This is a genomic window from Achromobacter sp., from assembly GCF_032113835.1.
Lineage (GTDB): Bacteria > Pseudomonadota > Gammaproteobacteria > Burkholderiales > Burkholderiaceae_B > Achromobacter.
Genome location: NZ_DAMCTG010000002.1, coordinates 73553 through 158113 on the forward strand (window position 1 = coordinate 73553; position 84561 = coordinate 158113).

An 84561-nucleotide genomic window follows, 5' to 3' on the forward strand; every position below is an offset into this window, starting at 1 on the left:
GCCAGTTCCTCGTCGCTGATGTTCAGGTTGATGGTGCGGGCTGGCACGTCCACGGTGATCGTGTCGCCCGTCTTGACCAGCGCCAGCGGGCCGCCGATATAGCTTTCGGGCGCGACGTGCAGGATGCAGGCGCCGTAGCTCGTGCCGCTCATGCGCGCATCGGACAGGCGCAGCATGTCGCGCACGCCCTGCTTCACCAGCTTGGTCGGGATCGGCAGCATGCCCCACTCCGGCATGCCCGGCCCGCCCTGCGGACCGGCGTTGCGCAGGATCATGATGTGGTCGGCGGTGACGTCCAGATTCTCGTCCTCGACGGCGGCCTTCATGCTGGGGTAGTCGTCAAAGACCAGCGCGGGACCGGTGTGGCGCAGGTATTGCGGCGCGCAGGCGCTGGGCTTGATGACGCAGCCGTCCGGCGCAATATTGCCGCGCAGCACGGCCAGCGCGCCCTCGTCGTAGATCGCCTCGTCCAGTTTGCGGATCACGTCGTCGTTGTAGACCTCGGCCCCCGCAATGTTCTCGCCCAGCGTCTTGCCGGTGACCGTCATGGCCGACAGGTCCAGGTGGGCATCCTGCAGGCGCGACATCAGCGCCGGCAGGCCGCCTGCGTAATAGAAGTCTTCCATCAGGTAGGTGTCGCCGCTGGGCCGGATGTTGGCGATGACCGGCACCTTGCGGCTGGCCGCGTCGAAGTCGTCCAGGCCCACGGCGCAGCCCGCCCGGCGCGACATGGCGACCAGGTGGATGATGGCGTTGGTGGAACAGCCCATCGCCATGGCGACGTTGATGGCGTTCTTGAAGGACGCCACGCTCAGGATGCGCTGGGGCGTCAGGTCGTCCCAGACCATCTCGACCACGCGCCGGCCGCATTCGGCCGACATGCGCATGTGGTTGACGTCCGCCGCCGGGATGGATGAGGCGCCGGGCAGCGTCATGCCGATCGCCTCGGCGATGGCGGTCATGGTGCTGGCGGTGCCCATCGTCATGCAGGTGCCGTAGCTGCGGGCGATGCCGCCTTCCACTTCGGTCCATTGTTCTTGCGTGATCTTGCCGGCGCGGCGTTCGTCCCAGAGCTTCCAGGCGTCCGACCCGGAACCCAGGATCTTGCCCTTCCAGTTGCCGCGCAGCATGGGACCGGCAGGCACGTAGACGCACGGCAGGCCGGCGCTGATGGCGCCCATGATGAGGCCGGGGGTGGTCTTGTCGCAGCCGCCCATCAGGACGGCGCCGTCCACCGGATGGCTGCGCAGCAGCTCCTCGGTCTCCATGGCCAGGAAGTTGCGGTACAGCATGGTGGTCGGCTTGACGAAGGACTCCGACACCGAAATCGCCGGCAGCTCCACCGGAAATCCGCCCGCCTGGAACACGCCACGCTTGACGTCTTCGACGCGCTGCTTGAAATGGCTGTGACAGGGATTCAGGTCGGACCAGGTGTTGATGATGGCGATGACGGGACGCCCTGCCCAATCGTCAGGGCCGTAGCCCATCTGCATCATGCGGGAACGGTGACCAAAGGAGCGCAGATCGTCCTTGGCCATCCAGGCAGCGCTGCGCAAGCTTTCGTAGGTGCGTTTCATGGGATACGAGGGGATGCGGAGTAAGGGTGAGAGCATTTATACACTAATACATTAGTGCGTCAGCTAGGTGAAAACCCGCTACACTGCGGCATTCGTTATCAGCCCTTCCCCACGCGGGACTTCGACACGCTTACCTGATGCAAAGCCAGAAGCTCAGACTGGATCGCTCCCGCCACGCAGCCCCGCAAGTCTTCGAACACCTGCGGCGCCAGATCATTTCGTTGGAACTTGTGCCTGGCGCGCCGCTGTCGCGCGTCACCCTGGCCGAGTGCTACGGCCTGAGCCAGACGCCCATCCGCGACGCGCTCATCCGGCTGGCCGAGGAAGCCCTGGTCGAAATCTATCCGCAGCACACCACAGTGGTCAGCCGCGTCGACATCGCGGCCGCGCGGCAGGCGCACTTCCTGCGCCGCTCGCTGGAACTTGAGATCGTCCATCTGCTGGCGCAGCGGCCCGATCCGCTGCTGCTGCAACGCCTGCAGGCCTCCATCGACCTGCAGCGCACCGCCCACGCCAGCGGCGAGTATCAGCAGTTCATCAACGCGGACCAGGCCTTTCACCGCGACATGCACGAAGCCGCGGGCGTCGCCAGCCTGTGGGAAATGGCGCAGCGCTACAGCGGCCACCTGGACCGGTTGCGCCGGCTGCATCTGCCGGAAGCCGGCAAGGCGGAACGCATCCTGGACGACCATCAACGGCTGCTGGATGCCATCGCCGCGCAGGATCCGGCCCGGGCGCAGCAGGTGCTGCGCGAGCACCTGTCAGGCACGCTCAGCCAGGTGGCTGAAATCTGCAAGCGTTATCCGGAATATGTGGTGGCCGATTAGCCGGGGATGCGCCGCATCCCTTCGCACTGGCAGGATCAATCCAGCGGATACCGCTGGATGACGGTCTTGCCGCCGCGTTCGGCCAGCGTCAGCAGCGCGTCCCCGGTCTGATCCAGGCCCAGCAGCCCGCGCTCCTGCGCGTGCGACAACTGGAACGGACGCCAGGATCTGCCCTTGTCGCGGCTGTAGAAGTAGGTCTTCGTGAAATCGGCGCCCGAAAACAGGTGCTCGGCGTAGGTCTTGATGACCCACGCATTCCGGCCGAACCACGCCTGGCCAATCCGCGACGCCGCCCCCCGCACATCAGGCGAGCGCGATCGCTTCACCCAGGACATCGTCGTCTTGTCCAACTGGAAGATGGCGCCGCCCTCGGTTTCGAAGACGGGCTCGTCGCGCGTCAACAGCGCGTGGGCGTCCTGCGTGGGCACCCCAGGCACGTCCGGCGTGATGCGGAACGCGGGCGACGCGCCTTCCTGGAACTGCACCTCGAAACGCCGCGTCTCGATCAGCTCGGGCGCTTCCTGGCCTTCGGGCCGTACGCGCGTCCGCCAGCTCCAGCCCACCGCGCGCGTCTCGTCCAGCGGGTACAGCGACCAGCCATAACCAAGCTGCTCCTGACCGTAGGCCTTGCGGTCGCGCTCGGCCGTTTCCGCAAACTTGCGCTCGAACGCGGCCGAATCCGGCCAGACCTGTTCCTTGAGCAGCGTCGCCACCCAACGCTTGGCGCCGTCGCAACTATGCAGCAGCCGCACGCCGGTTTCGTGGACTTCCAGCGCGATCGCCAGCCGGTCGGTCAGGAAAGCCGTGTGCTGCTGCGGCACGCCCAGCGTCACGTCGGGATCGTAGATCCAGGTCTCGCCCAGGTCGTCCGAACGCAGCGTGTCCCAGGCGGGAGGCTGATCGCCCTCTGCCCGGCTGCGCAGGGTGCTGGTGACGAGATACAGCGGTTCGCCGCCCGGCGCACCGATCAGCGTGACGCCGGTATCGCCGCTGATGGATCCCAGCAGCTCGAACACGCCGGTGCCGCGCCCGCCATAGATGAGGTTGCGCGTATCGGTGGTGGAGCGGCCGGTCTGCAGCATGGTCAGGGCGAGATCGCCTTGCCCGTGCGCCAGCGTGGTGATGGCGCCGGCTTGCGCCAGCCTGACCCGCTGCTTTTGAAGACGTTCTTTCAGGGCTGGAACCTGCGTATCCAGCACGGGCGCCTGCGCCAGGCCCTCGATGTCCTTGGCGGTGACCAGAAGCTGGCCAGTCAGCAGTTGGCGTTCGCCGAAGCGCTGGATGGCAACCCGGGAATACGAGGCCAGCGCCGGGCCGTTGAGTTCGCCCACGACCTCGGTGCGCGGCAGCGGATCGCCCATCGGGATGATCTGGTAAATGCCCCGCGCCAGCACGGCGGCCGAGAGGACCGCCAGGCCGGCGGCCACGAGTCTGATGGTCTTGGGTCCAGGCATCCTGGGCATAATGCCAGCCCCCCGCGCCGCCAGCCACATTTATCGAACGGACGAGACTATAGCGCGTTGCGCCCGGTTCTCTATACTGGCGTAACGCATGCTCACGTCTTACGGACGCGCACCCCTGCCCCGAAACCACGGAATCGCCCATGACCGCAAGGCCTCCTTCTGCCCTCCTCGCCCTGGCCCTGTTTGTCGCGGCGAGCGGCGGCCCGATAGCGCATGGCGCCTCCGCCAACGATCCGGCCTGGGTGCCGGTCGATCCGCAGACGATGCCGGGCGTGTTCTACGACAGCAAATCCATCCGAACCGTGTCCGACAGCCCGACGGTACGAGCCGTGACGGTGGCCTGGTTCTACGCCCAACCCCGCATTTCCGAGGCCAACGGCCAACCCTATGGGTCGGTGACCCAGCCGGTGACGCTGAACTGCGCCGCCGACACCTATACCGTCACCGAGGTGCTGCACCACGCGGGCAACGACGCCACCGGGGCCATCGTGGAATCCATCCCGGTGGCGGGCATCCGCAATGCGCCGGTCACGCGCGACCCGGTGCAGCGGCGGCTGCGGGATCTGGTCTGCGCGGCAAACGGCAAAAGCGCGCGCAAGTAGCCGGTGGCGAAGGGGGTAGCCAGGATGGCTACTGCCCTCGCCAATACCGGTACAACGCCCGGGCGCCGGCATCCAGCAAGAAGCCCAGCACCCCGATCATCAGCACCATCGCCATCAGTTCCGAATACGCCAGCCGGTCGCGCGTATCCAGGATGAAGTACCCCATGCCGGCCGACACGCCCAGCATTTCGCACGGCACCAGGACGATCCACAGAATGCCGATCGCCAGCCGCACGCCGGTCAGGATGTGGCCCATGACGCCGGGCAGGATGACGCTGCGCAGCGTCTCCCAGCGGGTCGCGGCCACGCTTTGCGCCAGTTGCAGCCAGCGCGGATCAAGCTGCTGGACGCCGGCCGCCGTGTTCAGCACGATCGGCCAGACCGCCGCGAACGCGAGCAGAAAGTAGACGGGATCGTCACCCACGCCAAACACCATGACCGCGATCGGCATCCACGACAGCGGCGAGATCATGCGCAGGAATTGCATGGCGGGCGATGCCGCCGCTTCCAGCCGGCGCCAGCTGCCGATCGCCAGGCCCAGCGGCACGCCGATCGCCAAGGCCAGCCCCAAGCCCACCGCGATGCGCCGCAGGCTGACCAGGATGTGGTGGGGCAGGTCCGCGCCGGACAGCAATTCGCCCAGGCTGACGAAAGTGGGTCCGGGCGCAAAGCGCCGCGCCATGCCGCCCACGGGCGCCAGGACTTCCGTGCCCAGCCACCACACCGCCAGCAGCAGTCCCAACCCGCCAAGGCCGAGCGCGTAGCGCGCGCCCAGGCCCAGGCCGGCGGCCTTCTTGGAAAGGGAAGGCGCCGCAGGCTGCCGCTGCGCTTCGGGCGGCGCAGGCGTCTCGTGCGGCGCCGGCGCCACGGACTCGCGCCCCGTCACGCCTGCACCAGCTCGGTCCGGCTGTACGCATCAGGAAAGCCGAAACGCGTCAGTCCCCCGGCCGATTCGATTGCCCGCCGGACATAGCGGTCGTCCACCAGCTCGGCCGCGGCGCGCGCTGGATCCAGGTCGGCCAGGAATCCCCGGTCCGCCTCGATGAGCGTATCGCGCAGCCGCCGCACCAGTTCCTCGGTGTAGCTCGGGAAGGGATAAGGCTGAAAGTCGATGCGCCGCTCATCCCAATCGGCATGGCGGATCGCCCCGCTGGCCAGGTACTGCTCGCGGTCCTCAGGCGGCGGCGCCAGCACCTTGGACAGCGCCGGCAGCGTGTGCGGGGTATAGCGGTTGATGCCTTCCTTGGACAGCAGCCGCGCGGTCTCGGCGCGGTTGTCGCGGATCCAGAGCTGCGCCTGCACGATGGCGTCCACCACCTTCTGCGACCATTCCGGCCGCTGCGTGAGGTCGCGCTCGTGCATGAAGACTACGCAGCAGGCGTGGTTGCGCCAGATGTCGCCCGTAAAGCGCAGCACCTTGCCCACGCCCAATGTCTCGGCCGCCGCGTTGAAGGGCTCGGCCACGATGTAGCCCGCAATGCGTTGCTGCGCCAACGCGGGTGGCATGTCCGCGGGCGCCATGACGACCAGATTCACTTCGTTCGCCGCCGGCGTGCCGTCCTTGCGCGACACCGGCGTCAGCCCGTTTTCACGCAGCAAGTACTGCAGCATGACGTTGTGGATCGAATACCAGAACGGAATGGCCACCGTCTTGCCGCCCAGATCCTTCACGTCGTTGACGGCGGGCGCGACGGTCAGGCCGGAGCCGCCGACGTGATTCCAGGCCACCACCTTGGCGGGCACCTTGCTGCCAAACCGCGCCCACACGGTCATCGGCGACAACAGATGCACCACGTTCACCTGCCCCGAGATGAAGGCCTCGATCACCTGCGCCCAACTGCGCAGCAGCACGGGCTTTTCGGCCTTGACGCCCGCCTTGTCGAAGAGGCCGTTGTTATGCGCCACGAGCAGCGGCGCGGCGTCGGTGATGGGCAGGTAGCCGATGCGAACAGGCGCGTCGGGCTCGGACTGCGCCCGGGCGTTGAAGGCGGACAGCAGCGATGCCGCGCCACCTGCGGTCAGCAGGGCCGACAGTTTCAACCAGTCGCGACGCGACATGTGTTCAAGGCACATCAGAAAGCTCCTCGCGGGATGGGTCAGGGTTGGTCGTGGTTCGTCAGGCAAGTGCGGCGGCGCCGCGCGTGGCCCGCAGCGCGGCGCGCAGGCGGGTAAGAATTTCGAGGCGCAGCGCGCCCATTTCCGGCAGCAGGTCGGCGCGTGGCTGCGGCAGGTCCACCTGCCACACGCCCAGAATGCGTCCGGGCGCGCCGCCCAGCAGCACGATGCGGTCGGCCAGCAGAAGCGCCTCATCGATGTCGTGGGTGATCAGGACGGCGGCCGTCTGGAAGTCGGCCACCACCTTGCGCAGCAGTTCCTGCATTTCGCCGCGCGTGACTTCGTCCAGCGCGCCAAAGGGTTCGTCCAGCAGCAGCACCGACGGCTGGCGGGCCAGGCAGCGCGCCAGCGCCGTGCGCTGCGCCATGCCGCCCGACAACTGCGCCGGACGCAGATGCCGCGCGTGCGCCAATCCGACTTCGTCGATGGCCTGCGCCACGCGCGCGCGGCGCTGCGCATCCGTCAGCGCCGGTTGATGCTTGAAGTCCAGTCCGAAGGCGACATTGCGTTCCAGCGTCAGCCAGGGCAACAGGCTGGGATCCTGAAACGCCACCGCCACGCGCGGATGCACGCCGGACAGCGGCGCGCCTTCCATCAGCAGCGTGCCGGCGGTGGCCGGTTGCAGGCCGGCCAGCACCCGCAACAGGCTCGATTTGCCCGCGCCGCTGGCGCCCAGCACCGCGACCACTTCCCCGCGCGCCAGATCCAGGTCGACGCCTTCAAAGACGGCGCCGTCCGCGCCGGGATAGCGCAGCGCCAGATTGCGGGCCTGCAGCACCGGCAGCGGCGCCGCCGTCATGAGGCGGCCTGCTCGGCAAGCCGGGCCTGGCGCTTGGCCAGTTCGGTCTTCAACTGCACCAGGCTTGGCGTGACGATGGGCAGGAACGCCGCCTCGCGCCAGCGCCGCGCAAAGCCGGCGCCGCCGGGCTTCAGATAGGCCGCGCCGCCGCTGGCTTGCAGTTCAAGCTGCACCGCCGCGTTCGCCACGTCGGCAAGCGCAATGCGGATTTCGAACAAGGCCCACGGTTCGGCGACAAATCGCTGACTGCGCACGCCTGCGATGAGGCTGGCCGTCAGATCCTCGAGCTGCGCGGACAGCGCCTGCAAGGGTTGGCCCAGGATGCCGCGCGACGCCTGGCCCTGCCCCGCCTGCCCGGCCGCCTGCAACGCGCGGCGCGCCAGACCGATCGACAGGCCGCATTGCAGGCCTGCGAACGCCGGACGCGCGCCCGGCAGATATTGCCGCGCGTCGGCGTGGATCAGCCATTCGGGACCGATGCGCACGCCGCGCACGTCCAGCGCCGCGGTGTTGCTGGACTGCAGCGCCAGCAACGACAGATCCGCGCTGCGTTCCAGTCCGGCGATATCGTGCGGTAGCGCGACGACTGCGGGCGTGCCGTCGGGCGCCGTGACCGCCGCCGCAACCAGAAAGCCCTGCGGCCGCAGGTTCGTCACCCAGGGCATGCGGCCGTCCAGCGTCCATTGCCCCGCATCGCCCTGCGCCGCAATCTGCAGCGACTCGATGCCGCTCAGGAATTTCATCGCGTTCGACAGCGCCGTCGCCCCAGCCACCTCGCCGGCAAGCAGCGGCGGCAGCCAGCGCTCGGCGAGCGCCGTGTTGGGGCTGGTCAAGAGGTATTCGATGAACACGCGCTGGCCCCACGCGACGAATGCGCTGGCGACCGACAGTTCGGCCACCTGCGACACCGCTTCGATCGCATCGCCGATATCGGTGCCGGCCAGGCCGCCCTGCGACTCGGGCACGCCGATGCGGAACAGGCCCGCCGACGCCAGCCGCGGCAACACGGTGGCGGCGTCCAGGCTGCCCTCGTCCAGCGCCTCGGCATGTTGCGCGAGCCAGTCCCGCAGGTCCGGCGGCAGGATCGCGCCGCCGGCCGGCTCGGTGGCGTCAAGCCGGGTTGCGGTCTGCGCCGTCATTGCGCGCCGCTCCAGGCATATTCGCTGAGCTGTTCGTTCAAGGGGGTCTGCGCCAGGTTGTTGGCAAAGTTGCAGATCGTGGCCAAGCCCACGCCCAGGATCACCTCGAGCGCATTGCCCTCCGTGTAGCCCGCATCGCGCAAGGCCTTGAGTTCGGCGTCGTCGACCCGGCCGCGCGTGCGGATCACGGCTTGCGTGAATGCCGCCAGCGCCTGCAAGCGCGCGTCGGGCAGCGTGCCCTGCGCGCGCAGCGCGTCCACGACTTCGGGAGACAGCTTGGCCTTGTTGCGCGCCAGTGCGGTGTGGCCGGCCACGCAGAAGGTGCAGCCGTGCAGCGTGCCGGCCACCAGTTGCACGACCTCGCGTTCCTGCAGGGTCAGGCCGGCGCGCGCATTGATCTGCGACAGCGTCTGATAGGCCTCGAGCGCGGCGGGTGCGCTGGCCAGCACGCCCAGCAGGTTGGACAGATATCCCGCGCCCTTCTCGGCCGCGGCCAGGGCCGGGCGGGTGGGTTCGGGTGCGCTCTGCGCCGTGTGCACGGTAAGACGGGCCATGAAGTTCTCCGTTGGGCTATCGAAAGAAAACACCATTTTGCGTGCAGCCGCCCGCAAGCGACAATGCACGAGGATCGCAACTTGATGCTCGATCTTATCGACTTTCAGCTATGCGCTTATAACCGCCTGCCACCTTGACCCTAGATTCCGCCCTCACCGATCAAGCCGCCGTGGACGCCGTGCTGCTGTCCAGCCTGGAGGTGCAATCCAGTCTTTACCATCTGGGCCAGTATTGCGGCAACTGGACTGCCAGCACCAGCGGGCGCGCCCGCGCCAGTTTTCACCTGATCCTGCACGGCCGCTGCCGCGCGGACATCGCATCTGGCCAGGAATCGCACACGCTGTCCGCAGGGGACGGCATCTTCTTTCTGCGCGACATCGCCCACGTGCTGACGCCCCTGCAACCGTCAGCCGCCGCCGGCGCCGGCGCCGCGTGCGGCCCGATGCAGCCGTTATCGCCACGTCAGCCTGACGGCACGGGCCTTGCCTGCGGGTTCTTCCAGTTTCGCCCGGGGCTGGCCGACCTGCTGGCCGACACCCTGCCCGACTATCTGCTGCTGCGCGCTGACGACGAACGCTTTCGCGCCGCGCGCGGCGTGTTCGATCTTATCCTGGACGAGACCGCGCGCGCGCCGTCCGCCTCGCCGGTCGTGCTGGAACGCCTGACGGATCTGCTGATCTTCTTCATGCTGCGCCACCTGGCCATTCAGGACCGCCAGGCACACGGTCTTTTCGTGCTGGCGCGCGATCCGGCCATGGCCGGGCTGCTGCAGGCGATCCTGGCCGAGCCCGCCGCGCCCTGGAGCATGCAGGACATGGCGGACCGCGTCCACATGTCCAAGGCCACCTTCCACCGCCGCTTCACATTGCAAAGCGGCACGACGCCGGCGCAGCTATTGCAGTTGCTGCGCATGCGTGTCGCGCGGCGGCTCCTGGATCAGGGCATGGGCATCCAGGAGACCGCCGAGCGCGTGGGCTATCAATCGCAGGCGGCGTTCAGCCGGGTGTTTCAACGCACGGAAGGCATGGCGCCGTCCGCCTTGCGGCGCCGCCGCCCTGCTGCCTAAACCTGCGCCAGCGCCTGATCCAGATCGGCGATCAGATCGTCGATGTGCTCGATGCCGGTGGACAGGCGCACGGTTTCCTCGCGCACACCCGCCTTCTTCAGTTCCTCGGCATTGAGCTGGCGGTGCGTGGTGGATGCCGGGTGGGTCGCCAGCGACTTGGAATCGCCGATGTTGACCAGGCGCGTGAAGAGCTGCAGCGCGTCCTGGAAGCGCGCTCCAGCGTCGCGGCCACCCTTCACGCCGAACGTGAACAGGCCCGGCACCTTGCCGCCCAGGTACTTCTTGGCCAGCGCATGGTCCGGATGATTCGGCAGGCCGGCGTAATTGACCCATTCGACCTTCGGATGCTCGCGCAGGTAGCTGGCGATCTTGACCGCGTTCTCCACGATGCGGTCCACGCGCAGCGCCAACGTCTCGATGCCTTGCAGGATCTGGAACGAGTTGAACGGCGAGATTGCGGCGCCGGTATTGCGCAGCGGGACCACCCGCGCGCGGCCGATGTAGGCGGCCGGGCCGAAGGCTTCGGTGTAGACGACGCCGTGGTAGCTGACATCGGGCTCGTTCAGGCGCTTGAAACGCGCCTTGTGTTCCGCCCACGGGAACTTGCCCGAGTCGATGATGGCGCCGCCCAGGCTGGTGCCGTGCCCACCCAGATATTTGGTCAGCGACTGCACCACGATGTCGGCGCCGTGCTCGATGGGACGCAGCAGGTACGGCGACGGCACGGTGTTGTCCACGATCAGCGGCAGACCGTGGCGATGCGCGAGCTCGGCCAACGCGGCGATGTCGGTGATGTTGCCCAGCGGGTTGCCGACCGATTCCGCGAAGATGGCCTTGGTGCGGTCGTCGATCTGCGCCTCGAAGGCGGCCAGATCGGCCGGGTCGGCAAAGCGCGTGGTGATGCCGTATTGCGGCAGCGTGTGCGCGAACAGGTTGTAGGTGCCGCCGTACAGCGTGCTGGACGAAATGATGTTGTCGCCCGCTTCGGCGATGGTCAGGATCGCGTACGTGACGGCCGATTGACCCGAGGCCAGCGCCAGCGCGGCAATGCCGCCTTCCAGGGCCGCCACGCGCTGCTCCAGCACGTCGGTGGTCGGATTCATGATGCGGGTGTAGATGTTGCCCGCGACCTTCAGATCGAAGAGGTCCGCGCCGTGTTGTGTGTCATCGAACGCGTAGGCCACCGTCTGGTAGATGGGCACCGCCACCGCGCGCGTGGTCGGATCGGGGCGGTAGCCGCCGTGAACGGCCACGGTTTCCAGACGCCAGTTGGGCTTCTTCGCTTCAGTCATCAGTCTCTCCGGTAAACATGTTTTTGAAAATTGAGATCAGGCTGTGAATCAGGCCGCCGATCAAGCTGCCCATCAAGCCGCAATCGCGCGCGCCGCGCGCAGAATGCGATCGATGTCTTCATGGTTGTTATAGGCGCCCACGGACAGGCGCACGTAACCATACTCCACGATGCTTGCCACGACACCGGCCTGCGTCAAATGCGCCAGCGCGGCAGCGGGGTCGGCCACGCGCAGCGCCGTCGTGGTGCTGCGCACGTCATCGCCCGGCGGCGACACGACCTGCGCGCCAAGACTGCGCAGTCCATCCCTCAGTGCCTGCGACAGTTCAAGCACCCAGGGCTCGATGCGTTCTGGCCGGGCCTGTTCGATCAGGTCCAGCGCGCCCGCCCAGCCGGCGATGCCGGGATAATTCAGGTTGCCGGTCTCGAGCCTTCGAGCGTCGCTGGCATCCGACACCGCCGCCTGCCATTGCAGGCCGGACTTGTCCAGCGTGGTAACGCCGGACGGACCAATATAGAACGGGTCCAGCGCATCGAGCAGCCGCGGCGACACGTGCAGCAGGCCCACGCCCAGCGGACCCAGCATGCCCTTGTGCGCGCCGCACGCAAAGGCGTCGACGTGCCAGTCGTCCACCTGCGCGCGCAACAGGCCCGCGCCCTGGATGCCGTCCACGACCAGCCAGATGCCGCGTTCCGCGCAGCGGCGTCCCAGTTCCTGGATGTCGGTGCGCAGGCCCGTGCCGTACTGCACCCACGACACCGCGATCAATCGAGTGCGGGCATCCACGTGCTGCCACAGGTCATCGACGGTGAAGCGATGCGCGCGCGCCTGCGCCACGCGCACCTGCACGCCACGCCGGCGCAGGTTCAGCCACGGCAAGGCGTTGGAGGGATGTTCCTGATCGTCGACGATGAGGTTGTCGCCCTCCTTCCAGGCCAGCCCCTGCGCGACGGTGTTCAACCCTTCGGTGGTGTTCTTGGTGAATGCAAGGCGGTGCGCGTCGCCGCCGATCAGCCGGGCCAGCCGCACGCGCAAGGCGTCGGCATCGCGCAGCCATTGCGGCTTGTCGCTGCGGGCATGCGTGATGCCGTCGAAGAAGCCCGCGACCGCGGCCGACACGCGCGGCGACAAGGGGCTGGTGTACGCGATGTTGGCGTAGGCCTTGTCGCGCGTGATGGGAAACAGCTGTCTGAATTCGTCCTGCCAAGTCATGCGCAACCTGCTCCGCCAGACCATCTGGCATGCGGGCATTCTAGGTATATGACGCGCATCTGGATAAGGCTTAGTTTTCATATTGATATGAGTATTAAGTCGCTCGGCAAACCGCGGTGCGCCCATAGAATTCGTGCCTCTCTTGCACACAACAATTATGGGAACAGCATGCGTTTGAACCATCTACTCAAGGCTGCGGGCATTGCCGCCGCGATGACGCTTGCCGGCGCATCGCAGGCCGGCACGGTGGACACCATCAAGAAGCGCGGTGAACTGGTGTGCGGCGTCAGCCAGGGGTCGGCAGGTTTGTCGATTGCCGACAAACAAGGCCGCTGGACCGGCCTTGACGCGGACCTGTGCCGCGCGCTGGCCGCAGCCGTGCTGGGCGATCCGGAAAAGACCCGCTTCGTGCCGCTGAGCTCGCAGCAGCGTTTTCCGGCACTGCAAACCGGCGAGATCGACGTGCTGAACCGCAACACCACCATCACGTCGGGCCGCGACGCCGGGCTGGGCATCGCATCCGCCGGCATCGTGTTCTACGACGGCCAAGGCTTCCTGGTGCCGCGCAAGCTGGGCGTCAAAAGCGCCACCGAACTGGAGGGCGCGCAGGTCTGCGTGCAGCCCGGCACGGTGAATGAACAGAACCTGGTCGATTACTTCAAGAAGAACAAGCTCAGCTATCGCCCGGTCGTGATCGAGAACCTGGTCGAACTGGAACAGGCCTTCTATGCCGGACGCTGCGACGTCTACCTGTCGGATGCGTCCACGCTGGCCGCCAGCCGCGCCGCGCGCGCCGGCAAACCCGACGACTTCATCATCCTGCCCGAACGCATCAACAAGTCGCCGCTCGGCCCCTTCGTGCGCCAGGACGACCCGAACTGGGTCGCCATCGTGCGCTGGACGGTCAATGCGCTGGTCGCCGCCGAAGAGTTGGGCATCACCGCCAACAACGCCGACAGCCAGGCGCAAAGCACCGACGCGCAGGTGCGCCGCCTGCTGGGCGTGGATCCCGGCATCGGCAAGAGCTTCGGGCTGGACGAAACCTGGGCCAGGCAGGCCATCAAGGCCGTGGGCAACTACGGCGAGGTGTGGGATCGCAACCTGGGCGCGGCGACACCGCTCAAGCTGGAACGCGGCTTGAACGCGCAATGGAACAAGGGCGGTTTGCTGTATTCGCCACCGTTCCAGTGATACGTATCGGTTGATGGGCCCGACATGACCGCCACCTCGCTCCCCTTCCCGTCGACTGCCCCGTGGCGCCGCTGGCTGCCGGCGCTGGCGTGGGTGCTGGGATTGGGCGGCATGGCCTCGATTCTGGTGCTGCACATCGAATCGGTGCAGGCCGCTCGCGGTATCCAGGGCGGATTCGGCTTTCTCTTTCAGCCGGCCGGGTTCCGCATCTCTGAAAGCCTGCTCAACGTCACACCGGAAGACCCTTACTGGATGTCCCTGGCGGCGGGACTGGTCAATACGCTGACCGTCGCCGTCGTGGCGATTCCGCTGGCGACCGTCCTGGGCGCGGGCCTGGGATTCATGGGGCTGTCGTCCAACCCGCTGGCGGCGCGAACTGCTGCCCTTGTCATCGCACCGTTGCGCAACACCCCCGTGCTCTTGCAGCTATTCGTCTGGTATGGATTGCTGCTGCGCCTGCCCGATCTGCGTCAGGCCTGGTCGCCGCTGCCTTCGGTACTGCTGTCCAATCGCGGCTTGGCCTTGCCCGCCCTGCATGGCTGGCTGCCCTATGCCGGCGTGGCAGTGGCCGCGCTGGCGCTAGGCTGGCGCGCCCGCCGCCGCTGGTCCGGTTCGACGCAACCCGCCGCGTTGGCTGCTGCATTGGCTGCGGTGTTAGCCGCCGCGGGAATCGCCTGGGCGCAATTGCCGCCCATGCAGATCGACCTGCCCATCAGGCGCGGGCTCGGCCTTCATGGTGGCTGGCAACCCAGCATCGAATTCGCCGCCTTGACCATCGGCCTCGTGGTCTTTCACGCCGCCTACATCGCCGACATCGTGCGCGGCGCGGTCCGCGCGGTTCCCGTTGGATTGGTCGCAGCCGGCCAATCCATGGGCCTAACTCCCTCCAAGGTGCTGCGGCTGGTGATCGCCCCCTACGCCACGCGCGTCGCATTGCCGCCCTATGCCAACCAATGCCTGGCGCTCATCAAGAACAGCACGCTCGCCATCGCGATCGGCTACCAGGAGCTGATGGCCGTCATCAACACGGCCATCACGCAAACCGGGCTGGCGTTGGAGGGCATTGCGCTTGCAGTGGCCGTGTATCTGGCGCTGGCGCTGTGTCTGGGCGGGGGGCTGTCCGCCTGGAATGCGCGCAATACGCGGCACGGCCCGGGCGACACGCACGGCGCGCGTCTGGGCGACCGCGCGTTCAAGAATGGTGCTGGCGGCAAGCCCGGAACCCTGCGCAGCAAAGTGGTGTCTGCCGTCCTGACGCTGCTGTTGGCCGCCGTGGCATGGTCGCTGCTGAATTGGGCAGTGCTGCGCGCCGTGTGGTCGGGCGACCCGATGACCTGCGCGAATGCGGCGGGCGCCTGCTGGGCCGCCGTGGGCGAAAACCTGCCACTGTTGATCTACGGCACCATGTCCGAAGCGCACCGGGACCCCGCGCTGGTCGCGTGCCTGGCGCTCCTGGCCGCCATTGCCATCGCCCTGGGCGCACGCCGCGCACCGCCACGCTGGCGTATTGCCCTGTTGGCCGCGCTGTTTGGCGTTGCCGCGGCTGCGCTGACCGGTTGGCCATGGGGCGGCGATTTCATCGGCCCCCAACGCTGGGGCGGACTGCTCGTCACGTTGATCCTGGCGATCGCCGCGCTGGCGGCGGCCGTGCCGCTTGCCTTTGCGCTCGCCCTGCTTCGCCGGTCTGGCAGCCCAGCCGGCTCGTTGGCCGCGGCCGGTCTGATCGAAGCGGTGCGCGGCGTGCCGCTGGTGACCCAGCTGCTGTTCGCGTCCTTTGTGTTGCCCATGCTGCTGGGCGGCGGCGTGTCGAAGTTCAGCATGGCGCTGGCGGCGCTGACGCTGCATACCGCGTGCGTGCTGGCCGAAGTGCTGCGCGGCGCCCTGCAGGCGATTCCGCCCGGCCAGATGATGGCCGCACGCGCCTTGGGCATGCACCCCGCGCTGGCCTATGCGTGCGTGATCTGGCCGCAGGCCCGCCGCATCGCCGCGCCCGCCGCGCTGGGCGTCTTTGTGGGCGCGGTCAAAGACACGTCGCTGGTCAGCATCATTGGCGTGTTTGACGTGCTGGGTGCGGCCAAGGCGGTGGTTGCGGGCACCGACTGGCGGCCTTATCACGTCGAGGTGTACCTGGCGGTGGCGCTGTTGTATCTGGCCGCCAGCCTGGCGTTGTCGGGGGTGGCACGCCGCATGGAGGGGCGTGGAAAGAACTGACTAGGAGATGGACCGCAGGGCCGGAACCGATTAGCAGGAACCGATTAACAGGAACCGATTAACAGGAACCGACTGTTGGAACTGCCAGGACTTCAGCCGCCCGCCCCGTTCCCGATTCCACCATTCACCGCGCTGATGCGCTGCAGCCATGCAGGCCGAGGCGAAGCATCCAGCCAGTTCTTGACGATCAATCCCAGTTCCGTATCACCGGCAATCCGCAAGCGGCGTTGGAAGAACAAGGTGTCGGCATCTGTTTCCGCGCGCATGAGCGCCAGAAAGTCGGCAAGCTTCGCACCGAGTTCCAGTTCGGCGGGGCCAGCTTGCGATCCCTTGTTCCACAGCGGCCGGAAGGCGCCGTCGCGCACCACGAAGGTGCTGCGAAGCCCCAGGTCTTCGACGGTGATGGCAAAGGTGCGTCCGTTCAGTTCGGCGGGCGGTTCCAGCCACTTGAGCCGGCGGGCCAGTTCAAGTCCCGCGACAAAATGCAGGGACACGAAAGGGCCCGGCACGCGCTTGCCCAGCTTGGCCAGCATGGGCGGTAGATTCAGAGCTGCGCTCATGCGGCGGCCTCCTGCAGGCCGATGCCGGCCTGTCCATAGTAGTAACCATTGCAGCGGCCGATCCCCTCGGGCGGCGAGACCGCATCGGGCTTGGCGCCGCGGCGCGTCGCGTCCAGCGCGGCGATCGCCTCCAGCGTGCCCGACGATTGCGGGCTGACGCGCAGAACGTCCACGCCCATGCCAGCCAGTTCGGGCGCTTCGGCCAACAGGTCCAGGCAAGCCGCCGATTGAACCTGAATGCCGTTGATTCCCAGAAATTCGCGCGATTCGCGGGTGCGCATGTCCAGGCCGTCGGGATGCTCGATGCAGCGGAATCCGCAGTCGTCCTTCTTCAGGCGGAAATGCCGCGCCGTGAAGCAGCGTGCCGAAAACGCCAGCGCCATCCGGCCCCAAACCATGACTTCGGCTTGCATGCCGGTGGGGCGTTCGCGCAGCAACCGTCCCAACGTGGGCCCGTCCATTTCAAGCGGGGCGACAAAACGCACGGCGCCGCGGCTGGCCAGCCAGGTCAGTGTGCCGCCGTGATAGGCATTGACGTGCGGACCGGCAACAAAGCCGCGGCCGCTGAGGTGGCGCACCGCGCCCAGTTCGCCGGCCTCGACCATGAAATCCTGCTGCTCGCACAGCTTCTTAAGGGCGCTGGCCTCTGCGCCGGTCTCGATCAGCGTGCGGCCCGACAGCACGACCGTCTTGCCCACCGCGCGCAGGTCACGCGCCAGCTCAAGCCAATCGTCGGCGCGCAGTTCGTGACGCCGGCTACAGACGGTTTCGCCAATGTAGATGATGTCCGCCGGGCTTTCAGCCAGGGCGGCGTAGAAATCCATGGTGTGCTGGCGCGGCCAGTAGTACAGCAAGGGGCCGACTGAAATCTGGAATGGGATGGAGGTCATTTCCATGGACGTTCGAAAGCGCCTTGTGTGACTTGTGAACCCTCGGCATGGCGCGCCAGCATGGCGTTCCATTCGGGGCGCGGAGAGAAGCGCGCGGCGTCTGCGTGCACGCTGTCCAGCGCGGCGCGCAGCGTGGACACCACCTGCGTGACGTACGCCGGGCTGCGTTGGCGCCCTTCGATCTTGATGGCCGACACGCCCATCTCGGCGAGCTTGGGCAACAGGCCGATGGCGTTCAGGCTGGTGGGCTCTTCGAGTGCGTGGTCGGCTTGCCCGTCCACTTCGAACCGGCCCTTGCACAGCGTGGGGTACGCAGCCGGTTCGCCGGGTTCGTAGCGGTCGATGAGAATGCCGGACAGCCGCGCATCCATGCGGCCGTCTTCTTCGACCCAGCGCACGGCGTGCGCGGGCGAACAGACGCCCTTGTTGTTGGGAGAATCGCCGGTGGCGTACGACGACAGCAGGCAGCGGCCCTCGGCCATGACGCACAGGCTGCCGAAACCAAAGACCTCGACCTCGACACTGACGTTGGCGCAGATGCGGGCGATTTCCGTCAATGTCAGCACGCGCGGCAGCACCACGCGGCGAATGCCGAACTGTTCCTTCATGAGTTCGATGGCGTCGGTGTGGGTGGCCGAACCCTGCACCGACAGATGCAGGCGAAGATCGGGATAGCGGTCGCTGGCGTAGGCCAGAAGGCCCGGATCGGCCATGATGACCGCGTCGGCGCCCAGGTCATGGGCGGCATCGACGGCGGCCTGCCATTCCGCCATGCGGCCTGCCTGCACAAACGTGTTGATGGCGAACAGCACATGCCGGTTGTGGCGATGCGCCAGTTCGACGCCGGCGCGGATGTCTGATTCGGTGAAATTGAGCCCGGCAAAGTTGCGGGCGTTGGTGGCGTTCTTGAGCCCGAGATAGACGGTGTCGGCGCCCGCTTCAATCGCCGCTTTCAAGGCGGCCAGACTGCCTGCCGGGGCCACGAGCTCTATGGGAGAGGTTCGAGTTTGCATGACGGCCAGTCTATGGGCCGCCCGTCCCCCGGGCCTTGTCGAAAATCAAACCGCGCGGCGCGCGTGGCGCCTTTTTATCGGACTATTCCTCGGTGTACAGGCCGCGCTCGACGGCATACACGGCAACCTGCACGCGGCTGGTCAGATTGAGCTTTTTCAGCACGTTCTGCACGTGGATCTTGACGGTGCTTTCGCTGACGTCCAGTTCGCGCGCAATGACCTTGTTGCTGGCGCCACGCGCCAGCCATTGCACGATCTGCGTTTCGCGCGCAGTGAGGCGGTGGCGCTCGGCCGTGCCGGGCGGCGGCGGCGTCTGGCTGGCCTGTCCGCGAAACTGTTCCACTAGCTTGGCCGTCATGCTGTCCGCGATGACGGCTTCGCCGTTGGCGGCGCGGCGGATCGCGGACACCAGCGCGTCCGCGTCGATATTCTTGACGAGATAACCGCGGGCGCCGTCGCGCAACGCCTGGCCAAGCTCGTCGGCTTCTTCCGAGACCGTCAGGATGATGACCGCGCAGCCGGGCAGATCCTGCGTCAGGAGTTGCAGCGTTTCCAGACCCGAGAGACCGGGCAGGTTCAGGTCCAGCAGCACGACGTCGGGTTTCAGTTCCTTGGCGCGCTTCAGGCCCTCGACGCCGTCCCCCGCCTCGGCCACGACTTCGAAGTCGGGCTGGCGCTGCAACAGCAGGCGGACACCGGAGCGGAACAGGGTGTGGTCGTCGATGAGCAGGATGCGGATGGTCATGGTAGGCAAGGATGTCAGGCGGCCTGGCGTTCGGCGCCAGGCAGGGTGAGCGCCACGCGCGTGCCGGCGCCGGGCTGCGATTCGAGTTTTATCACGGCGCGCATCCGGGCGGCGCGCTCGCGCATGATGTGCAGGCCGACATGGGATTCGCCGCGCTCGGCGACGTCGGCCGGATCATACCCCTGCCCGTCGTCGGCGATCAGCAGGGTGAAGTCCCGGCCGTTCTCCACGGCGATGCGCACGCGGCTGGCTTCGGAATGCTTGCGCACGTTGGACAGCGCTTCCTGCAGGATGAACAGCACCTGCAGTTGCTGCTCGGGCTGCAGCGGCGCGCCTTCGCCCTGGCTGAATGTCAGGTCGGTTTCGATGGCGGTCTGGCGGCGGAAACGCGCCACGGTGTCTTCGATGGCTGCCTGCAGGTCGCCCTGCGACAGCTTGCTGCGGAAGTTGGTCAGGAGCTCGCGCACGTCCTGATAGCTTTCGTCCACGCCGGTGCGCAAGAGCGGCAGGATTTCGCTGACCTCTTCTTCGTCGCCGCGCTTGATGGCGGCATCCAGCATCTGCAGTTGCAGGTTCAGGAAGTTCAGCCCTTGCGCCAGGCTGTCGTGCAGGCCCTGGGCCACCAGGCCGCGCTCTTGCACCACGGCCAACTGGCGAGCCTGCGCGCTCAGGCGCCGGTTGTCCAGCGCCACGCCCAGGTGCTGCCCCAGCGTTTCCAGCAATTGCGACTCCGACGCCGCCAGCCGGCGCTGCGTGCGGAAATGCAGCGAATACGACCCCAGGACCTCGTCGCGCGTCACGATGCGGAACACCGCCACGCTGGAAAAGCCGTCGCGCTGGCAGTTCAGGTCCAGGTCCGGCGGCGACTGGCGGAAGTCCTGGATCACGATGACGCCGGCCTGCCGGGTGGCCACGCCGCAATAGCAGTCATCGACCTTCATGCAGTGTTCGGATTCGACCAATTCGTTGGACAGACCCACCGACACCACGAGGTTGAGCTTTTCGTTGTTGGGATCCAGCGCGCGGATGCTGCCGGCGTCCGCATCGAACTGCAGCATGACGCGGCGCAGGAAGCCATCGCACATGGCTTCGATCTCGTTGGGCTGGTTCAGGAACGCCGCCATGTCGTACAGCGCGCCGATGTCGCGGTTCTGCGCAGCAAGCTGCGCCGTCTTCTGCTCCACCCGCTGCTCCAGGCTGGTGTACAGGTCTTGCAGTTCGTCGGCCATGCGGTTGTAGCCGCGGGCCAGCACGCCGAACTCGTCCTGGCTTTCCACGGGCAGGCGGGTGCTGAATTCTCGGTCGGCCATGCGCTGTAGGCCATCGCGCAGGCGCAACACCGGCGAGATGATCCACAGGTACAACAGGTAGATCATGGCCAACGTACCCGCGCTGGCAATCGCCGCCAGCACGCCCTGCGAGAGCCGCAGCGACGTCGTCTTGCCGGCGTTGTCCTGTTCGATCATGCGCACCAGCGTATCGGCGCGGGCCACGAACTCGGGCAACGTTTCCAGGTAGCTTGATGCATCCGGCTGGCCGATGGAGCGCAAGGCCGCGGGCTTCATGATGTCGCGCCAATACGCGGCCACGTCGTGCCACTGGGCGCGGATGGCGTTGTCGTTGGGGATGAACAGCGGCCGAGCGGGATTGCCCCGCGCCAGCCGGGCGATGGTTTCGTCCAGGATCGCGATCTGTTCGGTGGTGCGCACTTCACGGCCGGCTTGCGGACGCATCAGCTCGACGGCGACGCGATTGGCCCGCATGCGCAGGCTACCGGTATCGTTGATGGCGGCGCCCGCGCCTTCCAGTTGCCACGACAGCCACAGCGTCCAGCTGACCATGGACAGCACGACGATCAGCGCCAGCAGTGAACTTGCCACGATGCGCGTGGACAGCCGGTGCCGGGGCGATGGCAGCGCGTCGGTTTGGGCAGCGGTATCGGTGGACTTCATGAATGTCGGGGCTGGGAGCGCAGTTCGGGTGTCAGTGTAGTCGCTTCCCGCCGGCAATCCGGCGCGCGCGTGCCCATTCCGTAACTCACGAGATCAACGCAGTCCAAGCGTGCGGCACAGAAAATCCGCAACCTGGGCAGGTTCGTTCAGCGGCAGGCAGGGCAAGGCGATGTCCAGCGGCGCATCGGTCACGACCGCCAGGAATGAAGGGTCTTCCGTGTGCAGCGGCGGCTTGCCCAGCGCCGGGCGGTAGACCTCGATGCGCGGAATCGCCGCCTGCTTGAAACCTTCGACCAGCACAAGGTCCGCAGGCGACAGCCGCGCCAGTTGCGCCTCCAGCGTGGGTTCCGGCGCGTCGCGCAGTTCGTGCACGATGGCGTACCGGTATGGCGAGGCGATCATGACTTCCTGCGCGCCTGCGGTGCGGAACCGCGCGCTGTCCTTACCCGGCGGTTCCATTTGAAAGTCGTGATGGCTGTGCTTGATCACGTTCACGCGCAGTCCGCGCGCGCCAAGCAGCGGCAGCATGGCTTCGATCAGGGTGGTTTTGCCGCTGCCTGAGCGGCCGGCGATACCGAATACGGGAGTCATACGAGGGCGGGTTCCGTCAGCAAGGGACATACGATGGGCAGAAATGTGTCTGCCCGCGGGGAGTATGCCAGCAAAGCGCCCGCCACCAGGTCGAAATACCAGCCATGCAGCGACAGGCTGCCCGCGTCGACCGCCCGCCGCACGAACGGCAGATCTTCAAGATTGCGCAGCGAAATCAGGATGGAAGCCTGTTCGCACGCGCGCCGGCGCTCTTCTTTCGAGGCATCCGGCATCTGCCGCAGCACCTGCTCGCGCGCCGGTTCGGCAATGTCCATCCAGCGTCCCAGATAGTCGGTTTCGCCGTCGCGGCGGATGCCCCGCTCCATCAGGGCGCGGATGCCGCCACATTGCGCGTGACCCAGCACGATGATGCGGCTGACCTGCAATTGCTCGACCGCAAACTGGATAGCCGCCAGCACGCCCTGCAGGCCCCGGTCCTTGCTGCACGGCGGCACCAGGTTCGCCACGTTGCGCACGGTGAAGATGTCGCCCGGATCACACCCCAGCAGCATGGCCGGATCCACCCGCGAATCGCAACAGCCGATCAGCAGCGTGCTGGGATGCTGGCCATCGCGCAGATTGCGGTACAGCATTGGTGCGTCTTCGTAGTATTGCTGCTGAAAGCGCTGGAAGCCGCCGACGAGTCGTTCAAGGTCTTGCATGTCAGCCTCCCGTTTGCGCCATGAAGCGCACGATGCGTTCGGGCCGGGCGTTGAAGTCATGGCGCTCCGGCTTGGCCGCGATGCCTGCCCGGATGGCCTGGACGAGCTCGGCGTCGCTGGCGCCCGCGCGCAGCAGGTGTCCAAGCGGCACCTGGTCTTCCTGGCCCAGGCACAGATACAAGGTGCCGTCCACGCCCAACCGCACGCGGTTGCAGGTGGCACAGAAATGGCGCGACATGGGCGTGATGACGCCCAGCACGGGCGCGCCCTGCCCGCTTGTCCAGTAACGCGCCGGGCCGTTGCGCGATTCCGCCAGCGACGGCACCAGACCGGCATCGGCCGCCAGGCGTGCGCCCATCGCATTCAGGTCGGTATGCGCGAACCCGCGGCCGCATTCGCCCATCGGCATGGGTTCGATCAGACGCAGCACGAAGCCCTGCTCCACCGCATAGGACAGCAGGCGGCGGACTTCGGATTCGGGCGTGGCGGCGTGCACCACGCTGTTGAGCTTGATGGGGGAAAAGCCCGCTTGCCGCGCGGCCGCCAGTCCGGCCAGCACCGAATCCAGGCAGTCGCGCCCGGTGATCTGCGAGAACGCCGCGGCGTCCAGCGTGTCCAGGCTGATGTTCAGCCGGCTTACCCCGGCCGCGCGCAGCGACTGCGCATGGCGCACAAGCTGGGTGGCGTTGGTGGACACGGACAGATCGCGCAGCCCGGGCATGGCGGCGATGGTGGCGGCCAACCCGGCCACACCCTTGCGCAGCAGCGGTTCGCCGCCAGTCAGCCTGACCTTGGCCACGCCCAGGCCCACGAACAACCCGACCAGCCGGGCCATTTCGTCGTGGGACATCCAGTTGGCCGGCGTCTCGAAGCCCTTGAAGCCCTTGGGCAGGCAGTAGCTGCACCGCAGGTCGCAGCGATCGGTGACCGAGACCCGCAGATAGTCGATGCGACGGCCGAAGCCGTCCGCCAATACGGCAGGGGCTGGCTCGTCCATCATGCGGCGCTCCCGGCGAACACCCGTTCGGGTTCGCCGTCGTCCAGATCGATGCCGGAGATCTTGGCGCGCCCGACCAGCAGCTTGGTGTATTGCCGCCAGGCGGTGTCACGGCTCATGGTGGTGAGCGCCGTGGCAATCTGCTTTGCGACGTGTTCGTACGGCAGCAGGCGGCCCTCGACGCGGCGCGTGACGCGCACGATATGCAGCCCGTGCCGCGTCTGCAGCAGCTGCGGCAGCAGCCCGCCCGAAGGCAGCGCGAACACCGCGCGTTCGAACTCCGGCACGGTGTCGCCGCGCCCGAGCTGGCCCAGATTGCCGCCGACGGCGGCGGACGGGCAATTGGACTGCTCGCGGGCAACTTCCGCAAACCGCGAGGGATCGGCCAACAGCTCGGTCAGCACCACATTGGCATGCGCCTTCAGCATGTCCAGGTTCACGTCGGGCGTGACCTGGAACAGGATGTGATCGGCCTCGACCAGTTCACCCACCATGAAGCGCTCGGGGTGCATCTGATAGAAGCGCCGGCACGCCTGATCGTCGGCTTCGGGCGCGGGGGCCTGGCTGGCGAGCAAGGCGCCGATGGCGCTTTCCTCGTCGGACACATCCAGGCCTTGCCGGCCGGCCTCGTCCAGCAGGACGCGCCGCAGCACCAGGGCCGTGACGGCCTCGCGCATGGGATTGCCGGCCTCGGCGTGCAAGGGCAGTTCACGTTCCAGATCCGCGTCGTTCAGTTCGACGCCATTGACGATGACAGGCATGTTCGGCTCCTAAGACGGTGGATCAGCGAGGACGGACGAGTTGCCAGGCCCGGCCCAGGTAGCCGATCGACGCAAAGCCGCTCCAGACGTGCACCAGGCGGGTGAACGGGAAGATCACGAACAGCGTGAGGCCCATGAACAGGTGCGCCTTGAACAGCAGCGGCACGCCGGCGATGTAGCTGGCGGCGTCGCCCTGGAACGTGACGATGTGCTGCGCCCAGGTCATCAGGTGCACCATCATTTCGCCGTCCATGTGGCCGGCCGACAGCACGATCGTGGACAGGCCCAGCAGCAGGGTCACCAGGATCCAGAGCAGCAGGATCTTGTCGCCCGGCCGCGTGGCGTGCGCGATGCGCGGATCGGTCAGGCGGCGGTGGATCAGGATGAGCAGGCCGATCAGGCACAGCCCGCCCATCACGCCGCCGGCCACCATGGCGACCATCTGCTTGAGCGAGTGCGAGACACCCAGCGTGTCCCACACGACGACGGGCGTCAGCAGGCCGGCCATGTGGCCGAAGAACAGGCCGATGATGCCGATGTGGAAGAGGATGTTGCCCAGCCGCAACTGGCCGCGGTGCAGCAGTTGCGAGCTGTCGGACTTCCAGGTGTATTGCTCGCGTTCAAAGCGCGCCAGGCTGCCGAGCAGGAAGATGGTCAGCGCGATGTACGGATAGATGCCGAAAAGAAACTGGTTCAGGGAGTTCATGATGCGTCGTCCTGGGCATTAATGAGTCGCGGCGGAACGGGGATGGAAGTGCACGGGCTGTGCGCCGCCCCCCGAGAACGGCCGCAGCAGCGGTTCCACGCCGTCCGGGCCGGCCCCGAAGGCCTCCATTGCCTCGTCCATGTCGCGCACCGGCGCCTCGGTCTGCACGCGCGGAATGACGCGGGACTGAGCGCGCAGCACGGCAAAGACGCAGGCATAGGAGCTTTCGCTCTTGGCCAGCCGCGCGCCGATGGCCGCCAGCACGTGGATGGCTTCGTCCAGCAGTTCCTGGGCCGTGTCGGGATCGATGACCCCCAGGAACTCCAGGAACAGGGGCACATGGTCCGGCAGTTCGGACACCATCGGCTCGAAGCCGTGGGCGCGGTAGGTTTCCAGCAGGTCCACCATCGCCTGGCCGCGATCGCGGCTTTCGCCGTGCACGTGCTCGAACAGGTGCAGCGAATGCGAACGGTTGCGGTCAAAGGTGGCGACGTAGTTCTCTTGCAAGGGAATCAGGTCGTTGGAGGCCAGGTAGCTCACCAGGGGCTGCAGGGTTTCCTCGGCGTCCGGATAGGCCGCGAGGGCCTCTTCCAGTTCACCCAGATAGTCCAGCAGCTCCGGCTCGGGGTAGCACAGCATGGCGGAAAGCAGTCGGTACAGGCTCATGATGTTTTCCTTTCCTCAGGCCGAAACGGCCTTCTTGCGCGACTTGGGCATCTCGATGAAGATTTCGCTGCCCTGCGGCTTGCGGCCGAACAGGGTGCCTTCCGACACGCCGCCCGAGCAGCCGTTGCCAAAGGTGAAGCCGCAGCTTCCCTTCTCGTTGAAACTGTCCTCAACCACTTCCTTGTGGCTGCTGGGCACGACGAAGCGGTCTTCGTAGTTGGCGATGGCCATGATGCGGTACATGTCCTGCACCGTTTCCTCGGTCAGGCCGACCTGGTCCAGCAACACCGTGTCGCGTTCGCCGTGGACGGTCTCGGACCGCTTGAAGGCGCGCATGGCCAGCATGCGTTCCAGGGCCTGCAGCACCGGCGCTTCCTTGCCGGCGGTCAGCAGGTTGGCCAGGTAGCGCACGGGGATGCGCAAGGTCGACACATCCGGGATCATGCCGCTCTTGCCCACGGTGCGCTGGGGCATCTTGCCCGATTCAGCGGCCGTCTGGATGGGCGACAGCGGGGGGATGTACCAGACCATCGGCAGCGTGCGGTATTCCGGATGCAGCGGGAAGGCGACCTTCCATTCAACGGCCATCTTGTAGACGGGCGAGTTGCGCGCGGCTTCCAGCCACGATTCCGGGATGCCCTGCTCGCGCGCCGCGGCGATCACCTCGGGCGAATGCGGGTCCAGGAACAGGTCGAGCTGCGACTGGTACAGATCCTGCTCGTTCGCGGTGGACGCCGCGTTCTCGATCTGGTCGGCGTCGTACAGCAGCACGCCCAGGTAGCGGATGCGGCCCACGCAGGTTTCCGAGCACACGGTCGGCTGGCCGGCCTCGATGCGCGGGTAGCAGAACGTGCACTTCTCGGCCTTGCCGCTGTTCCAGTTGTAGTAGATCTTCTTGTACGGGCAACCCGAGATGCACATGCGCCAGCCGCGGCACTTGTCCTGGTCGACCAGGACGATGCCGTCGTCTTCGCGCTTGTAGATGGAGCCGGACGGGCAGCTGGCGACACAGGCCGGGTTCAGGCAGTGTTCGCACAGGCGCGGCAGGTACATCATGAAGGTGTTCTCGAAGGTCGAGTACATCTCCTTCTGCACGCCTTCAAACAGGGCGTCACGGCTGCGCGAGCTGAATTCGCCGCCCAGGTCGTCTTCCCAGTTCGGGCCCCAATGGATCTTTTCCATCTTCTTGCCCGTCAGCACCGACACCGGACGCGCGGTGGGCGGCGTTTGCGACAGCGGCGCGTTCTTCAGGTGCTCGTAATCGAAGGTGAACGGCTCGTAGTAGTCGTCGATGGCGGGCAGGTTCGGGTTGGCGAACAGGTTGGCCAGGATGCGCAGCTTGCCGCCTTGACGCGGTTCCAGCTTGCCGGCGGCCGTGCGGCTCCAGCCGCCCTTCCACTTTTCCTGGTTTTCCCATTCTTTCGGATAGCCGATGCCGGGCTTGGTTTCCACGTTGTTGAACCAGGCATACTCGACACCATCGCGGCTGGTCCAGACGTTCTTGCAGGTGACCGAGCAAGTGTGGCAGCCAATGCACTTGTCCAGGTTCAGCACCATGCCGATTTGGGCGCGTATCCTCATGATTGCTTCTCTTCTTGTTGCAGTTCTTCGACGAGCGGGCCTTCCAGCCAGTCCACCTTCTTCATCTTGCGCACGACCACGAATTCGTCGCGGTTGGCGCCCACGGTGCCGTAGTAGTTGAAACCGTAGGCCTGCTGGGCGTAGCCGCCGATCATGTGCGTGGGCTTGAGCACCGTGCGCGTGACCGAGTTGTGGATGCCGCCGCGCTTGCCGCTGGTTTCAGCGCCCGGCACGTTCACGATCTTTTCCTGTGCGTGGTACATCAGGCACATGCCGACCGGAACGCGCTGGCTCACGACCACCCGGGCGGTCAGCGTGCCGTTGACGTTGAACACTTCGACCCAGTCGTTGTCGACCAGACCGGCCTGCTTGGCCTCGGCCTCGGACACCCACACGTGGGGGCCGCCGCGGCTCAGGGTCAGCATGCGCAGGTTGTCCGAGTACGTGCTGTGGATGCCCCACTTCTGGTGCGGCGTGATCCAGTTCAGCACCAGTTCCTTTTCGCCGTTCGGGTACTTGCCCAACATGGGCGCAACCGTCTTGGTGTCGATGGCGGGCTTGTACACGCACGAGCCTTCGCCAAAGTCCAGCATCCAGCGGTGATCCTGGTAGAACTGCTGGCGGCCCGTCAGGGTGCGCCATGGGATCAGTTCATGGACGTTGGTGTAGCCGGCGTTGTAGCTGACTTCTTCGCTTTCCAGGCCGGACCAGGTGGGCGCCGAGATGATCTTGCGCGGCTGGGCCTGGATGTCGCGGAAGCGGATCTTGTCGTGCTCGCGGCCGACCGCCAGGTGCGTGTGGTCGCGTCCGGTAATCTTGCCCAGCGCTTCCCAGGCCTTGACCGAGACGTGGCCGTTGGTTTCCGGTGCGAAGGTCAGAATCATTTCGGCCGCGTCGATGGCGGTGTCCAGGCGCGGACGGCCCTGGCTGACGCCGGCTTCGGTGACGCTGTCGTTGATGCCGGCCAGCTCGTGGACCTCGTGCTGCGTGTTCCAGTTGATGCCCTTGCCGCCGTTGCCCAGCTTGTCCAGCAGCGGACCCACCGACGTGAACTTGCGGTAGATGTCGTTGTAGTCACGTTCGACCACCGTCATGGACGGCGCGGTCTTGCCGGGGATCAGGTCGCATTCGCCCAGCTTCCAGTCCTTGGGTTCGAAGGCCTGGCCGAGCTCTCCCGGGGTGTCGTGCATCAGCGGGGTCAGCACCAGATCGCGGCGCTTGCCGAGGTACGGGCCGCCGATGTCGGTGAACTTCTTGGCCAGCAGCTTGTAGATTTCCCAGTCGGTCTTGCTTTCCCAGAGCGGCTGCACGGCTTCGCTGAGCGGATGGATGAAGGGGTGCATGTCGGACGTGTTGAGGTCGTCCTTTTCGTACCAGGTGGCCGTGGGCAGCACGATGTCGCCGTACAGGCACGTGGTGCTCATGCGGAAATCCAGCACCGTCAGCAGGTCCAGCTTGCCTTCGGCCGCGTCTTCCTCGTAGGTGACTTCGGTCGGCTTGATGGCATCGCCTTCGTCGCCGAACACGGCGTTCTGCGTGCCCAGCAGGTACTTCAGGAAGTACTCGTGGCCCTTGCCGCTGGAGCCCAGGATGTTGGAGCGCCACACGAACATGTTGCGCGGGAAGTTGGCGGGATCGTCGGGGTTCTCGCAGGACATGCGCAGTTCGCCCGACTTCATCTGTTCGACCGCGTGGGCGACGGGGTCCTTGCCCAGGCTGTCGGCTTGCGCCACCACGTCCAGCGGATTGGTGCGCAGTTGCGGCGCCGACGGCAGCCAGCCCATGCGCTCGGCGCGGGCGTTCAGGTCGATCATGCTGAGTTCGCCGTACTTGGCGCGGTCGGCGGTGGGGCCGAGCACTTCCTGCACGTTCAGCTTTTCATGGCGCCATTGGCTGGTGTGGGCGTAGAAGAACGAGGTGCCGTTCATCTGGCGCGGCGGGCGGACCCAATCCGAGGCGAAGGCCAGGGGCGCCCAGCCGAACTGCGGGCGCAGCTTTTCCTGGCCCACGTAGTGCGCCCAGCCGCCGCCGCTCTTGCCGACGCAACCGCACATCATCAGCATGTTGATGATGCCGCGGTAGATCATGTCCATGTGGTACCAGTGGTTCAGGCCGGCGCCGACGATGACCATGGACTTGCCTTCGGTGTCGTGCGCGTTCTGGGCGAATTCGCGCGCCACCTGAATGACCTGTGCGCGCGGCACGCTGGTGTGCTTTTCCTGCCAGGCGGGGGTGTAGGGAACGTCGTCGTCGTACGACGACGCGACGTTGCCGCCACCCAGGCCGCGGTCAAGACCGTAGTTGGCCATCTGCAGGTCGTACACGGTGGCGACCAGCGCCTCGGTGCCGTCCGCCAGACGGATGCGGCGGGCGGGCACGTTGCGCACCAGGAGTTCGTCGTGTTCGCTACCGAAGTACGGGAAGCCCACGCCGACCACGTCGTCCGACTGACCCAGCAGGGTCAGCGTGGGGACGATTTCGCGGCCCGAGCCGCCGTCCTTGGATTCGAGGTTCCAGCGGCCGACCTTTTCGCCGTCGTTGACAGCGCCCTCGCCCCAGCGGAAACCGATGCTGCCGTTGGGCGCCACCAGATCGCCGGTGGACTCGTCCAGCACCAGCGTCTTCCAGTCGGGGTTGTTCTGTTCGCCGAGCCCGTTGTCGAGCTGCGAGGCGCGCAGGAAATGGTCAGGCGCGTAGAAGCCGTCGCGCTCCTTGAGCTGCACCAGCATCGGCATGTCGGTGTAGCGGCGCACGTAGTCGGTGAAGTAGGCCGACTTGCCCGAGAGGTGGAATTCCTTGAGGATGACGTGGCCCATGGCCATGGCCAGCGCGGCGTCGGTACCCTGCTTGGGGGCCAGCCAGATGTCGCCGAACTTGACCATTTCGCCGAAGTCGCTGGACACGGCCACGGTCTTGGTGCCCTTGTAGCGGACTTCAGTGTAGAAGTGCGCATCGGGGGTGCGGGTCTGCGGGACGTTCGAGCCCCAGACCATCAGGTAGGTGGAGTTGTACCAGTCGGCAGATTCCGGAACGTCGGTCTGTTCGCCCCAGATCTGGGGGCTGGCGGGGGGAAGATCGCAGTACCAGTCGTAGAAGCTGAGGCAGGCGCCGCCCAGGAGGCTGAGGTAACGGGCGCCGGCGGCGTAGCTGACCATGGACATGGCGGGAATCGGCGAAAAGCCGATCACGCGGTCGGGACCGTACTTCTTGATGGTGAGCGCGTTGGCGGCGGCGATGATTTCGGTGGCGGTGTCCCAATCGGCGCGGACGAAGCCGCCCAGGCCGCGCACCGACTTGTAGCGCTTGGCGCGCTTGGGATCCTGGCTGATCCATTCCCAGGCGGCGATCGGGTCCATGGTCTTGCGGGCTTCGCGCCACATTTCGATCAGGCGGCCGCGGATCATGGGGTACTTCACGCGCTGCGCCGAGTACACATACCAACTGTACGAGGCGCCGCGGGGACAGCCGCGCGGCTCGTGGTTGGGCAGATCGGGACGGGTGCGGGGGTAGTCGGTCTGCTGGGTTTCCCAGGTGATCAGGCCGTTCTTGACATAGACCTTCCAGGAGCAGGAGCCGGTGCAGTTCACGCCGTGGGTGGAACGCACCACCTTGTCGTGCTGCCAGCGGGCGCGGTAGGCGTTCTCCCACTTGCGGTCCTCGTTGACGGTTTCGCCGTGACCGTTCGCGAAGGTGGACTTCACCCGCGACATGAACTTCAACCGGTCCAGAAAATGACTCATTGTGTTTCTCCAAGAACGCCGGCCTGGCCGGCGCGTACTGCGATCAATGCTGTTGAAGCAACTTTAGGTCTGGGCTGTCTGGCGGACCATTCGCCGGTGGCACAACCCGGGTTCGGCAGAGTGACTAGTTATCGAAGCAGGCCGAACTAGTCGTGCCGCGCCGGCCGGGCTGCGCAGGCCGCGCGCACAGGCCGGCCCCGACAGACGCTTAGCAGGGAACGGGCGCGTTGCGGCGCGCGTAGTACCACCACGTGATCACCATGCAGGTGGCGTAGAAGCCGATGAAGCAAACCAGCGCGGTCTGGACGCTGCCCGTCATGTCGAGCGACGTGCCGAAGCTGCGCGGGATGAAGAAGCCGCCATAGGCGCCGATGGCGCCGGAGAAGCCCAGCACGGCCGCCGATTCCTTGGCCGCTTCCGCCATGGCCTGCTTTTGCGCGGCCGGGCCCTTGCCCTGCGCGGCCTGCGTGCGTTCGCGCAGGAAGATCACGGGGATCATGCGGAACGTCGAGCCGTTGCCCAGGCCGGTCAGCGCGAAGAGCACGATGAACATGGCCAGGAACCCGTTGAAGTCGCCCAGACGGCCGTCGCCCGGCAGGAACACCATGACACCTGCCACCGCGGCGATCATGGCCGCGAAGGTGAACAGCGTGACGCGTGCGCCGCCCAGCTTGTCGGACACCCAACCGCCCACGGGGCGGGTCAGCGATCCAACCAACGGCCCGAGGAAGGCGTACGCCATGGGATTGACCGTGGGAAACAGCGTCTTGGTCAGCATCGCGAAGCCCGCCGAGAAGCCGATGAAAGACCCGAACGTACCGACGTACAGCCAGCACATCAGCCAGTTGTGCTTACGCTTGAAGATGACGGCCTGATCGGCGAACGAGGCGCGCGCATCGGCGATGTCGTTCATGCCGAACCACGCGGCAATGGACGCCAGCGCGATGGGGACCACCCAGATGAAGCCCGCGTTCTGCAGCCACAGGTTCTGTTGCGTGCCATTGGCGTTGATGACCTGGGGTTCGCCGCCGGCGACGCCGAAGACGCCCATCGTGATGACCACCGGCACGACGAACTGCACCAGCGACACGCCCAGGTTGCCGATGCCGGCGTTCAGGCCCGTGGCCAGGCCCTTCTTTTCCTTGGGAAAGAAGAAGCTGATGTTGGCCATGCTGGAGCTGAAGTTGCCGCCGCCCAGGCCGCACAGCAGCGCCAGGATCAACAGCGTCGGAAACGAGGTCGTCGGGTCGCGCAGCGCGAAGCCCATGCCCAGCGCCGGAATCAGCAGCGAGGCGGTGGAAATGGCGGTCCACTTGCGCCCGCCGAAGACGGGCACGAGGAACGAGTAGAAGATGCGCAGCGTGGCGCCCGACAGCGCGGGCAGCGCCGTCAGCCAGAACAGCTGGTTCTTGGACAGCATGAAGCCGGCGCGGTCCAGGTTGACCACGACCACGCTCCACAGCATCCAGATGCTGAACGCCAGCATCAGCGCCGGGATCGAGATCCACAGATTGCGGTTGGCGACGCGCGCGCCGGTCTGTTTCCAGAAGCCGGGATTATCCGGCTCCCAGCGCGCAAGGACTTGAGTGGACATGAGGTTCTCTCAGGATGGTGGGTGGGTCAGGCGGCTTGCTGCCGCGCGATGGCCGCGCTTTCGGGCCGGAAGCTGAAGTGCATGAAGATGAGCGAGACGCAGACGGTGCCGTACAGCAGCATGAAGGCGCTGGAGCGGATGCCGGTCAGGTCGAGCAGGACCCCGAACATGATGGGAAGAATGAAGCCGCCCAGGCCGCCGGCCAGTCCGACGATGCCGGACACGGCGCCGATGTTGTCGCTGAACTCGTCGGAAATGAACTTGAAGACGGACGCCTTGCCGATCGCCATGGCGATGCCGACGATAAACAGCAGGATGGTGAAGGTGACCGGACCCAGGGCGATGCCGAAGGAGCGCGGGCCGCCGGCGGTCATGACGGTGAATTCGGTTTGCGGGTAGCTCAGCAGAAAGAACGCGACCCAGCACACCCACATCACCCACCACGTGGTCTTGTAGGCGCCGTAGCGGTCGGAGATCCAGCCGCCCACCGCACGCAGCACGCCGCCGGGCAGCGAGAAGCATGCGGCCAGGAGCGCGGCCAGCTTCATGTCGAAGCCGTACTCGCCGATGTAGTACTTGGTCATCCACAGAGCCAGGGCCACATAGCCGCCGAACACGACCGAGTAGTACTGGCAGTAGCGCCAGACGCGCGGGTCCTTCAGCATGGCGAACTGGGCCGACAACGATGCGCCGCCGGCAACGCGGTGTGAGGGATCGGACGACGAGAACATCCAGAACAGGATCGCGGTGACCAGCAGCGCCACGGCGTACACCTGCGGCACGATGACCCAGGACCCGGCCGCGGCCGCGATCAGCGCGGGCGCCACGAACTTGGTGATGGCCGAGCCGGAGTTGCCGGCGCCGAACACGCCCATGGCGAGGCCCTGCTTGTTGCGCGGGAACCAGCGGGCCACGTAGGGCGTGCCCACCGAAAACGAGCCGCCCGTCAGGCCGACGAACAGCGCCAGCACCAGGAACTGCCAGTATTCCGTGGCGTACGACAGCAGCCAGATCGGCACGACGGCCAGCAGCATCAGCACGAAGAACACGGGGCGGCCGCCGTAGCGGTCGGTCCAGATGCCCAGCGGCACCCGCACGAGGGAGCCGGTCAGGACCGGCATGGCGGCCAGCAGGCCGAATTGCGTTTCAGATAGGCCGAGCTGGGTCTTTATGGGAATACCCAGCACGGCGAAGATCATCCACACCGCGAAACAGATGGTGAAGGCAAACGTACTGGATATCAGGACCCGCATCGGCGCGCCGGCCGAGGATTGATGTGCTGCCATGGTTGGTCTCGCTTTTTGCTGACAAATGCGTATGTGGGTAGCCTAAGGAGGCCACCCTTCGCTCACCATTCCCCAGCCGACCAAAGGGCCATTTCCGAAGTGCCTAGTCATGCGGGTGTTCCGGACAGCCTTGCGCTGGATCAAGCAGGCGGATCGCGCCGGGATACGGTCGGAGTTAATATGTATTTCAAATACACGTTCAAACCCGCAACGCGGCGCACCCTGCCCGCACTGGCCACATCATGAGCACCCTGCTTTCCATTGAAGAACCCGCACAAAAGCCGCGCCCGGCACCGCCCGAATGGCGCGCTTTCACTGAAATGGGATTTCGCCCGCTGTACTTGGCGGGCTGTTTTTGGGCCTTGTTTTCCGTGCTGCTGTGGGTGCACGCACCGGCCCGCCTGACGGGCGTGCTGAACGGCATGTTCTGGCACGCGCATGAAATGCTGTGGGGCTTCGTCGCCACCATTGCCGTGGGTTTTCTGCTGACGGCGGGCGCCAACTGGACGGGCAAGAACCCCCTGCGCGGCAACCCGCTGGCGGCTCTGTGCGGGTTATGGGTCGTGGCGCGGGTGGGCTATCTGGTGCCGGGCCGCCCGGCATTTGCCATTGCGGCGGCCGCCGACCTGCTCTTTTTCCTGTGGGCGGCCGGGGCGCTGGGACGCGCCGTCGCCGTCACCCGCAACCAGCGCAACTACGGCGTTCCGCTACTGCTGCTGGCGCTGGGCGCAACCAACGGGCTGTATCTGTGGGCAACTGTCCAGGGCGATTACGTCACGTTGATGCGCTTTTTCAATGCCGGCCTGCTGTCGATGGCCGTGCTGACCCTGCTGATCGCTAGGCGGGTCATGCCATTCTTCGCCAAGCGCGCCGTCGCCGGCCTGGACATCCCTCCGCATACCAAGAGTGGCCATTGGCAGCTTGGGTTTGGCGTCATTGCCATTGCCTGCCTGCTGGCCGGGGTGCAGCAGGTCGCCGCGGCGGCACTGGCGGCTAGCGGCGTGATCGCGCTGGTGCAGTGGGTGTCCTGGAAGCCGTGGGCCGTGCGGCGCGTGCCGCTTCTGTGGATTCTCTATGCCGGCTATCTGGGCCTGGGCATCGGTCTGCTGGTGGGCGCGGCCCAGTTGTCGGGTTTCGTCGTCCGGCAGGCATGGCCGGCCCACGTCATCGGCGTGGCGGGGTTTTCGGTGCTGATTCTGGGCATGGTGACGCGCACCGCGCTCGGCCACCTTGGCCGGCCGCTGCGCACGGACCGCAGCATGGTCGTGAGCTACGCGCTGATGATCCTGGCGGCGTTGCTGCGGCTGGCGGCGCTGTTGCCCACGGCCGCCACGCTGGGCCTGCTGCATGCGTCGGCCACGGCGTGGGCGTTGGCGCTGGGGCTGTACCTGTGGCGGTTCTTCCCGATGATGATCCGGCCGCGCGCGGATGCGGCGGCCAAGCAGGCCGCGCCGGTCATGCGGGTGATGCCGGTATCGCGGCCTAAGGGCTGAGAGGCGTCATGACCGCTGCGTCATGACCGACGCATCATGACCGACGCATCATGACCGATCTTCGCGCCGCTCCATCGCGGCAACTTCGCGGCGCATTGCCTTGAGCCACGACTTGAGCAGGGATTCATCCGAGAACTGCATGACCTCGTGCTCCAGTTCCTGGATGTATTCCTGGATATCCTTGAGGTCGTCGTCCAGTTCGCCCATCACGGCGTCCGGTTCGAACGTGGCAAACGGGTCCAGTTCGTAGCGCAGCTTGAAGCCTTCCTCGGCGAACTGAACCTTGCTCAGCACTTCGTCCAGCTCGAGGACCAGCGACGCGTTGACAGAATCCAGCTGATCGTCGGGAATGTCGCGGCCACCCAGCAGGTCGCTCATCGACGCCTCGTTGGCCGTGGACTGGGCTAGGCGCTGGCGTTCGGCCTCTTGCAAGGCCTGCCACGCGACGGGGTTCGTCACGGCCGGAATTTTGACGACACGCGCGTATTCCAGCAGTTCTTCAGCGTCTTCGTCCTCGTACTGGTCCTGGATGATCTGCAGCAGCTGCATGGGCGACGTCGAGGCCAGATCCGCAACTTCCAGATCCAACGCATCGGCCAGTTCCTGGCCCGCGCTTTCGGTCAGTTCGGCCAGGTTGGCGTCATAGTCCGATCCGCGATGTTTCTTGTAGAGCGTCTTGAGGCGCGCGGTGTCGCAGCCGGCAGGCAGATCGCTCTTGGTTGCCAGCACCAGCAGTTCTTCCGAGAATTCCGTGACCAGTTCGGAAACGAATTCGCGCTCGGCCTTGGACAGGCCCATTTCCTTGTATGCATGGTCAAAGCACAGCACCAGCTTGTAACGAAGCTGGTTGAGCTTTTCTTCGAGGGGCCGCAGCGTCTCGGTGTATTTGCGCTGGTAATCGGCTTCGATCGACTGCCACTGCGCCAGGCGGGCCCGTTCGGACGCCAGCCGTTCCTGCAGGCGTTCACATAATTCACGCTGACTTTCGAAGGATTCTTTGCTCATGACCCACTCCTCTTGCAAACCGGGGTATTGAAAACAGCCGCCACTCTAAACGATACGCGCAAACCCTTCTTGAAAATCAGCGTCAATAACGCTAATCATTATTATTAATATAGAATCTCGGCTGTCCGCTATCCCCTTGCCTGGCAGCCCTGATGTCCCTGCGCTTCCTAGCGGGCCCCACCCCCTCACGCAAACGCCTGATCCTGATCGCGGCCGCCTTGGCGCTGGCCCTGCTGATCGGTGCGGCGGTCTGGCTGGCGGGCAATAAAGGCCCGGCCGCTCCTCCTCCCCCCAACTATGGGAAGCTTCCCGTCGCGGTGAGCGTCGCCGCGGCGCGCACCGGCCCGTTGCAGCGCGACTTGCACGCGCTGGGCACCATCACGCCGCTGGCGCAGGTGACCGTGCGCAGCCAGGTCGATGGCGAACTGATCAAACTGCACTACACCGAAGGCCAGGCCGTGGCGCAAGGCCAGTTGCTTGCCGAGATCGACCCGCGCCCCTTCCAGACCGCGCTGGCATCCGCCGAAGGCGAACTGGCGCAGACGCAGGCGATGCTGGACAACGCCGAAGCGGACCTGCGGCGCTACCGCAAGCTCGCACGGCAGGAAGCCGTGGCCGGGCAGCAGCTTGATACCGCCGAGGCGCAGGTGCGGATGTATACCGCGCAGCGCCAGAAGAACCAGGCGCAGGTGGCCGACGCCCGCCGCCTGCTCGGCCACACGCGCATCGTGGCGCCGCACGCCGGCCGCGTGGGCCTGCGGCGCGTGGATGCCGGCAACCACGTGCGGGCGACGGACGCCGAAGGATTGACCACGCTGGTGCAGATGGCGCCCACGTCGGCCCTGTTCAGCATCTCGGAGACTCGCCTGGACATCCTGCGTCAGGCGCAGGCGAAAACGCCCGTGTTGCGCGTGCAGGCCTGGGACGCCGACGAGCGCCGCATTCTGGCCGAAGGCTCGCTCGAGGCGCTGGACAACCGCATCCAGGCGGCCAGCGGCACCGTGCGGCTGCGCGCGCGCTTCGACAATGCCGACGAATCCCTGTTTCCCAACCAGTTCGTCAACATCCGGCTCGCCGTGGTGCAGCAGGATGATGTCGTGACCATACCCACTGCCGCGGTGCAATTCGGCTCCGAAGGATCGTTTGTATTCGTCATCGGCGATGACAACCGTGCAACCCACCGCGTGCTGAAGCTGGGGCCGGCTAACGCAGGCCGCATCGTGGTGCTGGCGGGCCTGGCCGCGGAGGAACGCGTCGTGGTCGAGGGCGTGGACCGGCTGCACGACGGCCGCGACGTGCAGATCGTGGAAAGCCAGGACAAGGAGCCCGCATGAGCCTGTCACGTCCCTTCATCCTGCGCCCGGTCGCCACATCGTTCCTGATGATCGCCCTGCTGCTGTCGGGCATCCTGGCGTGGCGCCTGCTGCCCGTGGCCGCATTGCCGCAGGTCGACTACCCCATCATCCAGGTCACCACGCAGTATCCGGGCGCCAGTCCGAACGTGACGGCGCGCGCGGTGACCGCGCCGCTGGAACGGCGCTTCGGCCAGATACCGGGCCTGAAGCAGATGTCGTCCACCAGCGGCAGCGGCATCTCGGTCATCACCTTGCAGTTCGCGCTGGACGTGTCGCTGGGCGTGGCCGAACAGGAAGTGCAGGCCGCCATCAGCGCCAGCGATTCGCTGCTGCCCAACGACCTGCCCACCCCGCCCGTGTATCGCAAGGTCAACCCCGCGGACGTACCGATCCTGACGCTGGCCGTCACGTCGGACTCCCTGCCCTTGCCCAAGGTCTACGATCTGGTGGACACGCGCATGACGCAGCGGCTGTCGCAGCTGTCGGGCGTGGGCATGGTCAGCCTGGCCGGCGGGCAGCGCCCCGCCGTGCGCGTGCAGGTCAATCCCATGGCGCTGGCCGCACGCGGCCTGCAGTTGTCGGACGTGCAGGAGGCGATTGCCAAAGCCAACTCCAATCAGCCGAAGGGCAGCTTCGACGGCCCCGTGCGGTCCGTCATCATGGACGCCAACGACCAGTTGCAAAGTGCCGAGGAATACCGTGACCTGATCGTCGCCTGGAAGAACGGCGCGCCGGTGCGGCTGGGCCAGATCGCCACGGTGGAAGACGGCGCCGAGGACCGCTACCTGGCCGCCTGGGTCGACAAGCAACCTGCCGTGCTGGTGAATATCCAGCGCCAGCCGGGCGCCAACGTCATCGCGGTGGCCGACCAGGTCAAGGCGCTGCTGCCGCAGCTGACCGCCAGTCTGCCCGCCGCCGCGCAGGTGCGCATCCTGACCGACCGCACCGAGAGCATCCGCGCTTCGGTGCGGGGCGTGCAATGGGAACTGGCCTTCGCCGTGGGTCTGGTGGTGCTGGTGACGTTTCTGTTCCTGCGCAACCTGCCCGCCACGCTGATCCCCAGCCTGGCCGTGCCGCTGTCTCTGATCGGCACCTTCGGCTTCATGTACCTGGCCGGCTTCTCCACCAACAACCTAACGCTGATGGCGCTGACCATCGGCGCGGGCTTTGTGGTCGACGACGCCATCGTGATGCTGGAGAACATTGCGCGCTACCGCGAACAAGGCCACAGCCCGATGGCGGCCGCGCTCAAGGGCGCCGGGCAGATCGGCTTCACGCTGGTGTCGCTGACGCTGTCGCTGATCGCGGTGCTGATTCCGCTGCTGTTCATGGAAGACGTGGTGGGCCGGCTGTTCCGCGAGTTCGCCATCACGCTGGCGGTCGCCATCCTGATCTCGCTGGCCGTCTCGCTGACGCTGACGCCCATGATGTGCGCACGCCTGTTGCCGGCGCACGAGCCGTCGCGTCCCGGCCTGCTGGACCGCTTGCAGGTTCGGTACGCCGGCTGGCTGGACGTGACCCTGCGCCACCAGCGGCTGACGCTGCTGGCGATGGTGGCCACCGTGGTGCTGACCGGTCTGCTGTATCTGGCGGTACCCAAAGGCTTTTTCCCCGCGCAGGACGGCGGCGTGCTGCAGGGCGTGACCCAATCCGCGCAGAGCACGTCGTTTGACGCCATGTCGCGCCGCCAGCAGGCGGTGGCGGAAAGCCTGCTGGCCGATCCCGACGTCGCGACCCTGTCGTCCTTCATCGGGATCGACGGCATGAACGCCACCCTGAACACGGGGCGTCTGCTGATCAACCTGAAGCCCTGGAGCGAACGCAGCGCGCCGCTGGCCGACATCATGGCGCGGCTGGATGCGCGGGCGCGCGAAGTAAACGGCATCTCACTCTATCTGCAACCCGTGCAGGAACTGAACATCGAGGATCGCGTCAGCCGCGGCCAGTATCAATTCAGTCTGACCTCGCCCGACAGCGCGCTGCTGTCGCGCTGGACCACCGCGCTGATGCAGCGGCTGGCGCAGGCGCCTCAGCTTGCCGACGTGTCTTCCGACCTGCAAGGCGGCGGCCGCCAGGCCTATCTGGAGGTGTCGCGCGACGCCGCCGCGCGCCTGGGCGTCACCATGGACGACGTGGCGCAGGCGCTTTACAACGCCTTCGGCCAGCGTCAGGTCGCCACGCTGTTCACGCAGTCCAACCAGTACCGCGTGGTGCTGGAAGTGGACCGGACGATGGCGACCAGTCCCGAGGCGCTGGAACGTATCCATCTGCAGACGGAAAGCGGCTTGGCGATTCCTTTGTCCGCCCTGGCCACGGTCAGCGAGCGCGCCGCGCCGCTGGCGGTCAATCACCTGTCGCAGTTCCCCGCGGTAAACCTGTCCTTCAACCTGCCGCCGGGCGGTTCGCTGGGCGAGGCCATCGCTGCCATCGAAGCGGCCAGGCAGGAAATCGGCATGCCCGAAAGCGTCGAACTGCGGCTGCAAGGCGCGGCGTCGGCCTTCGAGGCGTCGCTGTCCAACACGTTGTGGCTGATGCTGGCCGCGGTGGTGACCATGTACCTGGTGCTGGGCATGCTGTACGAAAGCGCCATCCACCCCGTCACCATCCTGTCCACCCTGCCCTCGGCCACGGTCGGCGCGCTGCTGGCGCTGCTGATCACCGGCCGCCCGCTGGACCTGATCGCCGTCATCGGCATCATCCTGTTGATCGGGCTGGTCAAGAAGAACGGCATCATGATGGTCGACTTTGCGCTGGAGGCCGAGCGCACGCGCGGCCTGGACCCGCACGCCGCCATCCGCGAGGCCGCGCTGCTGCGCCTGCGCCCAATCCTGATGACGACGCTGGCCGCGTTGTTTGGCGCGCTGCCGCTGATGCTGGCGACGGGATCCGGCGCCGAACTGCGCCAGCCGCTGGGATGGGTCATGGTCGGCGGGCTGCTGGTCAGCCAGGTGCTGACGCTGTTCACGACGCCCGCCGTGTACCTGTTCTTCCACCGGCTGGGCCACCGCCGCGCTGACGCCGCGCCGGCAGTCAACGCCGAAGGCCCGGTGAAATGATCCGCGCGTTGCTGCACCGGCCGGTCGCCTGCATTTTCCTGGCGCTGGCGCTGACGCTGCTGGGCGCCGTGGCGTGGCGGCTGCTGCCGGTGGCGCCCCTGCCGCAGGTGGATTTTCCGACCATCGAAGTGCGCGCCGACCTGCCGGGCGCCAGCCCCGAGAGCATGGCCAGCACAGTCGCCGCGCCGCTGGAGCGGGCGCTGGGCAGCATTGCGGGCGTCAGCTCGATGAGCTCGTCCAGCAACCAGGGCTCGACGCGGGTGCAGCTGCAATTCGACCTGGACCGCAACATCGACGAAGCCGCCCGCGACGTGCAGGCCGCCATCAATGCCGCGCGCGCCGAACTGCCTGCTGGCATGCCCGGCAATCCCAGCTATCGCAAGGTCAATCCGTCGCAGGCGCCCATCATGGCGCTGGCCCTCAGTTCCCCCACGCGTCCCGCCGGCCAGCTTTACGACCTGGGCTCCACGGTGCTGGCGCAGAAGATCTCGCAGATCAGCGGCGTGGGCGAAGTGACGATGGGCGGCAGCTCTTTGCCGGCCGTGCGCGTCCAGGTCAATCCGAACGCGCTGGCGCATTACGGCGTGGCGCTGGACGACGTGCGCGAGGCCATTTCGAACGCCGCCCCCATGGGCCCGCAGGGCCAGCTTGATTCGGCCGGCCAGCGATGGGAAGTCGGGACGCCCGAACAGCCACGCCGCGCGCAGGACTACGACAGCCTCATCGTGCGCTACCAGGACGGCGCCGTGATCCGGCTGTCGCAGGTGGCGCGCGTCAGCGATTCGGTCGAAAACCGCTACAGCAGCGGCTTTCACAACCGCAACCCGGCGGTCGTGCTGACCATCAGCCGCCAGCCGGGCTCGAACATCATCGAGACCATCGACGCCATCAACCAGGCGTTGCCGGGGCTGCGCCAACTCATGCCGGCCGACGTCGACCTGACCGTGGCGCTGGACCGCTCGCCGGGCATCAAGGCGACGCTGCGCGAAGCGCACATCACGCTGGCGCTGGCCGCCGGGCTGGTCATCCTGGTGGTGTGGTTGTTCCTGGGCAATGCCCGCGCCGCCGCGATTCCCAGCGTGGCGATTCCGGTCTGCCTCATCGCCACCTTTGCCGTCATGTACGCGTGGGGCTTTTCGCTGAACAACCTGTCGCTGATGGCGCTGATCGTGGCCGCCGGGCTGGTGGTGGACGACGCCATCGTCGTGCTGGAGAACATTTCGCGCCATCTGGAGCGCGGGCTTACCCCGGTCAAGGCCGCCCTGCGCGGCGTGCGCGAAGTGGGCTTTACGCTGGTTGCGATGACCGTGGCGCTGAGCGTGGTGTTCGTGTCGATCCTGTTCATGGGCGGCCTGGTGGAGCGGCTGTTCCGCGAGTTTTCGATCACGCTGGTGGCCGCCACCGTCATCTCGCTGGTCGTGTCGGTGGCGATCATTCCGGCGCTGTGCGCGCGCTGGCTGCGGCCCGCGAGCCACGTCGCGGCCAAGCCCTCCCGTATGCAGGCGGTGTTTGCCCGCATCCACGACTGGTATGGCGTGTCGCTATCGCGCGTGCTCGGCCACGCGCGCCTGACGTTGCTGCTTCTGGCCGGCGTCGTCGGGCTGAACGTCTATCTGTATGTCCAGGCGCCCAAGGGCTTTCTGCCGGTGCAGGACACCGGCCAGCTCATGGGCTTTGTGCGCGGCGACGACGGTTTCTCGTTTCAGGTCATGCAGCCCAAGATCGACCAGTACCGGCAGCTTGTGCTCAAGCACCCGGCCGTCGACGACGTCATCGGCTACAACGGCGGCGGTCTGGGGATCAGCAATTCGCTGTTCCTAATCCGGCTGAAGCCGGCCGCCCAACGCGCGGGGTCCTCGACCGAGGTCATCAACTGGATGCGGACCAACGCGCCGGCGGTGCCGGGCGGCATGTTCTTCCTGAACGTGGACCAGGACTTGCGCATGCCCGGCGGCTTCGGCAATTCCGGCGACCATGAACTGGCGATCATGGCCAGCGACGTGCCGGCGCTACGGGAATGGTCGCGCAAGATCTCCAAGGCCATGCAGGAGATCCCCGAACTGCGCGACGTCGACGCGCAGGGCGACGGCGCCACGCAGCAGGTCGTGATCGACATTGACCGCAGCGCCGCGCAGCGCCTGGGCGTGGACATGGACACCATCAGCAGCGTCCTGAGCAATTCGTTCAGCCAGCGGCAGGTCGCGACGCTGTACGACGCGATGAACCAGTACCGCGTCGTGCTGGAACTGGACCCGCGCTACACCGAAGATCCGGAAGTCCTGGAACAGGTGCACGTCGTGGCCGCCGACGGCAACCGCGTCCCGCTGACCGCGTTCGCCACCTACGACAACGGGCTGGTCAACGACCGCGTCTATCACGATGGCCTGTTTGCCGCGGTGTGGGTCGGATTCTCGCTGGCGCCGGGGGTGTCGCTGGAACAGGGCCTGGCCGCCATCGATGCCGCAACGGCCAAGCTGATGGTGCCCTCGTATATCCAGACCCGCCTGGGCGGCGATGCCCGCAACTTCCAGCAGAGCCTGCAGGACCAGCCCTGGCTGATCCTGGGCGTGCTGGTCGCCATCTACCTGGTGCTGGGCATTCTTTACGAAAGCCCGCTGCATCCGCTGACGATCCTGTCCACGCTGCCGTCGGCCGGGGTCGGGGCGCTGCTGGCGCTGCGGCTGGCAGGCATCGAGTTCACCCTGATCGCCCTGCTGGGACTGTTCCTGCTGGTGGGCATCGTCATGAAGAACGCCATCCTGATGATCGACTTCGCCCTCAGCCTGGAGCGGCGCGAAAACCTGACGCCCGAACAGGCCATCCATCGCGCGGCCATGCTGCGCCTGCGGCCCATCGTCATGACCAACCTGGCGGGACTTCTGGGCGCTTTGCCCCTGGTGCTGGGCATGGGCGAAGGATCGGAATTACGGCGTCCGCTGGGTGTCGCCATCATTGGCGGGCTGATGATCAGCCAGTTCCTGACGCTGTATACGACGCCGATCGTGTATCTGGCGCTGGAGCGCTTGCGGCATCGCGCGGGGTTCATTCGGCGTGGACGGCGTGCGAATGACGACGAAAAAGCCGGCTCGCCCTGATCGCAATCTCGATAAATTACAATTTGTGCCGGCATTTTTTACGAAGGCGCATTTCCCTGCCCGCGCCCGCACAAGCAACAGCCATGTACACGCAGAAAATCGGCTACCTCGAATTCCGGTATGGCGCCGACGCCAAACGTCAAACCGCCAACGTCGGTGACAGCATCCAGTCCATCGCGGTGCGCCGCCTGCTGAGACGACTCGCCGTTGACGACGCAAACATCGTGGGAATCGATCGCGACTCCCTGAAGCAGTACGCGGGACCGCCCGTGAAGCTCATCATGAACGGCTGCTTCAACGAGCGCTGTTTTCCTCTGCCACCTCAGATCACGCCGGTCTTCTTCGGCTTCAATGCGGAATCAGAGTCGGTCATCACGAAGAACAAGCCTCTGTTCAAGCAACATCAGCCCATCGGTTGCAGGGACAACGCCACCAAGAGCCTGTTCGACAAACACGGCATTGCGGCCTTCGTCACGGGCTGCGCGACGCTGACGTTCGACAAACGGGACCAGACGGCAGCCACCGCCTTGCCCGTCATCGCGTTTGGCGCGGGGTCTGGCGTCCTGCAGCAGAAGCTGCTTGAAAACGTTCCAAAACCTCTGCTCGAGAACGCGCGCCTCGTCTACCAGCGCGAACCCGTGGGTGAGATCCCCCTGAGCGACGACTCGGTCGCGAAGATGGATGCGTTGGCGCAGTCCTACCTGGACGTCTACACGAAGGCTTCGGTCGTGGTGACGCCGCTGCTTCATGTGGCCAGTCCGTGTGTCGCCATGGGCATTCCGGTGGTGCTGGCTCGGCGCGACTGGGACGACCGGTTTACGGCAATCGACCGGCTGCTCCCGCTGTATACGCCCACCGAGTTTTCTTCGATAGACTGGCAGGTTCGCCCGCTCGACATCGAGCCGTTGAAAAGCGCCATGTTCAATGTGGCGCGGCACTTGCTCGACGACCGGAAACCCGCGGACGACGACCTGGCCACGCTGTCGAAATGCTATGCGGCCCGCCCGGTACTGCAGCCGCCCAAAGCGTCGAAGCGCCACTGGCGCCTTCGGAGCCTTTTCGGCAAGCGCTGACTGGCTGGCGAAATTGGCGCCACCGCCCTGTGACGCCCGCTTCGATGCCTTACCCCTCGGTGCCTTACCCCTCGGCGCCTTACCTTTCGCTGGCAGCGGCAACGAAAGGTGAATAGAATCGACCACACAAGAGCAGGCGGATCCGCCCCGGCGTTCGAAGACGCCGTCCGCGGATACGTTCGGGTGACGCGGGCCGCCGTCGCACACGGCACGACCGCGTTAGCGCCCGGCGCTCCGGTGTCCAGGGCGCACGATGGTTTCCCGTCGTTCACATGGACAGTTGCAGTTAGGCCTCTGACAGACCTGGTGCCCAATGTGGCCGATGACTTGTTCGAATCGACTGCTTCTGACCGGCGTGCTGTGCCTGGCCGGTTGCGTGCAGGTGGGACCCGACTTCGAGCCCCAGCGTGTCGACTGGTCCAGCCAGTGGGACACGCCCGCGCTGCAACAGGCCACCGTGGAAGGCTCCCAGCCGCACGCCCGGCAGTGGTGGCGCATCTTTGACGACCCCGTTCTTGAATCCCTGATCGCCCAGGCCGACGCGCACAATCCCGGCGTGCAGGTGGCCGGCCTGCAGATCATGGAGGCGCGCGCCCAGCTTGGCATTGCCCGCAGCGGGCTGTATCCGCAATCCCAGGTTATCGGCGCGGACGCGCTGTACCAGCATCGGTCATCGCGCTCATCTGAAGGCAATCCGCGGCCCAGCAGCTTCTGGCAATACAGCGCGGGCTTCACGATCGGCTGGGAGCTGGATTTCTGGGGCCGTTTCAGCCGCGCCGTCGAATCCGCGGACGCCGCCTACTTCGCGGCCGAGGCAAACCGCGAAGACGTGCTGGTGCTGCTGCACGCGCAGGTCGGCGAAAGCTATTACGCGCTGCGCACGGCTGAGGCGCGGCTGCGCATTGCCCGGGACAATGCCGCCATCCAGAAGCGCAGCTACGAGATCACCGAGCGCCTTTTCACCAGCGGCGAGACCGACGAACTGGATCTGCAACAGGCGCGCACGCAGTACCTTGGCACGCTCAGCACGATCCCGGAATTCGAAAGCCAGATCGCGCGCACCCGCAACGCGCTGGCGGTGCTGGTGGGCAAGCCGCCCGGCCCGATGCCGGAGCTGCCCGACCTGGCGACCCGGGAGGCCGTGATTCCGCTGATCGACCGGGCCGTGCTGCAGGACGTGCCGGCCAACCTGCTGCTGCGGCGTCCGGACATCCGCGCAGCCGAGCTGCGGATCGCGGCGCAATCCGCGCAGGTGGGCGTGGCCAAGGCTGATCTCTACCCTTCGTTGACGCTGCTGGGCAGCATCGCCTGGACCGCGACGTCGCTGGCCGGCACGTCGGGCGGCGCGGCGCTGTTTGCCGGTCCCAGCCTGACCTGGAACGTCTTCGACCACGGCCGGATCACCAACACGGTGCGCCTGCAGGATGCGCGGCTGCAGCAGCTCATCGTGATCTACCAGGACGCCGTGCGCCAGGCGGCGCGCGAAGCCGACGACGCCGCCACCGGGCTGGTCAAGGCGCTGGAGCGCGACGGCATCCTCTACGACTCGGCGCTGGCGGCCAAGCGGTCGTTGACGCTGGCGACCGCGCTGTACCGCGAGGGCTATTCCGACTTTCAGCGGGTGCTGGACGCGCAGCGCGCGCTGGCGACGCAGCAGGACACGTATCTGGTGAACCGGGGCAACGCCGTGCGCGACCTGATCGCGCTGTACAAGGCAGTGGGCGGCGGCTGGTACAGCGACCAGCCCGTCATCGATCCGGCCACGCGAGAGCAGATGCAGCGGCGCACCAATTGGGGCGACCTGCTGTCCGAGGCCGGGCGGCCTGCCCCGGTGTCCGCGCTTTCCAAAACCACGAGGCGACCCGATGATTGATCCCAGGCCTGCGCCACCGACGGCCCGCCCTGCGCCTGCGGCGAGCCCTGCCTCATCGGCCCGCACCACGCCGGCCCGCGCCGCGCGGTCAGAGCCGGCGGAGCCGCCGGAGCCGCCACCGCCGCCGCCCGCACCGCCGGCCGCCCCACCGTCACCGGCGGATCCCGCCAAAAAGGGTGTCCGCTGGGTGCTCCTGGTCATCGTCATCAGCCTCGTCTGGTATCTGCTGGCGGACCGCTACACGCCATACACGCAGCAGGCGCGGGTGGAGGCCTTCGTGGTGCCGGTGGCGTCCGAAGTGGCGGGCCGGGTGACGCAGGTTCATGTGCGCAACAACCAGGACGTGAAGTCGGGCGCCGTGCTGTTCGACGTCGACCCCGAGCACTACCGGATCGCGCTCGACCGCGCACGCGCCGACCTGGACGCCACGCGCCGCCAGATCGGCGCCGGTACGGCCGGCATCGAATCGGCGCAGGCGTCCCTGCGCGCGGCGCAAGCCAACGAAGTCCGCGCGCGCCAGGACAGCACCCGCCTCGAGCGCCTGTACCGGGATGACCGGGGCACGATATCGCTGCGCCGGCTGGAAATCGCGCGGGCCAATCTGGCGCAGGCGGTCAGCCAGGTGGCGGCCGCGCGTGCCGAGGTGCAGCGGGCGCGCGAGCAGGAAGGCGGCAGCGAGGAAGACAACGCCAAGCTGCGCAGCGCCGCCGCCGCCGTCGAAAAGGCGGAACTGGATCTGGCCAACACGAAAGTGCGCGCCCCCGCCGCCGGGCTGGTCACGGACCTGCGCACCGACGCCGGCCAGTTCGCCGCGGCCGGCAAACCGGTGATGACGCTGATCGCCATCCACGACGTGTGGATCAACGCGGAAATGACCGAAAACAACCTTGGCCACGTTGACCCCGGGACGCCGGTCGCGATCATCCTGGACGCGCTGCCCGGGCAGGTATTCGAAGGCCGCGTGCGCAGCGTGGGCTATGGCGTGAACGTCGGCACGCCGACACAGCCCGGCAGCCTGCCCACGGTGCAGAACAGCCGCGACTGGCTGCGCCCCGCCCAACGTTTTCCGGTCGCCATCGACCTCGATCCCGGACAGCTTCCCTCGCTGCGCGGCATCCGGGTGGGCGGTCAGGCCGAAGTGATGGCGTTTCCGCATCCCGGCAATCCGCTCAACCCCTTGGGCCGCCTGTACCTGCGGCTGATGAGCTGGCTTTCCTATGCCTACTGACGCCATCCCCGCCCCGCGAGACCCCCGCGGTCAGCGCGCCCTGCGACTGGGTGTGGGGACGGCGCTGTGCCTGGCCATCAGCTTCGGCCTGGACATGCCGATCCCGATGATCGCGCCGGTGCTGGGCGTATTCCTGCTGGCGCAGATGAACCGGCCGCTCTCGCTGAAGGCCGGGCTCGGTCTGGCGCTGGTCGCGATGTTCACCACGGGCAGCGGACTGCTGCTGATTCCGCTGCTGCGCTACTACCCGGCCGGCGGCGTGCTGATCGTCGGCCTGTGCCTGTTCCTGGCGTTCCGCCATGGGCTGCGCGGCGGCAACAACCTGGTGTCCACCTTCCTGATCATTGGCCTGACCATGATTTCCGCGGCAGGCACCCTGGACTTCGGCCTGGCGGTGACGGTGATCGAGGCGCTGGTCAAAGCCCTGCTGCTGGCCGCCCTGGTGCTCGGCGTCTGCCACGCGCTGTTTCCCGAACCGCCCGGCCTGCCGGCTCCACCGCCCCCACCTGTCCTGCCCGCCGCCGAGGCGACCCGCATGGCCCTGCGCGCGGCGCTGGTCGTGCTGCCGGCCTTTCTGCTGGCGATGACCGATCCCCTGGGCTACATGCCCATCATCCTGAAGGCGGTCAGCCTGGGCCGCCAGAGCTGCGTCACGGCAGCGCATGGCGCGGCGCGCGAGATCCTGGGGTCGACGCTGCTGGCCGGCGTGCTTGCCGTGGCGTTCTGGATCGCCCTGCGGCCGTTCCCCAGCCTGTGGATGTACTTCCTGTGGATGCTGCTGTTCGCGCTGGTGATGGCCAGAAAGCTCTACCGGTTGAGTCCCACGCCGCATCCGCCCAGCTTCTGGCTGAACACGTTGATCACGCTGATCATCCTGCTGGGCCAGTCGGTGCAGGATAGCGTCGCGGGCAAGGATGTGTACACGGCTTTCGCGGTGCGCATGGGACTTTTCATTGCCGTCACCTTATATGCCTGCCTGATGCTGCAGTTGCTCGAAACCCGGCCGCGCGCACAGCCCAAATTCCCCCCCCTTGCAAGGAGACCGCCATGAGTGTCCAAGACATGCCAACCCAACCCGCGCCGGCAATGGGCTGGCGCTTCAAGTGCGGAATCGGGATCTTCATCCTGGCTTTCGCGCTGTGGTTCCTGATCCCCATCGGCGCCGCGATGGACATTCCCGGATCGCGCATTGCCGCCCTGACCGGCGCCATCTTCATCGCCAACAAGGTGCTGCTCATCACCTGCATCGCCGTCATGGGCAAAGAGGGATTCCAGCAGCTCAAGGCCATCATCGGCGGTCATGCGAAGAAGCTGGCGCCCGTGCAGAAGGTGGGCCCCGTGCGCCACGCCATCGGCATGGTGATGTTCATCCTGCCGTTGCTGACGTCGATGCTGGAACCTTATGTCGACCAGATCTGGCCCGGCTTCCGGCCGCGGCTCTGGCAGGCGCAACTGCTGGGCGACGTCATGCTGGTGGCGAGCTTTTTCGTGCTGGGCGGCGATTTCTGGAACAAGCTGCGCGCGTTGTTCGTGCGGTCGGTCTAGCACCGCTCGTCACGCGCCGCCTCTGTCCAGATCCGGAGCGCGCGGTGCGGCGGTGAGCCGCACCGCCATGAACTCCAGAAACTCCTTGGCCAGCGGCGGCAAGGTGCGTCCTTGCAGAGTCACGGCCTGGATGCTGCGCTGGCGCATCTCCGGGTTGCTGAAGGGCACCGCGGCCAGGGCGGTGCCCTGCGGATCGCCCATTAACGTCAGGTATCCCGTTAGCGCCACGATTCGGCTGCCAGGCAGCATGGGCAGAAAAGCCGCCGAATTGTTGGATACGTACGCAGGCTCGATATGCAGCCCTGCGTTGGCGCACGCCGTATCGAAAAGCTGCCGCACGGTCGTGCCGGTATCTCCGACCGATACCGGCACCTCCCTCAGGTCACGCAGGCTGATCGCTCGGCGCGCGGCAAGCGGATGCCGCCGGCACATTACCGCGTACACCGGCGCCCGGGTCAGCAGTTCGGTCTTCAGACGATCGTCCTGCGCCACCGTATAGTGCAGCGCGATCTGCGACATTCCCTCGAGAATCCTCCGAATGACTTCCTCAGGCCGGTCCACCTGCAGATGAAAGCGCGTTTCGGGCCGGATCTGCTTGAACTCGGCCATGCACATCGGCAGGAAACGATGGGCGAATCCCTCGCTGCAGGCCAGCCGGATCGTGACATCGCCCAGCGCGCTGCGCCGCCGGATCTCCGTGGTGACGCGTTCGGCCTCCAGCGCGGCGGCCCTGGCGTAAGCGGCGAGCTGCAAGCCGGCCTCGCTAAGCGCCATGCCGCGCGCCTGGCGTTCAAACAGCGCGATGCCCAGACTGTCCTCCAGTTTGGCGATCTGACGGCTGACGGCGGATGCCGCCACATGCAGCGCCGCCGCAGCGCCTGCGATCGAACCGCACCGCGCGACTTCCAGGAAATATCTTAGGCCGAGGGAAATCATGAGCGACTCCTGGGTGTCGTGCCTTTATGGCAACGCAAAAGTGCGAAATATCTAATTGTGGCACGCGAAGAAGCGTAATAAGTTTTGCTTTCCCACACTGCCCTCGAGAGTCCGCCATGACCCGCGAACAAGCCATTCTCCACGCAACAGAAGCGTTTGACAGCGGCGCCCTGCAGGACACCCTTGCCCGCCGCGTTGCTTACCCCACCGAAAGCGAAGTGGCGACCCAGGCCCCGGCGCAGCACGCCTACCTGACCATGGAGCTGGTCCCGCGACTGGCGGCACTGGGCTTTTCCTGCGAGGTGCATCCCAATCCCGCCGGGGTAGACCTGCCTATCCTGGTGGCGCGTCGGATCGAAGCGGCCGAATTGCCCACCGTACTGATGTACGGCCACGGCGATGTAGTGCGGGGCAACGCCGCCAAATGGGAATCCGGCCGCGACCCCTGGCGCCTGCAGGTTGAAGGCGACCGCTGGTATGGGCGCGGCACGGCAGACAACAAGGGACAGCACTCGATCAACCTCGAGGCGTTGTCGCGCGTCATTGCCGTGCGCGGCGGCACGGTGGGATTCAATACGATCTGGCTCATCGAAACCGGCGAAGAAGCGGGCTCGCCCGGCTTGGCCGCATTCTGCAAGACGCACCGCAATCTTCTGGCCGCCGACGTCTTCATCGCCAGCGACGGGCCACGCCTGAACGCCGCGCGGCCCACGCTGTTCATGGGCTCGCGCGGCGCGGTCAATTTTGAACTCAAGGTGCGGGCTCGGGAACGCGGCTACCATTCCGGCAACTGGGGCGGACTGCTCTCCAACCCGGCAATCCGGCTGACGCATGCGATCAGTTCGCTGGTGGACGCGAACGGCCGCATCGCCGTGCCCGGGTTGCGGCCCCCGCCCATCCCCGCTGCGGTCGCCCTGGCGCTGGCAGACCTGGAAGTCGGTGGTGGCGAAGACGATCCGGACATCACCGCCTGGTGGGGCGAACCCGGCTTGACCTCGCCGGAAAAGGTATTCGGCTGGAACAGTCTTGACGTCCTGACATTCGGCGCCGGCGACCCCGCCAAGCCCGTGAACGCCATCCCTCCGGAAGCCGCGGCGTGGTGCCAGTTGCGCTTCGTGGTCGGCACCGACTGGCGCGCCCTGCAAGAACACGTGGTCGAGCACCTGCATCTGGGCGGCTTCGACGACGTCGAGGTTCGTATCGGCATGCAGGCGGGCGCGACGCGCCTGTCGCCCGACACCCCGTGGGTGCGCTGGGCCGCCGCCTCGCTCGAGCGCACCACCGGAAAGCGGCCGGCCCTGTTGCCCAACCTGGGGGGCTCCCTGCCCAACGACATTTTTGCCGACCAACTTGGGCTGCCCACCCTGTGGGTGCCTCACTCCTACCCCGCCTGCGCGCAGCATGCGCCAAACGAACATCTTCTGGGCAGTGTCGCCCGGGAAGGCTTGGCCATCATGGCTGGCCTTTTCTGGGATCTGGGGACACAGGGCGCCGACTTGCTCGAACAAACCTGCGCCCATTCGACCTCCTACGCCTGACCCGACCGAGCCCCACCATGACCGCCAGATTTCGTACCGCCCTGTTGGCGTTGACACTTGCCGCCGCCACCCACGCCAGTACCGCCCACGCCGCGTATCCGGAACAGGCCATCAAGATCGTCGTCCCGTTCACGCCGGGCGGGGCCACCGACGCGGTGGCGCGTCTGCTCGCCACCAAGTTGTCGGGCAAGTTTGGCCAACCCGTCATCGTGGAAAACCGCCCTGGCGCCTCCACCCTCATCGGCGCCGAGGCGGTTGCCCGCGCAGCGCCCGACGGCTACACGCTGATGCTGTCCGGCAGCACCACCTACAGCGTACTGCCGGCGCTCAAGCCGGCGCTGCCCTACGATCCCCTGCGTAGCTTCGAGCACATCGGAATCGTCGCCAAGGCCCCCGTTGTACTACTGGCGCAAAATGCCTTGCCCGCCGCCACACCCAAGGAAGCGGCCGAGTTCGCACGGCGGGAAGGCGCCAACGGCGGCCTGATGTACGGCACGTTCGGCCCGGGGTCCGCCCCCCACCTTACCGGCGAGATGTTCGCGCAGGCAGCCGGAGCTAGGATGACACCGGTGCCGTACAAGGGCAGCGCACAACTCATCACCGCCCTGATCGGCGGCGAGATCGCGCTGGCCGTGGACACGGTTTCCGCATCGGCAGCGCACGCGCGCGCGGGCAAAATCCGGGCGTTGGCAGTCACCGGCGAGCAACGCATGCCGCAACTTCCGGACGTGCCTACCTTCGCCGAAGCGGGCATGCCGGATGTGTCGTTCGTCGGTTGGTACGGGCTGGTCGCGCCAGCGCACACGCCGACTCAAGTCATGCACACGCTGAACCGGGTAGTGGCGGAAATCATGCAAGACGAACAGGTGCGCAAGAACGTCTCGGACCTGTCGCTGAATCCCGTCTTCCTTCCGGGTCAGGCGTTCCGCGAGCAGATTGCAATAGAGATCGCCACATTTGGCGCCGTCGCCGAGCGTGCCGGCATTACCCTCGATTGACCGGGAGCGGGACGCCGGATGGCGTCCCAGCCGCATCATTTTCCGCAAACGGCTCAGTTCGGATCCATGCGGCTGATCTTGGATCCCTGCAGACCCATCCCGGCCATCAGTCCCTGCTCGCCGAACGGCACCGCGTACACGTCCTGCGTCAGGGTGGTGGTGTTGATGCTGGCGGCATAGCCCTGGTCCACCACGACCAGGCTAGGGCCTGCCCCCAGCGCCCAGCCATCGCTCTGGTTCAGATACGCCAACGCCGGCTCGTTCATGAAGAACAGCGCGTACGAAAACTGCTGCGCGCCGGCCTGGAATCCGAAAGACAGCGCCGAGATCGAATAAAAGCCATCGACCTGTCCCCGGCGGATCAACGCTCCCGAACCGCGCTCGCCGCCCACCAGGAAGCCGCCCTTGATAATGTTCGGAAACACCAGCACGGCGACGGCCTTCTTGCCTAGTTCGCGCATGCGCGGATCCTGGGAGTAAAGCTGCTCCAGCGCCGCCATCGCATCGGCGCTGATCTCCTCCGCCGACGCGGCCCGCGCGGGCGGGGAGAAGCTGATCAGGGCGGAGAAAGTCAAAAGGCTGGCGCAGAGCCAGCCAAGAAGTTTCACAGGCAACACGGACGCGCGGTTCATACGGCCTCCCCGGTTAAGAAGGGCGAGCGCCGATTGCGCTCGCCCGACCTGCCGGCTCAGTATTCGCAGCCGCCCCGCACGTGTCAATGATCCGTCTTTACCCGTGCGGGCGCGTCCCTCACACCTTGGGCGGGGTGGTCTCCCGCTCCGGATGGCGATGTTTGCCCAGTGCCGCGACGAACGCCTGCGGATCCTCCCCGCCCAGCAGCAAACCGCCGTCGTTCGGATCCGGATCGATGCCCGCGGCGGCGTACACCTGCACGCCATCGCCGAGGCCCATCAGCGTCTTCCCGTGCCGATAGGCGTCGCGCAGGAACTCCAGCGCCCTTCCGTCGGCAGCCAGGAGCGCCGCGGCGTCCGCACCGCCCGCCACCACCGCTCCGTCGAACACGCCGGACGGATGGTTGTCCAGCGACGCATCCGCATCGAGCGCGCCACCCTCGGCGGTCTGGACGGGACCGATGCGCTGGCCCACCAACCGCACAACGGCGCCCGCCTGAATCAGCGCGTCAGCGACGGCGGACACCGTCTGGCCGTCGACGCCTTCGGCCGCCAGGATGGCGACCTTGCGCGTGGCCACGCTGCCGTCGCCCGGCCGGGCGGTCAGGGACAGTGACGGCGACACCTGCACCTCGGGCTTGGGCGGGTTTTTCGTGGCGCGCGGCAGCGGGTCCGGCAGCGCCATCCCAATCTGATCGGCCACCCCTTGCGCCAGCTCGTCCGACACGTTGCGCAGGGATGCGACCATGCGCTGGCGGATCTGCGGCACCGTCACCTTGCTGAGTTCGAAGGCGAAGGCGTCGACGATGTGCTTGCGCTCCCAGGCAGTCTGGCTGTCGTAGAACAGCGTGGCCTGGTTGTAGTGCTCGGCAAACTTCTCGGGATGCCCACGCAGTTCGTCGCTTGTCACCGGCTCCGGGAACGACACGAAGCCGTCCATGCCCGCCTGGAACGGACAGCCGCCGGCCAGCGAATTGGGCTCATAGGCCACCCGGCCGCGATGCATGGCCTGGCGGTGCATGCCGTCGCGCTGGTTGTTGTGCACCGGCGCCAGCGGCGCGTTGATGGGAATCTCATGGAAATTCGGGCCACCCAGACGCGAGATCTGCGTATCGACGTAGGAATGGATGCGGCCAGCCAGCAGAGGGTCATTCGTGAAATCCACGCCGGGCACCACGTGCGCGGCGCAGAACGCCACCTGCTCGGTCTCGGCAAAGAAGTTGTCGGGATTGCGGTCCAGCACCATGCGGCCAATCGGCACGACCGGCACCAGTTCCTCGGGCACGATCTTGGTGGCGTCCAGCACGTCGAAACTGAAGCCATCGGCCTGATCCTCGGTGAAGACCTGCACGCCCAGTTCCCATTCGGGGCCATGGCCCGCGTCGATCGCTTCCCAGAGGTCGCGGCGGTGATAGTCCGGATCGGCGCCCGAGACCTTGACCGCCTCGTTCCACACCTGCGAATGCGTGCCCAGGATCGGATTCCAGTGGAACTTCACCAGGCGCGATTCGCCCTGCGCGTTGACGAAGCGGAACGTATGCACGCCAAAGCCCTGCATCATCCGGTAGCTGCGCGGAATTGCGCGGTCCGACATCGCCCACATCAGCATGTGCGTGGATTCCGGCATGAGCGACACGAAGTCCCAGAAGGTGTCATGCGCGGAGGCCGCCTGCGGCATGCCGTGGTGCGGTTCGGGCTTGACCGCGTGGACCAGGTCCGGGAACTTCATCGCATCCTGGATGAAGAACACCGGCATGTTGTTGCCGACCAGATCCCAGTTGCCCTCGTCCGTATAAAACTTCACGGCAAAGCCGCGCACGTCGCGCGCCGTGTCCTTGGACCCGCGCTCGCCGGCCACGGTCGAAAACCGCACGAAGACCGGCGTGCGCTTGCCGGCTTCGGCGAACAGCGATGCGGCGGTCAGGTCGGTCAGCGGCTTGTAGCACTCGAAATACCCGTGGGCCGCCGAGCCGCGCGCGTGCACGATGCGCTCGGGGATGCGCTCGTGGTCGAAGTGCGTGATCTTCTCGCGAAGGATGAAGTCCTTCAGCAGCGCGGGACCGCGCAGCCCTGCCTTCAGCGAGTGCTGGTTGTCGCTGACGCGCACGCCCTGGTTGGTGGTCAGCGCCTGGCCGCCGCCGTCCGCGCGCACGCGGGGCAATGTGCCGTCGTTCTGGTTCACGCCGGGCGTGGCGGCGTCGCCCGTCTTGTCCGAGACTTCCTTCTCGGACAGCGAACTCGCGCCGACGGCGGGATCCACCGTGCCCACATGCGCGCCCGCATAGGGACAGCGCGCGGCCTGCTCGCCGTATTCCGCCTCCTTGTTGGCGTTGTGAGGAATGGCCCCCGTCGTGGCGCCTACCGCCGCCGCGCGCTGAAGCGCGGGATGCTTAGGCTTGCCGGCCGGCCCGCTGGCCGGACCGCTGTCGGTATTCATGTAGGCGGTATCGAGCGCGCCGCCCGAGCCGGCCTTTGCTGGCTTCTTGCTTGCCATGGTTCTTTCTCCTTAATGCGTCAGCATCGTGTCGCGTGCCTGCTCGGCGCGGGAGGCGCCGATGGCGGTTTCCACTTTCTTTACTTCTTCGGGCGGCGGCAGCACGGCCGGGAAGCCCAGCGACTCGATCCACAGTTCCCGCGACCAGCCCTGCGTGTGATAAAGGTGATGATCCTCATCGGTTGCCACGGCGTCGTAGGCCTGCTTCAGAATCTTCGCTTCGTCGCCCGATTGCTGATCGGCAATCAGCCCGATCAGCGACCAGTTGGCGTGGTCCTTGGTTTCGGCCAGCACCACGCATTCGGTCGCCACCAGCTGGGCCGCCGCGGGGTCGCCGGCGTTGATGGCCATCTTCATTGCCCGCACCAGCGATTCGCCAAGGTGACGCACCACGTCACGGCCCGGCGACTTGGCCTGCGGGTCCAGCTTCAACTGTTCGAACACCGTCAGCAGCACACGGCGATGGGTGCGCGTTTCTTCCAGATAGCCCAGCCATTCCTTCTTCAGGTCTTCGTTGATGGCACAGCTGACCGCGGTCTCGTAAATGGCAAGGCCGCCGATCTCGGTCTCCAGCGCCTGGTACAGCAGCTCCTTGATCTGGCGGGCGTTTCCGGCTTTGCGTTTCATGGTTGGGCTCCTTGTCGTAGGTCATCAACGATGCGCACGGCGGGCGATCGCTTCCGATGGAGGCGCGTTTACAGCAATTCGCGTTCCTGAAGCCCGGACTGCCGATGCGGGCCCGCCGCGCGCCACGGTAGCCACGGGGCGCCCAAGACGCCGTGCAGAAAATACAAAGCCCTCGCGCGCCGGACGCCGCGCCGATTCCCGTAGAATCGGGGGCATTACCCACAACAGCGCAAAGGCGCCGCGCCATCCGGCAGGCACAGCGACCCCGCGCAAGAAGCGCAGCCGCATGACCATGAACGACCTCTGCGCCATCGCGATGGCCTTGCTGCTGACTTACGCCGGCATGGCCTGCCTGGCCCTCGCCACCCCCCGCCACTACCACCAGGTCTGGACGCGCGATCCCCACGCCGGCCACACGCGCGTCCTGCGCGGCGCCGGCGTTCTGCTGATGGGCCTGGCGATCCTCCCCTGCGTCGGCCTGTGGGGCGACGTGCTGGGCATGGTGGTGTGGCTGGGCTGGCTGTCCGCGGGCGCGCTGCTGTGGTTCGGCCTGCTGTCCTGGACCCCGCGGCCGGCCGCCGGGACGGCGGCGGTGGCCGTCGCGATTTCCCTGCTGGGCGTCGGCATCGGCTTCTGATCTGGCCGGGCCGGCGGCGAGCGCTGCGTGCGACGCCGGCGGCAAGCGCCGGGTGCGACCGATCGCCGCATTGCGCAATTTCACGCCGCTTTTCGGCCATTTGATGCGGGTCAACCGGCATCCACATCCGGCCATATCGACGCGGTTCCAGCACCATATGTGGTGATAGAGTCTTCGCACTCCACTACATATGGTGCCAACAATGGAAATCCAACACATCCTCAAGCGCGACGGCCGCGTCGTTGCATTCGATAGCGAGAAGATCGCGCAAGCCATGGCGGCGGCGGGCCAGAGCACCGGGGAGTTGGACCTGCAAGCCGCGCGCGCACTGACCGGCACCGTCATCGCCAAGCTGGACGGCAACGTCTGCCCCGGCGTCGAAACCATCCAGAACCGCGTCGAAGATGTGCTGGTCCAGGCAGGCCACTGGCGCACGGCGCGCGCCTACATCGTCCACCGCGAGCAGCACGCCCGCCTGCGTTCGCTGCGCCACACGCTGGTCGACGTCGAAAGCGCCATGGAAGAGTATCTGGAACAGCGCGACTGGCGCGTCAACGCCAACGCCAACCAGGGCTACAGCCTGGGCGGCCTCATCCTGAACGTCGCCGGCAAGGTCACCGCCAACTACTGGCTGTCCAACGTCTTCACGCCGGAAGCCGGCCACGCCCACCGCGAGGGCGACATCCACATCCACGACCTGGACATGCTCAGCGGTTACTGCGCCGGCTGGTCGTTGCGCCAGCTGCTGACCGAAGGCTTCAACGGCATTCCCGGCAAGGTCGAATCCACGCCCCCGAAGCACATGTCGGCCGCCATCGGCCAGATCGTCAACTTCCTGGGCACGCTGCAGAACGAATGGGCCGGCGCGCAGGCGTTCAGCTCGTTCGACACGTACATGGCGCCCTTCATCCGCCGCGACGCGATGACCTACTCGGACGTCAAGCAATCCATCCAGGAACTCATCTTCAACCTGAACGTGCCCAGCCGCTGGGGCACACAGACGCCCTTCACCAACCTCACGTTCGACTGGACCTGCCCGGCCGACCTGAAGGACCAGATCCCGTACGTGGGCGGCGAGGAAATGCCGTTTTCCTATGGCGACCTGCAGGCCGAGATGGACATGATCAACCGCGCGTACATCGAGGTCATGATGGCTGGCGACGCGAAGGGCCGCGTGTTCACGTTCCCCATCCCCACGTACAACATCACGCCCGATTTCGACTGGGACCATCCCAACACCGAGCGCCTCTTTGAAATGACGGCGCGCTATGGGTTGCCGTACTTCCAGAACTTCCTGAACTCCGACCTGGAGCCGCACATGGTTCGCTCCATGTGCTGCCGCCTGCAGCTCGACCTGCGCGAACTCCTGAAGCGCGGCAATGGACTCTTCGGTTCGGCCGAGCAGACCGGATCGGTCGGCGTGGTGACCGTGAACTGCGCCCGGCTGGGCCATACCTGCCGCGGCGACGAAGCGCGCCTGATGGAGCGCCTGGACCACCTGCTGGCGCTGGGCCGCGACGTGCTGGAAACCAAGCGCAAGGTCGTGCAGCGCTACATCGACCAGGGCCTCTACCCCTACACCCGCCGTTACCTGGGCACGCTGCGCAATCACTTCAGCACGCTGGGCGTGAACGGCATCAACGAGATGATCCGCAACTTCACGGACGACGCCGAAGACGTCACCACGCCCGCCGGCCACGCCTTTGCCGTACGCCTGCTGGATCGCGTGCGCCAGCGCATGACCGAATTCCAGGAAGAAACCGGCCACCTCTACAACCTGGAGGCCACGCCGGCCGAAGGCACGACCTACCGCTTCGCACGCGAAGACCGCAAGCGCTATCCCGGCATCCTGCAGGCGGGCACGGACGCCCAGCCGTACTACACCAACTCCAGCCAGTTGCCGGTGGGCTACACGGACGATCCTTTCCACGCGCTGCAACTGCAGGAAACGCTGCAAAGCAAGTACACGGGCGGCACGGTGCTGCATCTGTACATGAACGAGGCCGTCTCCACCGCCGAGGCCTGCAAGCAGCTCGTGCGCCGCGCGCTCACCAATTTCCGCCTGCCGTACATCACGGTCACGCCGACGTTCTCCATCTGCCCGAATCACGGCTACCTGGCCGGGCACCACGAGTTCTGCCCCAAGTGCGACGCGGAACTGCTTGCCAAGCAATCGGCTTGCTGCACCCCGGCGTAGCGCTGCCGGGATCCGGGGCGGTGCGCATCCTTCCGGCGCGCGCCGCTCTTCAACCGCCGGACAAGCGTCCGGCTTCTCTTTCCGAGGAAAACCTATGCAAACCTTGATCTCTCCCGTCGCCACGTCCGCTCCCGCTGTCCAACTAGACGACAGCCAGCGCGTGCGTTGCGAAGTCTGGACCCGGGTGATGGGCTACCACCGCCCGGTTTCTTCCTTCAACACCGGCAAACAGGGCGAATTCAATGAGCGCCGCTTCTTCGTCGAACGCAGTGCCTGAAGGCGGATCGCCTCAGGGCAACTCGCAGGCCGGCGGCGCCGGCCGGCCCGCCGCCCAGGCCATTCGCCTGCTGGCGGATCGACCGGCCTATGCCGCGCCGCCGCAGCCTGTCATCCAGCCCCTGCCCCGGCACTCGCCCGCCGTGGGCGGGCTGGTGCCCTTTTCCACCGTCGACTGGCCCGGCCAACTGGCGGCGGTCGTCTTCATTTCGGGCTGCCCATGGCGCTGCCACTATTGCCACAACACCGAACTGCAGACGCGCGCCGCCCGCTATGACTGGCGCGAGGTCCGCGCATTCCTCGAAACCCGCAAAGGCCTCCTGGATGCCGTCGTGTTTTCCGGCGGCGAGCCGCTGAGCGAACCGCGCCTGCCCGCGATGATCCGCGACGTCAAACGCATGGGCTATCGCGTGGGCCTGCACACCGCAGGCATCTACCCGCTACGGCTGGCCGACGTGCTGCGTCATCTGGATTGGGTCGGCATGGACATCAAGGCGGACGCCAAGGGGTACGACGATATCACCGGCCGGCGCGATTCCCAGCGTCCGGCGCTGGCGTGCCTGACGCAGTTGCTGTCCGCCGGACTGGAATTCGAGTGCCGCATCACCTGGCATCCCGACTGGCTGGACGAATCGCGGCTGCTGGCGCTGGCGCGGGAACTGGCCCGCCGCGGCGTGCGCAGCTTTGCGGTGCAGGCCGCGCGCGCCGCCCCCGGCGCACCGGTCGCGCGGGCGCTCAGCAACCAGGCGCAGGGCGAACTGCGGCAGGCCTTCCAGGAATTCGCCTATCGCTGATCCAGATGCGCGGCCAGGGTGGCGTGGAAGCGCGGCGATACCACGGCGCCCACATTGCAGCGGGACCACGGCGACACCGCAGTGGGATCCACGCTGAACACGCGACCCGGCGCCATGATGACCTTCTCGGGCATCAGCGCCGCGGCCAGCGTCAGCGAATCCGCCACGCCGGGAAACGCAGACCACAGATACAACGAACTGGTCGGCCGCGTGAACACCTGCGCGCCCAGCGAATCCAGCACCTGCAACGCCTGGCCGGTCGCGGCTTCCAGCCGCTGCCGAAGCCGCACCAGATGCCGCTCGTAATGACCCTCGCGCAGCATCACGTCCACCATGCGCTCGCAATATTCAGAGCTGCTGACGTGCACCAGCGCCTTCAGATCGGCCAGGTCACTTGCCAATGCGGCGTTGCAGGCAATGAAACCCACGCGCAACGCCGCCGAGAAAGACTTCGAGAAGCTGCCGATGTAGATGGTGCGCTCAAGCTGATCCAGCGCCGACAGCCTGACCGACGACGTGGGCTTGAAGTCCGCCAGCGGGTCGTTCTCGACCACCATCAGGTTGTAGCGCTCCGACAGTTGCAGGATCTTGTAGGCCTTGGCCGGCGACATGTCCGAGCCGGTGGGATTGTGTGCGATCGACTGCGTGAAAAAGAGCCGCGGCTTTTCGCGCTGCAGCAACGATTCCAATGCCACGACGTCCGGTCCGTCGGGCAGGCGCGGCACGCCCAGCATCCGCACCCCGGCCAGCTTCAGCTTGCCAAATAGCGGGTAGTAGCCGGGATTGTCCACCAGCACCGTCGACCCCGGCGGCAGGAAGTAGCGGATCACCAGGTCCATCGCCTCGTTGGCGCCATGCGTCAGCACCAGCTGCGACGGCGCGGTGTTGATGCCCACGTCGCCCAGCTTGCGGACCAGGCTTTCGCGCAGCGGCGCATAGCCGAAACGGCTGCCGTAGCGGAACAGCGCGCCCAGTCCCGTGCGCACCACCTTCTGGTGGTAGCGGTCCATGCGCATGTCGGCCAGCCACTCCACTGGCGGAAAGCCGTCGCCCACGGCGACCGCGTCGGGCTGGGTCTTGAGCTGTTCGCGCATCAGCCACACGATGTCCATCGCCCGGCTCAACTGCCCGGGCTCTTCATCGGTGGCCGGGCGCGCGTGATCGACGTCCAGCACGTAAAAGCCCGAGCCGCGCCGCGGTTCGACCAGCCCGCGCGCCACCAGCATTTCAAACGCCACCACCACGGTGTTCTTGGCATAGCGGTGCAATTGCGCCAGCTCGCGCAAGGACGGCAGCTTGTCGCCCGCGTGGTAGACGCCGTCGGCGATCTGCTGGCCGATCAGGTTGGCCAGGCTCTCGGCAATGGGCGCCGCGCGCTGCGGCCTGCCCGGCGGATTGGCGTCTTCCACGTTGCGATCCCCGTCTTGTCGTGGACAAAATTGGTGCAGTGCGATGGTACTGTTTGCCCAAACTGTACCTCTGAATAGCGGTACAGTTTACCTAGAATCTGGCCACTCGATTCTTATACGGAGACACGCCATCGTGGCCGATTCACGCCTGCCCAACTTCCGGGCCCTCACCCCCGCCCAACGCCTGGCCTTCATTGCCGACGCCGCTTCGCTCACCGCCGAAGAGCGCCAGTTGCTGGCCGAGCCCGGCGCGCTCAGCCTGGCCCGCGCCGACGGCATGATCGAAAACGTCCTGGGGACGTTCGAGCTGCCGCTGGGTGTTGCCGGCAACTTCCAGGTCAACGGCCGCGACGTGCTCGTGCCGATGGCCGTGGAAGAACCGTCCGTGGTCGCCGCCGCCTCGTTCATGGCCAAGCTGGCGCGCGAAGGCGGCGGCTTCGAGACCTCCAGCACCCGTCCCCTCATGCGCGCGCAGGTCCAGGTCCTGGGCCTGACCGACCCGCATGGCGCGCGCCTTGCCCTGCTGCGCGAGCGCGACCGCATCCTGACGCTGGCCAACAGCCGCGACAAGGTGCTGATCGAACTGGGCGGCGGCTGCCAGGACATCGAGGTCCACGTGTTCCCGGATACGCCGCGCGGTCCGATGATCGTGATGCACCTGATCGTCGACGTGCGCGACGCCATGGGCGCCAACACCGTCAACACGATGGCCGAAGCCGTGGCCCCGCTTGTCGAGGAGATCGTCGGCGGCTCGGTCCGCCTGCGCATCCTGTCCAACCTGGCCGACCTGCGGCTGGCCCGCGCCCGCGTGCGTCTGACGCCGCAGACGCTGGACACCAAGGAGCGCAGCGGCGCCGAGATCATCGAAGGCGTGCTGGACGCGTACACGTTCGCCGCCATCGATCCGTACCGCGCTGCGACGCACAACAAGGGCATCATGAACGGCATCGACCCGGTCATCGTCGCCACCGGCAATGATTGGCGCGCGGTCGAGGCCGGCGCGCACGCCTACGCCGCGCGTTCCGGCCGCTATACGTCGCTGACCCACTGGGAAAAGGACACGTCGGGCGCGCTGGTCGGCAGCATCGAGATGCCCATGCCCGTGGGCCTGGTCGGCGGCGCCACCAAGACGCACCCGCTGGCGCGGCTGGCCCTGAAGATCATGGACGTGCGCTCGGCGCAGGAACTCGGCGAAGTCGCCGTGGCCGTCGGCTTGGCGCAGAATCTGGGCGCGCTGCGGGCGTTGGCCACCGAAGGCATCCAGCGCGGCCACATGGCGCTGCACGCCCGCAACATCGCGCTGGTGGCCGGCGCCGCGGGCGCGGAGATCGACGAGGTCGCCAAGCGCATGGCCGCCGAGAAGGACGTCCGCACCGACCGCGCGCTGGCCTTGCTGGAGGAACTGCGCGCGTCCCGATAACCCGCACGGCGAGTACCCGAGGCGGCGCCGGTGACCCCGCGCGCCGTCCGATAAACACAGGAGAGAGACATGAAACAAAGCTCACAGGCGCCGTCCACGCGCCTGGCTGAAGTCTGGAGCGACACCGTGGATCTCAGGCATCTGGCCTGGGCCATCGGCATTGGCATCTCGGTCAGCGTGGCCGGCTTCTTTGCCGCCAGCCGCTGGCTGCGCGGCGTGGTCGCCTCGCCCGAACTTGCGCACGCCTACGCCATGCTGGCGGGGCTGGCCGGCTGCGTACTGGCCGGCGTGATCTGCGCCCGGCTGTTTCCGCCCAAACGCGAGGTCGTCGAGCACAGCGCCACGCACGATCCGGCCTGGCGCGCCGAGGTGCTGGCCGAGCTGGCGGAGCAGCCCGGCGGCCTGGGCACGCTGGCGGATCTGCCCGACGCGGTCGTACGCGAGCTGAAGGAACTGGACCTGTACGACCTGTTCGCGCAGCCCGCGGCGCCCGCCGCCGCCTCTCCCGCTGCCGCCGAACCCCGGCGCGGCGCCGCCAAGGAGGCGCTGGCATGAGCCCCGAACTGCTTGAACAAATCATGGTGGCCGCGGGCATGGGCCTGCTGGGCGCGGTCGTGTTTGCCGCCATCGGCCTGGTGTCCGGCACCGACGAAACCACGACGCTCGCGCCGCTGACGTTGCTCGTCGTGCTGCTGGGCGTGCCGCCCGCCGGCGTCTTCACGTTCTTTCTGGCGGGCGCGGTGGCCAAACACATGACGCACGCCGTGCCGACGGCGCTGCTGGGCATCCCGGGCGACACGCTGGCCACACCGCTGCTGCAGGACGCGAACATGCTGCGCAAGCTGGGCGTGCCGCACATTGCGCTGCGCAAGATGGTGTCCGGCGCCATCGTCGCAGCCTTTGTGGCGGTGCCGCTGGCGGTGCTGTTCGCCGTGCTGCTGGCCCCGTTCGGCGCCGCCATCACCAAGTCGGCCCCGTGGATCTTCCTGGCGGCCGCATTGCTGATCGCGTATTTTTCCGCGGGACGCTGGGCGGCCGTGGCGCTGCTGGTGCCGTTCGTCATGGTCATCATTGCGCTGCAAAGCCTGACGGCCAAGTACGGCGTCAAGCTCAGCATCAGCTACTTCCTGGGCATTGCCATCGGACCGCTGATCGCCGACCTGTTCACCGTGCTGTCGCCCCAAGGCCGCGGCAAGATGATGCGCGACAAGGTCCGCACGTTCTCGCTGGCGCCTGACGTGAAGGGCTGGTCGGGCTACTTTCCGAACCCGCTCAAGGTCATGGACCGGGTGCAGACGCGCTGGACGCTTGCCACCGCCGCCGTGTCCAGCGCCACCTTCGTGTTCAGCCCGGTCGCCATGACCGTCGTGCTGGGCGAACTGGTGGGCTCGCGCGTCAAGCACGCTTATCACCGGCTGACGACGGTGCTCAGCGCGCGCAACGGCGTGACCGAGGCCACCTACATCGCCGAGGCGCTGATTCCGCTGATCGCCTTCGGCCTGCCCCTGAGCCCGGTGGCGGCGGGACCGGCGGCGCCGCTCTTCAACGCCCCGCCCCGCTTCACGGTGGATTCGGCAACGGGCCAGACGCACAACCTGCACAACCTGCTGAACCACTGGGAATTCCTGGGTTACGGCATGCTGGCCGTGTTGCTGGCGGCCGTGGTGTCCTACCCCTTCGCCATGAACTTCGCGCGCCGCGCCGCGCTGTTCGTGTCGCGCCGGGTCAGTCACGAAGCCATCATTGCCACGTTTGTCGGCCTGATCATCGTGATCAGCGTCTGGGAAGGCCAATTCCTGGGCCTGCTCGTCATCCTGACCATGGGCCTCATCGGCGGCCTGCTGTCGCGCCTGTTCGGCTTCAATACCGGCGTGCAGTTCATGGGCTACTACACCGCCGTGCTGTCCGTGCCGGCGATCATCAAGCTGCTGGGATAAAAGCGTGACGGATGGGCGGGGGGGACTGTCTGACCCCCACCCATTGCCGCGCCACTTGATCCTTCGCAAGGCGGCGCTCCCCACGTTGCTCTAGCCTCTGCTCTCTTGACCAGAGGAAAGACTCATATCATGACGTGGTTCAAATCACTCACCCTCGCCGGACGCGAGTTGCTGCCCATCGTGCAGGGCGGCATGGGCGTAGGGGTATCCGCCCATCGCCTGGCCGGCGCGGTTGCCAGCCAGAACGCCGTGGGCACCATTGCCAGCGTCGATTTGCGCCATCATCACGCCGATCTCGTGGAAAGAACTGAAAAATGCAATGACCGCGACACGATCGACACCGCCAACCGTGAGGCCCTGCATCGCGAAGTCCGCGCCGCGCTGGATACCGCGCAAGGCCGCGGCCTGGTGGCGGTAAACGTCATGAAAGCCGTGCGCGACCACCCCGCGCTGGTGCGCCAGGCCTGCGAAAGCGGCGCCGAAGCGATCGTCATGGGTGCCGGCCTGCCGCTCGACCTGCCCGAAATGACGGCCGACTTCCCCAAAGTGGCGCTGGTGCCCATTCTTTCCGAGGCCCGCGGCGTCGCCGCCGTGCTGAAGAAATGGATGAAAAAAGGACGACTGGCCGACGCCGTCGTCATCGAACACCCCGGTTACGCGGGCGGCCACCTGGGCGCGGCACGGCTCGACGACCTGCACAGCGAACGTTTCGATTTCAAGAAGGTGCTGGCCGATTGCCACGCCCTTTTCACTGAACTGCAACTGGGTCGCGATGCGCCCCGCCTGATCGTCGCTGGCGGTGTCGGCAGCCACGAACAGGTCCGCCATTGGCTCGGCAACGGCGCCGACGGCGTGCAGGTCGGCACCGCATTCGCCGTCACCCACGAAGGCGACGCCCACGAAAACTTCAAGCGCGTCCTCATCGACGCCGACCCCGCCGAACTGGCGGAATTCACCAGCGTGGCCGGTCTGCCGGCACGTGCGGTCGCCACCCCGTGGCTGACACGCTACCTGCGCCAGGAAGGCACGCTACAAGCCAACACGCGCGCCGATCCGCGCCGCTGCAGCCAACGCATGGACTGCCTCACGCAATGCGGGCTGCGCGACGGCATCGCCAAGTTCGGCCAGTTCTGCATCGACCTGAAGCTGGCGGCCGCCATGCGCGGCGAAGTCAGCCGCGGTCTTTTCTTCCGCGGCGCCTCCAAACTGCCGTTCGGCAATGCCATGCGTTCCGTGCGCGAACTGATGGACTATCTGCTGCACGGCGAGATGCCCGCCACGGCATAAGCCAGACGTACCCTCATATGATCTCCGGCAGGCGCCGCAGATCATCGATCACTTCAAAGGCGCCCTCGTCCAGCAAACGCTGCCGCTGTTGCGGTCCGTTGTGCGAGGCGCCCACGAATCCCACCGCCCGCATGCGCGCCGCGCGGGCAGCGCGCACACCCGGCACGCTGTCCTCGACCACGACGCAATCCAGCACCGCAGCCCGCATCTGCCGCGCCGCGTACAGAAAAACGTCCGGCGCCGGCTTGCCCTTGGCCACCTGCGCCGTGCTGAACACATGGGGCGCAAACGTTTCCCACAGACCCACCATCTTGAGCGCGGCCTCCAGTTTGGCCGGCATGCTGCTGGATGCGACGCACAGGTCCAACCCGCGTTCCTTCAATACCTTCAACGTCTCGTGTACGTGCGGCAAGGGGCGCAGTTCGGTGCGGAACGTGCGTTCCAGCCGGTCGGCATACTGGCGCGCGAAGCTATCTGGCAACGAGCAGGCGTGCTCGGCCTGCAGCGTGCGCCACATGTCCGCATCCGGAATGCCGGCAAAGCGCAACGCGGCCTCTTCGGGCGTGATGGCGATGCCATGTTCGGCCAGGGCGCTGGACTGGGCGCGCGCGGCGATGATTTCGCTGTCGATCAGGACGCCATCGCAATCAAAGATGACCAGGCGCGGGGCGGACGTATGCATGTAACCTCCAACGTGTTCGGCCGCTCCATGATAGGCCAGCGCGCTTACCCTACCGCTGCCTCCACCCGCCGCAGCCGCCAGGCGACGAGTACGCCCGCCAGTCCCGCCGCCGCCACGATGAACGACGCGGAGGTCCAGCCAAAGCGGTCGATGGCGCCGCCCACCGCCACCGGCCCGATGACCTGCCCCAGATTGCTGCCCTGCATCACCAACCCAACCGACGCCGCGGTCAGCGCCGGACGCGGCGCCACCAGCGGTGCGGTGCCAAGCAGCGTGGCCGGGATCAACCCGCCTACGGCCGAGAACAGCACGCAGAGCAGAAAGGTGGTCATCGCGGGCAGCGCCGAACCGAAGATCAGCAGCGACACGGCCGCCATCACCGCGCTGGCGCAGGCGATCAGGGTGGACCGCCGCCACCCGCGCGCAAGCAGCACGCCCGCGCCCAGATTGCCCACCACGTTGGCGGCGCTGGCGATGGCGCTGTACAACCCGGCCGCCGCCAGCGTCAGCCCCAGTTGCTCCATGAGCAGCACCGGCAGGAACGTGAACAGCGCGAAGAACATCAGACTGTAGAGGGTGAACGACAGCGCCAGCAGCATCGGTCCGGCGGCGCCCATGGTGTCGACGGTGTCCTGGCGCAGCCCTTGCCACGACAGGCCAGCGCCGCGGGGCGTGGGCGGCGCAAGCACGACGATGCTGGCCAGCGCCACGCCCGCGGCGACGCCCGCGCACCACCAATAGGCGTGCCAGTCGTCGAACGCCTGTGAGGCGAGCATCGCGATTGCCATACCGGCCGGCATGTAGCAGCTCCAGAGCGCAAAGGCGAAATCGCGCCTGCCGCCCGTCACGATGCGCTGCAGCGCGGCGGGTCCGGCCACCGTAATCATCAGGAAGCCCAGTCCCTCGATCACCCGCGAGCCGAGCAGCACGCCATAACCGGGCGCCAGCGCGCCCACCGCCGTGCCCACCGCCGTCGCCGCCAGGCCCAGGATCAGCATGCGCCGGGCGCCAAAGCGCGCGATCACCCCGCCCGCCGCGATGCCGCCCACCATGCCCAATATCGAAAACACCGCCGTCAGCGTCCCGATGGAGGCGAGGTCCAGGCCCATGTCCTTGCGCAGCAACGGCGCGGCGATGATGACCTTGCCCACTTGCAGCGCCGCCACGACGCCCGCGCCCACGATGGCCAGCACCGCACCCCAATGCTGGTGCCCGACTGCGCCTTCCGCCCCTTCAACCTTGTCCATCCCGCCCTCGCTTTCGCCACGATTCCGGCATCATGCCGTGCAAAACCGATCCTGCGAAGTGATAACCTTTTGACGCTCTTGATCGAACCAATAGATCACTCGCCCCATGATTGATGCGCTCACCCTCGACCAACTGCGCGTATTCGCCGCCGTCGCGGATACCGGCAGCTTCCGCGCGGCCGCCCGTCGCTTGTCGCGCGTGCAGTCCGCCGTCAGCCACGCCATTGCCAACATGGAGGCGCAACTGGGCGTGCCGGTGTTCGACCGCACCGGCCATCGTCCCGTCATGACGCCGCAGGGCCAGGCGCTGCTTGCCAATGCCCGCGACATCCTGCAGCGGGTCGACGCCTTGCGCGCGCGGGCGCAGGGCCTGGGCGAAGGCGTGGAGCTGGAACTTTCGCTGGTGGTGGATACGCTTTTCCCGATCGAACGGGCCGGCGCGGCGCTGAACCACATGCGCGCGGCGTACCCCTCGGTGGCGATGCGGGTGTCGGTGCTGCCGCTGGGCGGGCCGGTCGAGGCGCTGCTGGCCGGCACGCACACGCTGGGCATTCTTGCGGGCGAGCATTTCAGGCATCCGCGCATTGCGGTGCAGGCGCTTGGCGCCATCCAGATGGTGGCCGTCGTCGGCGCTTCGCATCCCCTGGCGCAGACCGCGCGCGCCGGCCGGGCGCTTGATGCGCCGGACCTTGCGGATCACCTTCAGATCGTGCAATCCGATCCCTCGCCGCTGTCGGAGGGCCGTGACTTTGCCGTGCTGTCGCCGCAGACCTGCCGCGTCAGCGGCCAGGACACCAAACATGCGCTGATCCTGTCCGGGCTGGGCTGGGGCCGGCTGCCGCTGTGGCAGGTGGAGCGCGATCTGGCCGAAGGCCGCCTGCTGCGCGTCCCCACCGCCAGCCTGGGCCGCGATAGCCAGATCACCACCGAAACCTATCTTGCGCACCGCATCGACCGGCCTCTGGGGCCGGCTGCGCGCGCCCTGGCCGCGGCGCTGCACGCCGGCGTTCAACCCGGGGACTTGGGCGGCTGCGCGTAGCTCACCCCCATGCCCGCGCGCACGTCGTTCTGGATGCCGTAGGGCGCGATGGGATAGCGCAGGCCATTGGCTGCCAGCGCCTTCATGCCGTCGATGGCAATCGGCAGATAGCGGGGCGGCAGCGCCATGAGCATTTCTTCGTCGGGCACGCCGCCATAGCGGCGCTCGGCAAAACAGGGCAAGGACAGGCTGGGCTCGCCCGTGGCAAGCGCCCTGCCCCAGGAATCCGCACAGGCCGTTTCCCCCACGACGCTCCAGTCAAAGCGCCGGTAATTCTTCCATTGCAGGCCATTGATCAGGATGATCATCTGACCCGGCGTGGCGTACACGAGGCAGATGTCCGGCGGATCCAGGCGCCCGGATGCCAGCGGCGACACCACCATGGCGCGGTACTTGCCCGCCGGCACACAGGTCAGCGCCTCCTGGCGGGCCTGGGCATCGGCTTCGGTCGCATGCCAGACGCCCACGTATTCCTTGCCGCGCTTCCAGTCTTCGTCCTGCGGCCCCAGGCCGATGACCGCGCGGCATTGCGCGCCGACCAGATCGTCGCCGGTGATGCCGACTGTCCAGCCCAGCCGAGCCGCCATGCCCACGATCTGGTCCGTGGTGTGCGTGGCCTTGGGCCGGCGCAGGCCCTTCACCCCCGCCATGTCGGCTTCGTGCTCGTAGAGCTTCATGCCGATGACGGTGGTCTTCAGCCGCAGCAGCCGGTTCAGTTCGTCGACCAGCGACGCCCAGTCGAGCGCGGTTTCCTGCCTTGTCTCTTCCATGTTTGTCCTTTGGACTGTTGTACGCGGTCTGGCCGGCCGGAGGCCCGCGTTGCCGCACGCGGTCAAGACTACAACGCGTCAGGCGAACCCGTCGATGCCCCGCATCAGCGCCGCCGCCATGCGCGGCTGGCGCAGCTGGTCCAGCCACCAGCGCAGTGCGCGGCCGTCGTGATCGCCGCGCCACGCGAGGTACAGCAGGTTGGGCTCGCGCGGCGTCTCGGTGGCCATTTCCACCAGTTCGCCCCGCGCCAGCAGCGAGGCCACGCGGTGACGCGGCACCCAACCCACGCCGAGGCCGTCGCGTTGCGCCAGGATCTTGGCGCGCATGCTTGGCACGGCCAGCGTGGCCTGCCCGCCGACCCGGCCGTAACCGCGCGCCGACGAGCCGCGCGCCGTGTCGGCAACGACGACGGCGCGATGTTGCTGGATCTGGTCCTGGCGCAGCGGCCCGTTTGCCTTGGCCAGCGGATGGCGCGGCGATACGGCAAACAGCCATTCCATCTCGCCCAGCGCCGCCCATTGCAGGTTGGGCATGGTCTGCGGTTCGTTGGTCGCGCCCACGATCAGGTCTGCCCGCCCTTCGCGCAGCGCTTCCCACGTGCCGCCCAGCACCTCATGTGTGAAGCGCAGCCTGACGCCCGAATCCAGCTTGTCGAAGGCCTGGATCAGCGGCGCCATCAGTTCGAATTCCAGGATCTCGTCGCTGACGATGTGCAGGCGGTCTTCCCAGCCGCTGGCCACTTGCCGCACGCGCTGCGTGAGCCGGCTGACATCCTGCGCCAGCCGCGCCGCCTCGTCCGCAAGCAACTGGCCGGCGGGCGTCAGCTGCAACCGGTAGCCGCGGCGGTCGAACAACAGGGCATCGAAGCGTTCCTCCAGCTGCCTCGCGGCGTGCGACACGGAAGACGGGGCCTTGCCCAGCCGGGCGGCGGCTCGGGACAGGCTGCCGCTGTCGCGGATGGCTTCCAGCAACGCCAGTTCATTGGAGGTCAGCATCGCGGGATCCACCTATCGGTTTATACGTTTCAGACCGAACATGTTCGGTTTTATCGAACGTATTCATGCGTCAGATCGTACGACAAACCACGGGGCAAGGCGCAACATGGCTACACCTCACCTCCACACCAAAGGAACCCGTCATGAACCGTTTTGAACAAAAGACCGTCCTGGTCACCGGTGGCACCAGCGGCATCGGCCTCGCCGCCGCCCAAGCCTTCGCCGCCGAAGGCGCCCGCGTCATCGTCACCGGACGCGACAACGCTGCGCTGGAAAAGACCCGCGCCACGCTGGGCGGCAACGCCCTGGCCATCCAGAACACCGCCGGCGCGCCCGGGGCGGCCGCGGCCCTGGCCGACGCCCTTACATCGGCAGGCGTGCGCCTGGACGCCGTCTTCGTGAACGCGGGCATCGCCAAGTTCGCCACGCTCACCGATGCCACCGAAGACCTGTGGGACCAAACGTTCGACACCAACGTCAAGGGCGTGTTCTTCCAGCTGCAGGCGCTGAACCCCTTGCTCAACACGGGCGCGTCCATCGTGCTCAACGGGTCCATCAATGCCCATATCGGCATGCCGGCCTCGTCGATCTACGCCGCCAGCAAAGCCGCGCTGATCTCCCTGGCGAAGACCCTGTCGGCCGAATGGCTGCCGCGCGGCATCCGGGTCAACGTCGTCAGCCCCGGGCCGGTCTCCACGCCGATCTACGGCAAGTTGGGCCTGGACGCCGACACGCTGGAGAAGACCGCCGCCAGCATCCAGGCGCAGATTCCGCTGGGCCGCTTCGGCACGCCGCAGGAGATCGCGGCGACCGTGCTGCACCTGGCCGCGCGCGAGTCGGCCTTCATCGTGGGCACGGAGATCATTGCGGACGGTGGGATGAGCCAGCTCTGAAGCGCTGTGGGGCGGCGCCCGGGCAGTGCTAGGATGCGGGGCATGACTTCGATCCTGCACGCCCACCCCATCGACCCCGCCGTCCGCGAACGCGTGATGGCGACCCTGCAAGACATCGAGCAGCGCCACGACGTGCGCGTCCTGCTCGCCTGCGAATCCGGCAGCCGCGGCTGGGGCTTTGCCTCGCCCGACAGCGACTACGACGTGCGCTTTCTGTACGTGCACAAGCTGGACTGGTATCTGCGCGTGGCGCCGCAACGAGACGTGATCGAGCTGCCCATCGACGACGAACTGGACGTCTCGGGCTGGGAGCTGCGCAAATCCCTGCAGCTCTTGCGCGGCTCGAACCCCACGCTTTTCGAGTGGCTGGATTCGCCCATCATCTATCGCCAGGACGACGCCGTCAGCGCGTGGCTGCGGCATTTCCGCAGCGCGTACTTTTCCAGCACCAAGGGCCGCTGGCATTACGTGTCGATGGCCGGCCGCAATTTCCGCGAATCGCTGCAGGGCGAGACGGTTCGCCTGAAGAAGTACCTGTACGTCCTGCGCCCCGTTCTGGCCGCGCAATGGATCGACAGCGGCCGCGGCGTGCCGCCAATGCGTTTCGCCGATCTGGCCGACGTCATCATTACGGACGCGGCGCTGCGCGCCGAGATCAACGAACTGCTGGCCATCAAGATGGCGGCGGGCGAAGCCGAGCACGGCCCGCGCTTCCCGCTGATCCACGCGTATCTGGAATCGACGCTGGCCGAACTGGAAAAGGCGCCTTACTTCGACCGGCCGGATGGCCAGACCGAGACGCTGGACCGGTTTTTGTATGAGGTCGTCACGGGCGCGCCGCTGACGTATTGAGACGCTGCGGCGTGGGTGTCAGACACCGGCCCCAGGTGTCTGACACCCCAGGAATTGCTCATCAGTTCGAAACGGCATCTCATGGGTGTCAGACACCTCCCCACCACTTCGAGCTGTTTGACCCGCCGGCCGCAGATGTCCGCCGCGTCAGTGCGCACGCCATCATTGCCGCGCACAAAATGTGTTTCACGTATCATCACCGGCCCCTTCATCCACATGGAACAAGAAAGCATGTCCGACACCAACAAGCCCTTCGACGTCCAGAACTTCATCGCCCAAAGCATGGAAGGCATGCAGGCCGCCACGACGGCGCATTGCGCGACCTGGCATCTGGACGAAGCCGAGCAATGGTCGGTGGACATGGATAGCGGCCTGATCGTGTTCCAGCTGCCGGGCGGCATCGTCGCCACCGCGCCGGTGCAGATCATCGGCACGTCCAACAGCGAGGACGGCAGTTTCCTGTGGGGCTGGGACCATCCGTCCGTGCCGTCCGAGCTGGCCGAGCATGCGCAACTGGCGTTGGCCTTCGGGCGTGCGCATGGACTGCCCGCCTATACCGAACGCAAAGTCGACTGCGACGACGCCCAGGCCTGGGAGTTCACCGCCGTCGCCATGCGGCTGGGTGAGGCCTCCGGTTCGTATCGCGCGCAGGCGTCCGAGACGGCGCATGTGTGGATGACGTTCGGCAAAGTGTCGCTGTCGAAGGCGGAAAGCGAATGACGGTGGCGTCAGGGGCCATCGGCCTGTTGCTGGCCGTTGCCCTTTGCGCGCTGGTGCATGTTGCGGTGATGGCCTTCGCGGGACGCGCGCGGGGCGTGGCGTTGGACGAACTGTCGTTCGGATTGGGGCCGCGCCTGTTGCGGATAGGCAAGCTCAGCATTCGGCTGCTACCTGTCGGCGGCGCGGTCCGCTTCCAGACAGCGAGCGCCACGATGCCTGCAGATGACGCGATGCTGGCGGATGACACGACGCCAGCAGATGACGCGATGCCTGCGGATGACAAGATGCTGGCGCATTCAGTGGAGGTCGACATGCAGCCGGACGTCGCGACGCCGACTGCCCTCACGATGCCGGCCGATGAAGCAGACATCGACCCGCAACACCTCGAAGCGCAGCCGCTCTGGGCGCAACTGTTCATCGGCGCTTCCGGCTGCCTCGCCCTGATCGCGCTGGCGAGCGCGCTGCTCGGCGGCATGGCGGGCGTGCAGGCGCTGGCGGGTGGATTTGCGAACATCGTCACCGGCGCGCTGTCGCCGCTGCACACGGCGCAGGCGCTGCTGGCACGCGTGGATGCCGCCGCGCACGGTTTGCCATTTTCCACGTTGCTGGGCCTGACCGCCGCCACCACGGCGGCGCTTAACTTGCTGCCGTTGCCCGGCGCGAACGGCGGCTACCTGTTGGGCGCGTTGGGAAAAGGCGCCGGCCTAGCCAAACACTGGCCAGCTTCCCTCACGCAGATCCTGCTGCTGGGCTATGTGGCGCTGGCGGCGTCCTGGCTCGTCTCGGCGGTGATCTATCTCAGCAGCGGTGTCTGACACCCAAGTTGAAGCAGGTGGCTGAAGCAGGTGTCTGACACCCCGGCAAGATGGCCGTCAGCTTGAGACGGCATCTCATGGGTGTCAGACACCATCTCCATTAGCGTCGGCATCTAATCGCTGAGACACCGTCGCGTCTTACCGATACAGCACCGTCGGCAGCCACATGCCGATCGCCGGGAACATATACAGCAGGAAGATCGCAACGACCTGGATCCCCATGAACGGCATCATGCCCAGGAAGATCTGGTTCAGCGTCACGTGCGGCGGCGACACGCCCTTCAGGTAGAAGGCCGACATCGCAACCGGCGGCGACAGGAACGCCGTCTGCAGGTTCAGCGCCACCAAGAGCCCAAAGAACAGCGGATCGATGCCGAACGTATTGAGCAGCGGCACGAAGATCGGCATGAAGATCACGATGATCTCGGTCCATTCCAGCGGCCAGCCGAGCAGGAAGATGATGATCTGCGCCAGCAGCAGGAATTGAATCGGCGTGAGGCCCAGCGACAGCACCCATTCCTCGATGATCCGCTGGCCGCCCAGCAGCGCGAACGCCGCCGAGAAGATCGATGACCCGACGAACAGCCAGCACACCATCGCGCTGGTCTTGGCCGTCAGGAACACCGATTCGCGCAGCACCGGCAGATTCAGCCTGCGATACGCCAGCGCCAGCAGCGCCCCGCCCATCGCGCCCATGGCAGCCGCCTCGCTGGGCGTGGCCAGGCCGAAGCCGATGGATCCCAGCACGGCTGCGATCATGACCGCCAGCGGAAAGAACGACGCCATCAGCATCTTAAAGATTTCCAGCCGCGCCCACGTCAGCGCGGCGTAGAACACCGCCAGCATCACCGCGCAGATGCCTGCAAAGATCCAGAAGCCGGTGGGCGCGGGCTTGCGGGCGTCGGCGGTGTCGGATGCGGCCTGCTGCACGGGCGCGGCGGCCCCTGCGGGCGGCTGGGCAGCAGGCGTACCCGGCGGTTCGCTCAAGCCCGACGCGGCGGGCGCGCTACCCGGCGGTTCGGCAAGTTCATTGGACGGCGGCTCGGGCAGGTCGTTTGACGGCGGCTCCGCCAAACCGCCTGCGGGCGGCTCGCTCAATCCGGAACCGGAATCGAAGCCGCCGGAACCCAATTGCAGTTCGGCGGGAATCTCATATTCCACCGCGGGCTTGGTCAGCGCGTGATGCACCGTTGCCAGCATCAACACCGTCACGAACAGCGGGGTCAACGCCATCGCCATGTTGCGCGTCAGATAGCCAAACGACACCGCGCTGTTGCGCCGGCCCTTGAACATGGCGGCCAGCATGCCCGACACGGCGCGCGTGTACGGGCCTGCCGCCAGCGCGGCCGTGCCGGGCGACAGCGGCACGCCGCGCTCGCTCTCGGGCAGCGGCGGCGCCATGTCTGGCCGCAGCTTGGCCACGATGATCACGTAGACCATGTACAGAATCGCCAGCATGATCCCGGGAAACAGCGCACCGGCGTACAGCTGCACGACCGACACGCCCGTGGTGGCGCCATACACGATCAGCATCACCGACGGCGGCAGCAGGATGCCGAGGCAACCGCCCGCCGTGATCGAACCGGCCGTCAGGCGCACGCTGTAGCCGGCCTTAAGCATCGCCGGCATCGCCAGCAGCCCCATCAGCGTGACGACCGCGCCGACAATACCCGTCGCCGTCGCGAAGATCGCGCAGGTCGCCAGCGTGGCCACCGCCAGCGCGCCGGGCAGCCGCGCCAGCGCCAGGTGCATCGACCTAAAGAGCTTTTCGATCAGGTTGGCGCGTTCGACCAGATAGCCCATGAACACGAACAGCGGAATCGATATCAGCGAATCGTTCGTCATCGTGGCGTACGTGCGCTGCACCATCAGATCCAGCGTCTGGCCCAGGGACCGTCCCGGATCCGAGCTCTGCATGTAATACGCCAGGAACGTGAACAGCACGCCCATGCCCATCAGCGTGAACGCCGTGGGAAAGCCCAGCATGATGGCCACCACGATCAAGGCCAGCATGAGCAGCCCGATGTGACCCGTGGTGAGGTTGTCCCACGGCGTGAGGAACGCGATCATCAGGAGCACCAGCGCGATGCACGACAGGCCGAACCACAATGCCTTGTGGATTTTCATCGCTGGGACTCCCCGGAGTTGACGTAACGATCGAGCTTGGCGATGTCTTCGTCCTTCACGTGCACCATCTCCTTGAGCTTGTCGACGTCCACTTCCTCGACGTCCTCTTCACGCGACGGCCACGCGCCCTGCTTCAGGCACAGGATGCAGCGCATGACCTCGGCCACGCCCTGCAGCAGCAGCACCGCGCCGGCAGCGGGGATGAAGGCCTTGAATGGATAGATCGGCGGACCGTTGGCCATCAGCGAGGAATGCTCGCGGATGGCGATGGAATAGCCGGCGTAGTACCAGCCGGCCCACACCAGGGCGATGACGCCCGGAAAGAAAAAGACGATGAAGAGCAGCAGGTCCAGCCCCGCCTGCACGCGCGGCGGCAGGAATCCGTACAGGATGTCCCCGCGCACGTGCCCGTTCTTGGCCAGCGTATACGCCCCGGCCATCATGAACAGGATGCCGTAATACATCATCTGCAGATCGAACGCCCACGCGCTGGGCTGATTCAGGATGTAGCGCGCCGCGACTTCCCAGCACACGTGCAGCGTCAGCACCACGATCAGCCAGGCAAAGGTCTTGCCCACGAGGGTGGAGATGCTATCTATGAAACGTACGATTCGGATCATCGAAGGTCCTGGAGTCGGATCCGTTCAGGCCGCGGCAAATCTGCCGCCGGCGCGCACGGAACCTGGACGCATGGCAAGACCCCGCGCGCCGGCCAGGCAGCGCGCGGGTGCGGCGCAGAAAAGCGTCAGGCCGGCTTGGTGCTGCGCGAGAAGTAGTGGTTGTAGGCCATGCGGTAGTTGACGGTGGTGTCGCCGTGCCAGCGCCCCACCCGCTCCGCGAACGCGCGCTGCGAATCCAGCACCTTCTTGAACAGCGGATTCTCGGCCGACCGCTTGGCGATCATTTCGTCCCAGATCTTGAGCTGCTGCTGCAGGATCGCGTCCGGCGTCTTGTAGAACTTGACGTTGTGATCCTTCTGCAGCTTGATGTAGTCCTGCGAATAGCGGTTGGCCGCCTTCCAGGACATGTCCGCGCTGGATGCCTGGGCCGCGTAGCTCAGGATGTGCTTCAGGTTGTCGGGCAACGCGTCGTACTTTGCCTTGTTGAACAGCACCTCGAATTGTTCCGCGCTCTGGTGAAAGCTCTGCAGCATGCAGATCTTGGAGACGTCCTGGAATCCCAGCGCCAGGTCGGAAGACGCGTTGTTGAACTCGGCACCGTCCAGCAGGCCGCGGTCCAGCGCCGGCACGATTTCACCGCCCGGCAGCGCGTTTACGGCCGCGCCCATCGCGGTGTACATGTCGATGGCCAGGCCGACGGTACGGAACTTCACGCCCTTGACGTCCTCGACCTTGGTCACCGGCCGCTTGAACCAGCCGAACGGCTGGGTCGGCATCGGCCCGTACATCAGGGACTGCACGTTCACGCCCATGGCCTTCTGGATCTCGACCAGCAGCTCCTTGCCGCCGCCGTATTCATGCCAGGCCAGCAGCATGTTGGCGTCCATCCCGAAGGACGGACCCGACCCCCACAGCGCCACCGCCGTGTTCTTGCCGTACCAGTACGCCACGACGCCGTGGCCGCCATCCAGCGTCCCGGCCGACACCGCATCCAGCAGATCGAACGCCTTGACCACGGCGCCCGCGGGCAGCACTTCGATCTTCAACTGACCGCCGGCCATCTCGTTGACCTTGTTGGCGTAGTCGCGGGCGAATTCGTGAAAGATGTCGGTCGCGGGCCAGGTGCTCTGGAACCGGAAGGAGATGGGCGCGTTCTGCGCCTTGGCGATGGCGGGAAATCCTAGCGCCGCGACCCCTGCGGCGGCTGCGCCGGAGATGAATTTGCGGCGGCGGGGCTTTGTAACGTGTTGCATGGCTTGTTGTCTCCTGGGGTGGACTACATGGACCAGCGTGTTGTTACTACGGCTGCAAGGGTGCGGCAAAGATTGGCTTCTGCGAGCCATCCGATGCCGGTTGATGCGTCTGATGCGCAACTTTGGAGTGATTAAACCTGCCTGACAAACGGCTGACAATCAGCTTTTAGTCAGGAATTACCCTAGAAAAAGGACTAGGACGCCAGATGGACGAGACAGGGATACCATCCGGGCGGCAAAGGACTTACCCAAATTCCATCATTCCGGCATCAATCGCGACAGGGTAAATAGTGCGAAGGCCACGCCCGCGCATCTCCGGCTCGCAAGCATTCGGGATGCCACCGTGACAGACAAAACATGTGGAGGTCCGGCCATGGCAACTCAATGGAAGCATCAGGATGCCGCTGCGAATGCGAATATGCACGCACCCTTTGCATTCGGCCCGGCGAACCAGACCGAATATCGCGACTACGGTGAAGCCGAATCCACGCCCGAGGCCGGCACATTCGAAATAGGCCTGGTCCTGGCTGGCGCAATATCGGCGGGCGCCTATTCTGCAGGCGTCATGGATTTTCTTATCGAGGCGCTGGATGCCTGGGAAGAAGCGAAAGTCAAAGCGCCCGGCTCCGTCCCGACCCACTCGGTGAAAATCCGGGTCATCGCAGGCGCATCGGCGGGCGCCATGAACGGCGCCATCGCCTCATCCGCGCTCATGTACCGGTTCGACCACGGCGCACCCCGCGCCGGCCAGCGCAACCCGTTTTATGAATCCTGGGTACGGAACATAGACGCCAGTCATTTATTGGGTCTGAAAGATCTATCCGGACCGAAGCCGGAAATCGCATCGCTCCTCGACTCGACGCAGTTGACCTATGTCACCCGCACAGCACTGGATTATTCCGCACCCCGACTCGCGCGGCCCTATTTGAAAGACGGGGTCCGGTTCATCTTCACCCAGTCAGGACTCCGAGGAATTCCGTACTACCTGGCCCTTGATCCCCAGCAGGCTCACCCCGGCCTGCACATGTCGCTACACCGTACCTACCGCAGCTTTTCAGTGTCATATGGCGACACGGCGGGCAGATTCAGGGCCGATGACCTACCGCTCTCAGAACTCCCTGACGGCGCATCAAAGTTCGAAGACAAGGGCTGGAATGAGCTGGGAATTGCCGCCCTGGCGTCAGGCGCATTTCCCCTCTTTCTGAAGGCACGTCATGAACGTCGAAAGCCTGCCGATCTGGATTGGCGGTTCGTTCAGGGTGCACGCGGAGATTACGTAAAACTCAAGCCCGCATGGAAGCGCGAAATCGGCGGCCGAGTGCCGCCCCCGCCCGCCTACTATGCGGAATACGTGGTCGATGGCGGGGCAATGAACAATGAGCCCCTGGAGTTGGCAAGACAGGAACTGACCGGGCTGAAAGGCAACTTCGTTCCGCGCGGCGACGCCGCGCAAAGATGTGTGCTGGTGATTGACCCGTTTCCGGATGAACCCGCAACGGAATTCCCGCCCGATCATCCGAACGCTCGGGGCGACTTGATATCAATCGCCTCCGGGCTGCTGAGCGCCTACAAATACCAGGCGAGGTTCAATCCCACAGATCTCGCCAGAGGGCTGGATCCGGACGATTACAGCCGATTCGTGATCGCGCCCAGCCGCAAGCCGGATGTCGTGCCGCCAGACTGGAAAAGGCCTCCCGCTGAGATAGCAAGTGCCTCATTGGACGGCTTTGGCGGCTTCCTGGATGAAACCTACCGTCATCATGATTACCTGCTGGGCCGCCGAAACTGCCAGCAGTTTTTGCTCAAGCATTTTGGGGTCTGGAAAGACAATCCCGCCTTTGTGAAATCGGAATCCAACATAAACGCGCGCTTTTCAGGACGACTTCAAGATTCGCGCGAATTTGCGCTTATCCCATTGATTGGGCAGTTGGCGGAAACTCCTCCACTTCCGGCGTGGCCCACCAAGAAAGTGGACCTCGATGCCGTGGCCGATTCCGTCGTTCGGCGAGCAGCTCAACTTGCCAAAGAACTGGCAAAGCGCCAGGGCTTCAAGTGGAAAGTGCTGGTGCGACTGGCACTCCTGTTTGGACGCAATGACATCAAATCCGGCGTGATCAACATCTTGATGAAAAGCCTCGACAGCAACGATCTTCCCTATCTGGAGCCAAAACGTCCACGCGAAGAAGACGGTAATGGTGGGGCATGAGAAGGAATGGCCATGCACGCAACTTCCGGATGGTTGGTCGCAGGGGTCGCGCTGGTTGGCGTGACGATTGGATATATGAGCGGAGGATCGCAAACGCCGGTCGCGAGCGCGGCGATACCCGTGATCTTCGGGCTGGCGGCAACCGCAATCGCGGTGCTGCAGACAAAAGGAAGGCGCGTGGAGCAGACCCGCACCCGAAAGTTGCCGCCGCTCGTTCCCGATATCGCGTTGTACCGGCAGGAATTGAAACGCTCAGCCATGGCCGCCGCGGCAGGCGTCCAGCGAAATATCGGAATCTGCCTGGTCACCTTCTCTGTCGGCTTTCTCATTGGTGCACATTGCGGCGCGTATGTCCGTCTTCATGACGTGCTTCGACCACAACCAATGCCCTCTGATTTCGCGTGGAAAACCATCGAACGCCCTCCGAGCGTGGAAGCGGCATTGCAGTGGCTTGCCGTACAGCAACGCATGGAGCTCGCGGGCTACAGCGCCAATCAGGTGGGCGAGATGTATCAGATACAACTCACTGAATGGCGTATGCGGGCGGAACTTGGCACGCGGGCAATTGAACTTACCCAAACAACGTCAAAAGCTGCAAACGCGACTGGCGCGCCCGAGAAAGGCGCAATTGACACCTCCAAACTCTTAGAGAGCTTTAACCGGTGCCAAGAGATGAAGGGCAAGATATCGCCTAACTGCTTCAAATCCTTCGATTTGAATACGTGGAACTTCATGATCCCCAAGAACGAGGGCGGAGCTCCGTTCGCCCGAACGGATGTCACTCCACCCTTGGATCGAGCCCGCTCACCCTGGTCAATCACTATCAATCCGGTCCAGTGAGCTGGCTTGATCGGCGATGCCAATCTGTCAAACCGCCGACACCGCCCCCGCCTCGCCCCCACCCTGCAACAACGGCGGCGCCGTCACGATCGACGTCAACGCCGGTTCGGCCGGACGCAACGCCGCCAGATCCGGCCTTGGACGCCGCAGGACTTCCGTTCCCGCAAACGCCTGCTCCATCGCCTGCGCGGCGGCCAGCACTTCACGGTCTGCACGGAAACGCCCCACGATCTGCAGCCCGAACGGCATGCCCTGCGCATCGCGTCCGCACGGCAGCGTCAGCGCCGGGTGCGTGGTCAGCGTGACCACATAGGTCAGGGCCAGCCAACGGTAGTAGTTCTCCTGCGCGACGCCGTTGATCTTGTCCGCGTAAAGCTGCGTCCACGGAAACGGCGACACCGGTGTGGTGGGCGAAAGGATGAGGTCGTAATCGTCGTAGGCGCGCTGAAAGCGCTTGATCAGGCGCGTCTGCTCGGCCTGCGCCCACGCGCAGTCCTTCAGGCTCATCGCCGCGCCCATCTCGAAGTTGGCGCGGGTGTTGGGACCCAGGCTGGACGGGTCCTTCTCATAGGCGTCGCGCATGCCCGCCACGAAGGCTTCGGCGCGCAGCACGTCAAAGCAGCGATGGGCTTCACCCACGTCCAGGTCGATCGGATCGCAGGCGGCAAACAGATGCCGCATGGCGGCGATCTTTTCGCGGAAGGTGGCGCGGATGCTGTCGTCCACGTCGCATGCGCCGAAGTCTTCGGTGTAGGCCACGCGCAGCGAGCCCAGGTCCGCGACGCCGGGGTTCAGGAATTGCAGCGGGTCCAGCGGATAGCTGAGCGGATCGCCGGCGTGCATGCCCGCGGAGGCCGCCATCTGCAGGCAGGCGTCGGCCACCGTGCGGCCCATGGGACCGACCACGGAAATCGGCGTCCAGCCCAGCGGCTTGCGCACGCTGGGCACGACGCCCGGCGAAGGCCGGAATCCGACCACGCCGCACTTGGACGCGGGAATGCGCAGCGAGCCGCCGGTGTCCGAGCCCGTGCAGACCGGCAGCATGTCGGCGGCCAGCGCCGCGGCGGAACCGCCCGACGAGCCGCCCGCGTTCAGGTTCGGATTGAACGGATTGCCGGTCGCGCCCCACACCGTGTTGCGCGAGTTGGCGCCCGCGCCCATTTCGGGCACGTTGGTCTTGGCGGCGACGATGGCGCCGGCGCGGCGCAGGCGCGCCACCAGCTCGATGTCCTCATCCGGCACGTGGCCGCGATACAAGGGCGAGCCGTACGTGGTCAGCACACCGGCGGTGGGCTCCAGGTCCTTCACCCCCATCGGCAGGCCGTGCAACAGGCCCAGCGGCTCGCCCGCCATCACGGCGCGCTCGGCGGCGCGCGCTTCCGCCCTCGCCCGCTCATAGGCGGTGGCGGTGACGGCGTTGATGTACGGGTTCACGGCCTGAATGCGCGCGATGCAGGCCTCCAGCAGTTCCACCGGCGAAAGCTGGCGGGCGCCGATCATCCGCCGCAGTTCGACCGCCGTCAGGGATACCAGGGTGTCGTCCAATGCCATCGTCGTGTTCCCTCAGTCGATCTTGATGTTGGCCCGCTGCGCGACTTCGCGCATGACGGGCAGTTCCTGCTGGATCAGCGCTTCGCCCTCGGCGGCGCTGGCGTAGGCGGCTTCAAAGCCTTGCGCCTCCAGGCTCTTGACCACTTCGGGCGACTCGACGGTGGCCTTGAGCGCCTTCTCCAGCCGGGTCTTCACGTCGGCCGGCAGGCCACGCGGCGCGGCGACCATCAGCCACGTATCCATCGCGACCGAGGGATAGCCCTGTTCCGCGAACGTCGGCACGTCGGGCAGGAACGCGGAGCGCCTGGGCGCGGACACCGCCAGCACGCGCACCTTGCCCTGCTTGCTTTGCGGCAGCGCCGCGGCCACGGTGTCGACCGAGAACGGAATCTGGCCGCCGATCAGGTCCGTCATCGCGGGCGAACTGCCCTTGTACGGCACATGCGTCATCTTCAGCTTGGCGGCCGACGTGAAGGCCTCGCCCACGAAATGCGCTGTGGTGCCGGTGCCGAACGAGCCGTACGGCGGCTGGTCGTGGGCCGGATCCTTCACGTAGGCCACGAACTCCTTCAGGTCCTTGACCGGCACCTTGGGGTTCGCAAGCAGCGCCAGGCCCGTGCGGCCAACGATGCCGATGGGCTCGAAGCTCTTGACCGGGTCGTACGGCAGGTTGCTTTGAATGGCCGGGTTGACCGTGAACGTCGTGCCGGAACTGACCAGCAGCGTGTAGCCGTCCGGCGCGGCCTTCGCGACGAAGCTGGCGCCGATCACCGTGCCCGCGCCGGCGCGGTTTTCCACCACAATCGTGCGCCCCAGTTCCTGGCCCAGTTTCTGCGCCACCACGCGGCCCAGCACATCGGTGGCGCCACCCGGCGGAAAAGGCACAACCAGCGTTAGCGGACGGCTGGGATAGGCGTCCTGGGCCACCGCGGGCGCGACGGCGCCGACGGTGCTGGCAAAAGCGAGACTGACTGCAAGAAACGAGGTTTTCATGGCGGTGCTCGATGGGAGGTGGTGGAAAAGCGGCGCGTCTGTCGGCGCCTAGTTGCCGGCCGCGAGCGAACGCCCGCGGCTCAGGAATCGGTCATATTCTTCGTCAGGCACGAACAGCCCGCCGGTGGTCCAGGCCAGATGCGTCGCGCGCGGCAGATGCGCGTCAAGGCCATGCGCGCGCAGCCATGCGCGGCCGGCGTCGGTGCCGCACAGATGGCGCGGACCGCTGAAACCCGCGGCGGCGGACGGTTCGATGCGC

Annotated in this window: 70 protein-coding genes and 1 pseudogene; 31 read left to right on the top strand and 40 right to left on the bottom strand. The window is 66.4% G+C overall.

All coding sequences use genetic code 11. The features are described 5' to 3' along the window. The coding region (araD, locus tag RT697_RS01325; protein WP_313696725.1) for an L-arabinonate dehydratase at nt 1-1577 on the bottom strand (1577 nt) is incomplete at its 3' end. Nucleotides 1578-1714: 137 nt separating this feature from the next. Between araD and RT697_RS01330 the strand changes: the two genes are divergently transcribed. Beyond that, nucleotides 1715-2404, top strand: a complete 690-nt coding sequence (locus tag RT697_RS01330; RefSeq protein WP_313696644.1) for a GntR family transcriptional regulator — start codon at nt 1715-1717, stop codon at nt 2402-2404. Between the two features lie 35 nt (nt 2405-2439). Here RT697_RS01330 and RT697_RS01335 read toward each other — a convergent pair whose 3' ends face one another. Then, nucleotides 2440-3858: a hypothetical protein gene (locus RT697_RS01335; protein ID WP_313696645.1), complete on the bottom strand. Its 1419-nt coding sequence runs from the start codon at nt 3856-3858 to the stop codon at nt 2440-2442. Nucleotides 3859-4007: 149 nt separating this feature from the next. Here RT697_RS01335 and RT697_RS01340 point away from each other — a divergent pair, with 149 nt between their 5' ends. Beyond that, the gene (locus tag RT697_RS01340) at nt 4008-4469 is read left to right on the top strand and encodes a surface-adhesin E family protein (protein ID WP_313696646.1); all 462 of its coding nucleotides are present in this window, start codon (nt 4008-4010) and stop codon (nt 4467-4469) included. 28 nt (nt 4470-4497) lie between these two features. On the opposite strand, the gene RT697_RS01345 is transcribed toward RT697_RS01340, so the two are convergent. From RT697_RS01345 to RT697_RS01365, 5 genes are read right to left on the bottom strand one after another with little or no spacing between them, the layout of a single operon-like run. Beyond that, the gene (locus RT697_RS01345) at nt 4498-5355 is read right to left on the bottom strand and encodes an ABC transporter permease (protein ID WP_313696647.1); all 858 of its coding nucleotides are present in this window, start codon (nt 5353-5355) and stop codon (nt 4498-4500) included. After that, nucleotides 5352-6542, bottom strand: a complete 1191-nt coding sequence (locus RT697_RS01350; RefSeq protein ID WP_313696648.1) for an ABC transporter substrate-binding protein — start codon at nt 6540-6542, stop codon at nt 5352-5354. The genes RT697_RS01345 and RT697_RS01350 overlap by 4 nt, the downstream gene beginning before the upstream one ends. A gap of 43 nt (nt 6543-6585) precedes the next feature. Next, a complete protein-coding gene (locus tag RT697_RS01355; protein WP_313696649.1) occupies nt 6586-7383 on the bottom strand; it encodes an ABC transporter ATP-binding protein in 798 nt (265 codons plus the stop codon). Then, nucleotides 7380-8522 (bottom strand): acyl-CoA dehydrogenase family protein, encoded by a 1143-nt coding sequence (locus RT697_RS01360; protein ID WP_313696650.1) that lies wholly within the window; start codon nt 8520-8522, stop codon nt 7380-7382. Before RT697_RS01360 ends, RT697_RS01355 begins: the two co-directional genes overlap by 4 nt. Continuing rightward, a complete protein-coding gene (locus RT697_RS01365) occupies nt 8519-9076 on the bottom strand; it encodes a carboxymuconolactone decarboxylase family protein (RefSeq protein ID WP_313696651.1) in 558 nt (185 codons plus the stop codon). Before RT697_RS01365 ends, RT697_RS01360 begins: the two co-directional genes overlap by 4 nt. 134 nt (nt 9077-9210) lie before the next feature. On the opposite strand from RT697_RS01365, the gene RT697_RS01370 reads away from it, so the two are divergent. After that, nucleotides 9211-10143 carry an AraC family transcriptional regulator gene (locus tag RT697_RS01370; RefSeq protein WP_313696652.1) on the top strand — a complete coding sequence of 311 codons (933 nt, stop codon included), beginning with the start codon at nt 9211-9213 and terminating at the stop codon, nt 10141-10143. On the opposite strand, the gene RT697_RS01375 is transcribed toward RT697_RS01370, so the two are convergent. Together RT697_RS01375 and RT697_RS01380 are read right to left on the bottom strand one after the other, a co-directional pair. Next, nucleotides 10140-11435: an aminotransferase class I/II-fold pyridoxal phosphate-dependent enzyme gene (locus tag RT697_RS01375; RefSeq protein ID WP_313696653.1), complete on the bottom strand. Its 1296-nt coding sequence runs from the start codon at nt 11433-11435 to the stop codon at nt 10140-10142. The genes RT697_RS01370 and RT697_RS01375 overlap by 4 nt on opposite strands. A gap of 72 nt (nt 11436-11507) precedes the next feature. Then, a complete protein-coding gene (locus RT697_RS01380) occupies nt 11508-12647 on the bottom strand; it encodes an aminotransferase class V-fold PLP-dependent enzyme (RefSeq protein WP_313696654.1) in 1140 nt (379 codons plus the stop codon). Nucleotides 12648-12815: 168 nt separating this feature from the next. Here RT697_RS01380 and RT697_RS01385 point away from each other — a divergent pair, with 168 nt between their 5' ends. Continuing rightward, nucleotides 12816-13838 (top strand): amino acid ABC transporter substrate-binding protein, encoded by a 1023-nt coding sequence (locus RT697_RS01385; protein ID WP_313696655.1) that lies wholly within the window; start codon nt 12816-12818, stop codon nt 13836-13838. 24 nt (nt 13839-13862) lie between these two features. Continuing rightward, nucleotides 13863-16049: an ABC transporter permease subunit gene (locus tag RT697_RS01390; protein WP_313696656.1), complete on the top strand. Its 2187-nt coding sequence runs from the start codon at nt 13863-13865 to the stop codon at nt 16047-16049. A 92-nt stretch (nt 16050-16141) separates the two neighbouring features. Here RT697_RS01390 and RT697_RS01395 read toward each other — a convergent pair whose 3' ends face one another. The 15 genes from RT697_RS01395 to RT697_RS01465 form a co-directional block, all read right to left on the bottom strand. After that, entirely contained in the window at nt 16142-16609 is a 468-nt protein-coding gene (locus RT697_RS01395; RefSeq protein WP_313696657.1) for an SCP2 sterol-binding domain-containing protein, read from the bottom strand. After that, nucleotides 16606-17505 carry a U32 family peptidase gene (locus RT697_RS01400; RefSeq protein ID WP_313696658.1) on the bottom strand — a complete coding sequence of 300 codons (900 nt, stop codon included), beginning with the start codon at nt 17503-17505 and terminating at the stop codon, nt 16606-16608. The genes RT697_RS01395 and RT697_RS01400 overlap by 4 nt, the downstream gene beginning before the upstream one ends. Further along, the gene (locus RT697_RS01405; protein ID WP_313696659.1) at nt 17496-18512 is read right to left on the bottom strand and encodes a peptidase U32 family protein; all 1017 of its coding nucleotides are present in this window, start codon (nt 18510-18512) and stop codon (nt 17496-17498) included. The genes RT697_RS01400 and RT697_RS01405 overlap by 10 nt, the downstream gene beginning before the upstream one ends. An 82-nt stretch (nt 18513-18594) precedes the next feature. Further along, nucleotides 18595-19257, bottom strand: coding sequence for a response regulator transcription factor (locus tag RT697_RS01410; RefSeq protein WP_313696660.1), 663 nt, complete (start codon nt 19255-19257; stop codon nt 18595-18597). A gap of 14 nt (nt 19258-19271) precedes the next feature. Further along, the gene (locus RT697_RS01415; RefSeq protein WP_313696661.1) at nt 19272-21209 is read right to left on the bottom strand and encodes a type IV pili methyl-accepting chemotaxis transducer N-terminal domain-containing protein; all 1938 of its coding nucleotides are present in this window, start codon (nt 21207-21209) and stop codon (nt 19272-19274) included. A 93-nt stretch (nt 21210-21302) separates the two neighbouring features. Next, nucleotides 21303-21800, bottom strand: coding sequence for a molybdopterin-guanine dinucleotide biosynthesis protein B (gene mobB / locus RT697_RS01420; RefSeq protein ID WP_313696662.1), 498 nt, complete (start codon nt 21798-21800; stop codon nt 21303-21305). Beyond that, on the bottom strand, nt 21797-22462 hold the full coding sequence (locus RT697_RS01425) for a carbonic anhydrase (protein ID WP_313696663.1): 666 nt from the start codon (nt 22460-22462) through the stop codon (nt 21797-21799). Before RT697_RS01425 ends, mobB begins: the two co-directional genes overlap by 4 nt. A gap of 1 nt (nt 22463) precedes the next feature. Next, a complete protein-coding gene (moaA, locus tag RT697_RS01430) occupies nt 22464-23462 on the bottom strand; it encodes a GTP 3',8-cyclase MoaA (RefSeq protein WP_313696664.1) in 999 nt (332 codons plus the stop codon). Beyond that, nucleotides 23459-24220, bottom strand: coding sequence for a peptidylprolyl isomerase (locus tag RT697_RS01435; RefSeq protein ID WP_175183638.1), 762 nt, complete (start codon nt 24218-24220; stop codon nt 23459-23461). Before RT697_RS01435 ends, moaA begins: the two co-directional genes overlap by 4 nt. A gap of 22 nt (nt 24221-24242) precedes the next feature. After that, nucleotides 24243-24926 (bottom strand): respiratory nitrate reductase subunit gamma, encoded by a 684-nt coding sequence (gene narI, locus RT697_RS01440; RefSeq protein WP_056561744.1) that lies wholly within the window; start codon nt 24924-24926, stop codon nt 24243-24245. Between the two features lie 18 nt (nt 24927-24944). Further along, complete coding sequence (gene narJ, locus RT697_RS01445; RefSeq protein ID WP_313696665.1) at nt 24945-25592, bottom strand: nitrate reductase molybdenum cofactor assembly chaperone; 648 nt, start codon at nt 25590-25592, stop codon at nt 24945-24947. A gap of 15 nt (nt 25593-25607) precedes the next feature. Beyond that, nucleotides 25608-27173, bottom strand: a complete 1566-nt coding sequence (narH, locus tag RT697_RS01450) for a nitrate reductase subunit beta (protein ID WP_313696666.1) — start codon at nt 27171-27173, stop codon at nt 25608-25610. Further along, entirely contained in the window at nt 27170-30913 is a 3744-nt protein-coding gene (locus RT697_RS01455) for a nitrate reductase subunit alpha (RefSeq protein WP_313696667.1), read from the bottom strand. The genes narH and RT697_RS01455 overlap by 4 nt, the downstream gene beginning before the upstream one ends. Nucleotides 30914-31121: 208 nt before the next feature. Then, entirely contained in the window at nt 31122-32507 is a 1386-nt protein-coding gene (locus RT697_RS01460) for a NarK family nitrate/nitrite MFS transporter (RefSeq protein ID WP_313696668.1), read from the bottom strand. A 26-nt stretch (nt 32508-32533) separates the two neighbouring features. Then, a complete protein-coding gene (locus RT697_RS01465; RefSeq protein WP_239212686.1) occupies nt 32534-33793 on the bottom strand; it encodes an MFS transporter in 1260 nt (419 codons plus the stop codon). A 242-nt stretch (nt 33794-34035) separates the two neighbouring features. On the opposite strand from RT697_RS01465, the gene RT697_RS01470 reads away from it, so the two are divergent. Further along, nucleotides 34036-35286 (top strand): NnrS family protein, encoded by a 1251-nt coding sequence (locus RT697_RS01470; protein WP_313696669.1) that lies wholly within the window; start codon nt 34036-34038, stop codon nt 35284-35286. A 48-nt stretch (nt 35287-35334) separates the two neighbouring features. Here RT697_RS01470 and RT697_RS01475 read toward each other — a convergent pair whose 3' ends face one another. Continuing rightward, on the bottom strand, nt 35335-36291 hold the full coding sequence (locus RT697_RS01475) for a molecular chaperone DnaJ (RefSeq protein ID WP_313696670.1): 957 nt from the start codon (nt 36289-36291) through the stop codon (nt 35335-35337). Nucleotides 36292-36443: 152 nt separating this feature from the next. Here RT697_RS01475 and RT697_RS01480 point away from each other — a divergent pair, with 152 nt between their 5' ends. The 8 genes from RT697_RS01480 (at nt 36444) to RT697_RS01515 (ending at nt 49516) form a co-directional block, all read left to right on the top strand. Next, a complete protein-coding gene (locus RT697_RS01480; protein WP_313696671.1) occupies nt 36444-37625 on the top strand; it encodes an efflux RND transporter periplasmic adaptor subunit in 1182 nt (393 codons plus the stop codon). Further along, nucleotides 37622-40702, top strand: a complete 3081-nt coding sequence (locus RT697_RS01485; protein ID WP_313696672.1) for a multidrug efflux RND transporter permease subunit — start codon at nt 37622-37624, stop codon at nt 40700-40702. Before RT697_RS01480 ends, RT697_RS01485 begins: the two co-directional genes overlap by 4 nt. Beyond that, nucleotides 40699-43797 carry an efflux RND transporter permease subunit gene (locus RT697_RS01490; protein WP_313696673.1) on the top strand — a complete coding sequence of 1033 codons (3099 nt, stop codon included), beginning with the start codon at nt 40699-40701 and terminating at the stop codon, nt 43795-43797. The genes RT697_RS01485 and RT697_RS01490 overlap by 4 nt, the downstream gene beginning before the upstream one ends. 83 nt (nt 43798-43880) lie before the next feature. Continuing rightward, complete coding sequence (locus RT697_RS01495; protein ID WP_313696674.1) at nt 43881-44870, top strand: polysaccharide pyruvyl transferase family protein; 990 nt, start codon at nt 43881-43883, stop codon at nt 44868-44870. 313 nt (nt 44871-45183) lie between these two features. After that, nucleotides 45184-46743, top strand: coding sequence for an efflux transporter outer membrane subunit (locus RT697_RS01500; RefSeq protein ID WP_313696675.1), 1560 nt, complete (start codon nt 45184-45186; stop codon nt 46741-46743). A gap of 187 nt (nt 46744-46930) precedes the next feature. Next, nucleotides 46931-47971: an HlyD family secretion protein gene (locus RT697_RS01505; protein ID WP_313696676.1), complete on the top strand. Its 1041-nt coding sequence runs from the start codon at nt 46931-46933 to the stop codon at nt 47969-47971. After that, on the top strand, nt 47961-49022 hold the full coding sequence (locus RT697_RS01510; protein WP_313696677.1) for a DUF2955 domain-containing protein: 1062 nt from the start codon (nt 47961-47963) through the stop codon (nt 49020-49022). The genes RT697_RS01505 and RT697_RS01510 overlap by 11 nt, the downstream gene beginning before the upstream one ends. Next, nucleotides 49019-49516, top strand: a complete 498-nt coding sequence (locus tag RT697_RS01515) for a transporter suffix domain-containing protein (protein ID WP_175121286.1) — start codon at nt 49019-49021, stop codon at nt 49514-49516. The genes RT697_RS01510 and RT697_RS01515 overlap by 4 nt, the downstream gene beginning before the upstream one ends. Nucleotides 49517-49525: 9 nt before the next feature. On the opposite strand, the gene RT697_RS01520 is transcribed toward RT697_RS01515, so the two are convergent. Further along, the gene (locus tag RT697_RS01520) at nt 49526-50452 is read right to left on the bottom strand and encodes a LysR family transcriptional regulator (protein WP_313696678.1); all 927 of its coding nucleotides are present in this window, start codon (nt 50450-50452) and stop codon (nt 49526-49528) included. Between the two features lie 116 nt (nt 50453-50568). On the opposite strand from RT697_RS01520, the gene RT697_RS01525 reads away from it, so the two are divergent. Together RT697_RS01525 and RT697_RS01530 are read left to right on the top strand one after the other, a co-directional pair. After that, nucleotides 50569-51990, top strand: coding sequence for a M20 family metallopeptidase (locus tag RT697_RS01525; RefSeq protein WP_313696679.1), 1422 nt, complete (start codon nt 50569-50571; stop codon nt 51988-51990). A gap of 17 nt (nt 51991-52007) precedes the next feature. Beyond that, entirely contained in the window at nt 52008-52988 is a 981-nt protein-coding gene (locus tag RT697_RS01530) for a tripartite tricarboxylate transporter substrate binding protein (protein WP_313696680.1), read from the top strand. 53 nt (nt 52989-53041) lie between these two features. Here RT697_RS01530 and RT697_RS01535 read toward each other — a convergent pair whose 3' ends face one another. From RT697_RS01535 to RT697_RS01545, 3 genes are all read right to left on the bottom strand, one after another. Then, nucleotides 53042-53563 (bottom strand): lipid-binding SYLF domain-containing protein, encoded by a 522-nt coding sequence (locus RT697_RS01535; RefSeq protein ID WP_313696681.1) that lies wholly within the window; start codon nt 53561-53563, stop codon nt 53042-53044. Between the two features lie 175 nt (nt 53564-53738). Further along, nucleotides 53739-56114, bottom strand: coding sequence for a catalase (locus RT697_RS01540; RefSeq protein ID WP_313696682.1), 2376 nt, complete (start codon nt 56112-56114; stop codon nt 53739-53741). A gap of 12 nt (nt 56115-56126) precedes the next feature. Beyond that, nucleotides 56127-56741 (bottom strand): hypothetical protein, encoded by a 615-nt coding sequence (locus RT697_RS01545; RefSeq protein ID WP_313696683.1) that lies wholly within the window; start codon nt 56739-56741, stop codon nt 56127-56129. Between the two features lie 286 nt (nt 56742-57027). Here RT697_RS01545 and RT697_RS01550 point away from each other — a divergent pair, with 286 nt between their 5' ends. From RT697_RS01550 to RT697_RS01565, 4 genes are all read left to right on the top strand, one after another. Then, nucleotides 57028-57378, top strand: coding sequence for a DUF3325 domain-containing protein (locus tag RT697_RS01550; protein WP_313696684.1), 351 nt, complete (start codon nt 57028-57030; stop codon nt 57376-57378). Between the two features lie 202 nt (nt 57379-57580). Beyond that, nucleotides 57581-59575, top strand: coding sequence for a ribonucleoside triphosphate reductase (locus tag RT697_RS01555; protein WP_313696685.1), 1995 nt, complete (start codon nt 57581-57583; stop codon nt 59573-59575). Between the two features lie 94 nt (nt 59576-59669). Beyond that, nucleotides 59670-59852 carry an anaerobic ribonucleoside-triphosphate reductase gene (gene nrdD / locus RT697_RS01560; protein ID WP_313696686.1) on the top strand — a complete coding sequence of 61 codons (183 nt, stop codon included), beginning with the start codon at nt 59670-59672 and terminating at the stop codon, nt 59850-59852. Beyond that, complete coding sequence (locus tag RT697_RS01565) at nt 59818-60645, top strand: anaerobic ribonucleoside-triphosphate reductase activating protein (RefSeq protein ID WP_313696687.1); 828 nt, start codon at nt 59818-59820, stop codon at nt 60643-60645. Before nrdD ends, RT697_RS01565 begins: the two co-directional genes overlap by 35 nt. Here the strand turns inward: RT697_RS01565 and RT697_RS01570 are convergent. Further along, nucleotides 60636-62054 carry a PLP-dependent aminotransferase family protein gene (locus tag RT697_RS01570; protein ID WP_313696688.1) on the bottom strand — a complete coding sequence of 473 codons (1419 nt, stop codon included), beginning with the start codon at nt 62052-62054 and terminating at the stop codon, nt 60636-60638. The genes RT697_RS01565 and RT697_RS01570 overlap by 10 nt on opposite strands. Before the next feature lie 130 nt (nt 62055-62184). Between RT697_RS01570 and RT697_RS01575 the strand changes: the two genes are divergently transcribed. The 4 genes from RT697_RS01575 to RT697_RS01590 all read left to right on the top strand — a co-directional run bounded on the left by RT697_RS01575 (nt 62185) and on the right by RT697_RS01590 (nt 66698). Then, the gene (locus RT697_RS01575; protein WP_313696726.1) at nt 62185-63474 is read left to right on the top strand and encodes a hydroxymethylglutaryl-CoA reductase, degradative; all 1290 of its coding nucleotides are present in this window, start codon (nt 62185-62187) and stop codon (nt 63472-63474) included. Between the two features lie 69 nt (nt 63475-63543). After that, nucleotides 63544-64029 carry a hypothetical protein gene (locus RT697_RS01580; RefSeq protein WP_313696689.1) on the top strand — a complete coding sequence of 162 codons (486 nt, stop codon included), beginning with the start codon at nt 63544-63546 and terminating at the stop codon, nt 64027-64029. Then, nucleotides 64026-65411, top strand: coding sequence for a tripartite tricarboxylate transporter permease (locus RT697_RS01585; protein ID WP_175121273.1), 1386 nt, complete (start codon nt 64026-64028; stop codon nt 65409-65411). The genes RT697_RS01580 and RT697_RS01585 overlap by 4 nt, the downstream gene beginning before the upstream one ends. A gap of 129 nt (nt 65412-65540) precedes the next feature. Beyond that, on the top strand, nt 65541-66698 hold the full coding sequence (locus RT697_RS01590) for a nitronate monooxygenase family protein (protein WP_313696690.1): 1158 nt from the start codon (nt 65541-65543) through the stop codon (nt 66696-66698). 13 nt (nt 66699-66711) lie between these two features. On the opposite strand, the gene RT697_RS01595 is transcribed toward RT697_RS01590, so the two are convergent. Next, nucleotides 66712-67380 carry an HAD family phosphatase gene (locus RT697_RS01595; protein WP_313696691.1) on the bottom strand — a complete coding sequence of 223 codons (669 nt, stop codon included), beginning with the start codon at nt 67378-67380 and terminating at the stop codon, nt 66712-66714. Between the two features lie 44 nt (nt 67381-67424). Further along, nucleotides 67425-68627 carry an MFS transporter gene (locus tag RT697_RS01600; RefSeq protein ID WP_313696692.1) on the bottom strand — a complete coding sequence of 401 codons (1203 nt, stop codon included), beginning with the start codon at nt 68625-68627 and terminating at the stop codon, nt 67425-67427. A gap of 106 nt (nt 68628-68733) precedes the next feature. On the opposite strand from RT697_RS01600, the gene RT697_RS01605 reads away from it, so the two are divergent. Next, nucleotides 68734-69666 (top strand): LysR family transcriptional regulator, encoded by a 933-nt coding sequence (locus RT697_RS01605; RefSeq protein ID WP_313696693.1) that lies wholly within the window; start codon nt 68734-68736, stop codon nt 69664-69666. On the opposite strand, the gene RT697_RS01610 is transcribed toward RT697_RS01605, so the two are convergent. Next, the gene (locus RT697_RS01610; RefSeq protein WP_313696694.1) at nt 69636-70436 is read right to left on the bottom strand and encodes a DUF169 domain-containing protein; all 801 of its coding nucleotides are present in this window, start codon (nt 70434-70436) and stop codon (nt 69636-69638) included. The two genes, RT697_RS01605 and RT697_RS01610, sit on opposite strands and share 31 nt — an antisense overlap. A 78-nt stretch (nt 70437-70514) precedes the next feature. Beyond that, nucleotides 70515-71432: a LysR substrate-binding domain-containing protein gene (locus RT697_RS01615; protein ID WP_313696695.1), complete on the bottom strand. Its 918-nt coding sequence runs from the start codon at nt 71430-71432 to the stop codon at nt 70515-70517. Nucleotides 71433-71575: 143 nt separating this feature from the next. Between RT697_RS01615 and RT697_RS01620 the strand changes: the two genes are divergently transcribed. The 4 genes from RT697_RS01620 (at nt 71576) to RT697_RS01635 (ending at nt 74712) form a co-directional block, all read left to right on the top strand. Further along, on the top strand, nt 71576-72325 hold the full coding sequence (locus tag RT697_RS01620) for an SDR family oxidoreductase (RefSeq protein WP_313696696.1): 750 nt from the start codon (nt 71576-71578) through the stop codon (nt 72323-72325). A gap of 42 nt (nt 72326-72367) precedes the next feature. Further along, the gene (locus RT697_RS01625; RefSeq protein ID WP_313696697.1) at nt 72368-73177 is read left to right on the top strand and encodes a nucleotidyltransferase domain-containing protein; all 810 of its coding nucleotides are present in this window, start codon (nt 72368-72370) and stop codon (nt 73175-73177) included. Nucleotides 73178-73408: 231 nt separating this feature from the next. Then, nucleotides 73409-73897: a DUF6882 domain-containing protein gene (locus RT697_RS01630; RefSeq protein WP_313696698.1), complete on the top strand. Its 489-nt coding sequence runs from the start codon at nt 73409-73411 to the stop codon at nt 73895-73897. After that, entirely contained in the window at nt 73894-74712 is an 819-nt protein-coding gene (locus tag RT697_RS01635) for a site-2 protease family protein (protein ID WP_313696699.1), read from the top strand. Before RT697_RS01630 ends, RT697_RS01635 begins: the two co-directional genes overlap by 4 nt. A 138-nt stretch (nt 74713-74850) precedes the next feature. Here RT697_RS01635 and RT697_RS01640 read toward each other — a convergent pair whose 3' ends face one another. From RT697_RS01640 to RT697_RS01650, 3 genes are all read right to left on the bottom strand, one after another. Further along, nucleotides 74851-76839, bottom strand: a complete 1989-nt coding sequence (locus RT697_RS01640) for a TRAP transporter large permease subunit (protein WP_313696700.1) — start codon at nt 76837-76839, stop codon at nt 74851-74853. Then, complete coding sequence (locus tag RT697_RS01645) at nt 76836-77459, bottom strand: TRAP transporter small permease subunit (protein WP_175136290.1); 624 nt, start codon at nt 77457-77459, stop codon at nt 76836-76838. The genes RT697_RS01640 and RT697_RS01645 overlap by 4 nt, the downstream gene beginning before the upstream one ends. Nucleotides 77460-77584: 125 nt before the next feature. Further along, the gene (locus tag RT697_RS01650; RefSeq protein WP_313696701.1) at nt 77585-78712 is read right to left on the bottom strand and encodes a TRAP transporter substrate-binding protein; all 1128 of its coding nucleotides are present in this window, start codon (nt 78710-78712) and stop codon (nt 77585-77587) included. A gap of 373 nt (nt 78713-79085) precedes the next feature. Here RT697_RS01650 and RT697_RS01655 point away from each other — a divergent pair, with 373 nt between their 5' ends. After that, nucleotides 79086-80918 carry a patatin-like phospholipase family protein gene (locus RT697_RS01655; protein WP_313696702.1) on the top strand — a complete coding sequence of 611 codons (1833 nt, stop codon included), beginning with the start codon at nt 79086-79088 and terminating at the stop codon, nt 80916-80918. A gap of 12 nt (nt 80919-80930) precedes the next feature. Further along, the gene (locus RT697_RS01660) at nt 80931-81758 is read left to right on the top strand and encodes a hypothetical protein (RefSeq protein ID WP_313696703.1); all 828 of its coding nucleotides are present in this window, start codon (nt 80931-80933) and stop codon (nt 81756-81758) included. A gap of 27 nt (nt 81759-81785) precedes the next feature. Here RT697_RS01660 and RT697_RS01665 read toward each other — a convergent pair whose 3' ends face one another. The 3 genes and pseudogenes from RT697_RS01665 to RT697_RS01675 all read right to left on the bottom strand — a co-directional run. Further along, the gene (locus RT697_RS01665; RefSeq protein ID WP_313696704.1) at nt 81786-83309 is read right to left on the bottom strand and encodes an amidase family protein; all 1524 of its coding nucleotides are present in this window, start codon (nt 83307-83309) and stop codon (nt 81786-81788) included. Between the two features lie 12 nt (nt 83310-83321). Continuing rightward, nucleotides 83322-84302 (bottom strand): tripartite tricarboxylate transporter substrate binding protein, encoded by a 981-nt coding sequence (locus RT697_RS01670; protein WP_313696705.1) that lies wholly within the window; start codon nt 84300-84302, stop codon nt 83322-83324. 48 nt (nt 84303-84350) lie between these two features. Continuing rightward, nucleotides 84351-84561: pseudogene (locus RT697_RS01675) on the bottom strand (D-serine ammonia-lyase); the annotation flags it as partial.

Bases quoted from the DNA above. Each gene is read 5' to 3' on its own strand.
- RT697_RS01490 (WP_313696673.1), top strand. From the start codon at position 40,699: ATGATCCGCGCGTTGCTGCACCGGCCGGTCGCCTGCATTTTCCTGGCG.
- mobB (WP_313696662.1), bottom strand. From the start codon at position 21,800: ATGACTCCCGTATTCGGTATCGCCGGCCGCTCAGGCAGCGGCAAAACC.
- RT697_RS01620 (WP_313696696.1), top strand. From the start codon at position 71,576: ATGAACCGTTTTGAACAAAAGACCGTCCTGGTCACCGGTGGCACCAGC.
- RT697_RS01475 (WP_313696670.1), bottom strand. From the start codon at position 36,291: ATGAGCAAAGAATCCTTCGAAAGTCAGCGTGAATTATGTGAACGCCTG.
- RT697_RS01400 (WP_313696658.1), bottom strand. From the start codon at position 17,505: ATGGAAATGACCTCCATCCCATTCCAGATTTCAGTCGGCCCCTTGCTG.
- RT697_RS01595 (WP_313696691.1), bottom strand. From the start codon at position 67,380: ATGCATACGTCCGCCCCGCGCCTGGTCATCTTTGATTGCGATGGCGTC.
- moaA (WP_313696664.1), bottom strand. From the start codon at position 23,462: ATGATGGACGAGCCAGCCCCTGCCGTATTGGCGGACGGCTTCGGCCGT.
- RT697_RS01640 (WP_313696700.1), bottom strand. From the start codon at position 76,839: ATGAAAATCCACAAGGCATTGTGGTTCGGCCTGTCGTGCATCGCGCTG.
- RT697_RS01630 (WP_313696698.1), top strand. From the start codon at position 73,409: ATGTCCGACACCAACAAGCCCTTCGACGTCCAGAACTTCATCGCCCAA.
- RT697_RS01380 (WP_313696654.1), bottom strand. From the start codon at position 12,647: ATGACTTGGCAGGACGAATTCAGACAGCTGTTTCCCATCACGCGCGAC.
- narH (WP_313696666.1), bottom strand. From the start codon at position 27,173: ATGAGGATACGCGCCCAAATCGGCATGGTGCTGAACCTGGACAAGTGC.
- RT697_RS01580 (WP_313696689.1), top strand. From the start codon at position 63,544: ATGAAACAAAGCTCACAGGCGCCGTCCACGCGCCTGGCTGAAGTCTGG.
- RT697_RS01500 (WP_313696675.1), top strand. From the start codon at position 45,184: ATGTGGCCGATGACTTGTTCGAATCGACTGCTTCTGACCGGCGTGCTG.
- RT697_RS01650 (WP_313696701.1), bottom strand. From the start codon at position 78,712: ATGCAACACGTTACAAAGCCCCGCCGCCGCAAATTCATCTCCGGCGCA.
- RT697_RS01395 (WP_313696657.1), bottom strand. From the start codon at position 16,609: ATGAGCGCAGCTCTGAATCTACCGCCCATGCTGGCCAAGCTGGGCAAG.
- RT697_RS01565 (WP_313696687.1), top strand. From the start codon at position 59,818: ATGAGCGCCGCTTCTTCGTCGAACGCAGTGCCTGAAGGCGGATCGCCT.
- RT697_RS01405 (WP_313696659.1), bottom strand. From the start codon at position 18,512: ATGCAAACTCGAACCTCTCCCATAGAGCTCGTGGCCCCGGCAGGCAGT.
- RT697_RS01530 (WP_313696680.1), top strand. From the start codon at position 52,008: ATGACCGCCAGATTTCGTACCGCCCTGTTGGCGTTGACACTTGCCGCC.
- nrdD (WP_313696686.1), top strand. From the start codon at position 59,670: ATGCAAACCTTGATCTCTCCCGTCGCCACGTCCGCTCCCGCTGTCCAA.
- RT697_RS01510 (WP_313696677.1), top strand. From the start codon at position 47,961: ATGCCTACTGACGCCATCCCCGCCCCGCGAGACCCCCGCGGTCAGCGC.
- RT697_RS01590 (WP_313696690.1), top strand. From the start codon at position 65,541: ATGACGTGGTTCAAATCACTCACCCTCGCCGGACGCGAGTTGCTGCCC.
- RT697_RS01465 (WP_239212686.1), bottom strand. From the start codon at position 33,793: ATGGCAGCACATCAATCCTCGGCCGGCGCGCCGATGCGGGTCCTGATA.
- RT697_RS01605 (WP_313696693.1), top strand. From the start codon at position 68,734: ATGATTGATGCGCTCACCCTCGACCAACTGCGCGTATTCGCCGCCGTC.
- RT697_RS01360 (WP_313696650.1), bottom strand. From the start codon at position 8,522: ATGACGGCGCAGACCGCAACCCGGCTTGACGCCACCGAGCCGGCCGGC.
- RT697_RS01485 (WP_313696672.1), top strand. From the start codon at position 37,622: ATGAGCCTGTCACGTCCCTTCATCCTGCGCCCGGTCGCCACATCGTTC.
- narI (WP_056561744.1), bottom strand. From the start codon at position 24,926: ATGAACTCCCTGAACCAGTTTCTTTTCGGCATCTATCCGTACATCGCG.
- RT697_RS01415 (WP_313696661.1), bottom strand. From the start codon at position 21,209: ATGAAGTCCACCGATACCGCTGCCCAAACCGACGCGCTGCCATCGCCC.
- RT697_RS01555 (WP_313696685.1), top strand. From the start codon at position 57,581: ATGGAAATCCAACACATCCTCAAGCGCGACGGCCGCGTCGTTGCATTC.
- RT697_RS01330 (WP_313696644.1), top strand. From the start codon at position 1,715: ATGCAAAGCCAGAAGCTCAGACTGGATCGCTCCCGCCACGCAGCCCCG.
- RT697_RS01355 (WP_313696649.1), bottom strand. From the start codon at position 7,383: ATGACGGCGGCGCCGCTGCCGGTGCTGCAGGCCCGCAATCTGGCGCTG.
- RT697_RS01610 (WP_313696694.1), bottom strand. From the start codon at position 70,436: ATGGAAGAGACAAGGCAGGAAACCGCGCTCGACTGGGCGTCGCTGGTC.
- RT697_RS01635 (WP_313696699.1), top strand. From the start codon at position 73,894: ATGACGGTGGCGTCAGGGGCCATCGGCCTGTTGCTGGCCGTTGCCCTT.
- RT697_RS01455 (WP_313696667.1), bottom strand. From the start codon at position 30,913: ATGAGTCATTTTCTGGACCGGTTGAAGTTCATGTCGCGGGTGAAGTCC.
- RT697_RS01390 (WP_313696656.1), top strand. From the start codon at position 13,863: ATGACCGCCACCTCGCTCCCCTTCCCGTCGACTGCCCCGTGGCGCCGC.
- RT697_RS01660 (WP_313696703.1), top strand. From the start codon at position 80,931: ATGCACGCAACTTCCGGATGGTTGGTCGCAGGGGTCGCGCTGGTTGGC.
- RT697_RS01375 (WP_313696653.1), bottom strand. From the start codon at position 11,435: ATGACTGAAGCGAAGAAGCCCAACTGGCGTCTGGAAACCGTGGCCGTT.
- RT697_RS01425 (WP_313696663.1), bottom strand. From the start codon at position 22,462: ATGCAAGACCTTGAACGACTCGTCGGCGGCTTCCAGCGCTTTCAGCAG.
- RT697_RS01470 (WP_313696669.1), top strand. From the start codon at position 34,036: ATGAGCACCCTGCTTTCCATTGAAGAACCCGCACAAAAGCCGCGCCCG.
- RT697_RS01335 (WP_313696645.1), bottom strand. From the start codon at position 3,858: ATGCCTGGACCCAAGACCATCAGACTCGTGGCCGCCGGCCTGGCGGTC.
- RT697_RS01385 (WP_313696655.1), top strand. From the start codon at position 12,816: ATGCGTTTGAACCATCTACTCAAGGCTGCGGGCATTGCCGCCGCGATG.
- RT697_RS01600 (WP_313696692.1), bottom strand. From the start codon at position 68,627: ATGGACAAGGTTGAAGGGGCGGAAGGCGCAGTCGGGCACCAGCATTGG.
- RT697_RS01665 (WP_313696704.1), bottom strand. From the start codon at position 83,309: ATGGCATTGGACGACACCCTGGTATCCCTGACGGCGGTCGAACTGCGG.
- RT697_RS01350 (WP_313696648.1), bottom strand. From the start codon at position 6,542: ATGTGCCTTGAACACATGTCGCGTCGCGACTGGTTGAAACTGTCGGCC.
- RT697_RS01340 (WP_313696646.1), top strand. From the start codon at position 4,008: ATGACCGCAAGGCCTCCTTCTGCCCTCCTCGCCCTGGCCCTGTTTGTC.
- RT697_RS01540 (WP_313696682.1), bottom strand. From the start codon at position 56,114: ATGGCAAGCAAGAAGCCAGCAAAGGCCGGCTCGGGCGGCGCGCTCGAT.
- RT697_RS01625 (WP_313696697.1), top strand. From the start codon at position 72,368: ATGACTTCGATCCTGCACGCCCACCCCATCGACCCCGCCGTCCGCGAA.
- RT697_RS01550 (WP_313696684.1), top strand. From the start codon at position 57,028: ATGACCATGAACGACCTCTGCGCCATCGCGATGGCCTTGCTGCTGACT.
- RT697_RS01645 (WP_175136290.1), bottom strand. From the start codon at position 77,459: ATGATCCGAATCGTACGTTTCATAGATAGCATCTCCACCCTCGTGGGC.
- RT697_RS01655 (WP_313696702.1), top strand. From the start codon at position 79,086: ATGGCAACTCAATGGAAGCATCAGGATGCCGCTGCGAATGCGAATATG.
- narJ (WP_313696665.1), bottom strand. From the start codon at position 25,592: ATGAGCCTGTACCGACTGCTTTCCGCCATGCTGTGCTACCCCGAGCCG.
- RT697_RS01670 (WP_313696705.1), bottom strand. From the start codon at position 84,302: ATGAAAACCTCGTTTCTTGCAGTCAGTCTCGCTTTTGCCAGCACCGTC.
- RT697_RS01615 (WP_313696695.1), bottom strand. From the start codon at position 71,432: ATGCTGACCTCCAATGAACTGGCGTTGCTGGAAGCCATCCGCGACAGC.
- RT697_RS01520 (WP_313696678.1), bottom strand. From the start codon at position 50,452: ATGATTTCCCTCGGCCTAAGATATTTCCTGGAAGTCGCGCGGTGCGGT.
- RT697_RS01585 (WP_175121273.1), top strand. From the start codon at position 64,026: ATGAGCCCCGAACTGCTTGAACAAATCATGGTGGCCGCGGGCATGGGC.
- RT697_RS01515 (WP_175121286.1), top strand. From the start codon at position 49,019: ATGAGTGTCCAAGACATGCCAACCCAACCCGCGCCGGCAATGGGCTGG.
- RT697_RS01480 (WP_313696671.1), top strand. From the start codon at position 36,444: ATGTCCCTGCGCTTCCTAGCGGGCCCCACCCCCTCACGCAAACGCCTG.
- RT697_RS01495 (WP_313696674.1), top strand. From the start codon at position 43,881: ATGTACACGCAGAAAATCGGCTACCTCGAATTCCGGTATGGCGCCGAC.
- RT697_RS01545 (WP_313696683.1), bottom strand. From the start codon at position 56,741: ATGAAACGCAAAGCCGGAAACGCCCGCCAGATCAAGGAGCTGCTGTAC.
- RT697_RS01460 (WP_313696668.1), bottom strand. From the start codon at position 32,507: ATGTCCACTCAAGTCCTTGCGCGCTGGGAGCCGGATAATCCCGGCTTC.
- RT697_RS01365 (WP_313696651.1), bottom strand. From the start codon at position 9,076: ATGGCCCGTCTTACCGTGCACACGGCGCAGAGCGCACCCGAACCCACC.
- RT697_RS01525 (WP_313696679.1), top strand. From the start codon at position 50,569: ATGACCCGCGAACAAGCCATTCTCCACGCAACAGAAGCGTTTGACAGC.
- RT697_RS01435 (WP_175183638.1), bottom strand. From the start codon at position 24,220: ATGCCTGTCATCGTCAATGGCGTCGAACTGAACGACGCGGATCTGGAA.
- RT697_RS01410 (WP_313696660.1), bottom strand. From the start codon at position 19,257: ATGACCATCCGCATCCTGCTCATCGACGACCACACCCTGTTCCGCTCC.